We start from the raw sequence: 115,343 nt of genomic DNA on the forward strand, positions 1-115,343 counted from the left end.
TCTTAGCGGGTCTCGCGGTGGGGCTGGTGCTTGCCGCAGCCGGACCGGCGCAGAACTTCTTAGCGGGTCTCGCGGTGGGGCTGGTGCTTGCCGCAGCCGGACCGGCGCAGAACTTCTTAGCGGGTCTCGCGGTGGGGCTGGTGCTTGCCGCAGTTGGGGCAGAACTTCTTCACCTCGAGCCGGTCGGGGTCGTTCCGCCGGTTCTTCTTGGTGATGTAGTTACGGTTCTTGCACTCCACGCAAGCCATCGTGATCTTCGGTCGGACGTCGGTGGCGGCCACGGAAGTGCCTCTTTCTACGTAATCGGGTTCGGTGCTCGACCTACGAGCTTACCTGGCACGGTAGCGGTGGCCGGACTTGAACCGGCGACACAGCGATTATGAGCCGCTTGCTCTGCCATCTGAGCTACACCGCCATTGGCAGCGAGCTTCACTGCCGGGCATCCAACCTAGGCGAATCGGAGCCCCCTTACGGAATCGAACCGTAGACCTTCTCCTTACCATGGAGACGCTCTGCCGACTGAGCTAAGGGGGCCTTGCGAGCCGCTGCAAAGATTACACGGCCCGCCCCGCACATGCGAAATCGGTATCCCCGATACGCCGAAAAACCGCGCCGACCAGCACTTATCCGTGCTGCCCCACGACCCGCAACCGGCGCGTCGCCTCATCCGCATCCGGAGAGGCGTCCGGCGAGGACGACGTCCGCGCGGCGACCCACGACTCGAGCCGGTCGGCCGGCAGCGGCCGCGCGAACAGGAACCCCTGCGCGATGTCGCAGCCCATCTCCTCGAGATGCGCCAGCACCCGCTCGCTCTCCACGCCCTCGGCCACCACCGAGAGTCCCAAGTGCTGTCCCAGCCCCACGATCGACCGCACGATGCCCAGATCGGCCGCGTCGGTGTTCATCCCGAGCACGAACGAGCGGTCGATCTTGATCTCGTGCACCGGGATCGTGCGCAGGTAGCTGAACGACGACGTGCCCACCCCGAAGTCATCTAGCGAGAGCCGCACCCCGCGGTCGGCCAGCCGACGCAGCGTCGCCAGCGGACGTTCGGCGTCGGTGAGCGCACCGCCCTCGATGATCTCCAACGTGAGCAGCCCGGCGGGCACGCCCGCCTCGTCCAGCAGCTGGTCCAGGTCGTCCGGGAAGTCGGGATCCTCCAGCGTCCGCGCCGAGAGGTTCACCGACACCCCCAGTGGACGCCCACGGTCCTGCCAGCGCCGGCACTCCGCGAGCGCCGCCCGCAGCACCCAGCGCGTGAGCGGCCCGATCAGCCCGGTGTGCTCGGCGACCGGTACGAACTCCCCCGGCATCAGCAGACCCTGATCCGGGTGCTCCCACCGCACCAGGCACTCCACCCCGATCAGCTCCCGCGTGGAGAGCGCGACCTTGGGCTGGTAGTGGACCGTCAGCTCGTCCTTCTCGATCGCCCGGCGGAGTTCGGGCACCAGGCTCAGCCGGTGGACGCTGCGCGACTCCATCGTCGTGGCGTAAACCGCGACGCCCCGGGGCAGCGCCTTGGCCGCATCGGTGGCGGCGTCCACGCGCCGGAACAGCGACTCGCTGTCGTCGCCGTGGTCGGGGAACAGCACCACGCCGACCGCGGCGCCGACCTCGATCGTGAAGTTCTCCAGCGGGAACGGCTCGATCGCGACCCGCCGCAGCTCGGTGGCGAGCGACACCACGCCGTCGACGCCCGACGCGCGCAGCAGGACGGCGAACTCGTCGCCGCCCAGCCGGGCCACCAGGGCGCCGTCGGGGGCGTGCGACCGCAGCCGGCTCCCGACCTCGGCGAGCAGCCGGTCGCCCGCCTTGTGTCCCAGCGTCTCGTTGACGCCGCGCAGGGCGTCGATGTCGAACTCCAGCAGTGCGACGACCTCGTCGGGCACCGGGTCGACAGCGATCGCGGCCTCCACGGCCTCGACCAGGCGCCGCCGGTTGGGCAGCCCGGTCGTCGTGTCGTGGTACGCGTCGTACCGCAGCCGTTCGACCAGCCGCGAGTTCTCCACCGCCACTGCGGCGTGCGCGGCGAGCGTCTCCAGCAGCCGCACGTCGGCCGCGCCGAACGTCGCGAGGTCGTGGAGACGGTCGGCGACCTCGAGGCAGCCGACGACGGCGGTGCCCGACCGCAGCGGGACGACGATCAGATCCTTCACCTCGCGGCCGCGCAGAGCGCGGCGCAACCGGAGGTCGGCGTTGGCGCCGCGGGGGCCGAGGTGCACGGTGACGCCGGTGTCGAGCACGCGGCGGCGGATCGGGTCCTCGCCGATCTGCTCGTCGATCAGGCCGGCCTGATCGACGCGGGCGACCAGCGCGGTCTCCGGATGACGTCCCAGGGCGGGCATCCAGAGCGTGGCCGACTCGGCCGACAGCAGCTCGCGGACCCGCGTGAGCATCGTGTCGGCGAGGCTGTTCTCCTGCCGGGCCGTGCTGACCGCCCGGGTGAACGCGTACAGCTCTCCCAGGCTCTTGTGCTGCGCCAGGAACTGCGCGTAGGCGCGGTATCCGGCCACGAGCACGACCGCGAGCACGACGAGCAGCGCCAGCGCCGCCATGTTGACCTTGAGCACGATCAGGACGACGAGCCCGACCGTGGTGTTCAGCACACCGACCGAGATCGACGCGATGACCAGGCGGGTGACCGCGACCGGTGCCGGACGCCCCTCGTAGAGCGTGATCGCCGCCAGGATGCCGGCGAAGCTCACCAGGTCGGCCAGGCCGACCGCGAGCAGCACGGAGACCCAGAGCAGCGGCTTCGTGGTGTCGAGCGGGCTCATGTACGCGAACACCGCGACCGCGACGCCGGTCTCGGCGGCCGCGACCGTGCAGTTCGTGACGAACTTGTGCGGCGTCGTGCGTCTGACCGCGTTGACCACGATCACTGCGGTCAGGCGGCTGATGACCAGCGCCAGCGGGGAGAGCCAGTAGAGCCCGAGCACCAGCGGGATCTCGGAGATCGAGAACGAGTGCGTCTCGCGGCGCAGCTGGACGTGCAGCTGGGTGGCTTCGCCGACCAGGAACAGGCCGATGAACACCGGGATCAGCCAGCCCGGCGCCAGCGAAGCACCGGTGACCGTGATAGCCGCCTCGGTGCCGGCGAGGCCGACCGCGGCCGTGACGAGAACCAGCGGCCAGAGCCGGGTGGGAACCCCGGCGATGCGCCGCCTCGTCACTTCGGCCACGCGCACCTCCCCGGCAGTGCCATCCCAGGCAGTATCAGTCCAGCTTGGGCGATCACATCATGCCGGACCCGCTGAGCGCTCTTCGCGGAACGGTGCACAGATTCGGCGCAACGGTCAGGTCCAGCTGGACCCAATGGGCAGGCCGGTATCGACCGTCCCGGACACGGTTCCGGCATTCGTCTCCGGCGTCCCGCCAGTGTTGCGCGAAACGGTGACAACGTCGGGCGCCGGCTCGGCTGCCACTGCGGCCGGAGACCAGAACAGGCCGCCGGCGAGGGCAGCGAACAGCCCTACGACGGCCAGCCGGCCGCCGATCGCGCCACCGGCGGAAGGTTCCCGCATCATTTCCCCCTTGGCATTACAAAAAACCCAATACCACCAATAAGGGATTGTCTCACGCTCTTGCCCCACGGTCACCAAGGGCGCTCACCTGAGAGTGGTGGGCATGTGCGACCCTCCCCGCGTGGACGAGCGGAGCCTGAGCGAGGTCTGGAACAACGTCCTGGGAACGCAGCCCGAGCCAGCCAACTGGATCGTGCTCGCGGCCGCGGTTCTCGCGTTGGTCGCGGTCGTCCCCCACGCGGTCTGGCGGATCTCCCGCAACATCGTGACGATCGCCCACGAGGGTGGCCACGCGCTGGCTGCCGTTCTGTCCGGCCGCCGCCTGACCGGCATCCGCCTGCACTCCGACACGTCCGGCGTCACGGTGTCGAAGGGCAAGCCCTACGGTCCGGGCATGGTCGCCACCGGCGTCGCCGGTTACATCACACCTTCGCTGCTCGGCCTGCTCGGCGCCGCCCTGCTCACCGCCGGGCACATCACCGCGATGCTCTGGCTCGCGATCGCCGGCCTCGCCGCGCTGCTGGTGATGATCCGCAACTTCTACGGTGTGCTCTCGGTGGCGGTCACCGGCGGCCTGGTGTTCGTCGTGTCCTGGTTCGGCACGCCCCAGGTCCAGGCGGGATTCGCTTACGCGTTCACCTGGTTCCTGCTGGTCGGCGGCGCCCGCCCGGTGGTGGAGCTGCAACGGCTCCGCCGTCGCGGACAGGCTCCGCACTCCGACGCCGATCAGCTCGCCAGGCTGACCGGGCTGCACCCCCTGCTCTGGGTCGCGCTCTTCGCGTTCGTCGCGCTCACCTGCCTCCTGCTCGGGGTTCGCTGGCTGCTGACCTGAGGCCCGCGACCGTCGACCGGGGACAGTTGCACCACCACTCGCGGTCGATCGGCATAATGGCAGCGCACATCTTCGGGAACACGGTTGAGCAGCCAGCCGCCCTATTGGGGAGGGGTGGCTGGGTAGTGGTATCAGCGGGTCCTGCGGGCGATCCCGCAATCCCGATGGACGTCACGTCTCTGCGCGACGAACTGCTGAAAGTCCGGGCCGAGCTCGACGGCCTCCGTGAGGCCATGAGCCGCCGGGCGGTGATCGAACAGGCCAAGGGCGTGTTCATGGAGCGGTACGGCGTCGACGACGAGGGTGCGTTCGCCCGGCTCGTGAGTCTCTCGCAGAGCACCAACGTGAAGCTCGTGCAGATCGCGGCCGACGTGGTGGCGCGATCGGGCGTCGGCAACGCGGACAACGGCCGGGCGAGCTGGATCGACCGTGCCCTGGACGCGTTCGGCGAACCGGCGCTCGTCCTGAGCCCGGTGCCGACCGAGCGGGGAACGGTGGCCGACTTCCAGGTCGACCACGCCAACCGGTCGGCGCTGCGCTGGATGGGCCGGCCGCGGGAGCGGGTGGTACGGGGCACGACGACCGAGCTCTTTCCGGCCGCGTCCGCGACGGTGCTGGTCAACGCGTGTCGCCGCACGCTGGCGACCGGCACGGCCGTGGGTGGTCCGTGGCTCGCGCCGGACGAGGACGGCAACGACGCCCGACGCGGGATACGGCTGCACGCCACCCGCATCACCACCGTGGTGCTGGTCACGTGGCAGCGGGCGACCGTCGAGGGCGATACCGCCTAGGAGAGCGAGGCGGCGAACTCGTCCGGGGCCATCGGCCCGGCGAAGTACCAGCCCTGCCCGGCATCGCAGCCGAGTTCACGGAGACGGTCGGCCTGTCCGGCCGTCTCCACGCCCTCGGCGGTGACGCTCAGGCCGAGCGCGTGGGCCAGCCCGACCAGGGCGCCCACCACTTCTGCATCCATGCCCGTGTCCAGGTCGGCGCCGATGCCGCTGGTGCCGGCGAGCTTCAGCTCCCGCACCGGCAGGTGCCGCAGCGTCGAAAGGTTCGAGTAGCCGGAGCCGAAGTCGTCGATCGCGATGCCGATGCCCTCACCGGCCAGCGCCTGCAGCACCTCGGTAGGAGCCTCGGCGCCGCCGACGATCGCGCTCTCGGTGATTTCGAGCTGGAGCGCCTCCGGCGGCAGCCCGGACCGCGTCAACGCCACGGCGACGTCGTTGAGCAGCGACGGGTCGGCCACCTGGCGGGCGGCGATGTTGACGCTCACCAGCGGCGCTTCGGTGCCGACCGTCCGCCAGCGCGCCGCCTGGCGGCAGGCCTCGGAGAGCACCCACCGCCCCAGCGGAACGATGAAACCGGTCTCCTCCGCCAGCGGAATGAACTGCGCCGGCTCGAGGACGCCGAACCGCGGGTGGTTCCAGCGCACCAGCGCCTCGGCGGCGCGCACCGAGTCGTCCGGGAACCCGACGATCGGCTGGAATTCCAGCTGGAACGCCCCGCTCTCCAGCGCGGCGGGCATCGCGGCGGCCAAGCGCCGGCGGGCGGTCTCCCGTTCGCCGCGGCCGGCCTCGAACGCCGCCCAGGACCGGGTGGGGTCGGCTTTCGCCCACTCCAGCGCGGTCTGGGCGGCGCGCAGCACCCCCGAGGCGTCCGCACCGGCCGCGTCGACCTCGGCCACGCCGATCGTCGCGGTGACCGGGATCGCGTGCGCGCCGACGGCGAACGGGCGGGCGAGCACCGCGAGCACCCGGCGGGCCAGCGCGTCGGCGGCGCCCCGGTAACCGCCGGGACCCACCAGGACCCCGAAGTCGTCGCCGTCGATGCGGGCCACCAGGTGACCGGCGCGGGCGACCTCCTCGCTCAGCCGGTCCGCGACCGACGCGAGGATCTGGTCACCCGCCTCGTGCCCGAGGCTGTCGTTCACCGCGGCGAGCCCGTCGATGTCGATGACGAGGATGCCGACCGGGTCGCGCGGCCCGGTGCGCACCAGCACCTCGCGGAGCCGGTCGAAGAACAGCGCCCGGTTCGGCAGGCTGGTGAGCGGGTCGTGCAGCGCCTGGTGCACGAGGCGGGCCCGCATCCGGCGCCGCTCGGTGACGTCCTCGATGACCGTGAGCTGGTAGCGCGTCCGATCGTCGAGGCGGGCCAGCGACGTTCCCGGCTCGTCCGCCGGATCGCCCTCGGAGCCGTCCCCCGGCGTGATGACCGACGTCGTCAACTGCACCCAGATGACGCCGCCACCGTTGACGACGAGCGGCCGCTCGCCGGTGACCGGCGCGGGCGCGTCCCCACGCAACCCCACCTCGGTGGGGCCGGCGAACGCACCGTCGCGGTGCACCAGGTCGTCGAGCCGACGCTGGCGCAGTTGTTTGAGCGTGTAGCCGAGCATCGTGCGCAGGGCCGGGTTGGCCTCCAGGATCGTGCCGTCCCACTCGCTGATCGCGATGCCGACGCCCGCGTTGTCGAACACCGCGCGGAACCGGGCCGCGTGCGCCTTGGACGCCGCTTCCAGATCGGCGCGGGCAGCGAGGTCGGCGCGGCGGAGCTCCTCCTGCTGGGTGAGCGTCTGCGAGCGCAGCGCCTCGGTGTACCCGGCCACCAGCGCCGCACGCAGGGCCGAGAGCCGGGACGACCGGTCGACGGCGCCGGGGCGCACGAGGCTGTCCGATCCGGACGGAGTTTCGGTCGGCCGCCGCGCCCGCGACGCGGTCGGGACGCCCAGCGGCGCGAGCACGGCGTCGTCGAACAGTTCGATCGTGCGTCCGATGAACGCCGGGGACGCGAAGTGCCGAGCGACGAGCGCGGCGCCGACCTCACGGCCCGGCTGGCTCTGGAACGGCACCGTCGACAGCGACCGCAGGAGACGGGCCGTGTGCCCGCGCAGCTCGGCCTCGATCTCGGCGGAGCTCATCGGGACGAAGCAGGTCTCGTTGGCGATCTGCCACCAGCGATGGGCCACGGCGTCGACAACTGCCGGAGCCACTACGACCCCGGTGCCGCCTGCGCGTACCGCCACGCGCGAGCCTCCGCTGTGCTCCGTCGGACTTGCCTTGCGACCGCCGAGCATACGGGCGGTACGGAACAGCCGGTACCGGGCGTCCGTCCGAGGTGCGACACCAGCCGGACAGGTGTCGCTCAAATACACGGCGGCAATACATACCTGAAGGTATAAACCCGAACCTCATAGAATACGTACCGCACCCACACCAGCGCTCGCTGTAGTCGTAAGATCCGTGCCGGGGCGCACGACCGGCTGGCCCCGTTCGGTTACTGGCTGCTCACCAGTTCCCGCGCGGCCCAGCCTCACCGGCAGGGAGAGGTGACGTGTGCCCGGGATCGACGAGAGCCTCCGCCACGCCATGTCCATTCCGGGCGTGCTGGGCGCCGGATTGGTCGACTACGCCTCCGGGCTCGCGGTAGGCAGCGCCGGCGACTGGCCCTGCGGCGAGGAGCCGGCCGCCGCCGGTGCCACGGAGGTGGCCCGGGCCGCGCTGGAGAACGCGACGTTCGCGGTCTCGGCCGCGGGCGACGTCGTCGAAGACATCGTGGTGGCGTCGGCCGCCCGCTATCACGTGCTCCGCTTCCTCAACACACGATTGGACAGCCGGCTGTTCCTCTACTTATGGCTCGACCGGGAGCACGCCAACCTGGCGATCGCCCGGCACCGGCTCGCCGGGCTCGCCGCCGACCTGGTGCTCGGCTGATGGCCACCCACGCGACGGCCACACACCGGGAAGGGCTCGACTCCGGCACGTGGCGCACCCTCGTCGAGGCGCTGGACGAGTCGACGACGAACCGCGCGACCGGCGCGCTGCACGTCGACGGCGTGATCAGCGGGTCGATCTACCTGATCGACGGCGAGGTGTACTACGTCCACACCCCTGCGGCGCCCGGGGTCGACTGCCTGTTACAGGCGTCCGGCACGGTGGCGACACCCGCGTTCCAGAGCGCGTGGACGACCGGCGCGGCATCCGGACAGGTCGGCGACGTCCTGGTCAAGTCCGGTGCGCTCAGCCGCGGCGAGGCCGAGTTGTGCACGGCGTCCGCGATCACCGACGGGGCGTACGCGCTGCTCACCGCCTCACCGGCCGACACGGGGCCGGTGCGCTTCGCGGCCGGCGACGGACACTGGTGGGGCCCGGTGCGCCGCATCGGCGCCGACGCGCTCGACGTCCAGATCCGAAAACGGAAACGGCTGCTCGAGCGGACACCACCGGCGAACGTGGACGACCAGCCGGTGGTCGCCACCATGCGGCTCGGGCGGCACCACGTCGTGCTCACCGACCTGCAGTGGGAACTGATCGTCCACGCCAACGGGCGGCGCACGCCCCGCGAACTGGCCCGGCTGCTCGGCCGATCCGCGTTCAACACGATCCTCGAATCCCGCCGCCTCGTCACGGCCGGCTTGATCCAGGTGGCCCGCCAGGAGCCCGCGCCCGAACCGACCGCTCGCCCGACGTCGACCGAGGCAGTGGACAGCACCACCGCGGACCCGCAGCCGACCGAAGCGGCTGGGGAGTCGGGTGAAGGCTGGCGGAGCGGGCTGCGCGGCGCCGGCCGAAGCAGCCGCCGGAAGCCGGAGCTGCCGACCCGCAAGCCCGAGCTGCCGACCCGCAGACCCGACCCGGCCCATCCGATGCCGCTGCCGCGCCGCCAACCCGGCGCAGCGCTGCGGGGCGTGGTGCCGATGCAACCCCGCGCCGAGGCGGCCAGGGAACCGTCGATCCTCGACGTCCCGGAGCCGGACCACAGCCTGCTGTCGCGGGTGCGCAACGCCCTCGAGGGGCTGCGGTGAGCGCTCGCTGGCCGCTCGGCCCCCGCCGCGTACCGATCGGACCCGGTCCGCGTCTCAACGGAGCGATCCCGACCAGACGGCTCATCGGCAAGAAAGTGTTCGGACTCGACGGAGGCAGTGCGGTGGAGATCGAAGCGGACGTCCTGGCCCAGATCAGGGGGTTACGCGACCGCGTGCGCCACGTGGCGGGGAGCCTTGTCGCCAGCGTCGACGGACGGCTGGTGGCGCACGACACGCACGGCATCGAGCCGGACGGGATGGCGGCCCTGTCGGCAGCGGTACTCGGCCTGAGCCAGCGTCTGATCGAGACGGTCGGGCCGGGGCAGTTCGCCGAGACCGTCACCCGCGGCACGCATGGCTACGTGGCGACCTACGCGGCCGGTCCGCGCGCCGTACTGACCGTCGTGACCGGCGAAGAGACCAACATCGGCCGGCTCCACCTGGAGGCCCGGCAGGTCGCGAACCGTCTCGCGGACCTGCTGGACGCCGTCGGCTCGGCGGGAGGTGGTCGCTGACCTGACCGCGACCCGCACCACCACATCGATCACCAGACGAAGGAGAAACCAATGGCAAGTGTGGACACCGCGCTCAAAGAGGCCATGACGATCGAGGGATCGATCGGCGTGGCGCTCGTCGACTACAACAGCGGGATGGCGCTCGGCACGTTAGGCGGCACGAAGGACTTCGACCTCAACGTCGCCGCCGCCGGGAACACCGACGTCGTCCGCGCCAAGATGCGCACGATGGAGATGCTGAACCTCGGCGACAGCATCGAGGACATCCTCATCACGCTGCGGAACCAGTACCACCTGATCCGCCCGGTGCAGTCGCGGTCGGGCAAGGGGTTGTTCCTCTACCTCTCGCTTGACCGCGGGCGGGCGAACCTGGCCATGGCCAGGCACATGCTCTCGCGGGTCGAGAGTGACCTGGAAGTCTGAGTTCTAAGGGGTCCGGGGCGGTGATCCCGCCGCCCCGGACCCAAGTACGGCCCTCGCGAAGTCGGTGGCTTCGTCAGCCAGATCCGTGAGCCGGTCGGCCCGGCCGTCCTCCACCGCTTCGAGCACCAACTCGTTGAGCCCGCCGATCACCGCGGTGGCCATCGCGGGCGAGAGCTCGACCCGCTCCACCAGCATCGCGGCGAAATCCTGCTGGCCCCGGCGCCGCAGCCGCAGCGCTTCCGGCCCGGCCGACGGCAGTTCGAGCAGCATGGCGCGGGTGAGCGCGGGATCGCTCTGCAGCGCGGTGAGGTAGGCCGACACCGCCGCCCGCACCTGGTCGCGCCAGTCCAGCTCCGGACGCGCGGCCTCGCCGACCACGTGCAGCAGCCGATCGCTCGCCGCGGCGTACACCGCGAGGAAGCACTCCTGCTTGTCGGCGAAGTGCTCGTAGAACGTCCGCTTCGAGACGCGCGCGTGCCGGGCGACGTCGGCGATTGTGACTGCCCCGTACCCCTTCTCGACCAGTGCCGTGGCCATCCCGGAGAGCAGGCGGCCCCGGTGGCCACCCGCGGTGTCGTCGAGGTTCGTCTGCCGCATTGCCGCAGTAGTCAACGCTTCACCCTCCTCGCCCGAAATGGTACCGTCACCCCCATTCTGGTACGGGCTAGTACCACAACGGAGGCGCGCTGTGACACGACGGCCGACCGTGCTGATCACGGGTGCCGCCCGTGGCATCGGTGCCGAACTCGCCCGACAGGCCACCGACGTGGGGGCTCGGGTAGCGCTGGTCGGGCTGGAGCCTGCCCTGCTGTCCGAACTCGCCGAATCGCTGCCGGGCGCGACCTGGGTCGAGTGCGACGTCACCGACCAGCGCGCTCTGGAGGCCGCGGTCGAGCGCACGCTGGCCGAACACGGCGCGATCGACGTCGTCGTGGCCAACGCCGGGATCGCCAACCACGGCACGGTGGCCGTGACGCCGCCCGAGGTCGTCGCCCGCGTGATCGAGGTCAACCTGCTCGGCGTCGTCCGCACGGTGACGGCCACGCTGCCGGCGGTCACCGCCAGCCGCGGGCACTACCTGCTGATCTCCTCCGCGGCCGCGTTCGCGATGCTGCCCGGACTGGCGCCCTACGCGGCGGCCAAGGCCGGGGTCGAGCAGTTCGCGAACTGCCTGCGGCTCGAAGTGGCCCACAAGGGCGTGACCGTCGGCTCCGCGCATCCGATCTGGATCGACACCGACATGGTGCGCTCGCTCGCGTCGGACCTGGCTACGTTCCGCGACGGGCTGCGCCGGGTGCCCGGCCCGCTGGGCCGGACCGTCTCGGTGGAGGACTGCGCGTCCGCGCTGCTCGACGGCATCCTCCGACGTGCGCGGAGGGTGTACGTCCCGCGGTCGGTGGCCGTTCTTTCCGCGCTCCGGACGCTGTCCCTGGGGCCGCTGTTCGACCGGGCCGTCAGCGCCCGGGCGAAGACCATGGTGCCGCAGTTCGAAGCCGAAGTGGCGGCGAGCGGCCGCTTCTTCGGCAGCCACAGCACAGCTTTGGGAGGCGACGATGCCCGTTGACCCGTCCATCGAGCCGTTACTGGCGCTCCTCAACTCACCGGGAATGCCCCGACTCGGTGCGGGTGCGCCGGACGAGGCGCGGCGGACCTTCCGCGCCATGACGGTCGACCTTCGTGATCCCGCGACGCTGGTGCCGGTTGCGTCGATCGAAGACGTGTCCGTGGGACCCCTACCCGGGCGGATCTACCGGCCTTCCACCGCAGGGCCGGTGCCGACGGTCGTCTTCTTCCACGGCGGCGGGTTCGTGCTCGGCGACATCGACACCCACGACGACCACGCGCGGTGGATCTGCCGCGAGGTCGGCGCTGTCGTGCTCAGCGTCGGGTACCGGCTGGCACCGGAGTCGCGGTGGCCGGAGCCCGTGGACGACGCCCTGTCGGCCGTCCGGTGGGCCGCCGAGCACGTCGACTCGCTCGGTGGGGACGCGACCCGGATCGCTGTCGCCGGGGACAGCGCGGGCGGCAACCTGGCCGCTGTCGTCGCACAGGACGCCCGGGACGCCGGTGGCCCGGCCATCGCGGCGCAGCTGCTGCTCTACCCCGCGACGGACTTCGTCGAGGAGTGGCCCTCGATGGCGGAGAACGCCGAGGGTTACTTCCTCACCGCGTCCGACATGGCGTGGTTCAGCGCCAACTACTTTCCGCCGACCGTCGATCCGGCCGACCCGCGGCTGTCGCCGCTGCGCGGGCGGCTGGAGGGGCTGCCGCCGGCGGTGGTCGTCACCGCCGAGTTCGACCCGCTGCGCGACGCCGGCGAGGCGTACGCGGCGGCTCTCTCCGCAGCGGGCGTACCGACCGTCGCGCACCGCTTCGACGGGCTCATCCACGGGTTCTTCGCGATGGCGGTCACGTCGCCGGCGTGCGAGAAGGCGCTCCGGACGTCGTGCGCGTCGCTGCGGGAACTGTTGAACTCACACTGACGCGAGCTCGACCGCGACGCGCTGGGCGGGAATTTTCACGGGGCCGGCCAGCGCCACGAGGACGTCCTCGCGGGTGGGGGCGTCGTCGGTCCCGGCGCGCCAGCCCGATTCCTGGGTGGCCCGGACGCGCCCGACCACGTCCGGGTCGTTGAGCACCGCCGAGGGCACGACGAGCAGGTTCTGCATCCGCGTCCAGGCGGACCAGACCTGCGGATCGCGCTGCGCCGCCGTCGCCAGCTCGGCGTGCGCGGTGGACCCCCCGTCGAGGACGACGGAGTCGCGGAACCAGGGTGCGATCTCCGCCCCGATCGCGGCGTCCATCGCGAGCGTGCGTGCGGCGGCGTCGGCCGGGGTGAGGCCCGGGTGGGCGTCGACGGCCTGCACCAGCCGCACCGCGGAGAGCATCGCCAGCGTGATGCCCCGGCCGTGACCGGGTGGTGTCGCGCAGACCGCGTCCCCGACCGGCAGCAACCCGACGACGAGCGGGCGCCCGTTCTTCGTCAGCCGTTGGAGGCGGTTGTCGGCGCTGGTGAGGCGCGCGACCCGGGTCAGCCGCCGGCTGGCACTCTCGTCGACCCACTCGCCGAAGCCCGGGACCAGCGCGGCCGCCCGGTCGAACGCGCGACCGTCGACGAGCGCGTCGAAGGCCCGTTCGTCGGCCGGTACCTCGAACGTCACGGCGAACACCCCGGCCTCGGCCGGCACCAACCGGCTCGTGTAGCCGTCGTGGGCACCGACGAGCGGCACGGCCGGCCCGGGGTTGCCGCCGTGCGTCTCGTAGAAGCGGGTGTGCGACGTGACAGCGCCGGGCGTCTCCTCGACGTCCAGCGGGGCGCCACCGGCCGCCAGCAGCCAGCCGGGCACCGGTGAGCGCCGGCCCGCCGCGTCCACGACCAGGTCCGCGGGGATGAACTGGCCACCGGCCAGCCGGACCGCCGTGACCCGCGGGAACTCGCCCTTGCCGACGACCAGGCCCACCGCGGACAGCCCGGAGAGCAGCGTGACGCCACGCTCGGCCAGCACCGCGCGGCGCAGGACCCACTCGAACACCGACCGCCGGGCGGCCAGTCCCACCAACCGCGGGTCGTCGTCGACCGGACCGGTCAACGTGGACGGTACGTGCTGCGTCAGCCGAACCTCACCGATGTCGGCCCGGCGCATCGCGGCCAGGACGTCCGGCGCCTCGGCCGCGAGCAGCTCCCGGCACCGCGCCGGGAAGACGTGCGCGTGCGCCGCCTGGGGCGCGCTGGAGCGCCACCACCAGCGGGCGTCGGCGAGACCCGCGGGCGCGGCGATCCGCTCCTGCTCGATCACGACGACACGGTGGCCGCGACGCCCCAGCAGGAGTGCCGTGGTGAGACCGCCGATGCCGGCGCCCACGACGACGACGTCGAGCGGCGTCAGCGCATCGTGGACCGTCGCTCGGCGAACCGGACCACCAACCCGGGACGATTGGCGCCTGCGGAGCTTGAACCAGGAACTGACAGCCACGTTGCGATTCTTCCCACAGGAGTAGCGAAGGCACCAAATTACGTCCGTCTAGTCCAGAGGTTGCCGATTAACTCACGATGACAACCGGAATAAACTCCTGTCGCCAGACAAGTGTGACTCGCGGCGAGTCGGGCAAGGATAGGCTCGTTTGCCGCCCAGGCCCACGACCCCCGACTCCGAGCTGTGGGGAACAGCCAGTGACCACGACCTCGACCGCCAGAACCCCCGCGCCCCGGGGCCGACCCCGCGATCCCGCACTCGAAGACCGTGTCTTCCGTGCGGCCATCGAGCTGTTCGGCCAGAAGGGCTGGGCGGGGTTCACGATCGACGGTGTCGCGCGCGCCGCCGGCGTCGGCAAGGCCTCGCTCTACCTCCGCTGGGAGAGCAAACAGCAACTGCTCTTCGACGCGCTCGCCGCGCGCGCGACCGTCGACGTCTCGATCGACACCGGCGACATCCGCTCCGACCTGCGCAACCTCGGCTCGCAACTGCTCGGCATGTTCTGGGCCGACGGTGGTGTCACCTACATGCGCCTGGTCGTCGAGGGCGCGGTGCACGACGAGTTCGCCGAGCACCGCGACCGGCTGACGCATCCCACGATGCTCGCCGCCCGGCAGATCGTCCGGCGCGCGACGGCCCGCGGCGAGCTGCCGGCGGGCACGTCGCCCGCGCTGGTGCTCGACGCGATCCTCGGCGCGACGATCATGCACGTCGCGGTGACGCCGGTGGAGTTGCGTGACGTCGCCCGCGAGCAGAGCGACCAGTACCTCGATCAGCTCGTCGACCTGGTTCTGGCGGGGGTGCGCGGAACGGCCTAGCCGCGGGCGTCGCGCGGAGGGGCACCGTCCGGTTCCGGAGGGCCGTAGCGGCCTGCCCGACCGTCCGCCGGCAGCAGCACCTGCGTGCACCGGCTGGTGGCCAGCAGGACGCCCTCGGCGTCGTGCAGTTCCGCCGCGCAGAACACCACGCGGCGCGTCCGCCGGATCACCTCTCCGGTGGCGCGCAGCAGCCCGGGCCGGGAGCTGCGCAGGAACTCCACCCGCAGGTCCGCGGTGAGGAACGCCTGGTCGTTGTCGAGCACGGTCCAGCACGCGCCGCCCATCGCGGCGTCGAGCAGCGCGGTGACGAGCCCGCCCTGCACGATCGGGCCACCCGCGGACGGGAAGCAGTAGTCGGGCGTGGCGTCCCATTCGACAGTGCTGCTGCCCGGCTCCCATCCGGCCTGCCGGTAGCCGAGCGTCCGCCAGAGGTGCGGGCCCTCGCCGTCGACGTCGGCCCAGAGTTCGGGGTCGCTGAACCGCTCCCCGGCCGTGATGCCGCGCCCGGAGACCAGTTTCTCGTCGGTCATCTATTCCTCCGTCGTGCGTAACGATGCGGCGATCCGGGAGCCGAGGCCGAGCACGAACCGGTCCCAGCTCCGGCGCGGGTCACGTCCGGTCAACTCCCGCACCCGGCGTAGGCGGTACCGCAAACTCTGCGGGTGCAATCCCACGTTCGCGGCGGCGGTGGTGGCCGACCCGGCGGCCAGGAACGCGTCCAGGCCTTCGCGGACGTGCTCCTGGCCCGGGTCGAGCAGCGCGCCGAGCAGGTGCCGCGCGACGATCTCCGGCTCGGCCGGGTGTCCGGCCAGCAGCGCGAGCGCGTGCCCGTCGGACTCGCCGAGGAGTGGGCCGCCCTCGTAGGCGTCCGCGGGGGCGAGGTCGAGCGTGAGCGTGGCCAGGCGGTAGGCGTCGACGAGGGTGTCCGCCCGCGGCGGGCGGATCGCGCAACCACGACACCCCACCGCGTCGAGCGCCTTCCGAACGACGGCGTCGTCGAGCGCCGGCATCAGCAGTACGGCCCGCGGCCCCCGCGCGGTGACCAGCGCGCTCTCCCCGACGCCGAGCTCCTTCGCGAGCCGCGCGCCTTCGTTGCGTTCGGCGAGCAGGAGGGTCGCCGGGCTGGGCAGGGTGATCCCCAGGGCGCGGGAGCGGTCGGCGGCCGCGCCGGGGTGGGCCTGACGTCCGGCCAGCAGGTCGTCGAAAAAATCGCGGACGGCCCGGTCGCGGTCGGCGGTCAGCCGCTCCGCGGAGACGCTGTACCCCTCGTAGATCGACTCGGTCAGCTGGTCGAAGCTGCTCAGCCAGAGCCGGGTGAACGCGATCGCGTCGGCGACCGTCAGCATCGGCTCGACCAGCTCCACGATCCGGTCGATAGCGGTGTTCGCCGCGACCCGGTAGGCGCGCAGGACGCTCGGCAGCGGCCGCCCGTCCGCGGCCCGCGCGGCGCCGATGCCCCGCACCCGGAGCAGGTCGTCGGGGCTCAGCTCGGCCCGGTCCACCCAGAGGTCGAGGAACCGCCGTAACACCCAGAGCGCGATCGCCCGCACCTCGGCGAGCTGCCGGACGTCCAGGGACCGGTAGGCCGGAATCTCCGCGACGATCCGCTCGACGACCAGGTCGCCGATGTGGCCCTCGACTGCGAGCACGGCCCGGCGCACGGCGGCCCGGTCGGAAGGCATGCCGCCCACCTCAGCAGCTTTGCCGGCCGCTGACAAGGGAACTCAGGCGGCGGCTGCCGGCGAGAGCACGCTCAGGTCGTCGACGAGCGTCGAGCACTCCGCCATCAGCGTCCGCGGTACTCGGATCGTCTGCTGGTGTCCCGCGCGTCCGACCTGGCTGCCCAGGTGCGCCGCCAGCCAGTCGAGGACGACGACCAGGTGGGCGCGCAGGTCCACGAGCAGGAGGTCGAGCTCGGCCAGCTCCTCGGCGAGCACCGTGCGGTTCGTCCACCGACCGGGGTTGGTGGACGAACCGGCGAGCCACGCGCTCGCGCGCTGCCCGGCGTCGGCAGCGCCCAGAACGGTGCGGATGTCCGGCGGCACCGCGGCGGTGATCCGGAGCAGGCTGTAGGCCGCGCGGGCCGTCAGCGCCTGACGGATCTCGTGCTGGTGCTGCAGCTCGTCGAGGCTTTCGTAGTTGTTCGACACATTCGTCCAGTCGGCCGCACCAGCGGCCGCTGAAGGGCAGCGTCGAACCGCACCCTGTCCGCAACCGCGCCGCAGGCGCGGTTGGTCCTGACCTGGAGCCCGTCTAGGGCCGCGCGCTCTGGATTACTTCGAACTCGAGGAGGGACGAGCCGGACGCGACCGGGCGGGCGCGCTCGCCGGAGTGCGCCTCCATGGCCGGGCCGTTCACCCATGCCTGGAAGTGCTCTTCGGTCTCCCAGCGGGTGTAGACGAAGTAGCGGGTCTCCCCCTTCACCGGACGCAGCAGCTCGAACCCGAGGAAGCCGGGCGAACCCTCGACCGCACCGTGCCGCGCGCCGAAGCGCTTCTCCAGCTCGGGGCCGGCGCCCTCGGGAACCTCGATCGCGTTGATCTTCACGACAGCCATGCAGGGGAGCCTAACCGCCGTGCACCCGGTCGAGCTCGACCTCCTCGGCGTCCGGCACCCGGGGCTCCGGACGCGTCGCCGCGAACGCCCCGCACACGACCGCGACGAACAAGTAGCCGAGCGCCACCGGCCCGTTCATGTTCCAGCCGACTTCCGGTGCGTGGATCAGCCCGATGAACGAGAGCACCACACCCACCGCGGCCACCCGCGCGTTGTCCATGCCCTCGGTGAAGTTGTAGACGCCGAGCGGGATCGCTGTCGCGAGCAGCGGCCCGACCTCTTTCAACCCGTCGAAAAGCTCCCCGAAGTGGAGGTTCGGGATCGCGCACGCGATGTCCTTCGCGGCGGCGGTCACGTCGGGGACGCTCATCGCGCCGCGGAACGCGGTGAGCACCGCGGCGGTCGGCTCGATCGACGAGCGCGGTTGTCGTCACCCCGTCAACTGACCCACCGAACGGTCGAGTTCGTACGAACCGGAGGGTCAGACCTCGCAGGCCGGATCGGCAGACCCACTCCGGGCCAGCACGGGATCTCCTCGCGATCGACTGACGGGCTCTCCGCGCGGCCGTCAGATGGAACCGGTCAGTGTTCGCAGGCGAACGTTCCGGGCGTTCCCGTGACGATCACGAACTCAGCGGCCGACACCGACCCTGGTTACACGCTTCCGACACGACCGGAAAGGACCGGGACGATGACCATCTCGCTGGAGCTGCTGACCGACCGACGTTGCCCGTTCGACCGCCTGGACGGGGCTGCCTGCCCTGGTACGAGCGGTTGTGTCGGACGAACCGACTTCACCGAGAACGACCCGGGAACCCCGGCCTCGCTCTGACCCGCACGCGGGCTCGCTGTCGCGATGCGACAGTGCAGCTCAGCCGGTGAATCGACGGCACTGTCGGGCTTCCGACTCCCCGCCGGAACCGGCCACTTGTCCGGTTACGCCGCCCTGGGCCCCGTGATAACTTTCTCCGGATTCATGGTCCAGTCACAGGCGCCGGCCGCCGCCGATGATCGACGCTTTTCTCACCCTCCGAGTGGAGGAACTCCCCATGCGTCTGCCTCGTCTCAGACTGACCGCCGCCGTACTCGCTGTAGGCGTCACGGCTCTCACACTCGGTATCGCCACTCCCGCCGAGGCCCACAAGCACCCGACGCCCGTCGAGCTCATCTCCCCGGCCGTCGTCCGGATCATGACGTACGGCAAGGTCAGCATCTCGCTGATCGAGCACAACTTCCGCGGGTCCACCGGTAACGACATCTCGCTCGTGCAGCGCTCCTACCAGCCACTGCTCGCTACCGGCAGCGGCTCGGTGGTCAACCCGAGCGGCACGATCGTCACGTCTCCCACCGTCACCGGCGTCGACCTGAACCGGGCCGCGATCTTCGCGGTCAACAAGATCTTCAACGAGCGGTACGGCGACGGCGCTCCGATGCCTGCCGACCCGTACGCCAAGGCCAAGCCGTCGGCCAACACCAGCGACGTCGTCAGCAAGCGGCTGCAGCGCTGCTACTCGGGCAACACCACGGACGAGACCGGCGGATGCGTCATCTTCACGCAGGCCGTCGTCACCGTTCAGCCGTTCGTCGCCGACCAGAAGCAGTTCGGTGACCTCCCGGCCGAGGTCGTGTACCCCACGGCCGGTAAGAAGTCCGACGTGGCGGTTCTGAAGGTCGGCGCGAGCAGCATGCCGTCCGTGGTGCTCGGCTCGTCGGCCGACGAGGTCGAAGCGGTCAGCTCGCTCGGCTTCACGAACACGCCGGGCGACGAGAAGTCGCTCAAGCTCACCCAGGCCCACTTCACGAAGAAGGGCAGCGGCCTGGTCCGCCCGAACGACGACTACCTGGCGCAGCTGAAGACCGGATTCACCAGCGGCATGTCGGGTGGTCCGGTCGTCTCCGAGAAGGGCGAGGTCGTCGGCTTCCTCGCGCAGAGCGGCAACGACATCAAGCTGGTCGGGCCGGATGCGATCTCCGAGGCGCTGGCCGCCGTCGGCGTCGAGCCCGAGCGCGGCCCCACCGACCTCACCTACGAGAACGCGCTGCACAACTACAACAACCAGCTGTACACGGCGGCGGCGCCGAACCTGGAGCAGGTGCTCAAGCTCTACCCGGGGCACGCGCTGGCCACCGAGAAGCTGGCGACCGCCCAGCAGCGCAAGGGCACGTCGGCAGACAAGGGCACGAACGGCGCCACCGACACGTCGGGCTTCGGCAACACCGACGACGGCAGTTCGAGCGACTCCGGTGGTTCCACGAACATCCTGCTCTGGGGTGGTCTGGGTGCTGTCGCCGTGCTCGCGCTGCTGCTCGGCGTCGTGCTGCTGCGCGGCCGCGGCGGCAAGGGCACACCGGCTCCGGACGGGTCGAGCCACGACCCGAACCTGATGCCCGGTTACGGCGCGCCCTACCCCGGCCAGGCCGGTCCGCCGCCGGGGTGGGTCGATCCGCGCTACCAGCAGTACGCCGGCCAGCAGCCGTACCCCGGGGTTCCCGCGTACAGCGAGACACCGTTCGCCGGGGCACCGGATCCGAACTCGGAGGCACAGACCGTCCTCCGGTACTCGCCGACGAACCCCCCGCCGGTCAGCGGAGCGCCGGCGATCACCGGGCCGGCGGTCCCGGGCGGGAGCAACCCGTCCGGCGCCACCGCGGTGATCGGCGGCCAGGGCGCCGAGGGTGCGGGTGCGCAGGCCGGGCCGCTGGCCGGGGCTCTCGCCACCCACGGCGACCACGCGGCCGGCAGCTGTGACCAATGTGGGCAGCCGCTCCAGCCGGGGCAGCAGTTCTGCGGATACTGCGGGAACCGGGTGCACTGAACCGTGTCGAACCAACCGGTGGTCAGCGATGAGTGATCCAGTCGAGTCCGCGCGCCTGGACGGGCTTCGCGCTGCGGGCTACGAGATCCACTCGCTCATCGGGCGCGGTGGGATGGCGTACGTCTACCGCGCCGAAGACACCCGTTTGGGTCGAATCGTTGCTGTGAAGGTCCTGGCGCCGGAACTCGCCCAGAACGACGAGTTCCGGCAACGGTTCCTGCGCGAGTCACGCCTGGCGGCGTCGCTCGATCACCCGAACATCATTCCGATCTACGAGGCCGGCGAGGTCGACGGCCACCTCTACCTGGCCATGCGGTTCGTGGAGGGCGCCGACCTCAAGGTCGTGCTGAAACGGCGGGGCACGCTGACCGTCGAAGAAGCGATGACGCTGTTCGGTCAGGTGGGCGCCGCACTCGACGCCGCCCACCAGGCCGGGCTGGTCCACCGGGACGTCAAGCCCGCCAACATCCTGGTGTCGGCAGCCAGCACGCCGGCCGGGCGCGACCACGTCTACCTGAGCGACTTCGGTCTCACCAAGCGGGCGTCGTCGCTGACCGGCGTCACGGCCACCGGCATCGTCGTCGGCACGATGGACTACGTCGCGCCGGAGCAGATCGGCGGCAAGCCGGTCGACGCGCGCACCGACGTGTACGCGCTGGGCTGCGTGGTCTACCAGGCGCTGAGCGGCAAGGTGCCGTTCATCCGGGACGACGACGCGGCGCTGCTCTGGGCGCACCTGATGGAGATGCCGACACCGGTCAGCTCCCTGCGCCCGGAGGTGCCGGTCGAGGTCGACCAGGTCATCGCGACCGCGATGGCGAAGGGGCCGGAGGGCCGGTTCGCGTCCTGCGGCGAGTTCATCGCCGCGCTCGGAGCGGCGTTCAGCGGCAAGCCGGTGAACCTGCCGACGGCTGCCACCGGCACCGCGGTCAGCCCGAGCAGCGCTCCGCCTGCGCCTCAACCACCGACTCCGCAGTCCCCCACGACGCCGCCCGCGTCAGGGCCGCCGTCGTGGACAGCGCCTCCGGTGTCGGGCGCCAACCCGCAGCAGCAGGGGACGCCGCTGCCCACCGCGCAGTGGACCGGCGGCGAGTACTCGCCGCAGACCTACCCGCCCCAGAGCGGGCCGCCCGCGGGCACCTACCCGAACCAGTACTCGCCGACGCAGTTCCCGCCGACGGCGTACCCCCACTCGGCGCCACCCCACTCGGCTCCGCCGCAGTCCGCACCCCCGCACTCCGCGCCCCCGCAGTCGGGGCCGCCGAGCCAGGGCATGCCCTACCCGTACTCCGGCCCGCCGCATCCCGGTTCGAGCCCGCCGTACCAGTACTCCGGGCCGCCGCATCCGTTTTCGGGGCCACCGCAGGGCATCAGCGCGCCACCGCACGGGGTCGGTGCACCGCCGGCCCGCCAGCACGACGACAAGAAGCGCAAACTGCTGATCGGCGGGCTCGCCGGCCTGCTCGTGCTGGCGATCGCGCTGGTCGTGTTCCTGGTGGTGAAGCCCTTCCAGGAGGGCACCAAACACTTCACGGCGACGACGACCGTCCCGGTCTCGTTCGACTACCCGGAGACGTGGCAGACGCACGGCGAGGGCACGAACGTCGTGTTCTCACCGCACGCCGACGAGGCGTCCACGCTGTTCACCACCACCGGGACGAGCGCCGGCTGGACGCAGCTCGAGCGGGAACTGCGCAGCGACTCGGACTCCGTCGTCGGCGTCTACACACTGTTCGCCACCACCGCGTTCCCCAACACGGCCGACGAGCGCCGGGCATCGCTCGTCGCTCAGATGCCGACCACGCTGTCCCTGGATCCGCAGGAGACGACGGTCGTCGACGGCCGCGACTCCACGCTGCACGACGGCACGCTGCGGCAGGACGGCGGAAGCGGGGAACTGCGGATCCGCTGTTTCGTCACGACCGACCCGACGTCGAACCAGACCGTTGTGCTCGTGTTCTTCTCGTCCGAGGACGCGTGGAACAAGAACGAGGGCAAGTTCAAGGCTCTGCTCGACTCGGTGAAGTTCAGCTAAGAGGAGGACTCCCGGTCGATGGAGTGGTCGACGCTGTCCATGATCAGCGACAAAGAGCGGCGTGAGCTGCTCGCTGTCGCCCGGCGACGGAAGTTCCGCCGGAACGAGGTGCTCTTCCACGAGGGCGACCCGGCCAACTCGTTACACCTGATCGAGTCCGGTCACGTGAGCGTCCGGGTCACCACCGACGCCGGTGACAGCGTCACGGTGGCGGTGCTCGGGCCGGGCGAGACGGTCGGTGAATTCGCGCTCCTCGACCCCGACCCGGCCAAGGCCGTGCGCTCGGCGACCGTCACGGCGCTGGAGGGCTGCGAGACGCTGTCCCTGCAGCGCGACCGGTTCGACGCGTTGCGTCAGCAGTACCCGCGCGTCGACCGGGTGCTGGCGGAGCTGCTGGCGAACGAAGTGCGCCGGCTCAACGGACGGCTGCTGGAGTTCCTCTACCTGCCTGCCGACAAGCGGGTGCTGCGGCGCCTCGCGACGCTCGCCAGGGCCTACGACGACGGCGTCACCCGGCCGGTCGCGGTACCGCTGACGCAGGAAGTGATCGCCAGTCTCGCCGGTACTTCGCGTCCCACCACGAACCAGGCATTGCGGGCCGTGGAAGAGGCTGGGATCATCGCGATCGGACGGTCGAAGATCGAAATTCTCAACCCCGCGGCACTCGTCCGTAAGGCTCGGTGACTCCGTCACTTCCGGCACGGACTGCAATAACCGTCACGCGCGCTCTGCGTGACGTGGCCCACGAAGTCAGGCTTCCGTCAGTCCGGGTGGGCCGGGAAGCGGCGGGCGCCTACGCTACCTCCGTGCCACCCGTGCTCCGGTGCTCGAACTGCGGCGAGGAAAACAACCCGCCGCAGGCTCGGTTCTGCTTTTCCTGCGGAAACGCGATCAGTTCCGAGGACACCCGCGAACTCAGAAAGACGATCACCGTCGTCTTCACCGACGTCGTGGGTTCCAGTGGGCTGGGCGAACGCCTCGATCCCGAGGTCCTGCGCCGGATGATGACCCGTTACTACGAGCACGCGACGGCGATTCACGTCAAGCACGGCGGGCGGGTCCAGAAGTTCATCGGCGACGCGGTGATGGCCGTCTTCGGCCTGCCGAACGCCCGGGAGGACGACGCGCTGCGTGCCGTGCGTGCCGCGGCGGAACTGCACGCGTCGCTCGAGGCACTCAACGAGACGCTCGACCGTGACTGGGGTGTCACGCTGAATCTGCGCACCGGCGTCAACACCGGTGAAGTGGTGATCGGCCGCGCGTTCCTCGGGCAGGACATCACGCTGGGTGATGTCGTGAACGTCGCCGCCCGGCTGGAGACAGCGGCCGAGCCCGGCACCGTCCTGATCGGCGACTCGACGTACCGGCTGTCGCGGGACGCCGTCACCGCGACGATGCTCCCGCCGATGACCGTCCGCGGTCGCGGTGTGCCGGTGGACGCCTGGCGGCTGCTCGCGGTGAAGCCCGGCGCGTCCGGGCACGCCCGGCGGCTGGACGCGCCGATCGTCGGCCGCACCCGCGAGCTCGACGAGCTGCGCCGGCTGTTCGACCGCACGGTCGCCGAGCGTTCCGTCCGTACCGTCACCGTGCTGGGCACCGGCGGCGCCGGGAAGTCCCGGCTGCTGCACGAGCTGCTGGCTCAGATCGGCGATCGGGCGACGGTCCTGCACGGTGAATGCCTGAGCTACGGCGACGGGTTGACCTACCTGCCCTTGGCCGACGTCGTGCGCCAGGCCGCCGGCGCCGGGCCCGAGGAGGACGCCGCCGCGGTCCGCCGGAAACTCGCCGCACTGCTGCCCGGCGACGACCGCACGATCGACGTGCTCGCCGGACTGCTGGGCGAGCCCACCGCGCCGTCGACGTCCACGACGCTGACGACGACGAGCAGCGTCGAGAACCTCCCGCAGGCGATGTACCGGTTCGCCGCGACGCTGGCGGCACGGCGTCCGCTGGTGCTGGTGCTCGACGACCTGCACTGGGCCGAGCCCGCGCTGCTCGACCTGATCGACCAGCTGGCCGAGTGGCTTCGGGACAGCCCGGTGCTGATCTGCTGTCTGTCCCGGCCCGAACTGCTCGAGGACCGCCCGGAGTGGGCTCGCGGCGGCAGCCGCACGGTGACGCTGATGCTCGAGCCGCTGGCCGCCGACGAGTCGGCCGCGCTGCTGGACAACCTGCTCGACGGTGCGGAGGGGGCCGAGGAGGTCCGTTCCCGGATCGTCGCGGCCGCCGAAGGCAACCCGCTCTACATCGAGGAACTCGTCGGCATGCTCCTCGACGACGGTCTGCTCGACCGGGTCGACGGCAGGTGGACGCTCACCGCCGAGATCAACCGGCTGGCGGTGCCGCCGAGCGTCGGGGCGCTGCTCGCCGCCCGTCTCGACGGCCTGCCGAAGGGCGAACGCGGAGTGCTGGAGCGCGCGAGCGTCATCGGTGACGTGTTCTACCGCAACGGTGTCGTCGCGCTCACGCCTCCCGAGCAGCGTCGGGAAGTGACCGGCGCGCTGCTCTCGCTGGTGCGCAAGGAGCTGCTCCGCCCCGAAGGGTCGGTGCTGCACGGGGAGAGCGCGCTGCGCTTCCGCCACCAGCTGGTCCGCGACGCCGCGTACAACTCGCTGTCCAAGCGGGAACGAGCGCACCTGCACGAGGTCGCCGGTCGCTGGATGGAGGAGACGCTCGCCGGGCGGCTGCCCGAGCTCGAGGAAATCGTCGGCTACCACCTGGAGCAGGCCGCCCGCTTCCGCACCGGTATCGGCCCGGCCGACCCGGAGACGCAGGAACTGTCCCGGCGGGCCGCCGAACACCTGGGTCGGGCCGGTCGGCGCGCGTTCGCCCGGCGTGACATGCCCGCGGCGATCACGCTGCTGGGGCGTGCCACGTCGCTGCTGCCCGCCGAGCACCCCGGGCGGGTGGGGCTGCTGCCCCAGTTCGCGGCCGCGCTGGTCGAGCGCGGTGAGTTCAGCCGGGCGTCGGACCTGTTGAGCGAAGCCTCGACGGCGGCCGACCGCACCGGGGACGCCGAACTGCGCGCGGAGGCCGACAAGGTCCGGTCCGTGCTCCGGCTGCTGTCCGGTCCGTCGGCCGACGACACGTCCGGACTCGTCCGCACCGGTGACCGGCCGCCGATCCCCGACCTGTCGACGACCGTCGAGCTCGGCTCCGGTGGTGGTTCGGTCGCGGCGAACTGGACGCTGCTGCGCGACGTGCGGTGGCTGCCGCGGGCGATGAGCGGTGCCGCCGGGAAAGCCGACACGCAGGCCGGCGCGAGCGGCGCCGGGGACGGCGGCGACGGTGCACGGCAGGCGATCGCGAAGGGGTTCGCGCTGGCCGCGGTGCTGGGTGATGCCCCGGTCGAGGCCACTATCGCGCAGTACCGCGCCGAGCTGACGAACGTCACGACGAACCGCACGTCGGAGGTGCGGCTGCGCGGCGCGCTCGCCGGACTGAACGCGATGGCCGGGCGGTTCGACGACGCCCGCGAGCACCTGGTGGCCGCGCAGGCGATCACCGACCGGCTCGGTTTGCGGGTGCGGGCGGTGTCGCTCGCGTACCTCGGTGGGTACGTGGAGATGCTGGCCGGTGACCCGGCGAGCGCATCCGAGAAGCTGCACGCCGGTGCCGAGGAATGTGCCCAGATGGGCGAGCGGTACGTGCTGTCCAACCTGCTGGCCCTGCTCGCGCAGGCGCGGTACTCCCAGGGGGTGCTGGCTGAGTCGGCGCAGTTGGCCAGCGACGCCGAGCGGGCGGCGCCGTCCGACGAGGTCGTCGCGCAGGCCACCGCGCGGGCCGCGCGGGGCAAGGCCCTTGCCCGATTGGGCCGGGTGGAGCAGGCGGTGACCGCGGTGCGGTCGGCGGTCGATACGGTTCGAGGCACTGGTTTGTCCACCGTGGAGGCCGATGTCCTGCTCGACCTCGCGGAAGTGCTGGAAACCTTGAGAGACCCGATCGGCGCCCGGAACGCGGCCGCCGACGCACTGCAACGGTACGAACGAAAGGGCAACGTGATCTCCGCAGCCCGCGCACGCTCGGTCGTTCTGCGGCTGGGTGGGTGACGATGGCCCAGCTCGTCGAGGTCCGGGAAGCCGGACTGGAGCCGCGGACGGCGGTGATCGACGGCGTTGTCGAGGTGGGGCGGGACGCTGCGGGCATCCTGCTGTCCGACCCGGAGACGTCGCGCCGGCACGCCGCGCTCACCAGCGTCGAGGATTTCCTGACCGTTCGTGACCTCGGGAGCACGAACGGCACCACGGTGAACGGTGCCGCGATCCAGGCGGAGACGCTGCTCAATCCCGGCGACGTCGTCGGCATGGGCGATGCCCGGATCCTGGTCGTCGGCCCCCTGACCGATGCCCCCACCGGTGAGATCGTGCCGGACACCGACTCGCTGCCGGAGATTCCGGTGGCGCCGGTCGCTCCGGTGGAGCCGCCGCCGGCGCACGGGAGCGCCCGGGTCGCGAGCCCGAGCGCCCCGGCTCCAGCCGGACGAGCCTCCGTACCCGTCCCACCCGCCCAGCCACCCCAGCGCCCCGCAGTCGGCTCCGCCCAGGTGGGCCACGCACCGGTCGCGCAGCCTCCCGCTGCCCAGCCCCCGGGTGGTCCCGTCCCGGGCGGCCAACCTCCCGGCGGTCCGGTTCCGGGCGGCCAACCTCCCGGCGGGTACGCCCCCGGCGTGCAACCGCCGGGCGGGCAGCCTCCCGGCGGGTACGCCCCCGGCGTGCAACCCCCGGGTGGGCAGCCGGGCGGGGCGGCGGCGGGCGTGCAGGCGCCGGGCGTGCAGGCGCCGGGCGTGCAGGCGCCGGCTGTGGGGTCGGCGCGGCCGGTTCCGGCCGCCGTGCCCGGGACCGCGCAGGTGCCCGGGGCGGCTCCGGGTGGGTGGCGGGCGGCTGCGGCCCCCGGTGGCGCGCCGGTGGGCGTCGCCGGCGGACCTCCCGCAGGTCCCGGCGGCAGGGCCGCCGGAATCCCCGGCGGCACCCGCTTCGACGCCGAACGCCCAGCCTCCGCGGAGGGCAGGGCGTTCCAGACCGGGCAACCCTTACTCCCCCTGCGCCCAGCCCTCGAAGAACTCGTCGCCAAAGAAACCGACGCCGCCGTCCTGCGCTACCGCCCCGGCAGCGCAGGCGAAGCCGCAGCGAACAACTACGCCGCCGCGGTGAAGCGCGCCCGCAAACGCCTGGCGGGCCTCGGCTCCGAACCATGGGGCGTCAAACCCCAGATCTGCCTCGTCGACCCGTTCCCGGACCCGGACGACCCGGCCAACGTCCTCACCTCCGGCACCGTCGTCGACGCCGTCCGCGGCGAGATCTTCGTCGTCGTCACCGCCGAGTCACCTCCGGAACCCCCCGAGCGCCCGCTCGCCCTCTTCTTCGGCGCGGCACTCCCCGCCGCCCAAGACGTCGAGCTGCTGATCGAGGGCTACGGCCTGCACCTGTGCGGCGTCCCGTCAGCCGACTCCTACCTCGCCGACATCGACGAGGAACGCGGCCTCCCGCCGCTGGTCCGCGCCGACGGCGAGCTTCGCACGCTGATGGCGCTCTCCTTCGTCCGTTTCCTGCTCGAACGGGGTAGCGAAGCAGACCTCTGGAAGGTCTTCACGACCGCCCGCCCGGGCGCGACCGACTCCACCATCCAGGAGATCTACGGCGTCGGTCTCTCCGCCCTGGAAGAGCAGTGGCTCCGCTCGCTGGAGGTCGACGAGGAGCCGGTCCGGATCACCGCGTTCCTGAAGCTGGCCGGCCGCTACCTCCGCCCGCACATCCGGCGCGAGATCGAAATCGCGATCTACCTGCTGATGGAGCTCGGCTTCGTCGCGGTGTTCCCGTTCGCGTTCACCAGCCTGATCAACAACCTGACCAACGGCACCGCCGACCTCCAGTTCATCCTGCAACTGGTCGGGCTCCTCGCCGGCACGTTCGCGATCAGCCTGCTCGCCGAGCTCCGCCGCAACTACGTGTCGGCCTACGTCAGCCAGTCGATCGTCCGCGAACTGCGAACACAGATGTTCAGCGGTCTGCAGCGACTGACCGCCCGCTGGTACTCCGGCCGCAAACAGGGCGACATCCTCTCCCGGTTGCTCTCCGACGTCGGCCAGCTGGAGCAGGGCCTTTCGAACACGATCCGCGACGGCCTCTTCCAGCTGCTCTCGCTGATCGTCGCGGCCGGCACGCTGCTGATCCTCAACTGGATCCTCGGCCTGATCGTGCTGATCGGCGCCCCGATCGTCGCGTTCATCTACCGGCGCATGGACGCGCCCGCGCTCAAGCGCAGCAAGGCCGTCCAGGAGAACGTCGGTGTGCTGGTCTCGGTCGCGGCCGAGAGCTACCAGGCGCACTCGGTCGTCCAGGCCTTCGGCCTGGAGGACGAGGAGCGTTCGCGCTTCAAGCGCGCCGCCGACCGGCTGTTCAAGCGTCAGCTGTCGCTGCAGCTCTTCAGCGGCCTGTTCGATCTTTCGGTCGACGCCGTGGTGACGACGCTGCGCCTCATCACGCTCGTGGTCGGCGCGTACCTGGTGATCGGCGACCGGCTCTCGATCGGCGCGTTCGCCGCGGCGATCACGCTGGTCGGCCAGGTGGTCGGCCCGGTCACCGGGCTCACCAACATCGGCCAGCAGATCCAGACCTCGACCGGTGCGCTGCAGCGCGTCAACGAGATTCTCCTCGCCAAGCCCGAGATCGACGATCACCCGCAGGCCACCCCGCTACCGCCGCTGCGGCACGAGATCCGGCTCGCCGACATCGCGTTCTCCTACGACGGCGACCGCCCGACGCTGCGCGGCATCGACGTCACGATCAGGGCGGGCACGAAGGTCGCGTTCGTGGGCCCGACCGGCGCCGGCAAGTCGTCGACATTGCAGTTGCTCATGCGCTTCTACGACCCCGACCGCGGTGCCGTGCTGTTCGACGGCCGCGACATCCGGGGCGCGACCATGGCCTCGCTCCGCGCCCAGCTGGGCGTCGTCTTCCAAGAGACTTTTTTGTTCGACGGGACGCTACGCGACAACATCGGTCTCGGCCGGTTGGGCGCGTCACCGGAGGACATCGAGAAGGCCGCACGGGCAGCGCAGCTGCACGAATACATCACCACCTTGCCCCGCGGGTACGACACCCCGGTCGGCGAGCGGGGTGTGCGGCTCTCCGGTGGTCAGCGGCAACGACTCGCGATCGCGCGGGCGCTGCTCCGCGACCCGGCGGTGCTCCTGCTGGACGAGGCCACGTCGGCGCTCGACCCGCGCACCGAGCGGCTGGTCGCCGAGACGCTCGACACGGTCTCCAGCGGCCGGACGCTCATCGCGGTCACCCACCGGCTGACGTCGATCGTCGACTACGACCGGATCTACGTACTGGAGAGCGGGCAGATCGTCGAGCAGGGACGACACGACGAGCTGGTCGCGCAGGGCGGGATCTACGCCGACCTGTGGGCCGAGCAGAACGGCCTGCCGCGACCGCAGGACGTGTCCGGCGAGGTCGTGGATCCGTCGCGTGCGCTGGCTCAGGTGCCCTTCTTCGCTCAGTTGGACGCCACGGGCCTGGCCATCGCGGCCGGGGCGCTGCGGGAGATCCGGCTCGAACGGGGCGACACGCTCCCGGCGCGGAGCGGGCAGCTCGCTGTCGTCGTGCGGGGGCAGGGGCGGGTGTTCGCTCCGGACCCGACCGGGCGGTCGGTGCAGGTGGCGCAACTCGGGTCGGGTCAGCTGTTCGGGCTCGGGGCGCTGCTCGGCGACGACACCGCGGCGGAGTTGCGCGCGGATCGGCGCATGGAGCTGGGGATCCTCACCGAGCAGGCGCTCTACCACCTGGCGACGCAGTTGCCGCCGGTCGCGGCTGCGCTCAACGCGCGGCGGGCGGCGTCGGCGCCGCTGGGTGGCGAGCGGCTCTCGCAGATTCGGATGCTGCCGCCGGAGCTACGGCGGTTACCCCCGGCGTCGTGAATCTCTGACCGAACGGACTAGCCGGGTACGTTCGCGAGGTAGTACACGGCTGCGGCCCGGATCCAGTGGCGACCCGGGTCGCCGTAGGGGTCGAGGGTGTGGCGCGACGGGTCGGGGATCGCGCGGTGACCGATGATCCAGGCGTCGTGGCCGGTAGAGAGCCTGGCCCTGAGCGTGTTCATCATGTAGTCGCCGGCGTCCTGCCGGGTGAGCGGGCCAACTTCCGACATGTTCGCTTCGAGAGTCTTCTCGCACATCTTCTGGTCGAGGACGAAGAACAGGTCGTTGACCGCCAGGCGCACCCGCATGAAACGTAACGATACGGCATATAACAGTTTTTGTACCTTCTCGATGTTCTAGACGGGTACGGTTCGTCGGGGATTCACCGGGGTTGGTGAGACGGTCGGATTTCCCTGTTGCGCGAGGCACTGGAATGATGCAGCGCGACCGGACCCGAGGAGAACGATGGCGCCGGAACATCCTCCAGCCACCGGCCCCACGCCGGAGAACGAGCCGACCGTCGCTGCTGCGATGGCGCGTGCTGCGGCAGCAGCGAAGCGTCCTGATCCGAACGCCGCGAACCGCGGGAAGCTCACGTCGCGGCTCCGCGGCCGCTCCGCGTCCCCCACCCAACCCATGCCCCTGCTCCCCCCACCCCCCGGTGCCCCGATGCCGCAGCGCGGCGCGCAGCCGCAGGGCGCGCAGCCGCAGGGCGCGCAGCCGCCGCAGGGCGCGGGCGTACCGCCGCAGGGCGCGGGCGTACCGCCGCAGGGCGCGGGCGTACCGCCGCAGGGCGGCCGGCCCGCAAGGCCCGTTCCAGGCCCCTCCAGCGCCATTACAGGCACCCCCGGGTCCGCCCCGACTGGCACACCCACTGCCCCACCCGCGCAGCGATCCCCCGCGGTGGGCGGCGCCCCCGCACAGCGACCCCCCACCGCGAGCGCCCCCGCACAGCGAATCCCGGCCGCAGCCGGCCCGCCCACGCAGCAGACCCCCGCCGTGGGCGGCGCCCCCGCACAGCAACCCCCCACCGCGAGCGCCCCCGCACAGCGGATCCCGGCCGCAGCCGGCCCGCCCACGCAGCAGACCCCCGCCGTGGGCGGCCCGCCCACGCAGCAGACTCCCGCCACGGGCGGCGCACCCGCGCAGCAGGCCCCCGCAGTAGGCGGCGTGCACGCGCAGCAGACTCCCGCCGTAGGCGGCCCGCCCACGCAGCAGACTCCCGCCGTAGGCGGCCCGCCCACGCAGCAGGCCCCCGCCGTGGGCGGCCCGCCCGCGCAGCGGGCTCCTGCCGTGGGCGCGCCCGCGCCCAGTTCGGCGCCGCCCGGTGGGCAGCGCGGGGCGTTACCTCCGCCGCCTGCCGCGTGGCCGCCGGCCACAGTTGGCTACCCGGGCAGTCCGGGCCTCCAGCCCGCGCCGCGCAAGGCAGGCATCCCGGACCCACCGGCGCCGAGCTTCGAGGACGCCCCCACGAAGCCCCTCACCCCGCCGACGATCCCCGCCGCCTCCGACCCCGAAAAAACCCGCCCCACCTCAGCAGCTCCGGCCACCTCGGGCCAGGCCGCCCGACCCACCTCCGCAGTCCCGGCCACTCCGGCTCAGATGGCCCAACCCACCTCGGCGGTTCCCGCCGCCTCGGGTCAGGCGGGCCGACCCGTCTCCGCGACTCCAGCAGCGCCGGGCCAGACCGCCCGACCCACCTCCGCGGTGCCGGCTCAGGCGACCCGACCAACCTCCGCGGTTCCGGCCACGCCGGGTCAAGCGACGCGGCCCACCTCCGCGGTTCCAGCCGCACCGGGTCAAGCAGCCCGACCCACCTCGGCGGTTCCTATCGCGCCGGTCGCAGCGGCTGCGGCGCAGCCGACCTCGGCGGTCCCGGCGCCGAGCGGGCCCGGCCAGGCGAGCACACCCGGAGCTTCTCGGGCGCCAAGCGCGTCAGGAGCCTTGGGGGCGGGCAAGCCCGGAGCCTCCGGGCCAGCAGGTAGGCCCGGAGCCCTCGGAGCGGCGAACACGCCGGCCCCCGGAGCGCCTAGCACCCCCGGAACCCCCGGAGCGCCTAGCACCCCCGGAACCCCCGGGGCGCCTAGCACCCCCGGAACCCCCGGGGCGCCTAGCACCCCCAGAACCCCCGGAGCCCTCGGGGCGCCCGGCGTGGCCGGGGCTGCGGGTGCGGCCGGGGCGCCTGGGGGCGCGCGCGAGACGATGGATTTTCCGGTGTTTGAGGCCGCGCCTCACGACGACGGCACTCAGGGCAAGTGGGCCCTCAACGCCGGACGCGGCCCAGCGGGCGGGCCGGTCCTCGGCGCACGCAACCCCAAGACCACGGCCCGCAACAAACTCATCGTCCTGGGCGGCGTGCTGATCGCCGTCCTCATCGTGGGCTTCGTGCTCGTCCTCCCGGCCCTCGCCGGCGACTCCGCCGACGAGACGAAACCCTCCCCCGCGGCAGCGACCCCCACCGCCGCCCCCACCTCAGCGAGCCCGAGCCCCACCCCTCCCCGCCCGAGCGCATCCGCCGCCGGCGGCGAGTACGTGGAGCCGTACGTCCCTCCCGCCCCGAAGCCGACGTCCGCGTCCCCGGATGAGGACGAAGACGAAGGTGACGGCGACTGGGACAACGACTGGGACGACGACGACTCCCCCTGGTGGGAGGACCGCTAAGCGCTGCCCCCTGACGGTGGAGCCCCCGATAGGAAGACCGCTGAGCCCACAAACGCGCGCCCCTAAGCCCGCACCGGCGCCCCCAACAACTCCGTGAGCTCCTCCGCCGGCATCGGCTTCGCGAACAAGAACCCCTGCGCGTGCCCGCACCGCAGATCGCGAAGCCGATCCGCCTGCGAAACCCCTTCCACTCCTTCGGCCACCGGCCGCAACCCCAGCGTCTCGGCGAGCCCGAGAATCGCCCGCGTCACGGCTTCGTCGGTCGCGTTCCCGTCGAGATCCCGCACGAACGACCGGTCGATCTTGATCGCGTGGATCGGCAACGTCCGCAGGTACGTCAGCGACGAGTACCCGGTCCCGAAGTCGTCGAGAGCAATCCGCACCCCGAGCGACGACAGCTCCCGCAACGTCTGAGCAGCCATCGCCAGATCCGCGACCAACGCCGTCTCGGTCACTTCCAGCATCAACGCGCTCGGCGGAACGTCCGCGGCCGCCAACGCAGCCGCGACCTCGTCGACCAGCCCCGGATCGACGAGATGCGCCGCGCACACGTTCACGCTCACCACGAACTCCGGCCGCGACGCGCGCCACGTCCGCACCTGCGCACACGCCGTCCGCAGCACGAATCCGTCCAGCGCCGGCAGCAACCCCACGCTCTCCGCGGTCTCCAGGAACGCTCCGGGCCCGAGCAGCCCCCGGGTCGGGTGCCGCCACCGCAACAACGCCTCCACCGCGGTGATCCGCTCCGACGCCAGCTCGACGATCGGCTGGTAGTGAACCTCGAACTCCCCCACCTCGAGCGCGACCCGCAACTCCTCCTCGAGCCGCAGCCGGCCGAGCGTCGAGCTGGACAACTCCGGATCAGCGACGCGGTACCGGTTCTTCCCGCTCTCCTTTGCCTCGTACAGCGCCAGGTCGGCGTCGCGCAGCAGCGTCTCGGCGGTCGCGGAACCGTCGGCCAGCGCGATCCCCACGCTCGCACGCACCGAGACCGGGGTGCCCTCGCCGAGCGCGACCGGCTCGGCGATGCGTTCCAGGATGACGGTGGCCACGCCCGTGGCGTCGGCCGAAGCGGAAGCGCCCGGTAGGAGCACGGCGAACTCGTCGCCACCGAGGCGAGCCACGGTGTCGGTGGCCCGCACCGCACCCCGCAGACGTCCGGCGACGGCGACCAGCAACTGATCGCCGGCGCCGTGCCCGCGGGTGTCGTTGACGGCCTTGAAGCCGTCGAGGTCGATGAGCAGCAGCGCGGGACGACCCGCGAGCGCCTCCTCCAGCCGCTCGCCGAACAGCGCGCGGTTCGCCAGCCCGGTGAGCGGATCGTGGAACGCCTGGTGGGCGAACCGCTCGCGCTGCGCGCCGAGCTCGGTCGTGAGCGACGCGGTCATTCGCAGGGTCAGGAACTGCCGCCCCACTACTGCGACGACGACTCCGATCTCGTGCCACAGGACGACAGGGTCGATCCGCCCGGCCGTCGTCTGCTGCCGGATCAGAAAGATCACCAGGACGAGGAGCGGCAGGTACGACCAGGCCTGGGCCAGCAGCGAGGCGCCGTGGTCCCGGACGTGCACGGAGTCCGTCCGCCTGCCCGCCGACCACGCGATCGCCAGCAGGCCGAGCTGGGCCACCGCGTGTCCCCAGTTCCACTCCGTCTCCCGCAGGACGGCGATGAGCTGCAGCACGATCGACGTCGACAGCATCGCCGCACCGACGGCCAGTCCGGTGAACGCGGACCGCCAGGCGACCTGCCCGTAGATCAGCAGCAGGATGACCATCGCGACCACGGTCATCAGCGTCAGACACAGCACGGCGACGCTGACGTCGCCGAACGCCGAGTCGGGGGTGGCGTACCAGTCGTCGCCGATGAACAGCCAGACGAGCGCGGACAGCGAGAACGCGATGATCGAGCCGTCGCAGACCAGGCGCAGCTTGCCCATCACTGTCGGCGGGGCCACCGGCAAGGCGAGCATGGCGATCGCGACGCAGATCGCGGCCGGCATCACGAACGCGGTGAGCGTGAGGGCGCGGAACGACACCGACAGGTCGAGGCGCTCGGTCACCGCGTGCCACACCAGCGCGACGAGCCAGAAGCCCATCCCCAGCGCACCGAACTGCCGGCCGACCCGGATGCGGCCCAGTACGTGCCGCCCGCTGCGCAGGAAGCGCAGCATCGCCCAGCCGATCAGCGCGACGATCAGCGCGTCCTCGACGGGCTCGTGCAGCGGGCCCAGCACCGGCCCCACGACGGCGAACACGACGAACCCGACCGCCGCAGCGATCCAGGCCCACCACCGCCCTCGCATACCTCCCTCATCGGCCCTGATCAGCACCGATCAAGAAATCAGGCGACGCGGGGGGTGTCCAGGAGGGCGGTGAACTCGGTGGCCGGGACGGGAGGGCCCAGCGACGCGTAGGCGGCCCCGGACGTCACGCTGGGCACCACCGCACGCAGCCCGAGCGTGGCGGCGAACCCCAGCAGCGCCTGGACGAGCGTCGGGTCGCCGCCCAGCGTCCGGTGGAGGGTGAGCGTGCGGAGCGGCACCGCCCGCAGGCACCGCAGGTCCACCGCGCCGACGCCGAAGTCCGCGACGCCGAGCCCGACGCCCAGGTCGGCAAGCCCTCGCAGCGGACGCTCGACCGCGGCGACGTCCGCGACCAGCGCGGCCTGCGGAACGGCCAACTCCAGCGCACCCGGCCGGAGCGGGCCCAGACACTGCACGACGGCGCCGACGACCGACGGATCGGCGACGCACGCCGCGCACACCGGCACGGTGACCGTGAGGTCCTCCCAGCGCAGGGCGTCCGCGCACGCGAAGGTGAGCAGCCGCCGGTCCAGCGCGGTGAGCATCCCCACCGCCACTGCCGCGTCCGCGAATTCATGGCGTTCGAGCAGACCACGCGTGGGATGACGCCACCGCAACGTAGCCTCGGCCCCCACCACCCGCTCGGTCGCCAGTTCGACGATCGGGCGGTACGCCACCTCGAAGTCGTCGGCGCCGCGCAGCTCCTCCTCGAGGCGGAACCGGTCGAGGGCGCGCTGAGCCAGTTCCTGGTCGGCTATCCGGTACCGGTTCTTGCCCTCTTGTTTCGCCCGGTAGAGCGCCAGGTCGGCGTCGCGGAGCACCGAGTCGGGCGGACCGGTCGCGACGCCGACGCTCACCCGGAGTTCGACGGTCGACTCCGCGAGGGACACCGGGCCCGCGACCCGCTGCAGAACCCGCTCGGCGACAGGCACCGGGTCCTCCGACGGCACCAGCACCGCGAACTCGTCCCCACCCATCCGGGCCACCGTGTCCGCGTTCCCCACCGCGGCCCGTAGGCGCCGGGCCACCGTCACCAGCAGCTGGTCCCCGGCGGCGTGCCCGCGCGAGTCGTTCACCGCCTTGAACCCGTCCAGGTCGATCAGCAGCACCGACGGCGTCACCGCTGCCGCGAGCCGCTCGCCGAACAGCACCCGGTTCGCCAACCCGGTGAGCGGATCATGGAACGCCTGGTAGGCCAGCTTCGCCCGCTCGCGGGTCAGCTCCCCCGCGAGCCGAGCGTTCCGCTTCAACGAGAGGAACTGACGGGTCAGTACCGCCACCGCGAGCAGGAACAGCATCCCGACGAGCACCAGGTTGACCTGCCGCACCAACGCCTGGTGCACCGCGGCGATCAAGGCGAGCGCCAGCAGCCCCAGGTACGGCAGCGCCGACGGGTACTCCCACGACGTCCGGCGGACGAACGTCGGCATCGGCAGCAGCGCCGCCCGGCCGATCAGCGCGGTGCCGAGCAGCAGCGCTCCACCGGCCACGGTCTCCGGCGCCGGGTCACCGGCCAGCGCCGCGAACCCCGCGGCCACCGCACCGCACGACATCACCGCGATACCGCCGGCGAACGACCCGAGTGACGTCGGACCGTTCTGCGAGCGGCCGCGCAGCATCGGCAGCGCCGCCGAGAGGAGCACGAGCAGCGATCCCGACAGCGTGATCAGCGCCAGCGCCCCCGGAGCGTCCACATCGACCCGTGGATCGACGCCGAACAGCGCCGCCCACGCCAGGCTCGCCAGCGACAACCCGACCGCGGCGCCGTCGATGAGCATCCGCGTCGCCGACGCCCGGGTGAGTTCCAGTCCCGGCACGGCCAGCAGCGTCACGACCGCGCACGCGAGTGCGGCCTGCGCCACCGCGGCCAGCAGGAACATCCGTACACCGAGCGACGCCCCGGCCAGCAACCCCGCCTCGTTGCACACGAGCGCGAGCGCCCACAACCCCAGCGCGACGACGCTCAACAGGCGCCAGCGCCGCTGCCCGCCGGTCAGTTCACGCGCGCGCAGCAGGAACAGCCGGGTGGCCCAGACCGTGACGACGAGCAGCCCGATCATCTCGACGTGCAGCGCTCCGGCGGGCAGCACCACGAGCACGACTTGGAACGCCACGCTCAGGACCACGAGCCAGCCGAGACGCATACAGTCCCCCCGTCCTCCGCGCCCTGCCCGGGAAGGCGACCCCGGGCAGGCGTCCGACGACAGTTGAAATGCGACTGTATGACCGATGAGCCCCGCGTAACACCCCGGTCACGCGAGTTCACAGACGGAAACCCTCGCTCAGCTTCAGGTTCGTCCGGGCAGTGTGACGCACATCGCAAAGACCTACGACTGCGGCGGCTCGTCCTTCCCCGCCTCTTCGAGACGGTCGGCCTCTTCCTTCGTCTTGTGGACGGCACCGTCGGCGTGGTCCGGCGGCCCGTAGATCGTGTAGAGCACCAGCGGGTTCGGGCCGGTGTTGACGAAGTTGTGCTTCCGCCCGGCCGGTACGACGACGAGGTCTCCCTGGGCGACCTTGCGGGTCTGGCCGGAAACCTTGGCCTCGCCGACGCCGCTGACGAACGTCAGGATCTGGTCGTTCTCCTCGTGGACCTCCTCGCCGATCTCCCCACCCGGCGGGATGGTCATGATGACGAGCTGCGTGTGTTCGCCGGTCCAGAGCACGCGGCGGAAATCCGGGCTCTTCTCGGCTTCGGTTGCGATCGTGAAGTGCTCCATGCCGTCCACCTTCCCCGAAGGGGATCGGATTACACCGAGTGGAACGAGCCGCGTGACAACGCCACCTCGGGGCATTACATCTGTTCACAAGTGCGATGACCGTCGAAGGAGAGAGCAACCATGGGCCTGCTGGACACCGCGGTCTGGGAAGGCAAGATCTACCTCGACGGCTGGACGGCCGGTGGCGCGGACCCCGTGCCCGCCGTCGAACCCGCCACCGGCAAGGAGTTGGCCCTCGTCGGCCGGGCCACGCCGGAAGACGTCCGACGCGCAGCCGCCCGCGCGGCCGAAGCGCAGAAGGACTGGGCCGCACGGCCCTACACCGAGCGGGCCGCGGTGCTGCGGAAAGCCGGTGACCTGTTCACGCAGTACGCCGAGGAGATCTCAGGCTGGCTGATCCGGGAGGGCGGCGCGATCCCCGGCCGGGCCGGGTTCGAGATCGACACCGCTGCCCAGGAGTGTTACGAGGCGTCGGCGCTCGCGTCCGCACCGTACGGCGAGATGCTGCGTTCCGCGCTGCCCCGCTACAGCCTGGCCCGGCACCTGCCGGTGGGCGTCGTCGGGGTGATTGCGCCGTTCAACGTGCCGATCATCCTCGGAATCCGGGCGATCGCGCCCGCGCTGGCGCTGGGCAACGCGGTCGTGTTCAAGCCCGACCCCCGCACGGCCATCTGCGGTGGCGTCAGCATTACGCGGGTGCTGGAGGAGGCCGGTCTGCCGGCCGGGCTGTTCTCGTACCTGCCGGGAGGCGTCGACGTCGGCGAGGCGGTCATCACCGACCCGCTGACCCGGGTGATCGCGTTCACCGGCTCCACCCGCGCCGGCCGGCGCATCGGCGAGCTCGCCGGCAAGCACCTCAAGCGCACGCACCTGGAACTCGGCGGCAACTCCGCGATGATCGTCCTGGACGACGTCGACCCGGCCGACGTCGTCTCCGCGGCAGCGTGGGGGTCGTTCTTCAACCAGGGCCAGGTCTGCATGACGACCGGCCGGCACCTGGTCGCGGCCGGGATCGCCGACGACTACATCGCCGCGCTCGCCGAGCGGGCCAACCACCTGCCGGTGGGTGACCCGGCGACCGAGCAGGTCGCGCTCGGCCCGGTGATCGACGCCGGTCAGCGCGACAACATCCACGCGCGGGTCACCGCCAGCGTCGAACAGGGCGCGCGGCTCGCGGCAGGCGGCACGTACGAGGGCCTGTTCTACCGGCCGACGGTGCTCGCCGACATCCCGACGACCGCCCCCGGCTGGGCCGAGGAGATCTTCGGACCGGTGGCGCCGATCCGCCGCTTCAACGGCGTCGAGGAGGCGATCGCGCTGGCCGCGGACTCCGAGTACGGGCTCTCGCTCGGCATCATGACGAAGGACGTGGCCAAGGCGCTCGACATCGCCGCCCAGATCCCGTCCGGCGCCGTGCACATCAACGACCAGACCGTGAACGACGAGGCGACGATCCCGTTCGGTGGCGTCGGCGAGTCCGGAACCGGCTCCCGCCACGGAGGTACCCGAGCCAACCTCGAGGCGTTCACCGAGACGCAGTGGGTGACGCTGCGATCCACCCCGGCGCAATATCCATTCTGACCCTACTGGCGGGTAAACCTGTGGCAGGGTAGCCCGCGTGAACGTTCAGCGTCGACTGCTGGCCGGTTGGGGCGCTACCGCCCCGACGGCCGCAGACGTGACGTCTCCGGCCTCGATCGACGAGGTCGTCAAAGCGGTGGGCGACGCTCCGAAGCGGGGCGTCCTCCCCCGCGGCCTGGGCCGCAGTTACGGCGACGCCGCGCAGAACGCCGGCGGGCTGGTCGTCGACCTGACGCAGTGCACCCGCGTGCGCCGCTTCGACGTCGAGGCCGGTGTCATCGAGGTCGAAGCCGGACTCAGCCTGCACACGCTGATGCGCCAGGTGCTGCCGTTCGGCTGGTTCGTGCCGGTCACGCCCGGAACCCGCTACGTCACCGTCGGCGGTGCGATCGCCGCGGACATCCACGGCAAGAACCACCACGTCGAAGGCTCGTTCACCCAGCACGTCCACAGCCTCGACCTGCTGCTCGCGAGCGGCGAGATCCGAAAGCTGGAACACCGGGACGACGCTTTCCGCGCCACCGCCGGCGGCATGGGCCTCACCGGCATCGTGACCGCGGCCACCATCCAGCTCCTCCCGGTCGAGACCAGCCTGATGTCCGTCGACACCGAGCGTGCCACCAATGTGGACGCGCTGCTCGACCGCCTCGCCGCCACCGACGACGACTACCGCTACTCGGTCGCCTGGATCGACCTGCTCGCCCGCGGCCCGCGCATGGGCCGCGCGGTGATCACCCGCGGCGACCACGCCCGCCTCTCACAGCTGCCCGAACGCAAGCGTGCCGAGCCATTCGCGTTCGGCCCGCATCCGCTGGCGTCCGTGCCGCCGGGCGTCGTCCCGCCGGGGCTGTTGAACAAGGCGACGGTCGCCGCGTTCAACGAACTCTGGTACCGCAAAGCGCCGGTTTCCCGAACAGGTCAGCTCCAGAGCATCGCCGCCTTCTTCCACCCCCTCGACATGCTCGAACGCTGGAACCGCATCTACGGCCGCCCCGGCCTGGTGCAGTACCAGTTCGTCGTGCCCTACGGCGCGGAGGACGTCGTCCGCACCGCCGTCGACCGCCTCAGCGCCGCCGGTTCCCCCGCGTTCCTCGCGGTGCTGAAGCGGTTCGGTGCCGGCAGCCCCGGGATGTTGTCGTTCCCCACCCCCGGCTGGACGCTCGCGCTCGACCTACCCACGAACATGCCCGGTCTGCCCCGCCTGCTCGACACGCTCGACGACCTCGTCGTCAGCGCCGGCGGCCGCATCTACCTGGCCAAAGACTCCCGGCTCCGCCCGGAACTGCTCCCCGCGATGTACCCCCGGCTCGACGAGTGGCGCGCCATCCGGTCCACACTCGACCCCGCCGGCACCTTCGCGTCCGATCTCTCGAGGAGGCTCGGGCTTTGATCAACGCCTTGGGTTCGCCGCAGTCCCTGCTCCTGCTCGGCGGCACCTCCGAGATCGGGCTCGCGCTCGCCCGCAAGCTCGTCGCCGACCGCTGCCGCCGCGTCGTGCTCGCCGGACGTCCGTCCACCGCGCTCGACTCCGCCGCCGACGACCTCCGGTCGGCCGGCGCCCAAGTCGAGGTACTCCCGTTCGATGCGTCGGATCCGTCGGACCACCCCACGACCGTCCAAAAAGCTTTCATCGACGATATTGACCTCGCCGTGGTCGCGTTTGGGGTCTTGGGCGACCAAGCCCAGGCGGAAGTCGACGCTGCACACGCGATGGAGATCGCCACCACGAACTACGTCGCCGCGCTGTCGGTGCTCGTTCCGGTATCGCAGGCGATGCGTCAGCAGGGGCACGGTGCGATCGTCGTGATGTCCTCGGTGGCTGGTGAACGGCCACGGAAGACCAACTTCGCGTACGGCTCGTCGAAGGCGGGGCTGGACTCGTTCGCCACGGGTCTCGGCGACGTCCTGCACGGCACCGGCGTGCACATGATGGTCGTCCGGCCCGGGTTCGTGCGGACGAAGATGACCGCGCACCTCGAACCCGCGCCGCTCTCCACCACACCGGAGGAGGTCGCGGCCGCGATCGTCCAAGGGCTGCGACGCCGCCGGGAAACGATCTGGGTGCCCGGCACGATGCGGTTCGTGATGAGCGCTCTGAAGGCGGTTCCTCGCCCGATCTTCCGCAGACTCCCGGTCTGAATAACTCGCGTTCCACTTACCATCGCTGAACGGCAACGTGGCCCATACGCTGCTCGTACCGTCCGGAATCTGCGGCGGCACGGGGGTGAGCGAAGGAGTTCTAGTGAGGGAGACGGCTACCGCTTCCGACACGTCGCTGCCCCTGCCCGATGCGCCGGAGCGGTTAGGTGCATCCGCTCGCGGCGTGGCGTTCGTGTTGTCGCTGCGTCCGCGGCAGTGGGTCAAGAACGTGCTGGTGTTCGCCGCGCCGCTCGCGGCCGGGCGGCTGTGGGACCTGCCGATCCTGCTCGACTCGCTGGTGGCGCTGAGTGCGTTCGTGGTCGCGTCGGCCGGGGGTTACCTGATCAACGACGCGCGGGACGTCGAGCGCGACCGGGCGCACCCGTCGAAACGGTTCCGGCCGATCGCGCGCGGGGACGTGCCGGTGGTGTTGGCGTTCGTCGCCGGGATCGGGCTGCAGGTGATCGCGGTGGCAGTGCCCGCGGTGACCGGGTACGGGCGGCTCGCGATCTGCATCGGCGTGTACGTGACGTGTACGACGCTGTACAGCAACTGGTTGAAGCACGAGCCGGTGGTGGATTTGGCGCTGGTCGCGGCGGGGTTCCTGTTGCGGTCGATGGCCGGTGGGCTCGCAGCTGGGATCCCGTTGTCGCGGTGGTTCCTGATCGTGGCCGCGTTCGGGAGCCTGTTCATGGTTGCCGGGAAGCGGTATTCGGAGATCGTGACGGTCGGGGACGATCAGGGCACGCGTCCGTCGTTGCGTGAATACTCGGCCAGCTATTTGAGGTTCGTGTGGAGTACGTCGGCGGGCGTGGTGATCGCTGCGTACTGCTTGTGGGCGTTCGAGGTCGCGGACGAGCGCGCCGGTGAGACGACGGCGCCGTGGACGTCGCTGTCGATCGCGCCGCTCGTGCTCGGGCTGCTGAAATACGCTCGGGACGTCGATCGTGGACATACCGGGGAGCCGGAGGAGATCGTGTTGCGGGACAAGGTGCTGCTCGCACTCGGTGGGGTGTGGTTGGTCCTTTTCGGTTTGGGCGTACTCCATGTCTGACCCCGACGCCCCTGATCCCGACGCCCCTGATCCCGCCGCCCCTGATCCCGCCGCCCCTGAGCGCGGCGCTGGCGAGCGCGGCGCTGGCGAGCGCGGCGCTGGCGAGCGCGGCGCTGGCGAGCGCGGCGCTGGCGAGCGCGGCGCTGGCGAGCGCGGGGTGCCCGCGCCTCGGGCGTCGGACGGGGAGTGGTGGGGGCCCCGCGAAGAGCCCAGCTGGGCTGCGGCGGAGCGTGCCCGCTACGCGCAGGGGCCGCCGATCAGCCAGCCGGCGGCCGACCCGTGGTGGGAAGCCCCAGCCGACACCTGGTCCGACACCAACGCCCTGCTGACCAACTTCACCACCCCACCCCCCGAGCCCACCCCACCCCGCGAGCCCACTCCGCCGCGCGAGGCAGCGCCGCCGCGCGAGCCAGCGCCGCAGCGCGAGGCGATCTCGCCACGCGGGGCGTTGGTGCGGGACGAGCCGGAGCAGTCCGGCGAGGTCAACGGCGTGTCACCGCTGTCGACCCGCCCGGCGCGCCCAGCCCCCACCGCATCGGCCAGCGACCCCGTAGTCACCCCCCGGGAGCCCGAACCAGCGCCCCGCGAGACGGCGGGCACTCGCACGCCCGCGACCCCCGCCGAGACCACGCCCCGAGATCCCGGCACCACTGCGCCCGCCACGGCGCCGAACCCGCCCACCGCACCGCCCGCGGCGCCGAACCTTCCCCCTGCACCGGCCGCGGCGCCGAGCACGCCCCCTGGGCCGGCCACGGCGCCGAGCCCGGTCGCTGCGCCGAGCCCGGTCGCTGCGCCGAGCCCGGTCGCTGCGCCGAGCCCGGTCGCTGCGACGGCGGCACCGAGTCCGGTTAGCGCACCCGTCGCACCCCCGGCTGCGAGCCCGGCTGCGAGCCCGGCCGAGGCGAGTGAGGCGGATTCGGCCGAGGGGAGCGGGGCGTCGGGCGGGGCAGGGGCGCCTGGTCGGCGGTTCGTGGACACTGCGGCGGTCACGCTGATCGTGACCGAGCTGCTGATCAGGGCCTGGGCCGCCTGGGGCGGCTACTTCTCCCTCGACGACTTCACCTTCGCGCGCCTGGCCGCCGAAAAGGGCCTCACGTCAGACCTCCTCCTGACCCCGTACAACTCCCACTTCATGCCCGGCGCCTACCTCATGGTCTGGGCCGAAACCACGATCGCCCCCCTCGACTACCGCGTGGTCGCGGGAGTCGCCCTGGCAGGCGTAGCGATCAGCTACACGCTGATCTGGCTGCTCATCCGCCGCCTGGCCGGTCCGAGACTGATAGCGCTGATCCCGCTGGCGATCGCCCTCTTCTCCCCGATCACCCTTCCCGCCACCCTCTGGTGGGCGGTGAGCATCAACCAGCTGGCGATGCTCATCGCGATCCCAGGCGCACTCCTGGCCCAGCTCGCCTACATCCGCACGAACAAAGCGCGCTACGGCGCCATCGCGGTAGTCACCGCCGCACTAGCGCTCCCCTTCTACGAGAAGGCCGCGCTGATCGTCCCCCTGATCTTCGTCTTCACGGTCATCCTGCAACCCCAGACAGACCTCCCCGACCGCATCAAGGCCACGATCCTCCGCTTCAAGTACCAGTGGGGCGCCTTCGTCGTCGTGGGACTCACCTATGCCGGCATCTACGTCACCCGCCCGCTCGACGAGCGCTCCGAGTCCGCAGTGGACCTCGGCGGCCTCCTCGGCAACGCGGCGACGAACTCGGTGCCCTCGGGCCTGCTCGGCGGCCCGTGGTCCTGGAAAGCCATCGGCGCCGTCGACGCCAGCGCGAACCCCCCGATCGGACTCCGGATCGCGGCCGTCGTCATCATCCTCGCGGTCGTCGCAGTGACGGTGTACCGACGACCCCTCGCCTACCAGGCCTGGGTGTTCTTCGGCGGCACGCTCCTGTTCGACGTCCTCGTGCTCGCGGTCGGGCGCCTCCAGCTCGGTTCCGGCGCCGCGATGGAGTACCGCTACTTCACCGACCTGGTGCCGATCGGGGCGGTGGCGCTCATGCTCGCGCTCCTCGGCCCCCCGGCTTGGACCGCGACCTGGCCTCAGCGCTCCGGTATCCAGTGGCCGCCGGTCGTCGGCGGCACCCGCCTCGCGCTCGCGAACGCCAATGCGCTCGTGCTGCCGCTCGTCGTCGCCCTGTTCGTGAGCAGCCTCGTGTCGACGGTGAAGTACAGCAACCGTTGGCACGACAACCCGGCCAAGGACTTCATCACGACCGCGCAGAAGTCGATAACCGCGATGGGTCACCCCGTCGACCTCTACGACGGCGCGGTGCCGGAGCAGGTCGCGTGGGGCGTGCTCAATCCGACGAACTTCCCGTCGCGGCTGATGGCACCGCTCGACCTGCCGATCAACCCTGACCCGGAGGTCAGCGACGAGCTGTACGTCCTCGACCCGGACGGGCAGCTCTCGCATGCTCTGGTGTCGTCGGCGAAGGCTCCTGCGGGCACCGCGAAGAACTGCGGTTACCGGATCCAGGGCAAGCGCGTGCCGATCTTCCTCGACAAGGAGCTCTTCAACTGGTGGTGGTACGCCGAGCTGCGCTACACCGCGAAGGAGACGACGACGATCGTCTTCAACTCGGCGAACACCCGGGGGAAGAAGGTCACCTTCGAGAAGGGTGAGCACACGGTCTGGGTGAAGGTGCAGGGTCCGGCCGGGTGGATCACGCTCGACAACGCGCCGAAGTCCGCGGGCCTCTGCATCAGTTACGCGGCCGTCGGTGTCGCCGCCCCGGGCGAGCCCGCTAGCTCCTGATCGCCGACGCGCTCACCAAATTCTGCACTTTCACCGGCGGCGAAAGTGCAGATTTTGGCGCGAGCTCAGCGGGCCGCGATGAGCTTCGGTTCGAGCCAGTTCCACACCAGCTTCCCGCCGGCGGTGGTGAGGTGCAGCCCGTCGGTGCGAAGCGGTACCCCGTTGATCTCGTTCGTGTATCCGCTCCGGCACAGGAACGGGTTCGGGTCCACGATCGACACCTTGTTCCCGAGTGACGCCGCTGCCGCCCGTGCCGCCGCGTTCGTCGCGGCCACGCGTTTGGCGTCGTTCAGAACGGGCGGGTACCGACCGGCGGCGAACATGGTGGCGGCCGGCAGGCCGGTGTCGGGCACCTGGTGGCAGTGGTTGAGCACGACGACCGCGCGCGGCGCGAACTTCAGGATCTCGCGCAGCACCTGCGTGTAGTCCGCCGTCGTCGCTTTCTGCCACGAAGCCGACGTGTACGGCACCGTGCGCCCGCCGATCCACCGGTCGTACTGCTCCCAGGAGCCGGCGAACAGCACCCCGACCGACGGTGTCGCCGCTTCGATCTCCATCTCCCGCGCCGCGGCCCAGTCGGTGCAGAGCGGTTGCTCGGGCGAGAGCGGCTTGCCCTCCACCGACGCCGTGTACGGCACGACCCCGCACCCGAATCGCGTGGCGATCGACAGGCTCACGTTCTGGCCAGGGTCGTCGCGGACCGCGGCGAACAGGCTCAGCGCGTTCGAGTCGCCGACCAGCAGGATCTTGTTGGTGCCGCTGCCGCCCCGGGTCACCTCGGCCGCCACCTCGGCCAGCGAGTCGACCGAGTCGGCCGACTTCTCTTTGATCCCGGCGACGCCGGGCACCATCACCCCGATCAGCGCCGCCCCCAGCGCGATCACCGCGATCGGCGCCGCGACCTGCGGCGACGCCAGCGAGTTCGGCGGCGCCCCGATCCGCAGCGGACGCTCGACGATGATGAAGCTGGCCACCGACACCAGCCCGGTCAGCGCGAGCCGGACGACGAGCAGCGGGATGCCGTCGATGCCGGTGCGCTCGGGGCTGAGCACCAGGAAGATCGGCCAGTGCCAGAGATACAGGCCGTAGGACAGTACGCCGACCACGACCAGCGGCTGCCAGCTGAGCACCGCGTTCGGCGACAGCCGGCTCGACCCGACGACCGACGCCACGACCAGCGCGGCCAGCACCGAGAGCACCAGGAACCCGCCCTGGTACATCCGGGGGTCGGCCTGCGCCGCGACCGCGAACGCGACCGCCAGCCCGACCAGCCCCACCCACCCCAGAACGGCAACAACGGCATTGTCGACGAGACGCCTGCCGAATTTCGACGCGATGAGGCAGGCGAGCACCGCGCCGACGAGCAGCCCCTGCAGCCGGGAGTCCGTGCCGTAGTAGGCACGCGAACCGTCCGAGGTGGACTGCACCGCAGCCATGATCGCCGCCGAACCGAGCGCGCCGATCCCCAGCAACCAGCCGAGCGAGCGTCGACCGATACGCGAGCTGAACAGCACGATCAGCACCAGCGGAAGGAACAGGTACCACTGCTCCTCGATCCCCAGCGACCAGGTGTGCTGGAACGGCGACGGGTCCTCGAACGCCTGCGCGTAGGACTCGCCACGCAGCAGGAACCACCAGTTCGAGACGTAGAACAGCGCGGCCAGCGCGTCGCCGCGGGTACTGGGTGGCCACTCGACGCCGAGCATCGGGAACAGCACGAGCACGGCCGCGACCATGAGCACCAGCGCGGGCATCAGCCGCCGGATGCGCCGGATCCAGAAGTTCTGCAGCCGCAGCGTGCCGGTGCGGTCGTGCTCGGTGAGCAGCAGTGTCGTGATCAGGTATCCGGAAAGGACGAAGAACACGTCGACGCCGAGGAACCCACCGGGCAGGAACGTGACGCCACCGTGGTAGAGCAGCACGGCGAGCACCGCGATCGAGCGGATACCGTCCAGCGCGGGGCTGTACTGGTGACCGGTTCCGGCTCTGGGACGGCTGAAGACCTGTCCTTCGGCAACCGAGGACCGGGCGGTGTCCAGTGGACCCGCGACGGTCTGCTCGGCTGGGGCTTCTTCCGGCGCGACGGTGTGCCCACCCATGCGGGCGATTGTGCCATTACCCGTGGGTAAGGAGCGACATCTTCGGGGAAGTGCTCGATGGCGGACACGAGGCAAACTGAAGGCGTGGAATCCACCGACATTTCGCAGGATCAGTTCCTCTGGCTGGAGGAAGTCACCGGTGACGGTCCGCTCGAATGGGCCCGTGAGCACAACGCCCACACCGTCGACGCCTACGCCGGTTCCGAGCGGTTCACGGCGATCCAAGCCGAGATCCGCGAGGTGCTGGATGCCGAGACCCGCATCCCGTACGTCACCCGGCGCGGCGAATACCTCTACAACTTCTGGCAGGACGCGGCGAACCCGCGCGGCCTCTGGCGCCGGACGTCACTCGAGCAGTACCGCAACGACAAGCCCGACTGGGAGCTGATCCTCGACGTCGACGCGCTGGCGGCGGCCGAGGGTGAGAACTGGGTGTGGCACGGTGCGTCGTTTCTCGCGCCCGGCTACGACAAGTGCCTGATCTCGCTGTCGGTCGGCGGCTCGGACGCGGACGTCACCCGGGAGTTCGATCCGGTGACCAAGCAGTTCGTCGAGGACGGCTTCACGCTGCCGGAGGCGAAGAGCAGCGTCGGCTGGGTGGACGCGGACACGCTGTTCGTCGGCACCGACTTCGGGCCAGGCTCGATGACCGACTCCGGCTACCCACGGGTGGTGAAGCGCTGGCGGCGCGGCACCCCGCTCGACGACGCGGAGACCGTGTTCGAGGGCGAGCGGACCGACGTGTCGGTGCACGCTTGGCGCGACCCGCTCTCCGGTCTGGACTTCCTCACCCGCAGCACCGACTTCTACCACCGGAAGCGGTACCTGCTGGTCGACGGCGTTCCCGAGCCGCTGGACGTGCCGGACGACGCCGAGATCAGCGTCCACGCCGGGCACCTGACCGTCGAGCTGCGTACCGCGTGGGACTCGTATCCCGCCGGGTCGCTGCTCGTCATCGACTTCGAACGGTTTCAGGGCGGTGCACGGGACTTCCAGCCGCTGTTCACGCCCGACGATCGCTCCGCACTGGTCTCGTACCACTGGACCGAGCACGCTTTGCTGCTCAGCTCGCTGATCGACGTCAAACCGAGCTTGGAAGTTCTGCAGGTAGGTGCGGAAGGCTGGACGCGGACACCGTCCGCACCGGTGCCGGACTGGAGCACGGTCCGGGTGCTCTCGACCGACCGGTTCCACGGCGACGAGTACCTGCTCGCGGTCGACGGGTATCTCACGCCGCCGGAGCTGCACCGGCTGGTGGCAGGCACGGACGAGCCGGCGGAGGTGCTCAAGCAATCGCCGGCGCGGTTCGATCCGACCGGCCTGACCGTGAACCAGTACTTCGCCACCTCGGCGGACGGCACGAAGGTTCCGTACTTCGTGGTGGGCACCGGTGAGCCCGGCCCGACGCTGCTCAACGGGTACGGCGGGTTCGAGGTGCCGCTGCTGCCCGGCTACGACGGCGGACTCGGCCGGGCGTGGCTCGCGCGCGGCGGCACGTACGCGGTGGCGAACATCCGCGGCGGCGGCGAGTACGGGCCGCGTTGGCACCAGGCCGCGCTGAAGGAGAACCGGCACCGCGCGTACGAGGACTTCGCAGCGGTGGCGGCCGACCTGGCCGCGCGCGGGATCTGCACGCCGGAAAAGCTCGGCGTCTCGGGCGGCAGCAACGGCGGCCTGCTCACCGGGAACATGTACACCCAGTACCCGGAGCTGTTCGGGGCGGTGGTGATCCAGGTGCCGCTGCTGGACATGCGGCGCTACCACCAGCTGCTGGCAGGGGCGTCCTGGATGGCCGAGTACGGCGACCCGGACGATCCCGCGCAGTGGGAGTTCATCCGTACGTTCTCGCCGTACCACCTGCTGGCGGCCGACCGGCCCTATCCACAGCTGCTGGTGACGACGTCGACGCGGGACGACCGGGTGCACCCGGGGCACGCGCGGAAGTTCGTCGCGCGGGTCGAGGAGCTGGGCTACCCGGTCGACTACTACGAGAACATCGAGGGCGGCCACGGCGGCGCGAGCAACAACGAGCAGCGCGCGTTCATGCGGGCGCTGTCGTTCGCGTTCCTCTGGGAGAAGCTGGGCTGAAAGGCGGGCGGCTTTCGGCCGCCCGCCCCTCGTCACACCTGGGGAGCGACTTCCTCCGCGATCAGCTGCAGGTGGTCGAGGTCCTCCAGGTCCAGGAACTGGAGGTACACCCGCTCGGCGCCGACCTCGCCGAACGTGCGGAGCTTCGCGGCGACCTCGTCCGGCGTGCCGCACAGGCCGTTCTCGCGCAGCTCGCTGACCTCACGACCGACCGCTGCCGCCCGGCGCGCGATCTCGGCGTCGGTCTTGCCGCAGACCACGATCTGCGCGGCCGAGAAGATGAGGTCCTTCGGGTCACGCCCGGCTGCCTGCGCCGCCGCACGCACGACGTCGAACTGCGCACCGACGGCCTCGACCGAGTCGAACGGGACGTTGAACTCGTCCGCGTACTTCACGGTCAGCGCCGGGGTGCGCTTCTTGCCCTTGCCACCGATGACGATCGGCGGGCGACCGTTCGCCGGCTTCGGCAGCGCCGGCGAGTCGACGATCTGGTAGTGCTTGCCGTCGAACGAGTACTTCTCGCCCTCCGGCGTGCCCCACAGACCGGTGATGATCTCGAGTTGCTCCTCGAGCCGGTCGAAGCGCTCGCCGACCGGTGGGAACGGGATCGCGTAGGCCTTGTGCTCGGCCTCGAACCAGCCGGCACCGAGGCCGAAGTCGACGCGGCCGCCGCTCATCCGGTCGACCTGCGCGACCGCGACCGCCAGCGGACCGGGGTACCGGAACGTCGCGGACGTCACGAGCGTGCCCAGGCGGATCCGGGACGTCTCGCGGGCGATGGCGCCGAGCGTGATCCAGGTGTCGGTCGGTCCGGGCAGACCGTCGACGTCGCCCATCGAGACGTAGTGGTCGGAACGGAAGAACGCCTCGTAGCCGAGATCCTCGGCGGCCTTGGCCACCGCGAGCAGCGTCTCGTAGTCGGCGCCCTGCTGGGGTTCGGTGAATACGCGCAACTTCATGAACGTCATAGTCACACGCCCCGGTGCGCACGGCCGACCGCCCCGACCCTGAGGTCGAGGCGGTCGACGCCGCACCTGGACGGCACGCCTAGCGGTAGACCTTCAGCACCCAGTCGTCGCGGTCGTGGCGGTCGTGGTGGCGGCCGCCCCGGCCGTGGTCGTCGCGGCGGTCGCAGTCGAACCGCCGCCACTGGTGGTGGCGCTGTCCGCGCCGACCGGCGTCCTGGCAGTCGTCGTAACTGCGGTACGTCCCTTCCACCCGGCCGTGCCGGTCCGCGGCCTGCGCGGCCGGAGCAGCGACCGCCGGAGTAGCTGCGAGTGTTCCGGCCAGCGCTGCCCCCAGCACCACGCCAACGGCGAACTTCGTCTTCGTGACCATCAGTTAACCCCCGAACGAGTCTCGGTAAGACATTCCGACTGAAACACCGCGATACGGACATGTGCAAACCGTCGGAGAAACGTTGGAAGTCGCTGTACGTCAGTACCAAAGCCCCTAACAACCAGCACGAATGCGGAAAGTTGGTGCCACTGTTGTCAGGGTGACTGCCCTGTTACCGCCGACGCTTCCGCGCCGCTCCTCACGGCCGGTGGGATGATGAGCTGGCTGGCTGCTCGCACGGCCACGCTGACCAGTTCGCCCACTCTGCCGAGGAGCCCCATGGCCGAGCGCCAGGACGCGGCACCCGAAGCACGGCTACTGGTCGTCGACGACGAGCCGAACATCGTCGAACTGCTCGACACCAGCCTGAGCTACGCGGGCTTCGAAGTGCGAACCGCGACGACGGGCCGCGAGGCCGTGTCGGCGACCAGCGAGTTCACGCCCGACCTGATCGTCCTCGACGTGATGCTGCCCGACATGGACGGGTTCGAGGTGCTGCGGCTGCTGCGCGGCAGCGGCACGAAGATCCCGGTCTTGTTCCTCACGGCCCGCGACGGCACTGACGACAAGATCAGCGGCCTCACGCTCGGCGCCGACGACTACGTCACGAAGCCGTTCAGCCTCGGCGAGGTGCTCGCCCGGGTGCGTGCGGTGCTGCGGCGCACGGCCGAGGCCGCACCGGCTTCGGCGGCCCCGGAGGAGCGCGTCCCCGACGCGTCGGCCCGCTCGACGTTCGCCGACATCGAGGTCGACCGGGAGACCCACGAGGTCTGGAAGGCCGGCAAGCCGGTGACGCTGTCGCCGACCGAGTTCCGCCTGCTGCAGTACTTCCTCGACAACCCGGGCAAGGCGCTGTCGAAGGCCGTCATCCTCGATCACGTCTGGCACTACGACTTCGGACGTGACTCGAACATCGTCGAGTCATATGTTTCGTACTTGCGTAAGAAAGTCGACACCACCGAACCGCGGTTGATCCATACGATTCGCGGCGTGGGATACGCGTTGCGAGTACCGCGGACTTGATCGTGAAGCGCCCAGGAGTGCTTGCGGCGGTCCGTGCGGCCCCTGACGCGCTGCCGCTCGGCGTCAAGCTGGTGGCGGCGCTGGTCACGCTGCTGTCGATCGCACTGGTGGTCACCGGTGTCACCGGCACGCTCGCGCTCCGCGGCTACCTGATCGACCGCCTTGACGGTCAGCTGCGCGGCACGGCCAACCGGGCCGAGCATCGTCTTCCGACCACCTCCGGCACCGATACCGAGCGCACCGCGGACGATGCGCAGTACATCTACTACGTGCCCCCGGGGGAAGATCCGATCACCCGGCTGAGCCGTCCCTCCGACAGCGATCAGACCGCGCCCGTCCTGCCCGACTTCGAGGACGAAGCCACGCTGCAGCGGCTCGACGAGGGGTACTTCGACGCCGAGGCCACCGGTGCCGGGCACAAGTGGCGGATGATCGTCCGGTACCTCTCCGACGAGGAGGGGCTGCTCGTCGTCGGCATCAGTTACGACGAGGTCGACGACACGGTCAACCGGCTGATCGCGATCGACGTGGGCACCGGCGCCGTGACGCTGTTCGCGCTCGCCGGGGTGGGCTGGGTCGTGGTGCGTTCCAGCCTGCGCCGGCTGCGTGAGGTCGAGACGATCGCGGCCGCGATCGCCGGTGGCGATCTGGGCCAACGTGTCCGGCCCGGCGGCGAGCGCACCGAGGTGGGGCGGCTGGCCACCGCGCTGAACTCGATGCTCGAACAGATCGAGACCGCGTTCACCGAGCGTGAGGCGTCCGAGGCGAGCGCCCGGGCGTCCGAGGACCGGATGCGCCGGTTCGTCGCGGACGCCAGCCACGAGCTCCGCACCCCGCTGACGTCGATCCGCGGGTTCGCCGAGCTGTACCGGCAGGGAGCCGTACCCGACGACCGGTACGCGGTCGACCGGGTGATGGAGAAGATCGAGCTCGAGGCGATGCGAATGGGGTTGCTCGTCGACGACCTGATGCTGCTCGCCCGCCTCGACCAGCAGCGGCCGATCGAGATGCGCCCGGTGGACCTGCTGCAGCTGGCCGTCGACGCCGTGGAAGGTGCCCGGATCGTCGCGTCCACGCATCCGATCGAGCTACGGATCGACACCGACGAGCCGCTGAACGTCACCGGGGACAGCGCGCGGTTGCGTCAGGTGGTCGACAACCTGCTGTCGAACGCGACGATCCACACGCCGGCCGGGACCTCGGTGGAGGTGCGGCTCGCCGTGGACGGTGCCGATGCGGTGGTCGCGGTGGTCGACGCCGGGCCCGGGCTGGCCCCGGACCAGGCCGAGCGGGTGTTCGAGCGCTTCTACCGCACCGACCCGGCGCGCAGCCGGGCGCACGGTGGTTCCGGGCTCGGGCTGTCGATCGTCGCCGCGCTGGTGGCTGCGCACGGTGGTTCGGTGCGGGTGGAAACGGCGCCCGGCGAGGGGGCGCGCTTCGAGGTGCGGCTGCCGTTGGAGCGCGGCGGGGACGCCCGCGAGGTCGTTCCCGAGCTCGACGACGTGGGTGTTGGGTAGGCGCATCTCGCCCCAGCCAGGCGGAGATGACCGGCTTCAGCCTCGACACCCGGCTCGACAAGCTCAAATTCGGGCTTTGAGGAAGGCGGCTACCGGGGCTTCCACGGCTGCGGCGTGGGGGGTTTGCGGGGCGGCTTCCAGGCCTGGTTCGAGGGCCAGGGGGTGGGCGAGGCCGTCGATCGGGGCGAGGACGACGACTCCCCCGTTTCGGCGTTCCCCGAGGGCCTTGCGCAGCGCGAAAGCGTCGTCCTGAAAGCTTTGATGGTCGTGCTTGCCGCTGACGATCAGCACATCGGGTTGCGGCCGCCGCGCCATGATCTCGTCGGCGCGCTCGACGAAGTCGAGCCGCTGGGCGAGCGCGCGGGACTCCGGACTCCAGGCGTACTCGATCCCCATGCCCTGCTCGACCAGCGCCACCACCGACGTGGCCCGGATCGCCGCGTTGATCGCCACCACCGCGGCGATCGGACGCTCTGATTCGGTGAGCGTGAGCAGCGCCGCTCCCCCACCGGCCGAGCCGCCGATCAGAAACAGCGGGGCGTCGATCAGCGCGGTGTCGGGTAGCTGTTCGCGGAGAGCCTCGAGCACGTCGGGTAGCTCCGCGGCGGCCTGCGTGATCGCCGCCCCGTGGCACTTGAGCAACGTGTCGTCGCGGACGAGCGCCATGATCTCCTCGAACCCACCGGCCGGGGTGCGGGAGCTCATCAGCGGCAGCCCGAGGTAGACGCGCCACGCCGGCACGTCATCCAGCGGGAGCGCCGCCGCCATCGCCACCTCGGTGCGCGGCGCATCCATCAGGTGCCAGACGACGACCAGCGGCGCCGGCCCCCCGTGCGCGGGCGGCACCGCCACGAACGGCACTCCGGCAGCAACCCCGCGAATCTCCATGCCCCGAACGCTAGGCCCCACCCCCGACAATTCCGAGCGGATCAGCTACGCGCGAACTGCTCCACGTCGAGGTCGACGGCACCGACGTCGCGCTTCCTGTCGCGTCTCGGCGTGCAGCTCGACCCGCCACGGCGGGTGGACATCAGGCGGACCGGGCCAGGCGGGAGCGGGCGACCAGCTCGGTGACGACGACGATCGCGATCGACTCGACGGCGAGCAGCCCGACGAGCACGAGCAGCTGCGTCGCGCCCGCCTCCACCGCGCTGCCGCCGCCCAACAGCACACCGACGAACGCACCCGGCAGCGTGACGAGGCCGACAGTGCGTGTCTGGTCCAGCGCGGGTACGAGCGCCTGCCCGGCCGACGGGCGACAGATCTCCAGTGCGGCGTCGCGGTCCAGGAAGCCCAGCGACAGTGCCGCTTCGACCTCGCCGCGGCGGGTCTCCAGCTCGTCGAGCGCACGTCGTCCGGCCAGGGAAGTAGCGGTCATCGCGCCGCCGATGAGGATGCCCGCGATCGGAACGATCGCGATGCCCTTCACCGGGACGAGCCCACCCGCGATCAGACCGAGGACGACCGGCAGGCTGCCGGCCGCGATCGGGGCGGCCACCCACAGCTTCTGCCTGCGGTCACCGGATCCGGTGATCCGCTGACCCGACGTCCAGGCTGCGGTTCCCACCATCGCGACGACGAACAGCGCGGTGAACCACAGCGACGCGACGATCGCCGCGATCAGCAGCGACACCGCACCGAGCTGGAGCGTGGCGCGGACGGCCGCGACCGGGATCGAACGCCACGGTCCGAGTCGTCCCAAGCCCGCGACGAGCGCGGCCACCAGCGTCAGGACCACCAACGCCACCGCGAGCCGCGGCCCCACCTCGATCATCGTCGACGACACCCGGGCAACTATGCCCGGAGTCCGCGGTCCGGCGGGATGAAGGGGTCTGCCGGACCGCGGACGACCACTCCCGCCGGAACGGGAGTGGTCTACCTGGCCGCAACGAGGGTCGGGCGCGCGGCCAGGGGTCTCAGCGTCCGGACGTGATCTTCGGACGGTCCTTCGAGGAGCCGGCCACGAGCGAGACCCCGATGCCGGCGAGCGTGACCTGCGCGGCCAGTTCGATCCAGTCGACGCCGGACGTGTCCGCGACGCCGAGAACGCTCGCGACACCGGTGCCGACCAGCGCGGCGACGATGCCGACGACGAACGTCATGAGCCAGCCGACCTGCTGCTTGCCCGGGACGACCAGTCGACCGAGCACACCGATGATCGTGCCGACGATGAGGGCAGAAATGATTCCGTCGATCTCCACGGCTCTCTCCGATGGACGAGGTTATGTTCCACCAGCGTCGCGCCGCGGCGGCCCGCCGCCCATCGGGGAAGCACCGGAGATCACCCCTGAGATGGCCCTCAGATGAACGTGACCTCGCCGAACGCTGGGGAGGCTGCGTCGAGGAGGTGCCGGTCGACGCCGCGCAGGTGCAGATCGAAGAACGCGCTCACGTAGGCCCGCTCCACGGTGACGGTTCGCCGAACGTCGAGCGTTCCGAACGCCTCTTTGATGATCGACGGCGCGACGCCGGGGAGCTTCGCGAGTTTCGCCTTGGCCAGGACGACGTCGTGGAAGCTCAGGTGCTCCGTACCGGCGACCTTCACCTCGCGGTGCCAGCCGCGGAGGTTGCCCGTGAACGTGCCCCAGGCCGGGGTGTTTTCCGCCGTGGTGTTGCCCGACGCGACCTGCAGGAACGGCTTGTCGAGGCCGTCGTGGACCACCGAGCCGTACGGGTTGCCGTCCATGTTGATGCCCGCGACGACACGGGGGTCGTCGTGCGCGACCTGTGCGGCGGTCGCGCCGCCGAGCGAGTGCCCCACCATGCCGACGTGGTCGAGCCGCATCCAGCCGGTATTGCGTCGTTGCAGCTCGTCGAGGACGAAGCGGGTGTCGGCGACGCGGGTCTCGAGCGCCTTGACGATGATCTTTTCGGCCTGGTTCGGGTCCTTTTCGATCAGCGCGTTGATCGTGTTCGGGACGACCCGGCCGCCCGGGAACTCGACCGCCATCGCGTCGTGGGGGTGGTCCATCGTCACGACGACGTAGCCCTGGCTCGCGAGGTCCTCGACGAGCGCGGCGCTGGAGTTGCGTTCCGCGCCGAAGCCCGGTGAGAAGAGCACTACCGGGTGGCCGCCCGGCTTGTTCGCGACCGGCGCGCGGAGCGCACCGTGCGTTCGCACTGCTTCCACGCCACCGACGACGCCGGGCTTGCCGGTGAGCGTCTGGACGAAGTCGCTGCCGACCGGGCCGGCTTCGGCGGGCGTGAGCCAGGGGGCGCGGGGGTGGCCGGCGGTCGTGCGGGCCGGGTACCAGATGTTGATCATCAGCTCGCGGCGCTGTTTGCCGTCGCCCCAGGGGTCGGCGCGGTGGTTGTCGACCAGGTGCAGCACCCGGGTGCCGACCGAGTACTTCCCACTCACCTCCGGCAACACGAGCAACGCCGCCGCCGGGTTCCGGGCCGGTTGGCTAGCGGCCCGAACGGCCGCGGCGGCCGCCGCTGCGGCGTTGACCGCGTTGACCGGGGCGGCCGCGGTGACCGGGGCGGCCGGGGCGGCCGGGGCGGCCGGAGCGGCCGGAGCGGCCGGAGCGGCCGGAGCGGCCGGAGCGGCCGGAGTGGCCGCGGCGACTGGGGCGGCTGGGGCGGCCGCGGTGGCTAGGGTGGTCGCCGCGATGGCGACAGCCAGCGCGGTGCGAGGTGCAGAGATTCGCATCCGGTTCCTTCGCGTCGAGCCGAGACCGGGATGGCCTCGGGCGCCGCCGACGCTAGGTTTCGGAGCACCAGCGCCGCGTCTGCCCTCGGGCCAGACCTGATCGGCCCCGAGGCCTACCCGGATTGCCAGGAAGCTGTCGCGCGAGGGGCCACGCCCCGTGCGATTTCCTGGCAGACCGCGCGCCGCTCAGCGTCCCGGGCGAACCAGGCCGGACTCGTAGGCGGCCACCACCGCCTGCACGCGGTCGCGCGCATCGAGCTTCTGCAGGATGCGCCCGACGTGCGTCTTGACCGTGCCGGTCGACACGAGCAACCGCACGCCGATCTCGGCGTTCGAATACCCCCGAGCCATCGCGACGAGCACGTCCCGCTCCCGCTCGGTGAGCGACTCCACCGCCCGCACCGCAACCGGATCCGACCCGGGCGCCAACGTGTCGAGCAACCGCCGCGTCGTGGACGGCGCGATCACCGCGTCCCCGGCGTGAACTGTGCGCAACGCCGCCAGCATGTCCTCCGGCGAACCGTCCTTGAGCAGGAACCCGCTCGCCCCGGCGCGGATCGCGGCGAGTGCGTGCTCGTCCAGGTCGTAGGTGGTCAGTACGACGACCTTCGGCGGATCCGGTAGCGCGGTGATCCGTCGGGTCGCTTCGATCCCGTCCAGAACCGGCATCCGGACGTCCATCAGCACGATGTCGGGTGTTACGCGTTCAGTCTCGGCGACCGCCGCCAGCCCGTCCCCCACCTCGCCCACCACCGTGAGATCCGGCTGCGAGTCGATGACGAGCCGGAACCCCGCCCGCACCAGCAACTGGTCGTCGACGAGCAGCACCGAGATCACGTGGGCACCGGTATCCGCGCGAACACCTCGTGCCCTCCCACCCGACCCGGTCCCGTCCGGATCGTGCCACCGTACGCCGCGGCGCGTTCCCGCATCCCGACGACGCCGTGCCCACTGGCGTCGCCCACGATGGCGCCGCGCCCATCGTCGATAATGCGCAGTTGCAGTTGGTCGGAAGCCCAGCGCACCTCGACGGAGGCGCGGGCCGCAGGCCCGGCGTGCTTCACCACATTGGTGAGACTCTCCTGGACGATCCGGTAGACCGCGAGGCCGAGCCCACTCCCGACCGGCGCGGGCGGGGGTTCGAGGCGGAGCGTCACGTCGAGGCCACCGGCGCGGACCTGTTCGACGAGCGTGCGGACGTCGTCGAGGCCGGGCTGCGGGGTGAGCGGACCGGGCTCCTCTCGGAGCAGACCGAGCAGCCGACGGGTCTCCCCCATCGCCCGACGACCGGTCTCGCCGATCGTGGCCAGCGCCGCCTGCGCGACCTCGGGCGAGCCCGCGTACCGGCCGCCGTCGGCCTGCGAGATCACGACCGCGAGCGAGTGGGCGACGACGTCGTGCATCTCCCGTGCGATGCGGGTGCGTTCGGCGGACACCGCGAGCAGCGCTTTCTGGTCACGCTCGACCTCGAGCGCCGCGACGCGTTCCTCGCGGGCCCGCCGCAATCCACCGAGCGCCCACCCGGCGAACACGAACCCGGCCATCGCGGCCGCGAACAGGGCATGGCTGCCGACGCCGGCCCCGGTGACGGGTGGCCAGGTCAGCGCGCCGAGCCCGACGCCGAGCAGCGCCGCGGCCAGCATCCCGCGCGACGCCCAGCGAGGGGCGTACGCAGCGGTGGCGTGCACCGCGAGCGGAACCGCCATGTCCGTGACCAGCAGGCCCGCGCCGGACACGGTGACCCACTGCGCGAACGCGATCCCGACGACGGCAGCGGCCGACCACACCGGATACGTGCGGCGCAGCACGAGCGCCCCCGTCAGCAGCGTGGCGAACAGCATCAGCCCGGGCCCCGGCTGGAGCAGCAGATCGAGCGACCAGAGCAGCACGGCGACGCCGGTGTCCGCGACCACCGGACGCCGGCGCAACCAGGACTCGACCCACGCGCTCATCGCCGCCGAGCGTAGGTGGAAGGGGCGACATTTTCGTCTGCCGCGGGGCGTAGGAGGTGTCGGTCGTGGGGCATACAGTCGGGCCATGGCCGACCTCACGGATGTGGCGCGCCTCGTCGCGCGGGAGCACGGACTCGTCGTCGTCTCGACGTCGCGGGCCGACGGGAGCATTCAGTCCTCGGTGGTGAACGCGGGGGTGCTCTCCGATCCGCTCGGCGGGAACGACGTCGTCGGATACGTCGCCGCCGGAGGTACGCGCAAGCTCGCCAACCTGCGGCAGCGACCGCAGACCACGCTGGTGTTCCGGGTCGGCTGGGAGTGGGCCGCGGTCGAGGGAACCGCCCAGCTGATCGGGCCCGACGATCCGGTGGGTGGCGTCGACGCCGAGCGGCTGCGGCTGCTCCTGCGCGAGGTCTTCACCGCCGCCGGCGGCACGCACGAGGATTTCGACGAGTACGACCGGGTGATGGCGGCGGAACGGCGCACTGCGGTGCTGGTCAGCCCTTCGCGGATCTACTCGAACGGCTGAGCGCGTGCTCATCGGCGACATCGACGTCCATCCGCTCGCCGACGGGACGTTCCGCGCGTCGCCGGAGTATTTCGGCGACCACGTGCGCGCGGAGGGCCACGAGGACCTCTTCGGCTCCGACGGGTTCGCGTTCCTGCCCATCGGGTGTTTCCTGGTGCGCACCGGCGACCGGACGATCCTCGTCGATTGCGGGATGGGGCCGCAGCTGCGCGACAGCGGCCCTCGTCGGTTGCTCATCGGCGGGCAGCTCCCGCTGGGGCTGCGCGCGCTCGGAGTCGCACCCTCGGACGTCACGGACGTCGTCTGCACGCACCTGCATTCCGATCACACCGGTTGGCTCTTCGACCGAACGGCTTCCCCGACGTTCGGCAACGCGACGATCTGGTTCGGCGCGCCGGAGTGGGACCACTTCGTGCTGAACTCCGACGTCTGGATGTTCGATCACATCCGGGCGGGGTTCCGCGGTTCGTCGCGACTGCGACCGATTTCCGAGGACTCGACGATCGCGCCCGGGGTCTCGGTGACGATGACGCCCGGGCACACCCCGGGCCATCTGAGCGTGATCGTGGCGTCCGGCGGCCGGCGGGCCTTCCTGCTCGGCGACGCGGTCATCTGCCCGGTCCAGCTGGACGAGCCGACGTGGCAGTCGATCGGCGACTTCGACCCAGCACTGGCCGCACGGGTCCGCGACCGCCTGTTCCGCGAGCTCGAGGACCCGTCGACGCTGGGCGCCGGCGCCCACTTCCCCGAACTGCAGTTCGGCCGCGTCCTACTCGGCCGAACCCGCCGCTGGTTCGCCTAGAGCCCCTCGCGCACCACGGCGTGCTCGACCTCCGCGATCTCGTCGCGGTCAAGATGGTGCACCGGCTCGCCGTGGCTGTAGTCGACGTCGGTACTGCGGATCTGCTCGACGAGCAGCCGCGTCATCGTGCCGCCGATCTCCACCTCCGGGCGGAGAGCCGTCGGCCCGGCGCTGGTCGACGTGGGCACGATCGTGGCGACGGTCCCTGGGGACGAGTCCCAACCGCTTGCCCGCGCTGCTCGTGCCCGCGCTTTTCGGATCCGAGGTCGACCAGGTAGATCGCCCCTCGGATCGATAGTCGTGCGCTCGTCGAGCCGGGATGGCGGCCTTGATGATCTGCTCGAGCGGCGGAAGCGGTCCCGGTTGGGCGGGTTCGAAGGTGCCCTAGTGGGACCGCTCCCCGGCGCTCAGGGCTCAGCGGTAGTTCACGAACTGGAGGGGGATGCCGAAGTCCTCGTTCTTGAGGAGGGCGATCACGGCCTGCAGGTCGTCGCGCTTCTTGCCGCTGACCCGGAGCTGGTCGCCCTGGATCTGGGCCTGGACGCCCTTGAAGCCCTCGTCCCGGATCGCCTTCGCGATCTTCTTCGCCTTCTCGCTCTCGATGCCCTGGACGATCGTCCCGCTGAGCTTGTAGGACTTGCCCGACTGCTGCGGGTCACCGGCGTCGAACGCCTTGAGGCTGATGCCCCGCTTGACGAGCTTGTCCTTGAACACCTCGAGCGCCGCGAGCAGGCGCTCCTCGGTGTCGGCCTGGAACGTGACCGCCTCTTCGCCCGCCCAGTTGACCGACGCGTTCGTGCCGCGGAAGTCGAACCGCTGGCTGAGCTCCTTGGCGGCCTGATTGAGGGCGTTGTCGACCTCCTGCCGGTCGACCTTGCTGACGACGTCGAACGACGAGTCCGCCACTGTGTGCTGCTCCTCCCGGTTGAGTCGGGTACCTGATTGGTGCCCGGGCTAGGTCATTGGCTATCCTCCCTCTTGGCAGTGCAGCAAGTGCAAGACCCTAGGCGGGTTGCCCGAGTGGCCAAAGGGAGCGGACTGTAAATCCGTCGGCTCAGCCTACGAAGGTTCGAATCCTTCACCCGCCACGCCTAGGGGAAACGGCCCGCTACCAGCGGAAACGCTGGTAGCGGGCCGTTTCGTGTCCGTCGGCTTCGCGGGCGCCGGGGGCGGTGGGGTGTCCGGTTGTGTCCCGCTGTGTTCCAGTGGCGATCACTGGGGCCGGACGCACGGCGGACAACGTCCGTGGCGACCGACGGCCGTTCGAGCCCGTCTCGCGTGCAGCGACGAGGCTCACATCCGCCCGCTGATCTACGGAGCGTCACCAGACCCACGGGTGGCACCGACCGGGCCTCCGGCAGCGAAGGCGCCACTTCGCCGACCCGACGAAACGCCAGTTCCTGACGCGACACGTGCGCGCTGAACCCTGAACTGGCTCGTGACCCAATCGCCCGTGGAACGCTGGCGCTATGAGCACCCGGCGTACTCAACCGTCACCGGACGACGAGAAGTGGATGTCGCGAGCGGCCGACCTGGCGAGGCTATGCAAGACCGAGCCCGGCCGCACCGAGGAATCGCCTCGTGTCGCAGCCGTCGCGGCGGATCCCTCCGGCACCCTCATCGCCGAAGCCCACCGCGGTGAAGACCCCCAGCACCCGGGCGACCATGCCGAGTACAGCCTCATCAAGAAGATCGGCCCAGCAACCGGCCGACTTCGCGGCGCGACCATCTACACAACTCTGGAGCCCTGCACGTCTCGCTCAGCCAACAAGACGCCGTGCGCGACCAGGCTCATAGATGAAGGAGTCGCCGTCGTATACGTCGGCATGTTCGATCCAGACCCCCGCATTCGCGAGGTCGGATGGCAGCGCCTCACCGAGGCCGGCATCGACGTGCGCGACTTCACCCAAGACACACGAGAGCGGATCGTCGAGTTGAACCGCCCCTTCATCGACCGTTTTCAGCGCGGGTGCGGAGTCAGTGGGTCAGCAACGTTTGACTATGAGCAGAACAACGGGGAGTTCCAGATCACCTACGGTGAGAGCATCTTTCCTACACGCTGGTCGAAATCAGGCGCCGACTCTGTAATCGCGCACGCTGCCCCTAATTCCCTCGCGCTTGCTCGCTACGCGGACATCGACAAAATCGACGACCCACGAGCGTACGAATTCACTGGCCACTTCAAACGCCCAGGAGTTGGTCAGGTTGTGATTTACCGCAGCGGCGACGACTATTGCCTTGTCCGCGTCGACGACGTGCACTCCGGGCGCGGGTACGGGCACGATCGCACCGAAGTGACGATCACGTGGGAGGTTCGCGACGCGGGTCCCGGACTCGCCCCCGCATGAGTCCGGTCGCCTGACCAGCGCTCGATGTGCCGCCCCGCGTACATGACAGACCGCTTCGCGATGGATCTCCCGGCTGGGTCCCGCTGGTTGGCGCGGACGTGGTCCGCACCGCTGCCCCGAACATCTGCGGGCACCGCGCCGGTCACGCAGCCCATCGCGGCCGCACGAAGCCACCCGCAAGCCCGCGGATTCCGAAAGAGGCTCCAGCCTAGTGCCCGAAATGAGGTTATTGACCTTCACGGGCTAACAAAAGATCACACTAGATAGCACTGATTAACAGACCCGCGGATTAAAAGTCCGCTGGTCTCATGTGCTGGGGAAATGCCCGTTCGGGGGACCCGTGTGAGCGTGTGTGAGCGACCCGTTTTGGCTGGTTCCACCCCGGGGAGGATCGTTTTCGAGGTCCGGCGTGTAACTGCCCGCAACGCGTCGCGGACGTCGTCGACGGACCCCCGGAGTCGCTCTCACCCACGTACTGCGCCCGCGCCGGGTCCGGGGGACACCCGCCCGGCTCGCGGTGTGAGGGTCCACATCCTGAGATGTTCGCTCACAACGACGCATCGCCTCCGACCAAGCCCTCGCAGCGCGTTTGCGCAGGTAGAGAAGGCGACTACGCCGCTCACACGAGTCGCGGGGCGTGGCGTGTGAGCGCGTGTGAGCGGAGGGGTCGTTCGCCAGCGATCACAAAAGCGGTTTAGGGGGTGCAGCACCTATCCGATCCGGCCAGGCCGACTCGTGGGTGCCGACCCTCCCGCTTCTTCCTCACCTAAAGGCGGCTGTGCTGTGCCGCACCGCAATCCCCGAGATTCGACACCCGCGCGTCCGGCCGGTCACCCGGCCCGGGGCGACTTGACCGGTCGGCGGACACCGAGCGTCCATGACACCGCTCCCATCACCCCCGACCCCGCCGGCTCCACCAACGAGCCGCTGCTGACCCTGCCCCAAGTCCTTACCGAGCTCGCCGTGCCCCGCTCGACCTTCTTCCGGTGGCGGGCGCTCGGCGACGCGCCCCCGACAATCCGCCTGCCCAACGGTCAGCTGCGGTTCCGCCGCACAGATCTTGACGCCTGGATCCGCGACCACATCGAGCCCGTTCCGGAGAACCATCCATGACCCGCCGCAAAACCACTGCGTCGCCCGATCCGACCGCGACCACCTCGTTTCAGGTCCGGTTCCAGAAACTGCAGTTCCTCGCCCCGAAACCCCGAAAAGCCACCACCGCCAACGCGAAGAAGATCCCTGCGCGGGGACGGTGGCGGATCCGATGGACCGTCGACGGTCACGAATTCCACGAATCCTTCCGCGACAAAACCCCGGCCGGGTACTACCTCACCGACCTAGAAACCGCCTACCGGCAAGGCGAGCCGTTCGACGTCCACACCGGGCTCCCGGCCAGCATGGCGCGGGCGAAAACGACGACCACGTGGCTGTCGCACGCCCGCGACTACACGCTCCTGCAATGGCCGCGGCTGTCCCCGAACGGGCGGCGGTCACAGGCCGAAGGCCTCACCACCGTCACCATGGCCCTGCTCGATCGGCGCCGTCGCGGCGCCCCACCGGACACCGAGTGCCGGCGGGCGCTGATGCGTTACGCGTTCCGGCCAAACACCGCATGGAAGGAGCAGCCCTCAGCGGACGCGCGGGCCGCGCTCGCCTGGCTCGAATCCGCGTCCCTGCCCGTGCACGCGCTGAGCAACCCCGCGACCGTCCGCGCCGTCCTGGATGCGTGTGCCCGCAAACTCGACGGCGCCCCGGCCGCAGCCAGCGTCATATCGCGCAAACGGGCCGCCCTGTCCGGCGCGTGCGGCTACGCCCTGGAACGCGGGCTGCTCACCACTCCACCGCTGAAATCCGTGCGGTGGCGGCCGCCCGCAGTCGCCGACGCCATCGACCGGCGCGTCGTCCCCACCCCGCAACAAGTCCGGGATCTGCTGGCCGCGCTCGAACAGGTCGGGCCCTGGGCCGAACGGCTGCAGGCGTTCTTCGCCACGCTCTACTACGCCGCCCTGCGCCCATCCGAGGCCGTGGCACTGCGGGAGAACACCTGCTATCTGCCCGATTCCGGGTGGGGATGGCTCGACCTGCTCGGCAGCGAAGCCAAAGCCGGATCGGCGTGGACCGACACCGGAACACCCCGCCAAGCCCGCGGCCTCAAACACCGCCCCGCCACCGAGATCCGCCGTGTCCCGATCCCGCCGATTCTGGTCACGATCCTGCGCGACCACCTCAAGCGCTACGGCCCGGGCCGCGACGGCCGAGTGTTCACGAACATGCGCGGTAACCCGCTGCAGGACTCCGGCTACGGGCGTGCTCTGCATGAGGCCCGCGCCATCGCCTTCACCCCGGAAGAAGCCGCGTCCCCGGTCGCGCGCCGGGCGTATGACTTCCGGCACGGCGGCATCACCGTCTGGATCACCAACGGCCTGCCCATCACCGAAGCTGCCCGCCGCGCCGGCCAAGGCGTCGAAGTCCTCATGCGCGTCTACGCCGGCTTCCTGCTCATCGCCTACACCACCGCCGACAACGCCATCAGCGACGCCTTCGACACCGACAACCGCGCGGCCGCCGGAGATCAAGCAGTTCACAGCCAACGCAAAACGAGTTGATACCGAGCGAATGTCCCTCATGGACGGACACTCGGTGAACACCCAACAACCCCATACATACGAAGGAAGCACCGTGACGCGCTACGCGCTCAACACCGACCGCGGCGAACTCATCGCCGTCTGGGACACCGGCGACGGACCCATCTTCCACTCCGTCGCGACATCGACGACCCTCACCACCACCGACCTCGGCCTCGCGGCCGAACTCACCACGCTCTCCGCCGGCCTCTGGCGCGCCTACACCCACCCGGCCGGCGCGGCTTCCAGCCTCGCCAAGAACACCGAAGGCTGGCGCCGCCAACAGCACCGTGCCACCTTCGTCGCGGTCGCCACCGCCCCCACCAACCCGAACCTGCCCCGCGGCGGCACGCTCACCCACGCCTACGAGCCCGTGGCCGAAGCCGCGCACCGCATCGGCCGCCGCCTGCACACCCTCGCCGACCGGGCCCTCACAGACGCCATCGCCGCCGACCTGCGCACCGAGATCGACGCCGTCGAACGCACCGAACTCGGCGACCTCACCGGCCGCGCCGCCCAAGCCACCGCACTCAGCCGACCAGAGGCGTCCCCGCTGCAGGTCGCTGCCGCCCACGACACGCTCATCAAGAACCCGGTCGAGCCCGACGGGGTCACACACCTGGACCCCGCCTCCGCAGCGGTCGCCGCGGCCCACTGGCTCTGGACGGCAGTGCACCTGACTGCCGAAGCCACCGGCCACGCGGCCGATGTCGTGCTCGCGCGCGCCGACGACATCGAAACGATCCCGTATCAGACGCCCACGCTGGTCGTCGTCACGATGGACGATGGCGACAACACCGCCACCGACGTCGTCACCGACCTGATCAGCGACGCGCTCGACGTCGCCGACGGCATCACCCGCTACCCCGACGAGATCATCGATCGCCTCAGCGACCACGCTGATGACGACATCGACCTCGAACACCCCACCGGACTGGCCGAACGCGGCGCCGACCCCGAGCCACCACCCCACCGGCTCACCCCACTCGACCCGAAACGCCCCGCGCAGGACCTCCTCAACGACCTTCTTGAAGGCATCCGCGGCTGCCAGCTGCTTTTCCTCGAAGAAGCCGACGGCATCACCGTGGACGCGACGGCCGACGACGGTCCGGCAGCCGGCGTCTACCGCACGACAGCCGAAGCCTTCACCGCTCAGCTCACCGCCCGCGCCATCGCCGAGCGCCACCGCATCGGCCTTTGAATCCAGACTGTTCGCGAACACCCATATTCCCGGAAACTGCACGTCCGATAGCGGCGCCGAACTCCACCCGCCAAGACTTCTTGCACGTGGAGCCCAGGCGCGTCTGCGGGAAGCATGATCATGGGGCGCCCGCGCCGGCATCGCGTGCTTGTCGGGCTTCGATCAAGCCGTGACGCGCGCGCGGGAGACCCGAAGCCGAAGCTGCTGGTCGCGCCGGCTGCTGCTGACGTCGGCAACCGTCATCGGCCAGTCACCGGACACCGACCGCCTCCTCCCGCGGTGGGCGACCTTGCCGGAAACCATCCCTACGTGCCCGCATAGCCGGCCATGGTCGCCGGTGACCGGGACGTCCCTCGTGGAGTTGGCCGACGGCCATCATGTGAACTCGGAAGGGCTCAGGCGTGGTCCCGCCAGATGCGGCAGCGCAGGTCGAGGCTGGCGTACGGATCCGGGAACACCGGCATCCCGAGGCCGGCCGGAGTTACCGAGGCCCGCGCTGTCGTCGTCCGTGGCCTGCTGCAGCGCCTGCCGCAGCCGCGCGCATCGGCCAGCACCGGGTTACCCAGGTTGCCGAACGACTGCGGACCGCCATTGCCGGTGCCAGGTGGAGCGACCAGGTGCTTCGCGTGCGCGATCGGCGGCAACTGCCGGAAGGCCGCGGACTGTGACCCGATCGTTTCAGGGCCGGGCACTGGCGTCGGATGCTTCGCCGGCTTCCCGCTGCTGATCGGACGTGCCCTTCCCGTGATGCGCGTCGAAGGCCGGCCGTTCGGAGCGGATCCGGGGGAGCTTGGTGAAGTTGTGGCGCGGCGGCGGGCAGGACGTCGCCCATTCCAGCGAGTTGCCGAACCCCCACGGATCCTCGACCTCGACGACGCGGCCGGTCCGGTAGGACCACCAAAGGTTCCAGAGGAACGGCAGGAACGAGACCCCAAGGATGAAGGCGCCGATCGTCGAGATCGTGTGCATCAGCGTGAAGCCGTCGCTCGGCAGGTAGTCGGCGTATCGGCGGGGCATGCCCTGCTCGCCGAGCCAATGCTGGACCAGGAACGTGGTGTGGAAGCCGAGAAACGTCAGCCAGAAGTGCCATTTCCCGAGGCGCTCGTTCATCATCCGGCCGGTCGCTTTCGGGAACCAGAAGTAGATTCCGCCGAACGCGGCGAAGACGATCGTCCCGAACAGCACGTAGTGGAAGTGCCCGACGACGAAGTAGCTGTCGTGGAGATGGAAGTCCACCGGCGGGCTGGCCAGCAGCACGCCGGTCAGCCCGCCGAACAGGAACGTCACCAGGAAGCCGATCGCGAACAGCATCGGGGTTTCGAACGTGAGCTGGCCGCGCCACATCGTGCCGATCCAGTTGAAGATCTTCAAGCCGGTCGGCACCGCGATCAAGTAGGACATGAAGCTGAAGAACGGCAACAGGACCGCGCCGGTGGCGAACATGTGATGCGCCCAGACCGTCAGCGACAGCGCGCAGATCGCGATCGACGCGCCGACGAAGCCCTTGTAGCCGAACACCGGCCGGCGGGCGAAGACCGGAATGATCTCGGTGATGATCCCGAAGACCGGCAGCGCGACGATGTAGACCTCGGGATGACCGAAGAACCAGAACAGGTGGAACCACAGGATCGGCCCTCCGGTCTGCGAGTCGAACACGTGGGCGTCGAGGTGCCGGTCGGCCAGCAGTCCGGCCAGAGCGGCGGTCAGGATCGGGAAGGCCGCCAGCACCAGGACGGTAGTGACCAGCATTGTCCACACGAAGATCGGTAACCGGAACATCGTCATGCCCGGTGCCCGCATCGTCACGATCGTGGTCAGGATATTCACCGAGCCGAGGATCGTGCCGAGTCCGGAGATCATCAGGCCGACGATCCAAAGGTTGGCTCCGGCCCCCGGTGAGTTGACGCTGTCGCTCAGCGGCACCGTGGCGAACCACCCGAAGTCCGGATAGCCGCCGGGAGTCAGGACAGCGGCGAGCACCATGAGACCGCCGAACAGATACAGCCAGTACGACAAATCGTTCAAACGCGGGAAAGCGACGTCCGGCGCACCGATCATCAGCGGAACCAGGAAGTTCGCGAACCCGAACACCATGGGCGTGGCGAACAGCAGCATCATGATCGTGCCGTGCATCGTGACCAGCTGGTTGTACTGCTCGTTGGAGAGGAACTGAAGTCCCGGCCGGGCCAACTCGCCGCGCATGAGCAGCGCCATCAATCCGCCGATCGCGAAGAAACCGAGCGAGCTGGCGGTGTACAGAAGACCGATCATCTTCGCGTCAGTCGTCCGTAGTACCTTCGCGAGGAAGTTTCCGCGGGATCGCCGACCGACCGGGAACGGCCGGGTGGGAGCGAGCGGTCGGGATGGTGCGGTCGTCATCGGTTTCCTCCGCTGCGGACGATCGGGAACGCCGCCCGGCTCCCCCAGCGACCCGATCTGAAACCCGGCTGAACGAGCCTCGATTCGTCAGGCCGACAAACCGCGGGGCTTTCGACCTGCCGTGCTCACGCGGCCCCTCGTCGCCGCTGTGATCGTGTGTCCCATTCGGCCGGCACTCGTCCACAAGGAGCGGGTAGCGATGACAGTGACCGTTGTGACGCTTGACCCAGTCGACAGGCTCGGCCACCTGGCCGGTGTCTTCTCCGAGCCGCATGCTGCCGTAACGGTGGACGCCTCGGGGAGTGTCTCCTCCCTGCCCGGGATCGCCGGCCATCCGCTGCTCTCCGCCGAATCGCCCGTGGTGAAGCTCGCAGTGGCTGAACTGATCGGCGACCAGCCTCATACCGCGTTCCTCTGGCCTTGGCGGTCCGCGTCATCGCACACGAGACCGGCACGGGACAACTACGTACGGATCACGGGCCTCGCGTGCGACGTCTCACCGCCGGCCCGACCGTCCGGCCTGATCCTGCTCCAACCGGTGAGGGACACGCACGGCCTGACGCCGCGCGAGCTCCAGATTCTCGGTCTGTTGGTGGACGGGGGCGCGAACCAGCAGATCGCCTCCGCCCTGTTCATCACCGAACGCACGGTCGCGGCCCACCTGGAGCACATTCGCTCGAAGGTTCACGCCCCGACGCGGACGGCGGCCGCCTTGTACGCCGTCCGGCACGGCCTGTACCTGCCGTCTTCGCTCATCGACCGGCGCGGAAACACCTGACGGGCATCGGCAGGACTGCCAATAGACGGCGGCCAGCGCAATTGATTCGATCGACGTCGAGGCAGGGCGAACGAAGTCCATCTCCCGGGACCACCGTCTGCGATTCGCGTTGCAGCTGTCGAGGCGGTCGTCGTTCGTTCGCCCTGCCCTTGCCGTTCATACGGGCGTCAAGATTCGCAGAGAGCACCGAACCGTGGAAGACACTCAACTGCCGTTGCTCATTCGGGTGGTGCGGACTGGTAGCGGGCACCGCCTCCACCTCATCGGAGAGTTGGACCAGAAGAGCACACCCGTGCTGCTGGGCTGCGTTGAGCACCTCGAGGCGGCCACCGGTGACCGGACCGTCCTCGACTGTGGCCACCTGTCGTTCATCGACGCTCGTGGGCTGAGCGCGCTGCTGTACGCGCAGGCGTTGCTCGGCGAGTCTGGCGTTTCGCTGGAGCTCGCGGAGCCCACGCCGATGCTGCGGCGAATTCTGGCCGTGACCGGGCTGGCCGAAGTCCTGCCGGTGGTCCACTGACGACGCCGCGAAGGCTTCAGCTCTGTCCCAGATTCGTCACCAGGTTGATCGCGACCGCGATCACGCCGGTCCCGAACGCGTAGGAGAGCAGCGCGTGAGCGAGCACCACCTTCCGAATGGCGCTGGTGTTCGGCTCGTTGTCGGCCATCGCGAACGCCATGCCGATGGTGAATGCTAGGTAGGCGAAGTCGCTGTAGGTCGGCGGATCGGGCTGGTTGAAGGTGATGCCGCCGTCACTGTCCAGGTAGTACAGCCGGGCGTATTTCAGCGCGAACACTGTGTTCACCAACGCCCAGGACAGTACGACCGCGAGGACGCTCAGGATCACCGCCGCAACGCCCTGCGCGTCCTGCTGACCGGACGAGCGCACCAGAGCCCAGACCACGGCCGCGAGGCTGGCCACCGCGGCCAGCAGCACCCAGGTGTCGGTGGAGCGCGTGCGGGCTTCGGCTTCGGCCAGGCGCTTGGTGCCGGCTTCGTCCTGCGGCCAGCTCGTCCGCCAGACCCAGACCAGGATCGTGGTAGCGGCCACGGTCCAGCCGGCCAGCGGTGCGACGTCCGGAGCGCCCGAGGCGGCCGCGGCGATGGCCACGACCGCACCGGCGCCCAGCGACGCGAAGGCCCTACGAGGCGAAAGAATATTCATGCTTCCTCCCGTGTTCGGGTCCCTGCGCTGATTCAATCCCTCGTCGCCGCGAGTCTGATCACCTCGCGTGTACGGTTGATGACGGCGGCAAGCGATCCGACCGGGAAATTTTCGGTGGCCGTGGCCACGCCGGGTTGCGAACTCGGTGGCGCGACTTCCTCGGCGGCAGGCACGGCGGGCATCAGACGAGCCTTGCCCGGATCTCGGAGAGCCTGTCGCAACCGGGGGAACTCGTCAAGCTCTTCGTTGCGGGCATGACTGAGGACCGCGGCGCGGAGCACCAGAAGACGGTGGCGGAAGTTCGGCACGTTCGGACCGTCCCGGTCGAGTGTCGCCAGCAGTTCCTTCGCGTCCAGTTCTTCCCGAAGTCGAGCGTCGACGACGACCTGCTCGTCGTGGAGGATCTGCCGGGCGGCCGGGTGCACGTTGACGTGTTCGTACGGGTGGCGGTGCTGAGCAACCGTCGGCCGGCCGGGCATCACCTCGGTGAGACCGTCGACGATCTTCTCGGCCTTCCGGTGCTCGACGAGCTCGTAGAGGTTGGCGTACCGGTAGAGGTGGTCGAAGTCCTCCAGCACTCCGAACTCGTACGCCTGTTTGAGGTTGGGATCGGCTCCATCCGCGCGACCCAGGCGGTCAGGTCCACGGCGTTCTGCTCATAGCCCAACGTGGTCTCCAGCACGCTGGCCACGCCGGGCACCAGCCAGTTGACCACCCGTTGCTGCTGGTTCTCCAGATAGCGGATCTCGGCCAGCGTGCGCCGGACGTCGTCATTGCTGCAGCGCCGGAAGAACGCGTGCTTGAATCCGATCGACTCGATCTCGATCGCGTTCAATGCGATCACCCGGGTCATGGTGTAGCGGTCGGGTGGCTCCGGATCCAGCGGCAGAACGTTGAGCTCACGCCAGTTGCGGTACTGCTGGTCGAGGGGGATCCCTTTTTCTGCCAGCGGGTTGAACGACACGGCGTCTCCGATCGGTCGGCAGCGGCTTGGCGTGCGCTGGGCTACCCGGCCGGTGCCGCCGAAACGGTGCGAACTCGCGCCGCGTCGAAGACGCATCGATGCGGAGCTCGTTAGTGCCGGAAGCCGTTCTCCGACGACCTCAGGTAGTAGGGGTTCTCGATCAGCGAGCCGGCCATCCAGACCTTGGGGTGAGCCTTGACCATCGGAATGATCAGATCGCCGCCGAACAGCTCGAGGTCGTAGAGGCAGAGCACGACCTGGGGGTACTGACGCAGCCAACTGGTGACCGCGATCTCCTCGCCGACCAGCTCCGGCAACGGCGTTGGCGACATCAGCCGGCCCGCCCAGCTCATGTCGCCGACGAGCCGGCCAAACGGCGCGGCCGCAGAGATCATGTTGCGCCCGACCCAGTCGTTGAGACGAGCGAACAGAGCATCCGGGGAGTTCCGGCCGATCTGCAGGTGACCGTTCTCCGGCTCAGCCACCTCCAAGTTGCCGTGCTCGCCCAGGACACCGGTCGCGCTCTTCCTGGCCGCGGTAGAAGACGCAGACGTGGTCACCTGCATGCAGCGTCGCGCCGCCGAACGTCACGGTCAGGGTTTCTGCCGGCGCAAGGTCCACCTGGGTCTCCGTTTTACTCCGGCCGCTGGAGCACTTGCCATGCCCGCGTGGCCACGTGCAGATTCAACCGATCGTCGACGTCGTTGAGGTCGTGTCCGCAAATCTTACGGATCCGACCCAGTCGGTAACGCAACGTACTTCGATGGATGAGGAGCGCGGCGGCGGTCTCGTCGTAGTTGCCGCCGCACTCCAGATACTGGGAGAGCGTGTGGACGAGGTCCGTGCTCTTGCGCTGGTCGTAGGTGAGCAACTCGCCCAGCCACTCCTGGACGAACGCCTCGACCTCGCCGCTCCCGGTACCGATGTCCAGGATGCGGTAGAGCCCGAGCTGGTCGTAGAAGGTCGCGCCGTCGGGAGAACGGGAGTCGCGCCGGACGTCAGCCGCGCGTACCGCTTCGGCATACGAGCGGGGAACGTCAGTGGGCCCACGGCAGCGGCCGCCGATCCCGATCGCTCCGGCCGTCCCGCCCAGCTTCTCGGCCAGAGTCCGATGCAGAGCGGCGCCGTCCAGTGGTCCGTGCACGAGTAGCACCACGCTGCCCGCCCGCCGGGAGATCAGGCTCGACAGCTGCAGCACGTCCGCGGCCGCCGTCGAGGCTGCGGCCACCGCGTCATCGGTGTGGGTCCGGCTCCACTTCGCGACGACGACGTGGTGCGTGCCGCGCAGGTCATGGCCGAGCGCGTCGGCCCGAGCGTATGCGCTGGGTTCGTCGGTGCCCGCGATCAGATCGTCGACCAGGTCGCGGCGTAGCCGCAGTTCGGCCTCGGCGAGACTGCGCCGATGTGACAGCTCCAGGGCCAGAACCGTGGTGGCGTATTCCAGCGCGAACACCTCGTGGCCGCCGGCGGTGTGCCGGGGATCGACGAGCGCGACCACGCCGAGCACCTCCTGCCGGGGCTTGGCCAGCGAGATCACGCGGGACTGCACGCGGATGGGATGCGGCACTGCGGCCGCCTGCCGGAGGAGCTCCTCCCGCCGATGCGGAACCGCTTTGGGATAGGGGTCGGGTTGGTGGGGGCCGGCCCAGGCCAGCAGATTGCCGAACCGGTCCTCCACCGCCGCCGATAGCTCGGTCAGCTCGTGCAGGGCGAGCGCGATTCCGGCCTCTCCCGCGCCGGACGCGGTGACCTCGCTGAGCCGTTCGTGCACCCTGGTCTGTGCTTCCAGGCGCGCGACCGACGTGGCGAGTCGGCCGTTGAGCGACTGCAGCTCGCTGTTGAGGGTCTGCAATGCCGCGGACTGCTCGCGTTCCCGCTGATGCAACCGCGCGCTCGCCAACGCGCCGGACGTCTGCTGCGCGAGTGCCTTGACGAGGAAGAACTCGTCGGTGGACGGTGCCGCCGCAGAGCACACGACGAGGTAGCCGAGCAGTTCAGCCGGACTACCCAGCGCCATTGCCCAGCGCCAACCACTGTCCTTGGTCGGGACCGGCCCGCTCTGGCCGTCCAGGCTCTCCAGAGCCTCCACCAGGGCCGGATCGGGCGTGCCGCCGCGTGCGGGGATCAGTGCCCGATCGACCCGCAGGTACACGGTGTCGACGGTGCATTCGCAGAGCGAAGGCAGGGATGTGGCCGCCAGGCGGAGGATGTCGTCGGGGTCCCGACCGTCGAACATCATCATCGACACGACGAACAGGCCGTACAAATTTGACAGCTGTTCTCGCCACCAGTCGTCCGGGCGTTCCGAATCACCGGCTCTCACGTCCGGCTTATCGGGGAACATGTGTACCCCCGTCTCCTCGGCCTCAATCAACACATTGGTTCCTGCCCTGCCCTGGTCGCTCGGCTCGAAACCAAAGCCCAAAAGTCTGCTCTGCCGGGCCGAGACGACCGGCGATAGTTCGGCCTTTCAGGCGCACGCGCGTCCTGATCGGCTCTGTGAACGTGCGTTGCGACCGTTCTGGCTTCCTCGTCCTTCCTGGAAGGAGTGATGGCCTATGTCCCCACGACCGTCAGGCCCTTTCGAACTTCGTCGCCCGCCGAGCTCCGTCGAGGCCGGCGACCGTGATGCCGCACCAGCCCATTTTGATCCCCGCTACGACGACTACGCGACCGCCGAGCGACTGTTCCGGCGCCTGGCTGCGCTCTCGACCGACGATCCGCGCCGCGCCGGCGTGCGTGAGCGCCTGATCGTCGTCCACATGCCGCTCGCCGACCACGTCGCCTGCCGGTATTCGCGGCGCGGAGTGGAATTCGACGATCTCGTCCAGGTCGCTCGGGTGGGTCTGATCAAGGCGATCGACCGGTTCGACCCGGACCGCGGGTCCGCGTTCCTCGCGTTCGCGGTGCCGACCGTGATGGGTGAGGTCCGGCGTTACTTCCGGGATCGCAAATGGGCCGTCCGGGTGCCGCGGCGCGTCAAGGAGTTGTACCTCGCGGTCAACGCGGCGCGACACGAACTGACTCAGCGGGACGGGCGCGCCCCGAGCGTCTGCGACCTCTCCTCCTATCTGGACAAGTCGGAAGAGGAGGTGCTCGAAGGTCTCGAGGCCGGTGGCGCCTTCGCGGCGATTTCCCTGGAGACCCCGGTCCGCGGTCGGGCCGGCGCGCCTCGGTTGGCCGACACTCTCGGCGCCGACGATCGAGCGTTGGAGGCCGTCGACAATCACGAATCGCTGATTCCGCTGCTCGAGGACGTGCCATCCCGGGAGCAGTACGTACTTCACCAACGGTTCGTGTTCGACAAGACCCAAGCCGAGATAGCCGAGGAGATCGGTGTATCCCAGATGCAGGTGTCCCGGTTGCTCTCGGCGACACTGAGCCGGCTCCGCGCGGGCCTGCTCGTGGAGGAGTAATGCCTGGACGGTGGTATCGCAACGCGGTCATCTACTCCGTGGACGTGCGGCTGTTCCAAGACTCCGACGGCGACGGCATCGGCGATCTGCCCGGACTGACCAAGCGCCTGGACTACCTGTCCCGCCTGGGCGTCAACACTCTCTGGCTCAACCCCGTGCACCCGTCGCCGGGCGCCGACGGTGGCTACGACATCACCGACTACTACGCGATCGACCCGTGTCTGGGAGACCTCGGCGACTTCGCACTGTTCCTGGCCGAGGCCGGCGAGCGGGGGCTGCGCGTCATCATGGACCTGGTGGTCAACCACACCAGCGACCAGCATCCCTGGTTCCGCGCCGCTCGGGAGGATCCGGCGTCGGACCACCGGGACTGGTACGTCTGGTCGGCGGTCGAGCCACCCGACCGGTTCAGCGGTCAGGTATTCCCCGGCGTCGAGAAGGAAACGTGGACCTACGACGAACAGGCCGGCGCCTGGTATCGGCACCGGTTCTACCGGACCGAACCGGACCTCAACACCGACCACCCGGCGGTGCGCCGGGAGATCGGGAAGATCGCGGAATTCTGGTTGCGGCTCGGCGTCGCCGGGTTCCGAATCGATGCCGCTCCGTTCCTGATCGAGACCGGGCAGCAGCGCCTGCCGGACTACCGGTTCCTGCGCGACCTGCGGGAGCGGGTGTCCTGGCGGGCCGGTGACGCGGTGTTGCTGGCCGAGGCCAACGTCGCCGACGCGGAACTGCTCGAATACTTCGGCAGCGCCGACGGCACCTCCAGTCGGACGACGATGCTCTTCGCGTTCCGGCTCAACCAGGCAATGATGCTGGCGCTGGCGCGCCGCGATCCGCAGCCGATCCGGGACACGCTGGCGGCGCTACCCGATCTTCCGGCCCACGCGCAATGGGCGACGTTCCTGCGTAACCACGACGAGGTGGACCTCGGCGGCCTGAGTGACACCGAACGCGCCGATGTGTTCGCTGCGTTCGGGCCGGAGCCGGACATGCAGCTCTACGACCGGGGCATCCGGCGGCGTCTGGCCCCGATGCTGGGCGGCGACCGTCGCCGCATCGAGCTGGCCTACAGCCTCCAGCTCACGATGGCCGGCACCCCCGTGCTGCGCTACGGCGACGAGATCGGCATGGGCGAAGACCTGCAGCTACCGGAGCGCCAGGCCATCCGCACACCGATGCAGTGGGACAGCGGTCCCGGCGCGGGGTTCTCCACCGCACCGGCCGAGCGGGTGATCGCGCCGGTGATCGACTTCGGCGAGTACGCCTATCAGCAGGTCAACGTCACCGATCAGCGTCTCGACGAGACCAGCGTGCTGTCCTGGTTCGAGCGGATCCTGCACACGCTGCGCGAGTGCCCGGAGATCGGCTGCGGCGATCACGAAATGCTCACCACTGAGCAGCGGTGTGTGCTCGCCCACCTCGCCGCTCTGGACGGCGCCGAAACGCTGTTCCTCCACAACCTCGACGACGTGCCTTGCCGCCTGGATCTCCGCGCCACGGTGGCGGGCCAGTACCGCCCGCTCAACCTGTTCGGCGACAGTGATTACGGCCGGGACGTCGACCTCGGTGCGGTCGCGCTGAACGGCTACGGCTACCGGTGGATCCGCCTCACGCGCTGAGGCCGCAAGGCTGCCGGGCGAGGCTCCGGCCGGCGGGGCAGCGATATCCCCACAGGTGCCGACCGGCCCGTCCCTGCCGGGGGAAACGGACCAGCTGACGACGACACGTGCTTCGTCGCTCCTTTCCCTCTCGGGCCGCCGCCGGCCGGAGCCTCCGAACAACGCCGCGCCGCGCGTACCGGTGACGCACATGGGCGACCCGCTCCACCGGAGGCGCGAGAGAACTCCCGCGACGACGACCCCAGCCTGCCCCTGCGGAGACGCCTGATACCTGGGCCCGACAGAGCGAGGTTCGGTGCGCTTCACGGCGCTGACAGCACGAGATCCTCGATCCCGGCAGGCACGCTCAGAGCCCGCAGAACGTCTGGGTCCTCGCCATTGATCGCGGCGAACACCGCCTGCACGCGCCGCTGAGCGTGCTCGGGTGGGCAGTCGGCGAGACGCGCCACGGCACGCACGAAGTCGCTCTCCCCGGCCGGTGGCGACGGCGCCAGGAAACGCGGCCCGTCGGTCAATTCCGTCGGCAACGCCGCCAGCAGCCGCCGCCGGTCGTCCGCGTCGAGCGTCCCCGCCAACACGGCGATCGTCGCGCGGGCAGCACTCTTACCGACGTCGAACTCGACGCCGGCCCGGGCGGCGGCCTCGCTCACCACCTCGCGATAGCGCAGGCGTAACGAACCTTCGTCCGGCGTGGCGCGATCGCCGGAGCCCTCCCCGGGGGTGGGTTCCATGTCCTCGTGCGGCCGGTGCGTGACCGGTGCGTGCGGCCCCGGCTTGTGCGCGCCGGCCGGCGGCGGACCGTCCCTCCGACCACTCCGGGTGTGTTCGCGCTGCTTGGAGGAGCCCAGCGTCACCCCGCTCTCGCTGGGACTCTTGTCCTCCGAGCGTGCCTCGCGGGCGAGCGCTCGCCGCTTACGGTTGTCGCCTTCCATCTCTTTGGCCATGGCCGCGCTTTCCCGGCCGCCGGAGTCTCATTCACGGCGAAGCGGAATTTCTTATCGTGCTGAATCCTGGTGCTATCGAACGGAAGCCGGTCAGCGAGGCCCCCTCTGCCTCCCTGACCGGCCGTTCCGGAGCAATCCGCGCTCAGGGTTTCAGGACGACCTTCTCGCAGTCGTCCTGCTTGTTCTTGAACATCTCGTAGCCGCGTTCCGCCTCGCCGAGCGGCAGGGTGTGGGTGATGATCCGGGTCGGATCGATCTCCCCCCGTTCGATGCGCTGCAGCAGCGGCTTCATGTACCGCTGCACGTGACACTGTCCGGTGCGCAGGGTCAGCGACCGGTTCATCCACGCGCCGGCGGGAAACTTGTCGAGGAAACCGCCGTACACGCCGATCACCGAGACCACGCCGCCGCTGCGGCAGGACAGGATCGCCTGACGCAGCGCGTGCGGACGTTCGGTCTCCGACCGCACGGCCTGCTTGACCCGGTCGTACGCGCCGATGTGCGCGCTGCCGTGGGTGGCCTCCAGACCGACCGCGTCGATGCACTTGTCCGGCCCCCGTCCCCCGGTCAGTTCCAGCAGCCTCGACCGGACGTCGACCTCGTCGAAGTTCACCGGGAGGTGTCCCGCCCGTTCGGCCATCTCCAGCCGGTAGGGCTCCTTGTCGATGGCGATGACCTTCGCGGCGCCGAGCACCCGGGCGCTGTCCATGGCGAACTGCCCGACCGGACCGGCGCCCCACACCGCCACCACGTCGGTGGACTGGATGTCACACATCTCGGCACCCATGTAGCCGGTGGGCAGAATGTCGGACAGGAACAGCACCTGCTCGTCGGCCAGATCGGACTCGATCTTCAGCGGGCCGACGTCGGCGAACGGTACCCGCGCATACTGCGCCTGACCACCGGCGAAGCCGCCGGTCAGGTGCGAGTAGCCGAAGATCCCGGCGACCGGGTGACCGAACATCTTCTCCGCGATCCCGGCGTTGGGGTTGGTGTTCTCGCAGCACGAGTACAGCTCGGCGGCGCACGCGGCGCACGCACCGCAGGCGATCGGGAACGGCACGACGACCCGGTCCCCGACGCGCAACCTCTCTGCCGGCACCCCGGATCCGACCTCGACGACCTCGCCCATGAACTCGTGGCCCAGGACGTCACCGTCCTGCATGGTGGGCACGTAGCCGTCGACCAGGTGCAGGTCCGAGCCGCAGATCGCGGTGGAGGTGATCCGGACGATGGCGTCGCGGTTGTTCAGGATTCTCGGATCCGGCACGTCCCGGACCTTCACCTTGTTGCGTCCGGCCCAGGTGTTCGCCCTCATGCGTCCACTCCCTTCTCAAGTTCGGCGTCCGAGAGCGGCTGCGCCGGACGCTGCGGGAACTCCTTGCGGGCCCGCTTGCCCCACGGCGCGCCGTCGGAGCGGACCACCTCGCCGGTCTCCAGCACCTGCTTGAGCCGGCGCAGGTCGTCGTCGAGCTGCTGGTGAGGTTCTTCGCCGAAGTACTTCGCGACTGCCTTCCCGACCGCGCCGCCCGGGATGTCGTAGGTCAGTGCGACGTGAACCTCGGTGCTCACGCCGTCGGGAGCGGGCACGAACCGCACCGTGCCGGCGTTCGGCACGTCGGCGTCGCCGGTCGAGCGCCAGGCGATCTTCTCGGCGGGCGTCTCGTGGATGATCTCCGCCTCCCACTCGACGTTCTCGCCGAAGGGGGCGCTGGCAACCCAGTGGCTCGTCCGGTCACCCGTGACGCGGACCTCCTCCAGATGCGCCATGAACACCGGGAGGTTCTCCAGCGCGAGCCAGAAGGCGAACACCTCCGGCGCGGGTTTGCGAATGGTTGTCGTAGCCGTCAATTCCATGGATCCTCCTCTGCGTGAGCTCCGTGCCGGCGACACGGAGGTGATCCTGTTACCGCGGGTGGCCTGCACGGCCGTCAGCACGTCCACCACGGTGATCCCGACGACGGCCCCGGTGACGCCCAGCAGCCGCCGCCGGCGACGGCCGCCCCGGTGGGCGATCGCCACCGCGAGCGAGGTCAGGTCCATCGCGTCGCCGGCGACCCGCGTCCACGCCCAGGCGCCCTTCCGCCGGCTCGTCAGGAGCCCGGCCGCGTGGACCAGCTCCCGCGCGCCCACCAGCGGCACGACTGCCCGCGACGTCCGGGAGTCGTCCACGCCGCTGAAACGGCGCACCGCATCCGGCGCCGCCAGCTGCGCCACGCCCAGGCCGAGACTCATCCAGCCGAGTCTGCGGCCCCGCCGCTGCACCTCGTCGTGGGTGGCCGTTACTGCCTCTCGACTTGCGGCATGAGTCACGGTTAGCCTCCGGTATCGAATTGCACCCGGCCGAGCGTCCCGGTTCACGGCGGCCTGGAGCGCCAACTGCGGCCCCGACTACCCTGCGGGAATCCGCCTAAACCCAGCAATTTGGTCGCAGATTAGGCCGCGTCTCGCGTCGCGATCCGTCGGTCCCGTCCCTTGATCAGACTTCTGCGAGCAGCTGTGTGCGCAGCCGACTCAAGGTTGCGACGAGCAGCCGCGAGACGTGCATCTGCGAGACCTCGATCTCCTTCGCGATCTGTGTCTGCGTCATGTCCTCGCAGAAACGGAGTCGAAGGATCGTGATCCGCAGGTTCAGCGCCTGCAGCCTGCGCGGAGGGCGGACATCCCATCCGGTGTCGAGGAAAGTCGCCGGATCGCGCCGGTGATGGTGGGAATAGCGAACGCCAGGAACTCGACGCCGCGGTCGGGATCGAATTTGTCGACGGACTTGACCAAGCCGACCCGAGCGACCTGCAGCAGCCAGTCGGTGTCGACCGGGACCGGCGCCGAACAAACAGTCATGCCGCTCCTCCCCGCTGCCCTCGGGATAGACCCGGTATCAGATGTTCGGAACGACCGGAGACGCGCGACGGCGGACGCGGAATCCTGCGGATGCCCGAGCCGACCATCGCCATTGGACAACCAGCCAGACGGTTCCGACGATCGAGATCAGCGCCAAACCGACCCATTCCAGGACGGAGAACAGCCGGACCTGTTCCGCGCTGGGCTCGATCAGCCAGCCCTGCATCGAGGGACGCAGACGCTCACCTTCGGTGAGCACCAGGGTCAAGTACAAGGAGATGCTGTGCATCGAATCCCACAGACCGTGCAGTGCGGACACACCGAGGTACGCCAGGATCAGCCTGCCGGTGACAGCGAACCGGCCCTGCCGCGTGCCGGCGAACAGGATCCCGCCCAGGACGGCGGTCCAGAGGCCGTGACCCACCGGCGCCAGCACGCCGCGGATCAGTTCGGTCTGCACGAGCTGGGTGATCGACAGGCCGTCGACGGTGAACAGAGCGGTGAAGGCATAGCCGGCGGATTCGAACGCGGCGAAGCCGAAGCCCACGGCTGCGCCGAGAATCATCCCGTCTCGCAGTGACCGGGTTCGGAGGTGCCGGGTCAGCACCATCAGCGCGAGGAGTTTGACTGCTTCCTCGATGAGACCGACGCCGAAGAACAACCAGGCAGACGGATGCAGCAGGTAGGCCTCGAGGACCGAGGCGCCCAGGACACCCAGGACGCCGCCGGTGACGAACGTCGAGAACACCAGGCCCGACGTCAGCTCGTCGGTGCCCCGGCGTTCGAAGGCCCACGCCACGAAAGTCACCGGCACGAGAAAACTGCCGAGCAGCACCAGGGTGGGAATCAGGTTCGGGTTGCCGGTGAGGAGGACGACCACCAACGTGGCCATCCACAGCCCCAACCCGACGAAGAACCAGCGCAGCCACAGCCGGCGGGTCCGAGACAGGGCGCTCTCCTGGGTACCTGCGACCTCGGACACCACGGGCCCTCCCGCGTCGGCTGCCAACGTTCCGGATGTCCTAGGTTGGCCCGCTCAGGAGTCCGCGTCGATTGGCATCATTACCAATATTGCGCGCCGATCCGGGTTCACCGCTGCGCGTTCACTCGTCCTGTTCGTCCCGCCAGCCGTCGGGTTCGGGGTGGTAACCGTAAGCGGCCGCCCGCACCGTCTCCTCGTCTTCCAGCCCGGAGCCGATCGCCCCACCGACGGTGGCCAGCGAGCTGATGAGCCAGGCGAGCGTCAGGTAGTCGGTGAAGTGGACCGGCTGCTGCAGCATTCTTTCCAGCACGGACGGGTCGATCAGCAGCGCCGCCGCGAGCACCGTTCCGACGAACAGCACCAGGTAAGACGCCGCCGCGGCCAGCGCGAGGGTGAGAATCGTTCCCACGTTGAACAGGCGGGCCAGTTCGGCCGAGGTGTCCTGGTCGGGTTTCTCCCACAGGTCGTGCGCGACGATCAGCCAGGTCACCAACGCGGTCAACCCGAGGGCCATGATCACCGCGAGCCGGGGTGCGCTGAGCGCATGCCCCAGCTGCCAGACGCTGGAATTGGCGAGCCCGACCGCCGCCGTGCCGAATGCCGCGACGAGCAGCTTGGACAGGCCCAGCAGGGCACGCCCCGGGCGGTTGGCCCGGACCATTCCGGCCAGCAACCGCACCGGGCCGACCAGCCCCGACGCGACGAAGCCCAGCTCCCCGGAACTGTGGTCGCCGACCGCCCGGCGTACCGCGGAGACCCGGTGGGCCAGCTCGGCGGGTTCCCAGTCGGCGGCGGGGACCCGTTCGTCGGACGCGTCGGTGAGTAGCCGGTCCACCAGGTCCGGTACGACGGCGCGGACCGCGGACAGCTGACGTAGTCCCAGCGCGGGCAACGAAACCAGAGCGACCCGCCGCCGGGCGGAGGTCTGTGCGACCAGTGGCACCCGCTCGGTGTGCAGCGGCAGGTCGGTCAGGCAGATCGCGATGTCCCACCGTTCGTCGGTGCGCCGGCGCGCGACGTCGTCGAGCAGGGCCTCGGCACCGCCGTCGCGGCGTGGGGCTACCTCCCCCCAGCCCTCACGGACGGTCCACCGCACCTCCGCGTTCGTCCGCTCGGTGAGCCGGTCGGTCAGCTCGGCGGCGAGCTGGGCGGTCACGCGGGCGGGGTGGTCCGGTGGGGTCGCCACCAATCCGACGACGATCTCCGGCCGACGCTGTTCACTGTGGATCATTTGAAGTCCTCACCGGTAGTCGTGCGCGATTCGCGTGTCGACGTGCCCCGATTCGGGGGCACATGCCTCGGTGCAGCGGGGGCAGGATAGCGCCGGGCGACGGCCGCGGGCGCAACTGTCCAGTGAGTATGCGGGGCGGTTCTGCGGCCGGCGGATCACCCGAATTGGCAGATCTGCCAATCGACACCCGTGGCGTCTGCTGGTGCGCTGGAGGCAGCAGCGCCGAACTCGTGTGTATTCCGGGCGACGCGCCCGCGGACATCTCAGTCCCACCCGCGATGTTGGAGGAGAGCGTCATGCCCAAAGCAGTCGGCATCGATCTCGGTACCACGAACTCGGTGATCGCGACCGTGGAAGGCGGGCAGCCGACGGTCATCGCCAATGCGGAGGGCTCACGGACCACTCCCTCGGTGGTCGCCTTCACCGAGCAGGGCGAGCGGCTGGTCGGTCAGCTGGCCCGCCGTCAGGCGATCCTCAATCCGAGAGGCACCATCTATTCGGCGAAGCGATTCATCGGACGCCGCTTCGACGAGGTGTCCAGCGAGCTGAACACGGTGACGTTCGACGTGGTTCCCGGGCCCGACGGGGCGGTGCGGTTCAAGGTCCGCGACAAGCTCTACGCCCCCGAGGAAATCTCCGCCCTGGTGTTGCGCAAGCTGGTCGACGACGCGTCGAAGTTCCTGGGTGAGCGGGTCACCGAAGCCGTCATCACCGTGCCGGCCTACTTCAACGACGCGCAACGTCAGGCGACGAAGGACGCCGGCCGTATCGCCGGCCTCGAGGTGCTGCGGATCGTCAACGAGCCGACGGCGGCGGCACTGGCGTACGGCCTCGACAAGAACGAACACGAGACCGTTCTGGTCTTCGACCTGGGTGGCGGCACCTTCGACGTCAGCCTGCTGGACGTCGGGGACGGCGTGGTGGAGGTCCGCTCCACCGCCGGCGACACGCATCTGGGCGGCGACGACTTCGACCGCCGGCTCGTCGACCATCTGGCCGACGAGTTCCGGAAGACCGACGGCATCGACCTGCGCAGCGACCCGCAAGCCCTACAGCGGCTCTTCGAGGCCGCCGAGCGCACCAAAGTCGAGCTGTCATCGGTGACCCAGACGACGGTCAACCTGCCGTTCATCACGGCGGACGCCAACGGTCCCAAGCACCTCAACATGACGATCGCCCGGGCGAAGTTCGAGGACCTCACCAACGACCTCGTCGAGCGATGCCTGGGTCCGGTGGAGCGCGCCATGGCTGACGCCAAGGTGACCGCGAACGACATCGACGAGGTCATCCTCGTCGGCGGCTCCACCCGCATCCCGGCCGTGCAGAAGCTGGTCCGCCGCCTCACCGGTGGCAAGGACCCGAACATGACGGTCAACCCCGACGAGGTCGTCGCGCTCGGCGCCGCATTGCAGGCCGGAATCGTCAAAGGTGAGGTCAGGGACGTCCTGCTGCTCGACGTCACCCCGTTGTCGCTGGGTATCGAGACCATGGGTGGCGTGATGACCAAGGTCATCGAACGCAACACCACCATTCCGGCCCGTCGCATCGAGACGTTCAGCACCGCGACCGACGATCAGCCCGCCGTGGACGTGGTGGTGCTGCAGGGCGAGCGAGAGAAGGCGAGCGACAACCGCGTGCTCGGACGATTCCGGCTGGAGAACATCCGTCCCGCGCCCCGCGGCGAGCCCCAGATCGAGGTCACCTACGACATCGACGCCAACGGCATCCTGAACGTGTCGGCCACGGACAAGGACACCGGCGCCGAACAGCGCATCACGATCAGCGAGAGCTCCAACCTGGACACCGGTGAGATCGACCGGATGGTCCAGGACGCCGAACGCCATCGCGGTGAAGACGCCCGGCTACGCGAGATGATCGACGCCCGCAACAACCTCGACTCAGCGGCCTATCAGGTGGAACGGCGGCTGAAGGAATTGGGCGACGCCGTACCCGTGCACGAGAAGGGCCGCGCCGAGATGCTCGTCGGCGACGCGCGTCAGGCGCTCGAAAACGACGCGCCGCTCGACCGTCTCCGCTCGCTGACCGGCGAATTGCAACAGGTCTACCAGAGCCTGGGTGCCGGCAGCAGCCCATCGAACGGCGGTCCGGAAGGCGGCTCATCCACACGGGGCGACTCGTCCGACGGCCGAGACGACGACGTGATCGACGCCGAGTTCACGACCGGGTGAGCGACGATGACCGATCAGGCGAGGGAGTCAGTGGCGGCCGCTTCGTCCGGGGGCCCGGAACCGGTCGCCGATGGCACGGCCGCTCCGGTCCGCGACGAGATCGCCGAGTTGCGCGCCCAGGTGGCGCAACTGGACGACCGCTACCGACGCGCGACGGCCGACTTCGACAACCTGCGTAAACGGATGGCGCGGGACGCCCACCGGGAGCGCGAGGACGAACGCGCTCGCGTGGCGGCGCGGTGGCTACCCGTCCTCGACAATCTGGAACTTGCGCTCCGGCACGCCAGGGCCGACCCGGCGTCGATCGTGTCCGGGCTGGAAGCCGTCCGCGAGCAGGCGCTGGCCGTCCTGGCCGACCTGGGGTATCCGCTCCGCGCCGACCTGTACGAGCGATTCGACCCGAGCCGGCACGAGGCGGTAGCGGTGCTGCCGGCCGACGACGCCGCACCGGGCACGATCCTGGAGGTCGTCCGGCCCGGATACGGCACTGACGCGCGCCCACTGCGGCCCGCCGCTGTGGTCGTGGCGAAAGGCGCCTGAATGGCGCCGCGCCGCGACTTCTACGACACGCTGGGCGTCGCCCGGGACGTCAGCGCGGACGATCTGCAGCGGGCGTATCGCAAGCTGGCCCGGACCTACCACCCGGACGTCAACAAGGATCCGGGTGCCGAGGAACGGTTCAAAGGCATCTCCGAGGCGTACGACGTGCTCTCCGATCCGGAGCAGCGGCGCCGGTACGACGCTTTCGGCCTGGACTTCCGGGACGTGCCGCCGGACGTGGATCCGCAGGCCTGGGCACGCGCGCGGGCGGGCGGTGGCTCGGGGCGACGCGGACGCCGCGGCGGCAGCGGCCCGGCAGAGGAGGGGTACACCCGGTCCGGCGGCTTCCAGGACATCGACCTGGAGAGCGTGTTCAGCGGCATGTTCGGCGGCCGCGGCGGTGCGTTCGGCCCGATGCCGGGCGCCGACCAGGAGGCCGAGATCGAACTCACGGTGGAGGAGGCCTACACCGGCGGGCGCCGGACCGTCACGTTGTCCGGCCGAGACGGCAGCCGCACGCTGAACGTCACGATTCCGCCCGGGGTGACCGACGGCCAGCGGATCCGGCTGAGCGGCCAAGGCGGCCGCGGCGACGACGGCGCCACGGACGGAGACCTGTACCTCGTGGTGCGGCTGGCACCGCACCCGCGGTACCGGGTCGACGGACGGGACGTCACCGTCACCCTGCCGCTGGCACCGTGGGAGGCCGCGCTCGGCGCATCCGTCGCGGTGGACACCCCGCCCGGCGAGGCGAAGGTGCGGGTTCCGCCCGGAACATCCAGCGGCCGACGGCTGCGGCTCACGGGGCGGGGCCTGCCCAATCCCCGCGGCCGGCCGGGTGACCTGTACGCCGAGGCCCGGATCACGGTCCCGCCCGGGCTCTCGGACTCCGAACGGAGCCTGTTCGAGCAGCTCGCCGCGGTCTCCACCTTCGACCCTCGGAGGCAACCATGACCTATCCCCTGACCCGGACACCGGGACACGCGATCGGGTGGCTCAGCCTGACCTCGTTCAGTTCCACCGGCAGTGTGCACCCGGAGATGGTCCAGCGGCTCGTCACGCTCGGCCTCCTCGCCCCCGAACGCGACGCTGCCGGGAACCTGTGGTTCGAGCGCGACCAGTTGCTCGCTCTGGCCCGTATCCGGCGCCTGCGCACCGGCCTGGGCGTCAACTACGCCGCCATCGGCCTGGTGATCGACCTCCTGGACCGCATCACCGCCCTCGAGCGTGAACTTCGCGTTCCGACCTCTCGACGTACCGGAGGCAGTTCGTGGACCTGAACCGCCTGACCCAGAAATCGCAGGAGGCCCTGCACGACGCCCAGACCGCGGCGCTGCGTTTCGGCCACACCGAGGTCGACGTCGAGCACCTGCTGCTCGCCCTGGTCCAGCAGCCCGAGGGGTTGGGGCCGCGGCTACTCACGGCGGCCGACGTCGACCCGGGCGTACTGCGTGAACAGGTGGAAGCGGAACTGGGCCGGCGTCCCCGGGTCAGTGGGCCCGGCTCCGCACCCGGCCAGGTCTTCGTCACCCAGCGGCTATCCCGGCTGTTCGACACGGCCGAACGCGAAGCGAAACGGCTCAAGGACGAGTACGTCTCGGTCGAGCACCTCGTCATCGCCATGCTCCAGGAGGGACCGCGCTCCACCGCCGGACGGCTGCTCAGCGGTGCGGGACTCACCCGGGACCGCTTCCTCCAGGAGCTGACGGCGATCCGCGGCAACCAGCGGGTGACCTCGGCGATGCCGGAGGTCGCCTACGAGGCGCTGGCCAAGTACGGCCGCGACCTGGTCGCCGACGCCGAAGGCGGCGCCTTGGACCCGGTCATCGGACGTGACGGCGAGATCCGCCGGGTGATTCAGATCCTGTCCCGCAAGTCGAAGAACAACCCGGTGCTCATCGGTGAGCCGGGCGTCGGCAAGACCGCCATCGTGGAGGGCCTGGCCCAGCGGATCACCAACGGCGACGTACCCGAAGGGCTGCGGGACAAGGTGGTCTTCGCCCTGGACATGAGCTCACTGGTGGCCGGCGCGAAGTACCGCGGCGAATTCGAGGAACGGCTCAAAGCCGTCTTGTCCGAGGTGAAGGCGGCCGAGGGACGGATCTTGCTGTTCATCGACGAGCTGCACACGATCGTCGGCGCCGGGGGCGGCTCCGAGGGAGCGATGGACGCCGGCAACATGCTCAAACCGATGCTCGCCCGCGGCGAACTGCACATGATCGGCGCGACGACGCTCGACGAGTACCGCAAGCACATCGAGAAGGACGCGGCGCTGGAGCGGCGCTTCCAGCCAGTGCTCGTGGAGGAGCCGACGGAGGAGGACGCCATCTCGATCCTTCGCGGGCTGCGGGAGCGGCTCGAAGTCTTCCACGGCGTGAAGATCCACGACGCGGCGCTGGTCGCCGCGGTGGTTCTCAGCCGCCGGTACATCTCCGACCGGTTCCTTCCGGACAAAGCCATCGACCTGGTCGACGAGGCTTGCGCCATGCTGCGTACCGAGATCGACTCGATGCCGACCGAACTCGACGAGCGCACCCGGCGCCTGATCCGCCTGGAGATCGAGGAAGCGGCCCTGGCCAAGGAGGAGGACTCCGCGAGCCTGGCTCGGCTTGACCAGCTCCGCAAAGAACTCGCCGACCTCCGCGCCGAGGTCGACGCGTTGCGCGCTCAGTGGGACGCCGAACGGCAGGCCCTGCGCAGGGTTCAGGAGCTGCGCCGGGAGATCGAACAGATCCGGCACGCGGCAGAACAGGCGCAACGCGACTACGACCTCGGCCGGGCCGCCGAGCTGCGGCACGGCGCGCTACCGGAGCGGGAACGCCGGCTGCAGGCCGAAGAGCAGCGGCTCGCCGCGAAGCAGAGCGGCAACCGCCTGCTCCGCGAGGTCGTCACCGAGGCCGAGATCGCCGGCATCGTCTCCCGGTGGACCGGCATCCCGGTCAGCCGCCTGACCGAGGGCGAACGTCGGAAACTGCTGCGCCTGGACGAGATCCTGCACGAGCGGGTGATCGGACAGGACGAGGCCGTGCAACTGGTCACCGACGCGATCATCCGCGCCCGGTCAGGCATCAAGAGCCCGCGCCGGCCGATCGGGTCGTTCACGTTCCTCGGCCCCACCGGCGTGGGCAAGACCGAGCTGGCGCGCACGCTGGCGGCGGCCCTGTTCGACACCGAGGACAACATGGTCCGGATCGACATGAGCGAGTACCAGGAACGGCACACCGTGAGCCGGCTGGTCGGAGCGCCGCCCGGATACGTCGGCTACGAAGAGGGCGGGCAGCTCACCGAGGCGGTCCGGCGCAAGCCGTACTCGGTGGTGCTCTTCGACGAAATCGAGAAGGCCCACGCCGACGTGTTCAACACGCTGCTGCAAGTGCTCGACGACGGGCGGCTCACCGATGCACAGGGCCGCACCGTCGACTTCCGCAACACCGTGATCATCATGACGTCGAACATCGGCTCGCAGTACCTGCTCGAGAGCATCTCCGACGCGGGTGAGATCAAGCCCGAAGGCCGCGAGCTGGTAATGGGCGAACTGCGCCAGCATTTCCGGCCCGAATTCCTCAATCGTGTCGACGACATCGTGCTGTTCAAGCCGCTCACCCAGCCGGAGATCGAGCGCATCGTCGATTTGATGTTCGACGAGCTGCGCGAGCGGCTGGACGAGCGGTGGATGACGCTGGAAGTCACCGACGAGGCGCAGCGGTTCATCGCCCGTCAGGGCTTCGATCCGGTGTACGGCGCCCGGCCGCTGCGCCGCTTCATCGCCCGCGAAGTCGAGACCCGCATCGGCCGGGCGCTGCTCGCCGGGGACGCCCGGGACGGCGCGGTCATCCGGGTGGACGCGATCAACGGTGAGCTGACCGTCGTTCATGAGAACCCACCGGAGGAATGACGTGGACTCCCGCGTGATCGCGTGCCCGAACTGCGGGCGCAAGAACCGGGTCCCCGCGGTGGCCGAGGGTGTTCCGCGGTGCGGCCACTGCGCTCAGCCGCTGCCCTGGATGGCCGAGGCCGGCGACGACGACTTCCTCGACGTGGCCGAGCGGGCGGACATCCCGATCCTGCTGGACATGTGGGCGCCCTGGTGCGGCCCGTGCCGCCAGGTCAGCCCCGCCTTGGAGCAGGTGGCCCGCGACCTGGCCGGTCGGGTCAAGCTCGTCAAGGTCGACGTGGACAAGGCGCCACGAGTGTCGGAGCGGCTCGCGGTGCAAGCCGTCCCCACCCTGATCGTGATGCGGAGCGCCACGGTGGTGGCCCGACGCGCCGGCGCCGCTCCCGCAGCAGCACTGCGCGGCTGGTTGGACGAGGCTCTGCGGAGCGCAACATGAACCCGGACACGGACCTGCTCGCCGAGACACCCGACATCGGCGGAGCCTATCCCCGCCTGTCCGACGAGCAGCTCGAACTGCTGAGCCGGAACGGTGAGGAACGGCCTGTCCGGCGCGGCGACGTGCTGGTCGCCGAAGGCCAGCGGGACCGCGACTTCCTCGTCGTACTGTCCGGCAAGGTCGCGGTGATCGAGGGATACGGCGCCCCGAAAGCTCGGTCCGTCCGGGTGCACGGTCCGCGCCGGTTTCTCGACGAACTCGGCCTGCTCACCGGTCAGCCGTCCTTCGTCTCGATGGTCGCGCAGGAACCCTGCCGGATTCTGGCGGTGCCCGTGCGCAGGTTGCACGCCCTGGTTCAGGAGGAGCCCGACCTCGGAGACCTGATCCTGCGCAGCTTCCTCAGCCGCCGGGAACTGCTGATCGGCGGCATCACCGGCATCAAGATCGTCGGTTCGCGGTTCAGCCCGGACACTCGCCGCCTGCGCGAACTCGCCGCGCGCAACCGGGTGCCGCACACCTGGATCGACCTCGAGGAGGACCCGGGCGCCGAGGAGCTGTTGCGTCGGCTGTCCATCGGCCCGAACGACACACCGGTGGTGATCTGGCGGGACAAGGTGTGGCGCAACCCCTCGAACGCGGAGCTAGCCCGCGTCGCCGGCCTGCGACGTTCCGGCCCGGACGAGGTGAGGTGCGACGTCGTCGTGGTCGGTGCGGGGCCGGCCGGCCTCGCCGCCGCCGTGTACGGCGCGTCCGAGGGACTCTCGACGATCGTCCTCGACGCGGTGGCGACGGGGGGCCAGGCCGCTACCTCCTCCCGGATCGAGAATTATCTCGGATTTCCGGCCGGCATCTCGGGGGCCGAACTGGCCGACCGCGCTGTGGTGCAGGCGAAGAAGTTCGGCGCCGACCTCAGCGTTCCGGTCAAGGCGGTACGGCTCCGATGGCACGACAGTGATCAGGTCGTGCACCTCGATGACGGAACCCAGCTGCGCACCCGCACCGTGGTGATCGCCACCGGCGCGCGGTACCGGAAACTCGACGTGCCCCGCCTGGCGGAATTCGAGGGCACCAGCGTGTACTACGCCGCCACCTTCATGGAGGCGATTTTCTGCGAGCGACAGCCGGTATCGATCGTCGGCGGCGGCAACTCGGCCGGCCAGGCCACGGTGTTCCTGGCCCGGCACGCCGCGCAGGTACGGCTGATCATCCTGCACGACGATCTGAGCCGCGACATGTCCCGGTACCTGGTGGACCAGATCGAGCGACTGCCCAACGTCGGGGTGCTGCGCCACACCGAGATCACCGACCTGATCGGCGACGACGGGCAGCTCCAGGCGCTCGGCGTGCACGACACCAGAACCGGTGAGCGGCAGGAGATCCCGACGACGGTGTTGTTCACCTTCATCGGGGCGCAGCCGTGCACCGACTGGCTGGCGTCCAGCGTCGCCCTGGACCAGCGCGGTTACGTCCTGACCGGTCCGCAGGTGCGCACCGACGCACCGCAGCCGGTGATGCTCGAGACCAGCCGCCCCGGCGTCCTCGCGGTGGGCGACGTCCGCAGCGGCTCCATCAAGCGGGTCGCGTCCGCGGTCGGCGAGGGTTCCATGGCCGTCCGCCTCATTCACGACCACCTGGCCAAGTTCGGACCGGCCATCGATCGGGAGCGGTCCAACCCGTGACGTCCGGAAAGGAACCTTTATGTTGGAGACACTCAGCCGTCGCTGGTGGGCGGTGGCGCTCCGTGGCGTCGCCGCAGTCGTGTTCGGTGTGCTTGCGCTCGTCTGGCCCGGGATCACCGTCTTCGCGCTGGTCATCGTCTTCGGCGCCTACGCCTTGGTGGACGGCGCGTTCACCCTGATCACCGCATTCGGCGACCGGGCCGGGCGCCGCACACGTGGCCGCCGTACCTGGCTCGTGGCCCGCGGTATCGCCGGTGTCTTGGCCGGCATCATCGCGGTCGTCTGGCCCGGGATCACCGCGCTCGCCTTGCTCTGGGTGATCGCCCTCTGGGCCATGGTGACCGGCCTGCTCGAGATCGTCGCCGCGTTCCAACTCCGCGAGGAGATGCGACGCGAGTGGCTACTTGCGCTGAGCGGCGCGTTGTCCGTGCTGTTCGGCGTCCTGCTGGTCGTCTGGCCGACCGCCGGAGTTCTGACCTTGGTCGTGCTGATCGGCATCGCTGCCATCGCGTTCGGTATCACGCTGATGATGCTCGGCCTGCGTCTGCGCCGGGCGCGGCACCGGGATCCGGCAGCGGCGGGGCACCACCGTCGGCCGGCCACGACTTGAGCACGCATAACACAGCTCGAGGCGCTACCGCACCCGACGAACGACGGGTCAAGGGCGGCCTCTCTGGAAGGAAGCTGCGGCTCCGCAGTTGCAGATTTCGAGCCGGGAACGGACGGGACCTATGCCCGTCCCGCCCGATCCGGGGCCCATGAGCCCGGTGCCGGGTGTGCTGTGCGCGGCCCGCGCCCCCATTCCGATCCGACGTGGGGTAAATACACGCGAGTTCATCGCCTCAGGTCAGCGGCACTGCCGACAGGCGGCACCCTCGCCCCCTGACAGTCCGCAGAGGAATGCGTACACAGGATTCATCTGAGACCAGCGGATAGCCGCCGAAGTTCCCTCCGGTCAGACGCCGCGTCTGGTCCGTTGAACCATCAGGGGGACACTCATGGCAGGTCAGGGTGTGGTGTTCGAAGCTTGTGCCTGCGGCGGGCGTAGCCGTAACCGCTACTGCCTGCGCTTGGCGCGACGGGGTCACGGCAGCTGGCAGTTCGACTGCCGCGCCCTCGACGCGAACGGCGTCCGCCGGCAGATTCGCCGCGGCGGATTTCCGTCCGAACGCGCAGCCCGTCTCGCGATGTCCCAGCTCCGCCTGCCATCAGCGCACCCCGACGCGACGCGATGGACGACCGGGACGTGGCTGCGGCACTGGCTGACCACCCGCGCGTCGATCCGGCCCAGCACGCTGCGCAGCTACACCCAGCACTGCGACGACTTCCTCATCCCCGCGCTCGGCCGTATCCCGCTGCGTCAGCTGACGACCACCGACATCGCCACCGCCTACGCCGGTTTCCGGCGGCGCCGCAACCGCTACGGGCAACCGCTGAGCGCCGCGACGATCCAGCGCATCCACGCCACGCTGCGTGCCGCGCTCAAGAGCGCCGTCCGCTACGGTGCCATCCCCGACAGCCCGGCGCGGCTGGTTGAGCTGCCGCCCGCGGACCGGCCGCACCCCACGCTGTGGACCCCGGCGCGGGTGGCGGCATGGCGGCGTGACGGCACCTGCGAGAAGGTCATGGTCTGGACTGCCGACCAGCTCGCTGCGTTCCTGCACGAGGTCAAGACCGACCGGCTGTACGCGCTGTGGCACCTCTACGCCCTCCGCGGCCTGCGCCGCGGCGAAGGCATCGGGCTGCGCTGGTGCGACGTCGACCTCGGCAACGCCCAGATCCACATCACCCAGCAACGCACCGAAGCCGGCGGGCAAATCGTCGTCGGGCCTCCGAAAAGCAAAGCCAGCCGGCGCTCGGTCGCGCTCGACCACACCACCGTGCGGACGCTGCGCGCGCACCGCTCGCGGCAGTACACCGACCGGTTCACCCTCGGCGATACCTGGCAGGACACCGGCTACGTCTTCACCCGCCGCGACGGCCAACCACTCGCGCCGACCTATGTCAGCCACCGGTTCGCCGACCTTGTCGCCGACACCGGACTCCCACCAGTCCGCCTCCACGACCTCCGGCACGGCGCCGCGACCATCGCCCACGCCGCCGGGGCTGACCTGAAGACCATCCAGGACCAGCTCGGGCACGCCAGCATCGCCCTGACCGCCGACACCTACACGACGGTCCTGCCCGACGCTCAGTTCGCGGCCGCCGACGCCGCCGCAGAGCTGCTCCTCGGCGCGAACCTGCGAGTGAACGACCGCAACCGGCTCCGCTGCCGGCCGGACGTCCAGTCCCGTGTGACGACTTCTATCCGCACCCGCCGACGCACCGGCCGCGAGTCTCAGACAGACCGGCGACGCCACTAGCAGCACTGCAGGACGGCCATCCGCCGGGCAAGTCTCGAGAGGCAGGCACGGCGGATGGCCATCAGATCACCGTCTATCTACCCCTGCTCGCGTACGACGCCTCTTTGTGTCGTACCCCTGACCTACAGTGATAGCGCGGTTTATCCGGCGACCGGGGGTCGGCATTTCAGTGCGATTCGTCGGCATATCCCGCAGCTCACAGCATCTGTGCGCGAGGGGGGCAAGTGAGGGGTACCGGTATCCCACCGCTGGTCGGGTCGGCTGGACGGCGGCGGCGCACGCTGGCCCACCTGACGCCGATCTTCGACCTGCATTTGGGTCGGGCCCGAAACCCCTCCGCGGTGGCTTGGGCTGTCTACGACGTGATCGCCCTTATCCAAACCACCGTGGATGTCGTTGCTCTCTCCTCAGGACTGGACGGAAACCTGGGGGTCCCGCGCGATCTGGTGTTAGCTGAGATGCAGCGCAACGCGGCTGCCATGGCACCGGATCGGCCGGACGACGAGCACGCACACGTCGCGGTGAGGGTCTTGGACCATCTCCTACGGCACGGCGAGCCCAGCCCGTACTTTCTCGTCGATTACGCGGACCCCGACGCGTCGTGGAAAACGGAGACGCTTCCGGTCCGGCTGCTGTTCGAGACGTTAGGAGCTGACGGTACGACCGTTCACGTCAACGTGGATAACACCGCTGTCGCCCTGCTGCTGATCGCCACGAACCGCACGCTGGAGGACGAGCACGAGGCGGTCATCGCCGTAATGCAAGCGCAGGCCGACAGTGGTCGCCTCGATGCCGCGATCGAGTCCGCCGATGATGCTCTGACGTTGTCACGCGCGTACGCGACCAACGTCCGGCGGATGATCGTCGAAGCCGAGCGGGATGTCACCCGCGTCGACTACCTGCACACTTTGCGTCCCGAGCTGGTAGCGGCGGCCGCGCACGTCGACCGACGTATCCGGATCGACGGTACGTTTCTGCGGCACCTGGAGAAGCTACGGGCCGACGCCTCCGAAGATCAGGATCCGGTGGCGGTCCGGCAGCTGACTCGTGCGACGTCCCGACTGGGTGACGCGGTAGAGACGCTGGCTGAGCTGCAGACGGATGTGATCAGTGCGGCGCCCCGCTGGCGAGACGCTCAAGCCGCACAAGCTTTCACCGCGGTTCCGGCCGGCGACATCGACCCCACCAAAGATGTCCTGACCGCACTTCTCACCGGAATCGAATTGCCCATGAGCGCGGCCGGTTTAGGGCCGCCCGCGTCCGCCGTGCTGCTCGATTTCACCGGACTCGCCGACCGCCTGGTCGCCGCGCCACGAGCCCCTCGTCAGGACGACGGCGCGCCCATCTCTGCCGAAGAACTGGAAGACCAGGACGGCGTCTACGAGCAGTTCCCGGAACAGTTCCACAACGTCGCCGACGTCCTACGCAAGCGCCGCATCGCGCCGGGGGCCAAGGCGCGGCTGTCGGACTTACTCGCCGACGTGAACGAGCTCTTTGTCCAGCCGGATCTGCCGCTGGTGGTCGAACTCGCCACGCTCGCCGGATCGCACGAAACGGCGCGTCGGCGGTTACGGCTGCTGCTGGCGCTCGACGCCATGATGCTCTGGCGACCGGACGGCCATCCTGATCTGCACAGCGACTGGTGGGCGATCGACGACGGCGTGCGCGCCCGTTACCCCGACTTGGACGTACCTGATCTGCTGATCCAGCGGAAGGGACCGCAGAATGTCCGTCCGTGATGATGCGCGCGACGTCAGGCTGCTGCTGCGCTACGCCCTCGACCACACCGCGACGCCCAGCCGTTTCGAGGTCTACGGCCGCTTGCTAGACCGCTATCACTCCGACCCGGAACTGCGGGGCGCGTTCGATGAGACGATCACCGCGTTAGGTGCCCGCGTTCTCGCGGCTGATCGCACCGTCGGGCTGGTGCTCAGCGTCGAGCCCGACTCTCCGCTCGGGGTCAAAGACACCAGCGCGTGGCTGCGTATCCGTGGGGTCCCGGACCGATTGGTGTACGGGTTGGCGCTCGGCGGCGCAGCCGCTTGGTGTTACCCCACCGCGCGAGCCGTCCGCGAGCCAGGCACCCGCCGGATCACAGCTATCGATGTCGACCGGCTAATCCGCGAGCACGCAGACGCCATCGAGCGTGGGGAAGCCGAGTCCGACGATGCGCTCAGTGATGCACGACGTGAGTACATCGAACGCCGTAAGCAGATCGAGCTGACGGCCACCGGTCAGCTCAAACGCGACTGCACGCTGAGGATGTGCGAGGAGGCTCTCACCCTGCTCGCTTTCTTCGGGCTGCTCATCGAGGACCGCTCTGTTCCCTCGCCGAGGTCTGGCATCCGGGTCTGGCGGTCCACCGACCGCTTCCGCGCTCATGTCGCGGCCGGCGGCGGCCCGCTGGTCTGGCAGACCATCACCGGCTCCGGCATCGCCGAGCAACTCCACAACGGCCACGCCGCCAACTGACGTCAGCGAGGAACCCGCTCATGCAGACCGGATGGCGACTCGAACGCACCTACTTCGCCGGTGCCGGCTTCAACGAATCCCGGCTTGAAGGCCTCGACATCAACTGGTCCGAGCCGATGGAACCCACCGGGCACGCGGCGCTCTGGGCGGACAACGGGACGGGCAAGACCACCATCACCGCGCTCCGCTTCGCGCTCTACCTCCCCGATACGCGCGACTTCATCCGCGGCGACTCCGATCGATCGCTGGCCAAGCTCGTCCGGTCGAACGAGGTGTGCCATGTCGTCGAGCAGGCCACCCGGGTGGCCAACGGCGAGGTACAACGCATCGTCGTCGGTCTCATGGCGGCGTGGGCTGATGGAACGCAGGACCTGGATAACCCATCGCGGCTCGAACGCCTCTATTACGGCTGGGTCACCGGCGAAGACGGTCCGACGATCGACGACCTGCATTTCCGCGCGCCAACCGCACGCTGGGCGACCAGCATCCAGTTTCTCGACACACTGCGAGGGGTCATGCCCAGCGGTGGGGCACTGCCACCGCACAAGGCCGAGAAGAGCCATAAGGGTTGGCGAAACTGGTTGATCGCTGCAGGAGTCGACCTTGAGCAGGTCCGCTTCCAGACCGTCATGAATGCCTCTGAAGGCGGCGTCGACCGTGTGATGCGCTTCCGAGACTCAGACGCGTTCGCCGCCTGGCTCATCGGTGCCATCACGCCGACGTCCACCGTCGATCAGATCGGTAAGAGCATCGACGTACTGCGGACCAACGCCGCTGCGCGTCCGCGCTGGACCGACGAGCTCGAACTCTGGCAGCGGCTCATCCACCCGATGCTGGGCCTTGCGGTGGCCTACGAGGACGTCACCGCCCGACGGCGTGCTCTGAGCGCGACCGAGGCTAACGCCGGCGCGATCGTGGCGGACGCTGATGCCACGATCGCCGGTCTACGGCAGGACCACGCAACAGCCACCGAACAGCTGGAGTACTACGAGCAGCGTCGCAAGGACGCTGGAGCCTTGCTGCGGCGAGCCCAGGCGCATCGGCTGCGCATGCAGCACCGCGCTGTCCATCTTCGCGCCGACGAAGCCGAGGCAGTCGCCGGGGAACTGCTTCACGTGAGGGACGCGGCGTCCGAGAAACTCGCCGCGTGGCGGCTCGTGGCCAACGTCCTGGCCGCTCGCGTGGCTACCAGCCAGCTTGCTGGCCTCACCGAACGCCTGGCAGCGGCCGAAAGAGAAACCGCCGACCTCCAACGCGCAGAGCAGCAGCACCGCAACGCGTTGGCGCGTCTCCTCACTGAGCGACGTGAGCAGGCCAGCGCCCACCTGGCTGCAGGTAAGCGCGAGCAGGCTGCCGCCGAAAAGGCACTGACGAAAGCCGACGAGGAACTGGCCAGCGCCCTCGGCGAACGCGCCACTACCGAGGCGAAGACCCAACGCGCCGAGGCGGAATCGGCAGAAGCCGAACAGGTACTCATCGCAGCCATCGAGAGCGGTCTTATCGACGAGGACGACGACCCGACCGCCGTTGACGAAGCAATCAAACAGGTCATCACAGACTCGCGGGCCGCACGACAGACCGCAATCGGAGCTCTGCGCGGACTCAACTTACGGACCATCGCCGCCCAGAAAGCGGAATCCGACGCGCGTCGAAAGGCGGCAACCGCACGCGAGGACGCGAATCGAGTAGCGGGACTGCTGCGGGAGGCCGACGACCGCACGGAGTCGCTCGCTCAAAACCGGTACGTCATTGACGCCCTGGGCGGCAACGCAGCCATTGATCTCTGGCAGCAGCGTCACAGCCTGGCCGACGCGCTGAAGACACACGCAGCATCGGCCGACAGCAACGCCGACCAAGCCCGCTCGCAAATCGCTGCGGCGAAGCGAATTCGCTCGTCCATCGGGGCCGACGGGCTGCTGCCCGCCCCAACCGCAGTGGAGGAGGCAGCCCGGCGCTGCCGCGAGAACGCCGACCTCGAGATACCCGCTTGGCCCGGCTGGCGCTGGCTGGCCGACACCATGACTCCGCAGGCCGCCGCAGAGTTTGCCCTCGCCCGACCCGACATCGTCTCCGGGGTGGTCGTCGCCCACCCCGATCTGGTCGACGACGCCGTCGCCGCTATCGGTGACCTCGCCATCGACAGCGCTCTCTGGGTGGGCGCTGTCCATGACAGCACAGCCGCGAGGGACTCCCTCGCTGCCGAGGGCACTCGCGCCCAGGTCCTCCTACCGCCCTCAGGTATGTACGACCGGGACTCCGCGAGCCGCATGCTCGCCGCAGCCGATCAGCAACTCGCCGACGCCACCGACCTACTGGACACCGCGCAATCACAGGCCGTCAGCATCCGAGAGACCCTCGCCTCCCTCAACCGCCTCTGGACGGAGCTACCAGACGACCCCCGGCCCGGCTACGCCCAGCAACTGGAGACCGCCAACAGTCGGCGAGCCGAGGCCGAGACCGCCGAGGCGAACGCCACTGCTCTGCTAGTCGATCTTGCGCGGTTGCAGCGCGAGCACGAGAACGAGCGAGACGCCGCGCAAGCCCTCCTTGACGAGGCCGCCGACAAGCGTCCCCTTCTCGTACCGGTTATCGCGGCCCACACCACCCGGACTCGCACCCGTCAAGAACTTCCTGGTCTTCGGGGTGCGCGGGCAGAGGCCCGACGCCGGGTGGACACACTCAATGGCGACCGCCCACGACTCGTCGCCGCGGTGACCGCTACTTCTCTCGAGGTAGCCGCCCGGACTCGCAAGCTGGAGAACGCCGCGGAAGCTCTCCGAAGCAGTAGACTCTCTCCTAACGCCGCTGGCCCTGTTCCGGTCGAGGACGAGGACGTCCTCCGAGCGCGTTGGGACAGTGTCGTAGAGGCACTCACTGCTGCGGCGGTCGATCCCGAGCTACAGGACAGCATCATCGAGACCCGCCAGCGGCTGTCGGATCTCGACGCGATTCTGGATGCGGACCCTGCGCGCCGGCGACTCGCCGAAGAGCTCTCCGAGACCGACGCCGCCCGTCATGCTGTCGCGCTCACCGCGGCGGTCAAGGCTGCCGATGAGGACGAGGCACGAGCCCGCGAGGAGTACGCCCGGGCACGCGCCGCCGCCGACCAAGCAACCGCGACCTTCCGCAGCCAGAAAATGGACGCAGCGGACCGGTCTTCACCGGACGCCGATGGTGTGCCCGCCGCGTTCTCCGTGACCGATCCCGACGACGCCGACAGATACGCCGCACGCCTTGATGAGCTCGCCAGCGAACAGTTGGAAGCGCAGCGCATCGCTACCGGACGAGAAAGCCAAGAACGGGAGAAGACACAGAAACTCGACATCGCCCTGCGGCTGGTCGACGCCTCGGTCAAACAGCTGCGCAGCCAACGCGACGAGAGCCTGAGCGGTCGCCGCTGGTCCGATCCCGACGAGCTCATCAACCGCATCACCGACATTGCCGGTCAACTCCAGGAGCACGGTAAGGCGGTTACGACCAGCGAGCAAGCGCAACAGGCCGCCGCCGGTGCGGTACGCGCCCACGCCAACGGTGTGCACGCTCGCCGCGTCGAAGACGCCGGCGACGTGCGAGTCACTGACCTGCTCACCCGGCTCCGCGCTGATGAAAGGTTGCCCGCCGACGCTGAACGCCTTGCCGAACAGCTCGAGCAGCGCGCCACCTCCCTGCGCGACGACCTCGATCACCACGATGCCAACGTGCGCACCTGCGCGAAGATGCTGCACGTCCAAGCCGCCACCGCGATCGACCGGCTCCGTTCCTACCAGAACCAGTCCCGGCTACCCGACGGCCTGGGCGACTGGTCACAACGCCACTTCGTCACCATCGACCACGAACCATTGCCTACCGACGAATCGGTCGCCGTCGACCGGGTCGCACGCGTCGTCCACGCTCTGCTCAGCGGCAAGACCACAAAGTCCGACGCGCAGGCGCTCCTCTTCGCCGCCGCCCGCGCCCTGGTCGACGCCCCGTTCCGTGTCAGGATCCTCAAGCCCCACATCGACCTGTCCCTCGACCGTGTCGACGTCGGCGACCTGAAGAACTTCTCCGGTGGGCAACGCGTCACCGCCGGCGTCCTGCTCTACGCCACCATGACACGCGTGCGGGCCTCCGGCGACGCCACCTCGATCGGCTGGCTCTGGCTGGACAACCCCTTCGGTCAAGCATCCGCCGACCAGTTCATCCGCACCATGCGCCGCGCCGCCGACCAACTAGGCCTCCAGCTGCTCTTCACCGCCGCCCCGAAGGACAAGAGCGCCCTGTCCATGTTCGACCGGGTCATCACCCTCGCGCGCCGTCATCGCCCCTCGTCGAAGGAGAACGTCATCGTCCTCAGCGACGGTGCCCAAGAGCTCGTGGACTTGACCCTGATCCAGCGCGACGTCACCGCTGTACTCGGCGGATGAACATCGACCCCGCCGACCTGCTCCCCGCGCTGGATCCCGAAGGCCGCGGCGGACGACATGAGATCGACGCGGTCGCCGACGCCATCCGCTTCCTCACGCCCGACATTGATGCTGCCGACCTACCCGGCCTCGTGTTGAAAACCGTTCAGGCAGGCGTGGAGCGCGGACTCTGGTCAAGTGCACGAACGATGGTCCTCCGCGGCCGGACGAGCCTGCCGAAGACCATCAACCTCCCGCGAACAGCCGTATCTGGCGAGCGACTGCAGCCGATCACCGTTCCTTTGCGGCACGAACTCGCGAGTTGGGCTGCCACGCTGCCGCTGTCCCGAGCCCAACGCGAGGTGCTGCAGGCGGTCAACCAGTGGCTGCGCGAGACCGACGGAGGCAACGTTCCCATCGTCGAAGCCGCAGAACGCGCCTACCAGCTCCTCGGCGACGAGAAAGCCTTCGATTCCACCCCACCGCGTGGCGGAGTCACCCTGTGGTCGCCCGGCAGGCTGACGCTCGAACTCCTGCGATGCCACCGAACCCCGACGCCGCTGACCTGGGAACCGACCACCACAGTGATTGGACTCCAAGGTCCCGTGTTGTGTGTAGAGAACCACGCCACCTTCCGAAGCCTCCTTCGGGTACTACGCGCCCAACCTCAACCTCGCTGGAGAGCAGTTGCTTGGGTGCAGGGACGGAATACCGCACCGCTGAGCTCCCTGAAGGACTTGCCGTTCACCGTCTCGCACCTGGATTACCTCGGCGACCTCGATCCCGCCGGGCTAGAGATCGCCGCGACCGCCTGCGAGGTGGCACGGCAGACTGGGATCACTGCAGGGCCAGCCGACTCTCTCTGGCAGCTTCTGATCAGGCAGCCATCCCGTCGGGGCCCGCAGGTCAGCGAGGTAGACGCGCGGCGCCTCGTGGCCTGGTTACCCGCCTCGGTACAGGAGACCGTATTCGCGCTGATCACTGCAGGTCAGGCGGTACCCCAAGAGGCCCTACGTTTCGATGTGCTCGAACAGCACTACGAGCTGATGCCGACTCCTGGTGGGCTACCAGAGAGCTAGCGCGTCGTTCTGCTCCTGCAGGCGAGCTAGCCTGCGCAACCTCGCTGGGTCTGAAGGCGCGACATAACGAAAACTCTGCGGCGGCTGGAATGCGGCGTCTTCCCGCAGCCTGTGCAGCAATAGCGGCTCATCGAGTCGCTGAACGTCACGAAGCTGCAGCATGTATGCAGCTGAGCTGCCATCGAGGTAGCGGTCGAATTCTTCGCGCCCAAGGCCCAGCACTGCGTGGTGTCGGCGCCAGGCGATGTCGGGGTCGGAAACGTCGATTCCTGCCAGCCGCGCTGTGCCCACGACCGCCATGACCGGCGAGCTCGCGTAGAGGATCACGCGCGAGTCTGCCTGCGCGTTGATCGGACGGCGGCGAACCTCAACAGTCTTCTCGCCGCTCAAGATGGCGTTTGCGAAGCGAGGACGCAGAGAGAGCAGGAGCACTCGGCTTGTCGTCACGTCATCGGCCTTCCTCGTAGAGCCTCTGGAACAGGCGGTTCGAGATGCGTAGCGGGCCCTGGGGTACGACATGGTGGTTCAGTTCCGCGCCGATCGCCCGAAGCTTGGTCAAGACGATCGGTTTGGGCAGTATCTCAGTGTTAGTGAACCGTATTGCTTGTACCTGGCCGTCCTTGGCAGCTTGGTGTACTTGCGTGAGATTCCACACCCCGAGGTGCTGGAAGCGGCTATGAAGGTCGTCGGCCTCGCCAGTAAGCACCGCATCTACCTGCGAACAGGCGATCACTGCCGGCTCGTACGGCGTCGTCTTGCCTCCAGCGCTCATGTACCAGAGCACTCGCGCCGGCGCACGAAGTAATGGTCCAGTCGGCGCGCGGTAGTAGACGTGCTCCCGGCTGATCCCCAGCGCGTCGCTGCGAGGCAACAGACCAGGTGGAATGCCGAGCAGGTCGCTCGAGTAGGCCTGCCGTATGGAGATCAGATAACTCGGCAGGTCGCTGTCGCTCAACTTCGCGGGCCACCACGCCCGCTCCATGCTCGCGGCAGGCAGCGCGGACATTCCTGCCACCAACGAGACCGGCGGCGCGAGATTGGCCGCAGCCGCTGCGCGCACCGCAGCATGTTCTACGTCCGCCGCGTCGGCACAAAGGTCTAAGACGAATGCATAACGATGGTCATCGGCGTGTATGAACCCATCGGTCTCTGCCGCGAGTCTTACCGGCGAGGAAATATGGGGGTCCGTCAACTGCAGGACCGGCAGTGAGGCCTGACGGGCCTCCGATCGGAGTAGGAAGAGCAGTTGGCGCGCCAAGGTATCCGCAAGCGGGTGAGATCGCACCCTAAGTAGCGGGACCTGTAGGGCGAACGCCTCCTTGACTACTACGAAGGCGGCGATCAACGATCCGTCGGGGCCGGTGATCCCGACACGTTCGTGGCCCGCCTGCGCGAGTGCACGGAGGCGTCGTTGAAGGTCACCGGGGCGTTCGCCTTCGGTGTTGTTACGCAGGCCGACGAGTTCTGCGTCCCTCCCCACTCCGAGTAGCTGGCGCTGGAAGTGCGTATCCATGAGCGCTCCCGGGCGGTAAGCCTCCGCTCTGGCTAGTTCATCGATGTGAATGACCACATCTGACGGCCTCATGATGCGTAGGCCGTATTCGTGGGTTGCCGTCGTGCCAAGCGTCCGAGTCAAAGCCGTGTCATAGGTGACGAAGACGTTGACGTTCCCGGAGATGGCCTCGGTGAGATGCTCGAGATCGAAGCGATCTTGTGGCGACTGCGGGTACCCCGGCTGGGTCTGTTGCGCTCCCGCGACGAGAGCACTGCGGACTGCGTCGGCCTGGGCCGGCTCAGCGTTTATCCGCGGCAGCCGCTGCGCCTGAGTGATGCAGGCCGCCCTGAGAGACCCCTCGATGCTGTCGATCTCCGCATCGAGAGCTGCCGTACGAACCAGGCCGAGCCGGTCAGCGACCTGGTCGGCCAGCAGGGCACGCGACTCGGATGTGTTGCTTCGGTCGGCCTGCGCCAAGTCACGCAGAACATTCATGTCGATCGCCGCGCGGACGAAGACGTCGTCCTCCGCTCGGCTGAACAGGTCAGGGTGTCCGTGATCGCGCCACCACGTGATGAGGGGATGTCCCTCCGCGCTCCGACCACGGCTCTCTGCAACTTGCGTAAATCCCAGCCGGATCCACATGGGCCCGAGTCCGTAGTCGTACCGGCACTTCGCGAGAACACCTGCGTAGTCGGCGTGGCGTTTGCTGATCTCCTCGACCAGCAGTCGCGCGATCCCGTGTCCTCGGAAGGCCGGATCTACGCATAAGTGGTTCAGCCTGATCCTCCCAGCAGACAGTCCAAAGTACGCGTACCCGACGACGTCGTCTTGGAGCCGGACCGCCAGTAGTGTCCGGTTTGCGGCAGCGTCCTTGTAAGCACCGTCAGGGAGGAAGCCCAGCGTCTTGCGGGCCTTACGCCCTAACTCAATCGCCGCCGCGACATTCTCGTCCCCAGGCTGCGCGACCACCACCCTGGGCCCGGTCGTAGCCGAGCCGTCACCCCCTGCGACTCGCATCAGTGCAGTCTGGCCGAGGACAGCCCACAATGGAAAGGACGAGTAGGGAAGAATCTTGGGGCGTGGCCCCCATACGGTCGCTCGAGATCGGTAACCCCGCCACGCGGCTACCGGGTGGCTGTACGGACGCCCGACGGACGCCACGCATCCGCAACACCAGGAAGTCTAGCGTTTCCGCAGATCACAGGCCTGCGGCGGCGTCCCAGCGGACGCCCTGTAAATCCGTCGGCTCAGCCTACGAAGGTTCGAATCCTTCACCCGCCACGCCTAGGGAAAACGGCCCCTGGCCAGCAGAAATGCTGACCGGGGGCCGTTTCGTGTCCGCTGGCTTCGTCCGCGGCGGGGTGTCCGGTTGTGTCCCACTGTGTTCCAGTGGCGATCACTGGGGCCGGACGCACGGCGGACAACGTCCGCGGCGATTCGAGCGCCACACGCCGGCCGGACACCGCGACGCGCGTCACAATTGGTGACGGCCGAAGCGGCCCGACGTCGTGCAGATGCCTCGCCGCGCGGGCCCTAAGGTGGCCGGGTGCAGTTCGCCAAGGGACACGGAACCGAGAACGACTTCGTCATCGTCCCGGATCCCGACGACCGGCTGGATCTGACCCCGGACCAGGTCTCGGCCCTCTGCCATCGCCGCACCGGGATCGGCGCCGACGGCCTCCTGCGCGTCGTCCGAGGCGGGCGCCCCGAGTGGTTCATGGATTACCGCAACGCCGACGGCAGCGTCCCGGAGATGTGCGGCAACGGCCTGCGAGTATTCGCCCGGTACCTCGTGCAGTACGGCCTGGCCGCTCCCGGACGCTTCGACATCGCCACCCGCGCCGGTCAGCGCACCGTCGAACTCGACACCGACGGCGACGTCACTGCGGATATGGGCCCCGCCGCCGTACTCGGAGTCTCTACCGCCCAGCTCAGCGGCCGGACCATGGAGGGTGCGCACGTCAGCGTCGGCAATCCGCACCTGGCGTGCGTCGTGGCCGATCCGGTCGAGGATTTCGACCTGACCACCGCCCCGGACGTGGACCCGGGTCGCTTCCCCGATGGCGTCAACGTCGAACTCGTCCGGCTGACCGGCCCCCATCGAGCGCAGGTGCGGGTGCATGAACGCGGCATCGGGGAGACCTCTTCCTGCGGAACCGGCGTCGTGGCCGCCGCCGTCGCAGCCGCCCGCACGATGGGTGAATCACACAGCGAGTGGCAAATCGACGTGCCCGGCGGCGCGCTGACCGTGCTTCTCACCCCGGAGTCCGCCTTCCTACGCGGCCCAGCCGTGATCACCGCGGAAGGCAGAACGTTCCTCCTGGACCAGCCCAGTGAGTGAAAGATCAGCCGACCACTCTCGTGCGGAACACCTCGTCCTCGCCGTCCGGAACGTTCACCACACGACAAGAACGGTCCTTCGTGGCAGCGGCAGTCGACGGCGCCCTCCCGCTCAGCGGTGCTCGCGGCGGTAGGCGCCCGGGGCGATGCCGTACTCGCGGCGGAAGGCGCCCGCGAGGGCGAACTCGGTGGAATAGCCGGTGCGGCGTGCGATCGTGGACAGCGTCGCGTCGGTCTCCACGAGCAGGCGGGCAGCCTGGTCGAGCCGGTGAGCCAGCAGGTAGGCCGTCGGGGTGCGGCCGACCGCTGCGGCGAAACGCCGAGTGAACGTGGCCCTGGACAGGCCCGCCTGTCTGCTCAGTTCCTGGACCGTCCAGCGGGTCTCGGGGCGGGTGTCGATCGCCCGCACGGCCGCGGCGATCTCCGGATCGGTCGGGTCGGTCCAATCCGCCGTCTCGCGCCACCGGCGCAAGGCCCGCGCGAGCATCAGATCCAGCAGCGCGTGACGGGTGGCGTCGACGACCAGCCCGACGGCCTGCTCCTCGTCGAGTAATCCGATCACCGAGTCGAGCCGCCCGCTCGACGGGACCACGATCGGGTCGGGGAGGGCGGCCAGGAAGGGGTGCACGTGCCGGCCCGGGGCAAGCCGGTAGGCGCCGCAGAGGAACTCGAAGTCGGCCGGACCGGGATCCGGTTCGGCCTGCCCCAGGTCGACCGGCGGCAGATTTCGTAGCGGGTGTGGCTCGGAGGCGAGCGCGTGGTCGGCGCCTGACGTGATCAGCACGATGTCACCTGGTCCGAGCTCGACCGGCGGCACGTCCGCGGTCAGCAGCCAACCGGTCCCTCGGAGAACGACGTGGAAGCCGCTGCCGCTCAGCCCCGAGTAGTTCAGGCCCCAAGCTCCGGACTGCCGGAACCGTCGCACCGTGCCGCGGCCGACCCGCAACGCGGCGATCGCGCTACTGATCGCGTCCATCGGAGCCATGCTACCTACGCGTAAAGGTCGGCGACGTCGCAGTATTTCTGCCGGGCCGGGCCCGCGGTTCAGTGGACGGCATGAAGGAATGCATTGTCATCGGCGGTGGCGCGGCCGGTCTGAGCGCCGCTCTCACGCTCGCGCGGGCTCGGCGTACGACCTTGGTCGTCGACGCCGGCCGCCCGAGCAACCTGACGGCGCCCACTATCGGCGGTCTGCTCGGACACGACGGGCGCCCGACTGCGGAGTACTACGCCGCGGCCCGCGCGGAGCTCGACGCGTACCCGTCGGTCGAACTCTTTGACGGCGAGGCCGAGCACGCTGTCCGGGAGGACGACGGCACGTACGCAGTGACCCTGGCGGACGGTCGTCGTGAGCACGCCCGCACCGTCGTGCTCACGCCCGGGATGGACTACCGGATCCCGCCGGTGGCCGGACTGGCCGAGCGCTGGGGCGGCGATGTGTTCCACTGCCCGTTCTGTCACGGCTGGGAGAATCGCGACCGGCCCACGGCCGTCTTGGCGACCGGTGCGGTCGGCGTCCACGGTGCCCTCAACCTGCGCGGCTACACCGACGACATCACCCTGCTCACCAACGGTGCCGCCCTCGACGGCGCCCAGAAGGATCAGCTTTCGGCAGGCGGGATCAAGTGGGACGAGCGCCCGCTGGCCGCCGCCGACGGCGCGGGGACGAGTCTGGAGGCCATGCGTTTCACCGACGGCGCCGACCTCGCCGTCACCGCCGTACTGGTCAAGGCCTTCCTGCACCAACGCTCACCACTGGCCCGCGACCTCGGCGCCACGGTGACCATGTCGGACGACAATCTCGGTGTCGAGGCGATCAAGGTCGATGCGATGTGCCGTACTAATATTCCGGGCCTTTTCGCCGCCGGTGACGCCGCCACCGCGGTGCCCCCGTCCATGGCGGCCGCTGTCGCCTCGGGCTATCTGGCCGGAGCGGGCGCCGCGGTCCAGATCTCGGCCGGACGTTGACCGCGGGCACGAAGCCGCACCCTCGTCGCCCTCACGAGAAGCGCCACAACGGCTGCTGGGACTCGGTTGGTGTCAGGGTCAGCGCGTGGGCTGGCGGCGGGGCGGTTTGCCGGTGAAACCGTCCAGTGGGGTCCGCGGTGTGGACACCGAGCAAGGTGATGTCGGTGCCGAGGCGGTCGGCAGCAGGTCGCCGGTGTGGACCAGCCCCTCGCACCGGCCGTCGGGGCAGCGAACCGGGTGACGCCCTGACCGGTGGCCCACTCCGGTACGTTCACGCAGGTCGATCGCGCTGTCTGCGGCAAGATCTGCGCCTCGGGACTCGCGCACAACCGTTATACCGTGGTTCGCGAGGCAGACGACGCGTCGTCGGTATAGATCCGGCTCATCGCTCGGAGCGCCCGGATCATTTCCGCGCGTAGATCGGCGGGAGCGACGACCTCCGCGTCGCCGCCGAGTTTGAGGAGCTCCGGAATGGCTGCGTCGATGGATTCGATCGGGAGGGTGACCTCGATCCACCCAGCTCGGTCGGGCTTGGTCGCCGAACGCTGGGCAGCGACGGCCATGGTCGGCCCCAGCAAGTGGGGGAGTCGCTCGACGCCGCGACGGGAGAGCCGCAGAACGGCGGTGCCCTCATTCCGGCGACGCTCGAAGTGGTCGAGATAGCCGTTCCAGTGGCTGGCCAAGTCGAAGCCTTCGGCCCGCTCGAACCGATCGGGCAGAACATCCACGTTCAGCATTCGGGCGACTCGGTAGGTGCGAAAGCTGCGGTCTTCGCACGCAACGAGATACCAGTGGCCGGCTTTGAGCACCAATCCGTGTGGCTGCACCGTTCGGGTGATCTCGCGCGGCTCGGCCCACCGCAGATAGCGAATCCGCAGGGTGCACTGGTTCCACGTGGCATCCGCGATCAGGGCCAGGTGCGGGACTTCTTCGGCCTCGGCATACCACGGCGGGAGGTCGAAGTAGAGCCGGTCGATGACCCGGGCGGCCCGGTCGCGCAATTCCGAAGGGAGCGACGCCTCCACCTTCAGCTGCGCGGTGGTGCTCGCCGCAGCCAGACCCAACTGCGCCGCGGCGGCGGGATGTCCGGTAAGGAAGAGCGCGTCGGCTTCAGCGATGTTCAAGCCGGTCAGCCGGGTCCGATATCCCCCGAGCAGCCGGTAGCCGCCTTCGTGGCCCGGCTCCCCGTACACCGGAACGCCGGCGGCGCTCAGCGACTCGACGTCTCGATAGACGGTGCGAACCGACACCTCCAGCGCGTCGGCCAGTTCCTGAGCGGTCATCCGCTCCCGGGCCTGGAGCATCAGCAGCAGCGACACCAGTCGACTCGCACGCATTCTTCAGAGTTTGCCGAAGTCCCCTGACAGAAGATGTCAGGGGACTCTTCCTAGCGTGCGCTCATGACCTTCACCACCGATGTCGAGACGTTCGTCAGCCGGTACACCGCCGTGTGGAACGAGCCGGACCCCGCCGTGCGACGCGAGACCGTTGCCGAACTATGGGCCGAGGACGGGATCGAATTCACCAGCACCGCCGAGCACCTCGGTCACGATGCCCTTGAAGCCAGGATCGCCGCCGCGTACGAGCAGTTCGTCGCACCTGGCACCTTCCGCTTCATTGCGGCCGACGACGCTGTGCGGCACCACGACGCCACTACGTTCACCACGCACATGGTCCGCACGACAGACGGTCTCCCGGTCTGGAGCGGTGTCGTCTTCGCTCTTCTGGACCAGAAGGGACGAATCCGACAGGACTACCAATTTACCGGGAAGGAAGCGGACACGCGCGCTGTCGTTGCCGAGTTCCTCGACCGCCTGGGTGGCGGCGAGCCTGAGCGGATTGCCGAATTGTTCGCGGACACCGTCGATTGGCGGCTCGACTGGCCCGACGAGGACCACCCTGCGGTGCCCTGGATCCGGCGCCGGTCGACTCGTGCCGACGTCGCCGACCACTTCCGTGCGCTGAACACCTTCCACGATCCCGACAAGCGGGGCGGGACCCCACCCCAAATCCTGGTAGACGGTGCCGACGCCGTGCTCGTCGGTGTCATCCGTCAGACCGTGAAGGCCACCGACACGGCGTACACCGCCGACTATGCGCTACGCCTGACGGTCGAGAGCGGCGAGATCACCCGCTACCACGTCTACGAAGACAGCCTCGCCGTCACGCAAGCATTCGAACCCGCGACGTAGCACCTCGGGCAACGACCGCTGCGTCAACGGCAGATGGCTGTGTCAACGCCCGCCGACTTCATCAAGGCGTTGCGACGACCGGTACCGCGACCGTCGCGTTCACCATGACCAACAGCCGGAGGGACCGCTTTGCGCGAGCAGCGTCAGGCCAGCTGGTTGGCCACTGCGGCGAGTTCGTCATCCCGAGTCGGTGCGCTGGTGACGCCCATCGCCGCATCGGTCAGCGCCTTGACCTCCTCCTTCGGCGTACCGGCCAGCCACACGTCGCGGCTGATCGGCGTCGACTCCAGGATCCGGGGCCGGTGGTCGGGCGCGACGATGTCGTGCTCAACGCAGAACTCGAACGAGATACCGGCCGCGGGGTCGGCGATGTAGACGCTGATCGAGCCGGAAGCCGCGTGCCGCAGGACGTCTTTCTGCAGCTGTGCACCGCTGCGAAGCGCGATGTTGCGGGCCCGCATGACGTCGTCGATGCTCTCGACCAGGATGCAGAAGTGGTCCATCTTCCCCGCACGCTGGGGGCTGGCCCGGAAGATGCCCATCGAGTGGTGGTAGTTGTTCCCGGCGCGCATGAAGACGGCGTTGCGCTTGATCCAGTCCGACGCCCGGAAGCCGAGCACGCTCGCGTAGAAGTCGTGGGCAGCGACCGGGTCGGTGGAGAACCACACCGCGTGCAGCATCGTCTCCATCCGCACCAGATCCTGGACCGGCTTCACGCCGCGCGCGAGCATCTGCGTGAAGACGTCGACCTGGATGCCGTCCGGATCGGTGAAGCGGATGCCGCGATCGATCGCGTCGCCGTCGAGATCGCCGAACTCCTCGTGCGCGATGCCGCGCTTGTCCAGCCGGTCGGCCACCTCGTCCAGCGACTGGTGGTTCGCCAGTTGGAAACCGACGCGCTGGAGGCCGGGCCGCACGGCGTTCTGTTCCAACCGGAGCCAGTGGTGGTCGAAACCGCCACCGAGGAACGCGGTGCGTGACGACAGGTCGTGCAGGGTGAGCTGGCCGACGTTGGTGTAAAACTTCGCGGACTCAGCAACGTCCGGCACACCGACGACCACATAACCCAGACGCTCAGTCGACTGCTCCATCGCTGCCTCCCTCATTGTTTCGCTACGTTAGTGTATACAGTTGTCTGGCTAGCTGAACTGCGACTTCGTCAGCAATTCGCTGGCAGAAGCGCAGCGGGTCCTCGTGCGCCGGCCGGGGCTCAGGCACGACGGCGTGGACGATTCCGTCCAGGTACAGCGCGCGGGCGCCCACCCGTTGCCGCGCGGCGGTCTCGCCCGCCCGGGACGTCGTGCCGAAGAGAATCGTGCTCGCGCCCTCCGGCGGCAGCGGCGACAGCCAGGCGTGCTCGGCCGCGACGACCCGGCGGCCTGCGAAGAGCGCGAGCGCGGCACCGCCGCCGCCCTGCCCGAGCAGCACGGACACCGACGGCACGCGGGCTGTGACCAGGTCGGCGAGGGTCCGTGCGATCTCAGCGGCCAGGCCACCCTCCTCGGCCGCGATCGACAGGTCCGCTCCCGGGGTATCGACGACGCAGACCAGCGGCAGGCTCAGCTCCCCGGCGACCTCGATCATCCGCCGGGCGACCCGGAGATCGGCCGGACCGAGGGATCCGCGCAGCGTCTGGGCGTGCCGGTCTTGGCCGATCACCACACACCGGGTGCCGCCGATGGACGCGAACGCGCAGAGCAGGCCGCGCACCGGGGCATCTGGACGGTGTCCGGCGACCGGCATGAACGCGTCCGCGCCGTAGCGGAGGAACTCCCGGACCCCAGGTCGGTCGCGGCGCCGGGTATGCCCTATCGAAGCCCAGGTACCGTACCCGCCCTCCGCCCGGTCCCGGGCCTCCGCCGCGTCGACCTCATCCGCGAGGGCCGCAACGGCCGGCGCGGAGCGCGCCACCAGTGCCGGTGACGCGGCGTGCGCCCGCGCGCCGATCAGCAGAGCGAGCGTCCGGGCCGCGACGTCGGCCAGGGAGCTCAGCGGCACGACACCGTCGATCACGCCTCTCGCGACGAGGTTCTCGGCCTGCTGGACGCCGCTCGGAAACGGCCGACCCTCGAGCGCCTCGTACACCGACGGGCCGAGGAACCCGACCAGCGCACCGGGCTCCGCGATCGTGAAGTGGCCCAGCGAGCCCCACGACGCCAGCACGCCGCCCGTCGTCGGATGGCGCAGGTACACCAGGTGCGGCAGACCCGCGGCCTTGTGATCGACGACCGCCCGGGAAATCTCGATCATCGTGACGAAGGCCGGCGTGCCCTCCTGCATCCGGGTGCCGCCGGATGCCGGGGCCGCCAGTAGCGGCAGCCGCTCGGCGGTCGCCCGGCGGACCGCGGCGGTGATCCGGGCGGCGGTCTGGCGGCCGATCGAGCCACCGAGAAACCGGAACTCGCTGACGATCAAGGCCACGTCGTGCCCGCGGATCCGCGCCCGGCCGGTCACCACCGCCTCGTCCGTGCCGGCCTTCGTCCGGGCACGTTCGAGGTCCGCGGCGTAATCCGCCGCAGTGTTCCCCTGCTCCGGCGGGACGTCCCAGCTCGTCCACGATCCGGCGTCGACGGTCACCGCGATCAGCTCCCGCGCACCGAACCGGCGACCGGCCATGGTCGGCTCGAGCGACGCCGCGGACGTCATCGCACGGCCGATCGCGTCTCGTTCCCTACCACCGGATTGCGCAGGACACCGAGCTTCTCGACCTCGACCTCGACGACGTCCCCGGGGTGCAGCAGCCAGGGTGGCGTCCGGGAGTAGCCGACCCCGGACGGCGTCCCGGTGGCGAGCAGGTCGCCAGGGTGCACGGTCAGGGTGTGGCTGATCAGCGAGAGCGTCTCGCCCACCGGGTAGACCATCTCGTCCGTGCGCCCGCGCTGCACTTCGACCCCGTTCACCCGGGTGACGACGTCCAGCCCAGCACGCAGATCGCCGACCTCGCCCGCCGGCACGAGGGGGCCCAGCGGCCCGGAGCGGTCCCCGTTCTTGCCGAGGATCCACTGCGAGGTGAGCTTCTGCGCACGCCGAGCCGTGACGTCGTTGAACGTCGAATACGCGACCACCGCGCTCAACGCCTGCTCCGGCGAAGCGTCGACGAGCGTCGACCCCACCCAGGCCACGACCTCCCCTTCCCAGTCGAGGCCATCCTCGTTCGAGGGAACCGGAAGGCCGACGCCACCGACGGTCAACGACGACGGCCAGCGGGCGAAGAGCGTGGGGAACTCGGGCACTCCACCATCGGCGTAGGAGCCCTCGGCGACGTGCTTGAGGTAGTTCAGCCCGATACAGATCACCCTGGCACCCGGCAGCACGGGCGGCACGATCTCCACGTCATCGGTCGCCAGCGGCTCGCCCCCCGACGCGGCCAGCCACTCCGCCGGCGCGGCCCAGAACTCCTGCAGGGCGGTCAGCACCCGCACCTGGCTGCCATCGGCCGACAACGCACCGACCTCGACCGCCTCGCCGGGTGCACGCCGCAGCCCGACGATCCGCACGCCGCTCATGCCCGCAGCGCCGCGTACGTCGTGTCCAGGTATTCGTGGATGCCCTCGAAGCCGCCTTCGCGACCCAGCCCGGATTCCTTCGTGCCCCCGAACGGCGCCGCCGCGTTCGACACCACGCCCAGGTTCACCCCGACCATCCCGCTGGCCAGTTCGTCGATCATCCGCAGCCCACGGTCGAGATCCCGGGTATAGACGTAGCTGACCAGACCGTACGCGGTGTCGTTGGCCCGTGCGACCGCCTCGGCCTCGGAGGCGAACGTCGCGATCGGAGCGAGCGGCCCGAAGATCTCCTCGGTCAGCAGCGCGCTGCCGTCCGCGATACCGCTGACGACCGTCGGCTGGACGAACCGGCCCGCCAAGCGCTCGCCTCCGGTCTCCACGCGCGCGCCGCGGGACACGGCGTCCTCCAGCAGCCGGTGCACCTTCTGAGCACCGTCGTCGTCGATCAGCGGTCCGACGTCGCTGCCGTCGACCCAGCCCGGGCCGACCCGCAGCGCAGCCATCCGGGCCGCGAACGCGGCGGTGAACTCTTCCGCGACCTCCTCGGCGACGAGGAACCGGTTGGCCGCGGTGCAGGCCTCCCCCATGTTGCGCATCTTGGCCAGCAGCGCGCCGTCCACCGCCGCATCGAGGTCGGCGTCGGCGAAGACGACGAACGGCGCGTTGCCGCCGAGCTCCATCGACGTGCGCATCACGTACGGCGCGCACTGCGCGAGCAGCAGCTTGCCGACGCTCGTGGAGCCGGTGAACGACAGCTTGCGGGCCAGCCCGGATTCGATGACCGCGGTGACGATCTCGGCCGGCCGGGTCGTCGTGAGCACGTTGACCGCGCCCGCCGGCGCTCCGGCGTCCTCGATGACCTGGGCGAGCAGAAGGCTGGTCAGCGGCGTCTGCTCGGCCGGCTTCAGCACGGACGGGCAACCGGCGGCGAGCGCCGGTGCGATCTTGCGCGCGCCCATCGCCAGCGGGAAGTTCCACGGGGTGACCAGCAGACACGGGCCGACGCCCCGGTGCTTGACCAGGATCCGGGAGGCTCCGTTGGGCGCGGTCCGATAGTCCCCGCTCACCCGCAGCGCCTCGTCGGCGAACCACCCGAAGAAGTCCGCCGCGTAGGCGACCTCGCCGCGCGCTTCGGCCAGCGGCTTGCCCATCTCCAGCGTGATCAGGAGCGCGAACTCTTCGACGCGGGAGCGCAGCTCGCTCTCGACCCGGCGCAGGAGCCTGGCTCGCCACGCCGGGGTGGTCGCCGCGAGGGCCGGCTGTGCGTCGGCCGCCGCGCGGATCGCGGCCAGCGCGTCGTCCGCGGTGGCGTCCGCGATCTCGGCCAGCACATCGCCGGTCGCCGGGTTGTCGACGGCGAACGTCGACCCGTCGCCCGACGGCCGCCAGGCGTCGCCGATCAATAGCCCGGCGGGAAGGCTCGGCGCGACCGGGGTCTCCACCATCGTGGTCATGAAAACTCCTCAGAGGACAGCGATGCCGCCGACGGGCGACCCCGAAGCACCGGTGATCGGAAGGACCGGAGCGGCGAAAAGGAACTCGTACTTGTCGTGCTCGGCACAGGCGGCGGCCAGCGCGGCGAAGTCGAAGATCTCGCCGATCGCCAGCCCCATGTGGACGAGTGCGACGACGTGGAACGGCTGGAAACAGTCGATCTCGTTCGGCCGGACCTCCACGCCCCAGGTGTCGGACGCGATCGCCGCGATCTCCTTCTCGTGCACCCACGGCGCGGTGTGCAGCGAGACGCCCGGCGACGCGCCACCGGCGTAGTCACCCCAGGCCGACCGGCGGGCCTCAAGGAAGCCGGTGCGAATCAGCAGCGCGTCACCGCGCCGGATCTCGACCCCCTGGGCCTCGGC

General features: G+C 69.9%; 97 protein-coding genes, 3 tRNA genes and 1 pseudogene (1 of these 101 only partly in view). 51 read left to right on the forward strand and 50 right to left on the reverse strand.

Annotation, left to right across the window (positions count from 1 at the left end; genetic code table 11):
- Positions 1-116 precede the first annotated feature (116 nt).
- The 5 genes from rpmG to ACGFY5_RS30850 form a co-directional block, all read right to left on the reverse strand.
- A complete protein-coding gene (gene rpmG / locus ACGFY5_RS30830) occupies positions 117-248 on the reverse strand; it encodes a 50S ribosomal protein L33 (RefSeq protein ID WP_240746576.1) in 132 nt (43 codons plus the stop codon).
- 94 nt (positions 249-342) lie between these two features.
- Positions 343-415 (reverse strand) — tRNA-Met (locus tag ACGFY5_RS30835).
- A 46-nt stretch (positions 416-461) separates the two neighbouring features.
- Positions 462-534, reverse strand: a tRNA-Thr gene (locus ACGFY5_RS30840).
- Between the two features lie 89 nt (positions 535-623).
- Complete coding sequence (locus ACGFY5_RS30845) at positions 624-3,182, reverse strand: putative bifunctional diguanylate cyclase/phosphodiesterase (RefSeq protein ID WP_392725229.1); 2,559 nt, start codon at positions 3,180-3,182, stop codon at positions 624-626.
- Between the two features lie 114 nt (positions 3,183-3,296).
- A complete protein-coding gene (locus ACGFY5_RS30850) occupies positions 3,297-3,524 on the reverse strand; it encodes a hypothetical protein (RefSeq protein WP_392725231.1) in 228 nt (75 codons plus the stop codon).
- A 121-nt stretch (positions 3,525-3,645) separates the two neighbouring features.
- Here ACGFY5_RS30850 and ACGFY5_RS30855 point away from each other — a divergent pair, with 121 nt between their 5' ends.
- Together ACGFY5_RS30855 and ACGFY5_RS30860 are read left to right on the forward strand one after the other, a co-directional pair.
- The gene (locus ACGFY5_RS30855) at positions 3,646-4,356 is read left to right on the forward strand and encodes a M50 family metallopeptidase (RefSeq protein WP_392725233.1); all 711 of its coding nucleotides are present in this window, start codon (positions 3,646-3,648) and stop codon (positions 4,354-4,356) included.
- A 164-nt stretch (positions 4,357-4,520) separates the two neighbouring features.
- A complete protein-coding gene (locus ACGFY5_RS30860; RefSeq protein WP_392725235.1) occupies positions 4,521-5,147 on the forward strand; it encodes an ANTAR domain-containing protein in 627 nt (208 codons plus the stop codon).
- Here ACGFY5_RS30860 and ACGFY5_RS30865 read toward each other — a convergent pair.
- A complete protein-coding gene (locus tag ACGFY5_RS30865; protein WP_392725237.1) occupies positions 5,144-7,381 on the reverse strand; it encodes a putative bifunctional diguanylate cyclase/phosphodiesterase in 2,238 nt (745 codons plus the stop codon). The genes ACGFY5_RS30860 and ACGFY5_RS30865 overlap by 4 nt on opposite strands.
- 310 nt (positions 7,382-7,691) lie before the next feature.
- Here ACGFY5_RS30865 and ACGFY5_RS30870 point away from each other — a divergent pair, with 310 nt between their 5' ends.
- The 4 genes from ACGFY5_RS30870 to ACGFY5_RS30885 are packed head-to-tail and all read left to right on the forward strand — an operon-like array spanning position 7,692 to position 10,098.
- Complete coding sequence (locus ACGFY5_RS30870) at positions 7,692-8,069, forward strand: hypothetical protein (RefSeq protein ID WP_392725239.1); 378 nt, start codon at positions 7,692-7,694, stop codon at positions 8,067-8,069.
- The gene (locus ACGFY5_RS30875; RefSeq protein WP_392725241.1) at positions 8,069-9,160 is read left to right on the forward strand and encodes a hypothetical protein; all 1,092 of its coding nucleotides are present in this window, start codon (positions 8,069-8,071) and stop codon (positions 9,158-9,160) included. Before ACGFY5_RS30870 ends, ACGFY5_RS30875 begins: the two co-directional genes overlap by 1 nt.
- Positions 9,157-9,675, forward strand: a complete 519-nt coding sequence (locus ACGFY5_RS30880; protein ID WP_392725243.1) for a roadblock/LC7 domain-containing protein — start codon at positions 9,157-9,159, stop codon at positions 9,673-9,675. Before ACGFY5_RS30875 ends, ACGFY5_RS30880 begins: the two co-directional genes overlap by 4 nt.
- A gap of 51 nt (positions 9,676-9,726) precedes the next feature.
- Positions 9,727-10,098 carry a hypothetical protein gene (locus tag ACGFY5_RS30885; RefSeq protein ID WP_035857859.1) on the forward strand — a complete coding sequence of 124 codons (372 nt, stop codon included), beginning with the start codon at positions 9,727-9,729 and terminating at the stop codon, positions 10,096-10,098.
- A 3-nt stretch (positions 10,099-10,101) separates the two neighbouring features.
- Here ACGFY5_RS30885 and ACGFY5_RS30890 read toward each other — a convergent pair whose 3' ends face one another.
- Positions 10,102-10,710 (reverse strand): TetR/AcrR family transcriptional regulator, encoded by a 609-nt coding sequence (locus ACGFY5_RS30890; protein WP_392725246.1) that lies wholly within the window; start codon positions 10,708-10,710, stop codon positions 10,102-10,104.
- A gap of 76 nt (positions 10,711-10,786) precedes the next feature.
- Between ACGFY5_RS30890 and ACGFY5_RS30895 the strand changes: the two genes are divergently transcribed.
- Together ACGFY5_RS30895 and ACGFY5_RS30900 are read left to right on the forward strand one after the other, a co-directional pair.
- A complete protein-coding gene (locus tag ACGFY5_RS30895) occupies positions 10,787-11,662 on the forward strand; it encodes an SDR family oxidoreductase (protein WP_392725248.1) in 876 nt (291 codons plus the stop codon).
- Positions 11,652-12,581, forward strand: coding sequence for an alpha/beta hydrolase (locus ACGFY5_RS30900; RefSeq protein WP_392725251.1), 930 nt, complete (start codon positions 11,652-11,654; stop codon positions 12,579-12,581). The genes ACGFY5_RS30895 and ACGFY5_RS30900 overlap by 11 nt, the downstream gene beginning before the upstream one ends.
- On the opposite strand, the gene ACGFY5_RS30905 is transcribed toward ACGFY5_RS30900, so the two are convergent.
- Positions 12,573-14,072 carry an FAD-dependent oxidoreductase gene (locus ACGFY5_RS30905; protein ID WP_392725253.1) on the reverse strand — a complete coding sequence of 500 codons (1,500 nt, stop codon included), beginning with the start codon at positions 14,070-14,072 and terminating at the stop codon, positions 12,573-12,575. The genes ACGFY5_RS30900 and ACGFY5_RS30905 overlap by 9 nt on opposite strands.
- Positions 14,073-14,269: 197 nt before the next feature.
- On the opposite strand from ACGFY5_RS30905, the gene ACGFY5_RS30910 reads away from it, so the two are divergent.
- A complete protein-coding gene (locus tag ACGFY5_RS30910) occupies positions 14,270-14,890 on the forward strand; it encodes a TetR/AcrR family transcriptional regulator (protein WP_392725255.1) in 621 nt (206 codons plus the stop codon).
- Here ACGFY5_RS30910 and ACGFY5_RS30915 read toward each other — a convergent pair.
- From ACGFY5_RS30915 to ACGFY5_RS30935, 5 genes are all read right to left on the reverse strand, one after another.
- Positions 14,887-15,420 carry a PaaI family thioesterase gene (locus ACGFY5_RS30915; protein WP_392725257.1) on the reverse strand — a complete coding sequence of 178 codons (534 nt, stop codon included), beginning with the start codon at positions 15,418-15,420 and terminating at the stop codon, positions 14,887-14,889. The genes ACGFY5_RS30910 and ACGFY5_RS30915 overlap by 4 nt on opposite strands.
- Entirely contained in the window at positions 15,421-16,572 is a 1,152-nt protein-coding gene (locus ACGFY5_RS30920; protein ID WP_392725260.1) for a helix-turn-helix domain-containing protein, read from the reverse strand.
- Positions 16,573-16,614: 42 nt separating this feature from the next.
- The gene (locus ACGFY5_RS30925) at positions 16,615-17,040 is read right to left on the reverse strand and encodes a hypothetical protein (protein ID WP_392725263.1); all 426 of its coding nucleotides are present in this window, start codon (positions 17,038-17,040) and stop codon (positions 16,615-16,617) included.
- A 103-nt stretch (positions 17,041-17,143) separates the two neighbouring features.
- Complete coding sequence (locus tag ACGFY5_RS30930) at positions 17,144-17,446, reverse strand: antibiotic biosynthesis monooxygenase family protein (protein WP_392725264.1); 303 nt, start codon at positions 17,444-17,446, stop codon at positions 17,144-17,146.
- 10 nt (positions 17,447-17,456) lie between these two features.
- Positions 17,457-17,840, reverse strand: a complete 384-nt coding sequence (locus ACGFY5_RS30935) for a hypothetical protein (RefSeq protein ID WP_392725267.1) — start codon at positions 17,838-17,840, stop codon at positions 17,457-17,459.
- 297 nt (positions 17,841-18,137) lie between these two features.
- Between ACGFY5_RS30935 and ACGFY5_RS30940 the strand changes: the two genes are divergently transcribed.
- The 6 genes from ACGFY5_RS30940 to ACGFY5_RS30965 all read left to right on the forward strand — a co-directional run bounded on the left by ACGFY5_RS30940 (position 18,138) and on the right by ACGFY5_RS30965 (position 30,218).
- Positions 18,138-18,278 carry a hypothetical protein gene (locus ACGFY5_RS30940; protein WP_392725270.1) on the forward strand — a complete coding sequence of 47 codons (141 nt, stop codon included), beginning with the start codon at positions 18,138-18,140 and terminating at the stop codon, positions 18,276-18,278.
- 217 nt (positions 18,279-18,495) lie between these two features.
- Positions 18,496-20,262, forward strand: a complete 1,767-nt coding sequence (locus ACGFY5_RS30945) for a trypsin-like peptidase domain-containing protein (RefSeq protein ID WP_392725272.1) — start codon at positions 18,496-18,498, stop codon at positions 20,260-20,262.
- A 28-nt stretch (positions 20,263-20,290) separates the two neighbouring features.
- Complete coding sequence (locus ACGFY5_RS30950) at positions 20,291-22,297, forward strand: protein kinase (protein ID WP_392725275.1); 2,007 nt, start codon at positions 20,291-20,293, stop codon at positions 22,295-22,297.
- Between the two features lie 18 nt (positions 22,298-22,315).
- Positions 22,316-22,981 (forward strand): Crp/Fnr family transcriptional regulator, encoded by a 666-nt coding sequence (locus ACGFY5_RS30955; protein ID WP_392725277.1) that lies wholly within the window; start codon positions 22,316-22,318, stop codon positions 22,979-22,981.
- A gap of 122 nt (positions 22,982-23,103) precedes the next feature.
- Entirely contained in the window at positions 23,104-26,346 is a 3,243-nt protein-coding gene (locus ACGFY5_RS30960) for an AAA family ATPase (protein ID WP_392725279.1), read from the forward strand.
- A gap of 2 nt (positions 26,347-26,348) precedes the next feature.
- On the forward strand, positions 26,349-30,218 hold the full coding sequence (locus tag ACGFY5_RS30965) for an ABC transporter transmembrane domain-containing protein (protein WP_392725281.1): 3,870 nt from the start codon (positions 26,349-26,351) through the stop codon (positions 30,216-30,218).
- Between the two features lie 17 nt (positions 30,219-30,235).
- On the opposite strand, the gene ACGFY5_RS30970 is transcribed toward ACGFY5_RS30965, so the two are convergent.
- Entirely contained in the window at positions 30,236-30,526 is a 291-nt protein-coding gene (locus tag ACGFY5_RS30970; RefSeq protein WP_392725283.1) for a hypothetical protein, read from the reverse strand.
- A gap of 1,906 nt (positions 30,527-32,432) precedes the next feature.
- Here ACGFY5_RS30970 and ACGFY5_RS30975 point away from each other — a divergent pair.
- Positions 32,433-32,879 carry a hypothetical protein gene (locus ACGFY5_RS30975; protein WP_392725284.1) on the forward strand — a complete coding sequence of 149 codons (447 nt, stop codon included), beginning with the start codon at positions 32,433-32,435 and terminating at the stop codon, positions 32,877-32,879.
- A 62-nt stretch (positions 32,880-32,941) separates the two neighbouring features.
- Here the strand turns inward: ACGFY5_RS30975 and ACGFY5_RS30980 are convergent, their stop codons facing one another.
- The 3 genes from ACGFY5_RS30980 to ACGFY5_RS30990 all read right to left on the reverse strand — a co-directional run bounded on the left by ACGFY5_RS30980 (position 32,942) and on the right by ACGFY5_RS30990 (position 37,902).
- Positions 32,942-35,182 carry a putative bifunctional diguanylate cyclase/phosphodiesterase gene (locus ACGFY5_RS30980; RefSeq protein ID WP_392725286.1) on the reverse strand — a complete coding sequence of 747 codons (2,241 nt, stop codon included), beginning with the start codon at positions 35,180-35,182 and terminating at the stop codon, positions 32,942-32,944.
- A 38-nt stretch (positions 35,183-35,220) separates the two neighbouring features.
- Positions 35,221-37,326, reverse strand: coding sequence for a putative bifunctional diguanylate cyclase/phosphodiesterase (locus ACGFY5_RS30985; protein WP_392725288.1), 2,106 nt, complete (start codon positions 37,324-37,326; stop codon positions 35,221-35,223).
- Positions 37,327-37,509: 183 nt separating this feature from the next.
- Positions 37,510-37,902, reverse strand: a complete 393-nt coding sequence (locus ACGFY5_RS30990; protein WP_392725290.1) for a cupin domain-containing protein — start codon at positions 37,900-37,902, stop codon at positions 37,510-37,512.
- Between the two features lie 120 nt (positions 37,903-38,022).
- Here ACGFY5_RS30990 and ACGFY5_RS30995 point away from each other — a divergent pair, with 120 nt between their 5' ends.
- The 5 genes from ACGFY5_RS30995 (at position 38,023) to ACGFY5_RS31015 (ending at position 45,443) form a co-directional block, all read left to right on the forward strand.
- Positions 38,023-39,483 (forward strand): benzaldehyde dehydrogenase, encoded by a 1,461-nt coding sequence (locus ACGFY5_RS30995; RefSeq protein ID WP_392725292.1) that lies wholly within the window; start codon positions 38,023-38,025, stop codon positions 39,481-39,483.
- A gap of 37 nt (positions 39,484-39,520) precedes the next feature.
- A complete protein-coding gene (locus ACGFY5_RS31000; RefSeq protein ID WP_392725295.1) occupies positions 39,521-40,873 on the forward strand; it encodes an FAD-binding protein in 1,353 nt (450 codons plus the stop codon).
- Positions 40,870-41,622 carry a decaprenylphospho-beta-D-erythro-pentofuranosid-2-ulose 2-reductase gene (locus ACGFY5_RS31005; protein WP_392725296.1) on the forward strand — a complete coding sequence of 251 codons (753 nt, stop codon included), beginning with the start codon at positions 40,870-40,872 and terminating at the stop codon, positions 41,620-41,622. The genes ACGFY5_RS31000 and ACGFY5_RS31005 overlap by 4 nt, the downstream gene beginning before the upstream one ends.
- Before the next feature lie 103 nt (positions 41,623-41,725).
- Positions 41,726-42,676 carry a decaprenyl-phosphate phosphoribosyltransferase gene (locus tag ACGFY5_RS31010; protein ID WP_392725298.1) on the forward strand — a complete coding sequence of 317 codons (951 nt, stop codon included), beginning with the start codon at positions 41,726-41,728 and terminating at the stop codon, positions 42,674-42,676.
- 157 nt (positions 42,677-42,833) lie between these two features.
- Positions 42,834-45,443, forward strand: a complete 2,610-nt coding sequence (locus ACGFY5_RS31015; protein WP_392725300.1) for a hypothetical protein — start codon at positions 42,834-42,836, stop codon at positions 45,441-45,443.
- 65 nt (positions 45,444-45,508) lie between these two features.
- Here ACGFY5_RS31015 and ACGFY5_RS31020 read toward each other — a convergent pair whose 3' ends face one another.
- Positions 45,509-47,542 (reverse strand): acyltransferase family protein, encoded by a 2,034-nt coding sequence (locus tag ACGFY5_RS31020; RefSeq protein WP_392725301.1) that lies wholly within the window; start codon positions 47,540-47,542, stop codon positions 45,509-45,511.
- A 57-nt stretch (positions 47,543-47,599) separates the two neighbouring features.
- On the opposite strand from ACGFY5_RS31020, the gene ACGFY5_RS31025 reads away from it, so the two are divergent.
- Positions 47,600-49,630, forward strand: coding sequence for a prolyl oligopeptidase family protein (locus ACGFY5_RS31025; protein WP_392725303.1), 2,031 nt, complete (start codon positions 47,600-47,602; stop codon positions 49,628-49,630).
- A gap of 32 nt (positions 49,631-49,662) precedes the next feature.
- Here ACGFY5_RS31025 and ACGFY5_RS31030 read toward each other — a convergent pair whose 3' ends face one another.
- Positions 49,663-50,589, reverse strand: a complete 927-nt coding sequence (locus ACGFY5_RS31030) for an LLM class F420-dependent oxidoreductase (protein ID WP_392725306.1) — start codon at positions 50,587-50,589, stop codon at positions 49,663-49,665.
- An 88-nt stretch (positions 50,590-50,677) separates the two neighbouring features.
- Positions 50,678-50,968: a hypothetical protein gene (locus tag ACGFY5_RS31035; protein WP_392725309.1), complete on the reverse strand. Its 291-nt coding sequence runs from the start codon at positions 50,966-50,968 to the stop codon at positions 50,678-50,680.
- Between the two features lie 279 nt (positions 50,969-51,247).
- Here ACGFY5_RS31035 and ACGFY5_RS31040 point away from each other — a divergent pair, with 279 nt between their 5' ends.
- Positions 51,248-51,991: a response regulator transcription factor gene (locus ACGFY5_RS31040; protein ID WP_392725312.1), complete on the forward strand. Its 744-nt coding sequence runs from the start codon at positions 51,248-51,250 to the stop codon at positions 51,989-51,991.
- A 2-nt stretch (positions 51,992-51,993) separates the two neighbouring features.
- Positions 51,994-53,508: an ATP-binding protein gene (locus tag ACGFY5_RS31045; protein WP_392725314.1), complete on the forward strand. Its 1,515-nt coding sequence runs from the start codon at positions 51,994-51,996 to the stop codon at positions 53,506-53,508.
- A 63-nt stretch (positions 53,509-53,571) separates the two neighbouring features.
- Here ACGFY5_RS31045 and ACGFY5_RS31050 read toward each other — a convergent pair whose 3' ends face one another.
- The 6 genes from ACGFY5_RS31050 to ACGFY5_RS31075 form a co-directional block, all read right to left on the reverse strand.
- Entirely contained in the window at positions 53,572-54,396 is an 825-nt protein-coding gene (locus ACGFY5_RS31050; protein ID WP_392725316.1) for an alpha/beta hydrolase, read from the reverse strand.
- A gap of 142 nt (positions 54,397-54,538) precedes the next feature.
- On the reverse strand, positions 54,539-55,282 hold the full coding sequence (locus ACGFY5_RS31055) for an ABC transporter permease (RefSeq protein ID WP_392726352.1): 744 nt from the start codon (positions 55,280-55,282) through the stop codon (positions 54,539-54,541).
- A gap of 142 nt (positions 55,283-55,424) precedes the next feature.
- Positions 55,425-55,709 (reverse strand): GlsB/YeaQ/YmgE family stress response membrane protein, encoded by a 285-nt coding sequence (locus tag ACGFY5_RS31060; protein WP_392725318.1) that lies wholly within the window; start codon positions 55,707-55,709, stop codon positions 55,425-55,427.
- Between the two features lie 98 nt (positions 55,710-55,807).
- On the reverse strand, positions 55,808-57,160 hold the full coding sequence (locus tag ACGFY5_RS31065; RefSeq protein ID WP_392725320.1) for an alpha/beta hydrolase family protein: 1,353 nt from the start codon (positions 57,158-57,160) through the stop codon (positions 55,808-55,810).
- Between the two features lie 186 nt (positions 57,161-57,346).
- Entirely contained in the window at positions 57,347-57,997 is a 651-nt protein-coding gene (locus tag ACGFY5_RS31070) for a response regulator (RefSeq protein WP_392725322.1), read from the reverse strand.
- Positions 57,994-59,112, reverse strand: coding sequence for a histidine kinase (locus ACGFY5_RS31075; protein WP_392725325.1), 1,119 nt, complete (start codon positions 59,110-59,112; stop codon positions 57,994-57,996). Before ACGFY5_RS31075 ends, ACGFY5_RS31070 begins: the two co-directional genes overlap by 4 nt.
- Positions 59,113-59,197: 85 nt before the next feature.
- On the opposite strand from ACGFY5_RS31075, the gene ACGFY5_RS31080 reads away from it, so the two are divergent.
- Positions 59,198-59,641, forward strand: a complete 444-nt coding sequence (locus ACGFY5_RS31080) for a TIGR03618 family F420-dependent PPOX class oxidoreductase (RefSeq protein WP_392725327.1) — start codon at positions 59,198-59,200, stop codon at positions 59,639-59,641.
- Positions 59,642-59,645: 4 nt separating this feature from the next.
- Positions 59,646-60,443: an MBL fold metallo-hydrolase gene (locus ACGFY5_RS31085; RefSeq protein WP_392725329.1), complete on the forward strand. Its 798-nt coding sequence runs from the start codon at positions 59,646-59,648 to the stop codon at positions 60,441-60,443.
- Here the strand turns inward: ACGFY5_RS31085 and ACGFY5_RS31090 are convergent.
- The gene (locus ACGFY5_RS31090) at positions 60,440-60,631 is read right to left on the reverse strand and encodes a hypothetical protein (RefSeq protein ID WP_392725331.1); all 192 of its coding nucleotides are present in this window, start codon (positions 60,629-60,631) and stop codon (positions 60,440-60,442) included. The genes ACGFY5_RS31085 and ACGFY5_RS31090 overlap by 4 nt on opposite strands.
- 226 nt (positions 60,632-60,857) lie before the next feature.
- Positions 60,858-61,349, reverse strand: coding sequence for a YajQ family cyclic di-GMP-binding protein (locus tag ACGFY5_RS31095; protein ID WP_392725332.1), 492 nt, complete (start codon positions 61,347-61,349; stop codon positions 60,858-60,860).
- Between the two features lie 100 nt (positions 61,350-61,449).
- Between ACGFY5_RS31095 and ACGFY5_RS31100 the strand changes: the two genes are divergently transcribed.
- From ACGFY5_RS31100 to ACGFY5_RS31120, 5 genes are all read left to right on the forward strand, one after another.
- Positions 61,450-61,531: transfer RNA gene (locus tag ACGFY5_RS31100), tRNA-Tyr, on the forward strand.
- 381 nt (positions 61,532-61,912) lie between these two features.
- Positions 61,913-62,791, forward strand: a complete 879-nt coding sequence (locus tag ACGFY5_RS31105; RefSeq protein WP_392725335.1) for a hypothetical protein — start codon at positions 61,913-61,915, stop codon at positions 62,789-62,791.
- An 849-nt stretch (positions 62,792-63,640) separates the two neighbouring features.
- On the forward strand, positions 63,641-63,904 hold the full coding sequence (locus ACGFY5_RS31110; RefSeq protein ID WP_392725337.1) for a helix-turn-helix transcriptional regulator: 264 nt from the start codon (positions 63,641-63,643) through the stop codon (positions 63,902-63,904).
- A complete protein-coding gene (locus ACGFY5_RS31115; protein ID WP_392725339.1) occupies positions 63,901-65,397 on the forward strand; it encodes a tyrosine-type recombinase/integrase in 1,497 nt (498 codons plus the stop codon). The genes ACGFY5_RS31110 and ACGFY5_RS31115 overlap by 4 nt, the downstream gene beginning before the upstream one ends.
- Positions 65,398-65,470: 73 nt before the next feature.
- Positions 65,471-66,616 (forward strand): hypothetical protein, encoded by a 1,146-nt coding sequence (locus tag ACGFY5_RS31120; RefSeq protein ID WP_392725341.1) that lies wholly within the window; start codon positions 65,471-65,473, stop codon positions 66,614-66,616.
- Positions 66,617-67,011: 395 nt separating this feature from the next.
- On the opposite strand, the gene ACGFY5_RS31125 is transcribed toward ACGFY5_RS31120, so the two are convergent.
- The gene (locus ACGFY5_RS31125; protein ID WP_392725344.1) at positions 67,012-67,308 is read right to left on the reverse strand and encodes a hypothetical protein; all 297 of its coding nucleotides are present in this window, start codon (positions 67,306-67,308) and stop codon (positions 67,012-67,014) included.
- Positions 67,295-68,995, reverse strand: a complete 1,701-nt coding sequence (ctaD, locus tag ACGFY5_RS31130) for a cytochrome c oxidase subunit I (RefSeq protein WP_392725345.1) — start codon at positions 68,993-68,995, stop codon at positions 67,295-67,297. The genes ACGFY5_RS31125 and ctaD overlap by 14 nt, the downstream gene beginning before the upstream one ends.
- Before the next feature lie 214 nt (positions 68,996-69,209).
- On the opposite strand from ctaD, the gene ACGFY5_RS31135 reads away from it, so the two are divergent.
- Complete coding sequence (locus ACGFY5_RS31135; RefSeq protein WP_392725348.1) at positions 69,210-69,773, forward strand: response regulator transcription factor; 564 nt, start codon at positions 69,210-69,212, stop codon at positions 69,771-69,773.
- A 193-nt stretch (positions 69,774-69,966) separates the two neighbouring features.
- Positions 69,967-70,293: an STAS domain-containing protein gene (locus ACGFY5_RS31140; protein ID WP_392725349.1), complete on the forward strand. Its 327-nt coding sequence runs from the start codon at positions 69,967-69,969 to the stop codon at positions 70,291-70,293.
- Between the two features lie 16 nt (positions 70,294-70,309).
- Here ACGFY5_RS31140 and ACGFY5_RS31145 read toward each other — a convergent pair whose 3' ends face one another.
- From ACGFY5_RS31145 to ACGFY5_RS31160, 4 genes and pseudogenes are all read right to left on the reverse strand, one after another.
- Positions 70,310-70,939 carry a DUF1345 domain-containing protein gene (locus ACGFY5_RS31145; RefSeq protein ID WP_392725351.1) on the reverse strand — a complete coding sequence of 210 codons (630 nt, stop codon included), beginning with the start codon at positions 70,937-70,939 and terminating at the stop codon, positions 70,310-70,312.
- Between the two features lie 428 nt (positions 70,940-71,367).
- A pseudogene (locus tag ACGFY5_RS31150) lies at positions 71,368-71,903 on the reverse strand (hypothetical protein); the annotation flags it as partial.
- 110 nt (positions 71,904-72,013) lie between these two features.
- On the reverse strand, positions 72,014-72,463 hold the full coding sequence (locus ACGFY5_RS31155) for an MEDS domain-containing protein (RefSeq protein ID WP_392725353.1): 450 nt from the start codon (positions 72,461-72,463) through the stop codon (positions 72,014-72,016).
- A gap of 74 nt (positions 72,464-72,537) precedes the next feature.
- Positions 72,538-74,247: a PucR family transcriptional regulator gene (locus ACGFY5_RS31160; protein ID WP_392725355.1), complete on the reverse strand. Its 1,710-nt coding sequence runs from the start codon at positions 74,245-74,247 to the stop codon at positions 72,538-72,540.
- 214 nt (positions 74,248-74,461) lie between these two features.
- Between ACGFY5_RS31160 and ACGFY5_RS31165 the strand changes: the two genes are divergently transcribed.
- Together ACGFY5_RS31165 and ACGFY5_RS31170 are read left to right on the forward strand one after the other, a co-directional pair.
- Positions 74,462-75,319 carry a SigB/SigF/SigG family RNA polymerase sigma factor gene (locus ACGFY5_RS31165; protein WP_392725357.1) on the forward strand — a complete coding sequence of 286 codons (858 nt, stop codon included), beginning with the start codon at positions 74,462-74,464 and terminating at the stop codon, positions 75,317-75,319.
- On the forward strand, positions 75,319-76,944 hold the full coding sequence (locus ACGFY5_RS31170) for an alpha-amylase family protein (RefSeq protein WP_392725358.1): 1,626 nt from the start codon (positions 75,319-75,321) through the stop codon (positions 76,942-76,944). Before ACGFY5_RS31165 ends, ACGFY5_RS31170 begins: the two co-directional genes overlap by 1 nt.
- Before the next feature lie 302 nt (positions 76,945-77,246).
- Here ACGFY5_RS31170 and ACGFY5_RS31175 read toward each other — a convergent pair whose 3' ends face one another.
- The 7 genes from ACGFY5_RS31175 to ACGFY5_RS31205 all read right to left on the reverse strand — a co-directional run bounded on the left by ACGFY5_RS31175 (position 77,247) and on the right by ACGFY5_RS31205 (position 82,942).
- Complete coding sequence (locus ACGFY5_RS31175; RefSeq protein WP_392725361.1) at positions 77,247-77,888, reverse strand: DUF2267 domain-containing protein; 642 nt, start codon at positions 77,886-77,888, stop codon at positions 77,247-77,249.
- Positions 77,889-78,030: 142 nt separating this feature from the next.
- The gene (locus tag ACGFY5_RS31180; RefSeq protein WP_392725363.1) at positions 78,031-79,206 is read right to left on the reverse strand and encodes a zinc-dependent alcohol dehydrogenase; all 1,176 of its coding nucleotides are present in this window, start codon (positions 79,204-79,206) and stop codon (positions 78,031-78,033) included.
- Positions 79,203-80,123, reverse strand: a complete 921-nt coding sequence (locus tag ACGFY5_RS31185) for an SRPBCC family protein (protein ID WP_392725366.1) — start codon at positions 80,121-80,123, stop codon at positions 79,203-79,205. Before ACGFY5_RS31185 ends, ACGFY5_RS31180 begins: the two co-directional genes overlap by 4 nt.
- 244 nt (positions 80,124-80,367) lie before the next feature.
- Positions 80,368-80,478, reverse strand: coding sequence for a sigma factor-like helix-turn-helix DNA-binding protein (locus ACGFY5_RS31190; protein WP_392725369.1), 111 nt, complete (start codon positions 80,476-80,478; stop codon positions 80,368-80,370).
- Between the two features lie 41 nt (positions 80,479-80,519).
- Positions 80,520-80,729, reverse strand: coding sequence for a sigma factor (locus ACGFY5_RS31195; protein WP_392725370.1), 210 nt, complete (start codon positions 80,727-80,729; stop codon positions 80,520-80,522).
- 37 nt (positions 80,730-80,766) lie between these two features.
- Entirely contained in the window at positions 80,767-81,711 is a 945-nt protein-coding gene (locus tag ACGFY5_RS31200; RefSeq protein WP_392725373.1) for a PrsW family intramembrane metalloprotease, read from the reverse strand.
- 121 nt (positions 81,712-81,832) lie between these two features.
- The gene (locus ACGFY5_RS31205) at positions 81,833-82,942 is read right to left on the reverse strand and encodes a hypothetical protein (protein ID WP_392725375.1); all 1,110 of its coding nucleotides are present in this window, start codon (positions 82,940-82,942) and stop codon (positions 81,833-81,835) included.
- A gap of 296 nt (positions 82,943-83,238) precedes the next feature.
- On the opposite strand from ACGFY5_RS31205, the gene dnaK reads away from it, so the two are divergent.
- The 13 genes from dnaK to ACGFY5_RS31270 all read left to right on the forward strand — a co-directional run bounded on the left by dnaK (position 83,239) and on the right by ACGFY5_RS31270 (position 101,980).
- Positions 83,239-85,131 carry a molecular chaperone DnaK gene (dnaK, locus tag ACGFY5_RS31210; protein ID WP_392725377.1) on the forward strand — a complete coding sequence of 631 codons (1,893 nt, stop codon included), beginning with the start codon at positions 83,239-83,241 and terminating at the stop codon, positions 85,129-85,131.
- A 6-nt stretch (positions 85,132-85,137) separates the two neighbouring features.
- Entirely contained in the window at positions 85,138-85,671 is a 534-nt protein-coding gene (locus tag ACGFY5_RS31215; protein WP_392725379.1) for a nucleotide exchange factor GrpE, read from the forward strand.
- Entirely contained in the window at positions 85,672-86,625 is a 954-nt protein-coding gene (locus ACGFY5_RS31220) for a DnaJ C-terminal domain-containing protein (RefSeq protein WP_392725381.1), read from the forward strand.
- Positions 86,622-86,951, forward strand: coding sequence for a chaperone modulator CbpM (locus ACGFY5_RS31225; protein ID WP_392725383.1), 330 nt, complete (start codon positions 86,622-86,624; stop codon positions 86,949-86,951). The genes ACGFY5_RS31220 and ACGFY5_RS31225 overlap by 4 nt, the downstream gene beginning before the upstream one ends.
- Positions 86,942-89,566, forward strand: coding sequence for an ATP-dependent chaperone ClpB (gene clpB, locus ACGFY5_RS31230; protein ID WP_392725385.1), 2,625 nt, complete (start codon positions 86,942-86,944; stop codon positions 89,564-89,566). The genes ACGFY5_RS31225 and clpB overlap by 10 nt, the downstream gene beginning before the upstream one ends.
- Position 89,567: 1 nt before the next feature.
- Complete coding sequence (locus ACGFY5_RS31235; RefSeq protein WP_392725388.1) at positions 89,568-90,002, forward strand: thioredoxin family protein; 435 nt, start codon at positions 89,568-89,570, stop codon at positions 90,000-90,002.
- A complete protein-coding gene (locus tag ACGFY5_RS31240; protein ID WP_392725391.1) occupies positions 89,999-91,681 on the forward strand; it encodes an FAD-dependent oxidoreductase in 1,683 nt (560 codons plus the stop codon). The genes ACGFY5_RS31235 and ACGFY5_RS31240 overlap by 4 nt, the downstream gene beginning before the upstream one ends.
- A gap of 19 nt (positions 91,682-91,700) precedes the next feature.
- Positions 91,701-92,291 carry an HdeD family acid-resistance protein gene (locus tag ACGFY5_RS31245; protein WP_392725394.1) on the forward strand — a complete coding sequence of 197 codons (591 nt, stop codon included), beginning with the start codon at positions 91,701-91,703 and terminating at the stop codon, positions 92,289-92,291.
- Between the two features lie 577 nt (positions 92,292-92,868).
- Positions 92,869-94,044, forward strand: coding sequence for a tyrosine-type recombinase/integrase (locus tag ACGFY5_RS31250; protein WP_392725396.1), 1,176 nt, complete (start codon positions 92,869-92,871; stop codon positions 94,042-94,044).
- Between the two features lie 341 nt (positions 94,045-94,385).
- The gene (locus ACGFY5_RS31255) at positions 94,386-95,783 is read left to right on the forward strand and encodes a hypothetical protein (RefSeq protein WP_392725399.1); all 1,398 of its coding nucleotides are present in this window, start codon (positions 94,386-94,388) and stop codon (positions 95,781-95,783) included.
- A complete protein-coding gene (locus ACGFY5_RS31260) occupies positions 95,770-96,516 on the forward strand; it encodes a hypothetical protein (RefSeq protein ID WP_392725401.1) in 747 nt (248 codons plus the stop codon). The genes ACGFY5_RS31255 and ACGFY5_RS31260 overlap by 14 nt, the downstream gene beginning before the upstream one ends.
- 20 nt (positions 96,517-96,536) lie before the next feature.
- Positions 96,537-100,922: a hypothetical protein gene (locus ACGFY5_RS31265; protein ID WP_392725403.1), complete on the forward strand. Its 4,386-nt coding sequence runs from the start codon at positions 96,537-96,539 to the stop codon at positions 100,920-100,922.
- Positions 100,919-101,980 (forward strand): hypothetical protein, encoded by a 1,062-nt coding sequence (locus tag ACGFY5_RS31270; RefSeq protein ID WP_392725405.1) that lies wholly within the window; start codon positions 100,919-100,921, stop codon positions 101,978-101,980. The genes ACGFY5_RS31265 and ACGFY5_RS31270 overlap by 4 nt, the downstream gene beginning before the upstream one ends.
- On the opposite strand, the gene ACGFY5_RS31275 is transcribed toward ACGFY5_RS31270, so the two are convergent.
- Both ACGFY5_RS31275 and ACGFY5_RS31280 read right to left on the reverse strand, forming a co-directional pair.
- Positions 101,966-102,412 carry a hypothetical protein gene (locus tag ACGFY5_RS31275; protein WP_392725408.1) on the reverse strand — a complete coding sequence of 149 codons (447 nt, stop codon included), beginning with the start codon at positions 102,410-102,412 and terminating at the stop codon, positions 101,966-101,968. The genes ACGFY5_RS31270 and ACGFY5_RS31275 overlap by 15 nt on opposite strands.
- 16 nt (positions 102,413-102,428) lie before the next feature.
- Positions 102,429-104,450 (reverse strand): GNAT family N-acetyltransferase, encoded by a 2,022-nt coding sequence (locus ACGFY5_RS31280; RefSeq protein WP_392725410.1) that lies wholly within the window; start codon positions 104,448-104,450, stop codon positions 102,429-102,431.
- Positions 104,451-105,024: 574 nt separating this feature from the next.
- Between ACGFY5_RS31280 and dapF the strand changes: the two genes are divergently transcribed.
- Complete coding sequence (gene dapF, locus ACGFY5_RS31285) at positions 105,025-105,819, forward strand: diaminopimelate epimerase (RefSeq protein ID WP_392725413.1); 795 nt, start codon at positions 105,025-105,027, stop codon at positions 105,817-105,819.
- A 111-nt stretch (positions 105,820-105,930) separates the two neighbouring features.
- On the opposite strand, the gene ACGFY5_RS31290 is transcribed toward dapF, so the two are convergent.
- Positions 105,931-106,794 (reverse strand): cupin domain-containing protein, encoded by an 864-nt coding sequence (locus ACGFY5_RS31290; protein WP_392725415.1) that lies wholly within the window; start codon positions 106,792-106,794, stop codon positions 105,931-105,933.
- A gap of 80 nt (positions 106,795-106,874) precedes the next feature.
- Between ACGFY5_RS31290 and ACGFY5_RS31295 the strand changes: the two genes are divergently transcribed.
- A complete protein-coding gene (locus ACGFY5_RS31295; RefSeq protein WP_392725418.1) occupies positions 106,875-107,786 on the forward strand; it encodes an NAD(P)/FAD-dependent oxidoreductase in 912 nt (303 codons plus the stop codon).
- Positions 107,787-108,118: 332 nt separating this feature from the next.
- Here ACGFY5_RS31295 and ACGFY5_RS31300 read toward each other — a convergent pair whose 3' ends face one another.
- Complete coding sequence (locus ACGFY5_RS31300) at positions 108,119-109,123, reverse strand: helix-turn-helix transcriptional regulator (protein ID WP_392725421.1); 1,005 nt, start codon at positions 109,121-109,123, stop codon at positions 108,119-108,121.
- A 135-nt stretch (positions 109,124-109,258) separates the two neighbouring features.
- Between ACGFY5_RS31300 and ACGFY5_RS31305 the strand changes: the two genes are divergently transcribed.
- Positions 109,259-109,978: a nuclear transport factor 2 family protein gene (locus ACGFY5_RS31305; protein ID WP_392725423.1), complete on the forward strand. Its 720-nt coding sequence runs from the start codon at positions 109,259-109,261 to the stop codon at positions 109,976-109,978.
- Positions 109,979-110,121: 143 nt separating this feature from the next.
- Here ACGFY5_RS31305 and ACGFY5_RS31310 read toward each other — a convergent pair whose 3' ends face one another.
- The 5 genes in view from ACGFY5_RS31310 to ACGFY5_RS31330 are tightly spaced (at most 22 nt apart) and all read right to left on the reverse strand, a layout consistent with a single transcriptional unit that may run on beyond the window.
- On the reverse strand, positions 110,122-111,069 hold the full coding sequence (locus tag ACGFY5_RS31310; protein WP_392725426.1) for a VOC family protein: 948 nt from the start codon (positions 111,067-111,069) through the stop codon (positions 110,122-110,124).
- 22 nt (positions 111,070-111,091) lie between these two features.
- Positions 111,092-112,624 carry a carboxyl transferase domain-containing protein gene (locus ACGFY5_RS31315; protein WP_392725429.1) on the reverse strand — a complete coding sequence of 511 codons (1,533 nt, stop codon included), beginning with the start codon at positions 112,622-112,624 and terminating at the stop codon, positions 111,092-111,094.
- Positions 112,621-113,475, reverse strand: a complete 855-nt coding sequence (locus ACGFY5_RS31320) for a fumarylacetoacetate hydrolase family protein (RefSeq protein WP_392726355.1) — start codon at positions 113,473-113,475, stop codon at positions 112,621-112,623. Before ACGFY5_RS31320 ends, ACGFY5_RS31315 begins: the two co-directional genes overlap by 4 nt.
- Before the next feature lie 5 nt (positions 113,476-113,480).
- Positions 113,481-114,938 (reverse strand): NAD-dependent succinate-semialdehyde dehydrogenase, encoded by a 1,458-nt coding sequence (locus tag ACGFY5_RS31325; protein WP_392725431.1) that lies wholly within the window; start codon positions 114,936-114,938, stop codon positions 113,481-113,483.
- Positions 114,939-114,947: 9 nt separating this feature from the next.
- Positions 114,948-115,343: the end of a cyclase family protein gene (locus ACGFY5_RS31330; protein ID WP_392725434.1), read on the reverse strand. It continues 567 nt past the right edge of the window; only the last 396 of its 963 coding nucleotides appear in the window; its start codon lies off the right edge, out of view; its stop codon occupies positions 114,948-114,950.

The organism is Cryptosporangium sp. NPDC048952 (genome assembly GCF_043197895.1).
Lineage (GTDB): Bacteria > Actinomycetota > Actinomycetes > Mycobacteriales > Cryptosporangiaceae > Cryptosporangium.

Bases quoted from the DNA above. Each gene is read 5' to 3' on its own strand.
- ACGFY5_RS30940 (WP_392725270.1), top strand. From the start codon at position 18,138: ATGACCATCTCGCTGGAGCTGCTGACCGACCGACGTTGCCCGTTCGAC.
- ACGFY5_RS30915 (WP_392725257.1), bottom strand. From the start codon at position 15,420: ATGACCGACGAGAAACTGGTCTCCGGGCGCGGCATCACGGCCGGGGAG.
- ACGFY5_RS30850 (WP_392725231.1), bottom strand. From the start codon at position 3,524: ATGCGGGAACCTTCCGCCGGTGGCGCGATCGGCGGCCGGCTGGCCGTC.
- ACGFY5_RS31240 (WP_392725391.1), top strand. From the start codon at position 89,999: ATGAACCCGGACACGGACCTGCTCGCCGAGACACCCGACATCGGCGGA.
- dnaK (WP_392725377.1), top strand. From the start codon at position 83,239: ATGCCCAAAGCAGTCGGCATCGATCTCGGTACCACGAACTCGGTGATC.
- ACGFY5_RS31190 (WP_392725369.1), bottom strand. From the start codon at position 80,478: ATGACGCAGACACAGATCGCGAAGGAGATCGAGGTCTCGCAGATGCAC.
- ACGFY5_RS31040 (WP_392725312.1), top strand. From the start codon at position 51,248: ATGGCCGAGCGCCAGGACGCGGCACCCGAAGCACGGCTACTGGTCGTC.
- ACGFY5_RS30875 (WP_392725241.1), top strand. From the start codon at position 8,069: ATGGCCACCCACGCGACGGCCACACACCGGGAAGGGCTCGACTCCGGC.
- ACGFY5_RS31250 (WP_392725396.1), top strand. From the start codon at position 92,869: ATGTCCCAGCTCCGCCTGCCATCAGCGCACCCCGACGCGACGCGATGG.
- ACGFY5_RS31030 (WP_392725306.1), bottom strand. From the start codon at position 50,589: ATGAAGTTGCGCGTATTCACCGAACCCCAGCAGGGCGCCGACTACGAG.
- ACGFY5_RS30950 (WP_392725275.1), top strand. From the start codon at position 20,291: ATGAGTGATCCAGTCGAGTCCGCGCGCCTGGACGGGCTTCGCGCTGCG.
- ACGFY5_RS31050 (WP_392725316.1), bottom strand. From the start codon at position 54,396: ATGGAGATTCGCGGGGTTGCTGCCGGAGTGCCGTTCGTGGCGGTGCCG.
- ACGFY5_RS31220 (WP_392725381.1), top strand. From the start codon at position 85,672: ATGGCGCCGCGCCGCGACTTCTACGACACGCTGGGCGTCGCCCGGGAC.
- ACGFY5_RS31310 (WP_392725426.1), bottom strand. From the start codon at position 111,069: ATGGAGCAGTCGACTGAGCGTCTGGGTTATGTGGTCGTCGGTGTGCCG.
- ACGFY5_RS30995 (WP_392725292.1), top strand. From the start codon at position 38,023: ATGGGCCTGCTGGACACCGCGGTCTGGGAAGGCAAGATCTACCTCGAC.
- ACGFY5_RS30885 (WP_035857859.1), top strand. From the start codon at position 9,727: ATGGCAAGTGTGGACACCGCGCTCAAAGAGGCCATGACGATCGAGGGA.
- ACGFY5_RS31225 (WP_392725383.1), top strand. From the start codon at position 86,622: ATGACCTATCCCCTGACCCGGACACCGGGACACGCGATCGGGTGGCTC.
- ACGFY5_RS31020 (WP_392725301.1), bottom strand. From the start codon at position 47,542: ATGGGTGGGCACACCGTCGCGCCGGAAGAAGCCCCAGCCGAGCAGACC.
- ACGFY5_RS30965 (WP_392725281.1), top strand. From the start codon at position 26,349: ATGGCCCAGCTCGTCGAGGTCCGGGAAGCCGGACTGGAGCCGCGGACG.
- ACGFY5_RS31315 (WP_392725429.1), bottom strand. From the start codon at position 112,624: ATGACGTCCGCGGCGTCGCTCGAGCCGACCATGGCCGGTCGCCGGTTC.
- rpmG (WP_240746576.1), bottom strand. From the start codon at position 248: ATGGCTTGCGTGGAGTGCAAGAACCGTAACTACATCACCAAGAAGAAC.
- ACGFY5_RS31115 (WP_392725339.1), top strand. From the start codon at position 63,901: ATGACCCGCCGCAAAACCACTGCGTCGCCCGATCCGACCGCGACCACC.
- ACGFY5_RS30920 (WP_392725260.1), bottom strand. From the start codon at position 16,572: ATGCCTTCCGACCGGGCCGCCGTGCGCCGGGCCGTGCTCGCAGTCGAG.
- ACGFY5_RS31260 (WP_392725401.1), top strand. From the start codon at position 95,770: ATGTCCGTCCGTGATGATGCGCGCGACGTCAGGCTGCTGCTGCGCTAC.
- ACGFY5_RS30985 (WP_392725288.1), bottom strand. From the start codon at position 37,326: ATGCGTCTCGGCTGGCTCGTGGTCCTGAGCGTGGCGTTCCAAGTCGTG.
- ACGFY5_RS31175 (WP_392725361.1), bottom strand. From the start codon at position 77,888: ATGGCCAAAGAGATGGAAGGCGACAACCGTAAGCGGCGAGCGCTCGCC.
- ACGFY5_RS30945 (WP_392725272.1), top strand. From the start codon at position 18,496: ATGCGTCTGCCTCGTCTCAGACTGACCGCCGCCGTACTCGCTGTAGGC.
- ACGFY5_RS31195 (WP_392725370.1), bottom strand. From the start codon at position 80,729: ATGACTGTTTGTTCGGCGCCGGTCCCGGTCGACACCGACTGGCTGCTG.
- ACGFY5_RS30990 (WP_392725290.1), bottom strand. From the start codon at position 37,902: ATGGAGCACTTCACGATCGCAACCGAAGCCGAGAAGAGCCCGGATTTC.
- ACGFY5_RS31065 (WP_392725320.1), bottom strand. From the start codon at position 57,160: ATGCGAATCTCTGCACCTCGCACCGCGCTGGCTGTCGCCATCGCGGCG.
- ACGFY5_RS31055 (WP_392726352.1), bottom strand. From the start codon at position 55,282: ATGATCGAGGTGGGGCCGCGGCTCGCGGTGGCGTTGGTGGTCCTGACG.
- ACGFY5_RS31290 (WP_392725415.1), bottom strand. From the start codon at position 106,794: ATGGACGCGATCAGTAGCGCGATCGCCGCGTTGCGGGTCGGCCGCGGC.
- ACGFY5_RS31295 (WP_392725418.1), top strand. From the start codon at position 106,875: ATGAAGGAATGCATTGTCATCGGCGGTGGCGCGGCCGGTCTGAGCGCC.
- ACGFY5_RS31080 (WP_392725327.1), top strand. From the start codon at position 59,198: ATGGCCGACCTCACGGATGTGGCGCGCCTCGTCGCGCGGGAGCACGGA.
- ACGFY5_RS31035 (WP_392725309.1), bottom strand. From the start codon at position 50,968: ATGGTCACGAAGACGAAGTTCGCCGTTGGCGTGGTGCTGGGGGCAGCG.
- ACGFY5_RS30900 (WP_392725251.1), top strand. From the start codon at position 11,652: ATGCCCGTTGACCCGTCCATCGAGCCGTTACTGGCGCTCCTCAACTCA.
- ACGFY5_RS30955 (WP_392725277.1), top strand. From the start codon at position 22,316: ATGGAGTGGTCGACGCTGTCCATGATCAGCGACAAAGAGCGGCGTGAG.
- ACGFY5_RS31165 (WP_392725357.1), top strand. From the start codon at position 74,462: ATGTCCCCACGACCGTCAGGCCCTTTCGAACTTCGTCGCCCGCCGAGC.
- ACGFY5_RS31075 (WP_392725325.1), bottom strand. From the start codon at position 59,112: ATGAGCGCGTGGGTCGAGTCCTGGTTGCGCCGGCGTCCGGTGGTCGCG.
- ACGFY5_RS31160 (WP_392725355.1), bottom strand. From the start codon at position 74,247: ATGTTCCCCGATAAGCCGGACGTGAGAGCCGGTGATTCGGAACGCCCG.
- ACGFY5_RS31300 (WP_392725421.1), bottom strand. From the start codon at position 109,123: ATGCGTGCGAGTCGACTGGTGTCGCTGCTGCTGATGCTCCAGGCCCGG.
- ACGFY5_RS31205 (WP_392725375.1), bottom strand. From the start codon at position 82,942: ATGATCCACAGTGAACAGCGTCGGCCGGAGATCGTCGTCGGATTGGTG.
- ACGFY5_RS31245 (WP_392725394.1), top strand. From the start codon at position 91,701: ATGTTGGAGACACTCAGCCGTCGCTGGTGGGCGGTGGCGCTCCGTGGC.
- ACGFY5_RS31145 (WP_392725351.1), bottom strand. From the start codon at position 70,939: ATGAATATTCTTTCGCCTCGTAGGGCCTTCGCGTCGCTGGGCGCCGGT.
- ACGFY5_RS31105 (WP_392725335.1), top strand. From the start codon at position 61,913: ATGAGCACCCGGCGTACTCAACCGTCACCGGACGACGAGAAGTGGATG.
- ctaD (WP_392725345.1), bottom strand. From the start codon at position 68,995: ATGACGACCGCACCATCCCGACCGCTCGCTCCCACCCGGCCGTTCCCG.
- ACGFY5_RS31270 (WP_392725405.1), top strand. From the start codon at position 100,919: ATGAACATCGACCCCGCCGACCTGCTCCCCGCGCTGGATCCCGAAGGC.
- ACGFY5_RS31170 (WP_392725358.1), top strand. From the start codon at position 75,319: ATGCCTGGACGGTGGTATCGCAACGCGGTCATCTACTCCGTGGACGTG.
- ACGFY5_RS31215 (WP_392725379.1), top strand. From the start codon at position 85,138: ATGACCGATCAGGCGAGGGAGTCAGTGGCGGCCGCTTCGTCCGGGGGC.
- ACGFY5_RS31265 (WP_392725403.1), top strand. From the start codon at position 96,537: ATGCAGACCGGATGGCGACTCGAACGCACCTACTTCGCCGGTGCCGGC.
- ACGFY5_RS30930 (WP_392725264.1), bottom strand. From the start codon at position 17,446: ATGGCTGTCGTGAAGATCAACGCGATCGAGGTTCCCGAGGGCGCCGGC.
- ACGFY5_RS31025 (WP_392725303.1), top strand. From the start codon at position 47,600: ATGGCGGACACGAGGCAAACTGAAGGCGTGGAATCCACCGACATTTCG.
- ACGFY5_RS31185 (WP_392725366.1), bottom strand. From the start codon at position 80,123: ATGAGTCTCGGCCTGGGCGTGGCGCAGCTGGCGGCGCCGGATGCGGTG.
- ACGFY5_RS30980 (WP_392725286.1), bottom strand. From the start codon at position 35,182: ATGCGAGGGCGGTGGTGGGCCTGGATCGCTGCGGCGGTCGGGTTCGTC.
- ACGFY5_RS30970 (WP_392725283.1), bottom strand. From the start codon at position 30,526: ATGCGGGTGCGCCTGGCGGTCAACGACCTGTTCTTCGTCCTCGACCAG.
- ACGFY5_RS31180 (WP_392725363.1), bottom strand. From the start codon at position 79,206: ATGAGGGCGAACACCTGGGCCGGACGCAACAAGGTGAAGGTCCGGGAC.
- ACGFY5_RS31325 (WP_392725431.1), bottom strand. From the start codon at position 114,938: ATGACCACGATGGTGGAGACCCCGGTCGCGCCGAGCCTTCCCGCCGGG.
- ACGFY5_RS30860 (WP_392725235.1), top strand. From the start codon at position 4,521: ATGGACGTCACGTCTCTGCGCGACGAACTGCTGAAAGTCCGGGCCGAG.